The following is a 112,424-nucleotide window of genomic DNA, read 5'->3' as shown; positions in this document are numbered from 1 at the left end:
AGCGCAGCATGCCTGCCCGGGCCGCCTGGGCGCGGGCCTGCGCGGCTGCCGGGTCGCGCAGCACGTCCCGCAGGGCCGCCTCCAGCGCGTTCACGTCCCCAACGTCGTACATCAGGCCCAGCTGCCCCTCGAGGAGGTCCACCACGCCCCGGATGCGGGTTGCCACGATGGGCGTCCCGGCGCTCATGGCTTCCAGCAGGCAGCGCGGCAGGCCCTCCTGCTCGCTGGTCAGGACCACGGCCGCCGCGCCCTGAAGGAGCGCGGGAATGTCCCGCCTGAACCCCAGGAAATGCACCCGGTCCGTGAGGCCCAGCGCCTGCACCTGCGCGCGCAGGTCAGCTTCCAGCGCGCCCCGCCCGGCCAGCGCCAGCTGCAACTGCGGCCACTCCGGACCGAGCCGCGCGAACGCGGTCAGGAGGTCCGCGTGCCGCTTGCGGGGAATGAATTCCGCCACGGCCAGCAGGTACGGGCGGCCGCCTTCCCCCCAGCCGCGCCGGGCGTCCACCAGGGCGGCCGGGGGGAGTGGCTCGGCGCTGTAGTGCTGAAGGTCCAGGCCGATCCCAGGCATGCGGTGCAGGTGCCCGCGCGGCACGAGCCCGAACGCCCGGGCGGCCGCCTCATCCGCCTCGCTCATGACGACCAGGTCATCCGTGAAGTGCCCCGCCAGCCACTCCAGCGTGACGAACGCCGCGTTGCGCAGCGGGCGGCCCTTCGGGTGGAAGTGAAAGCCGTGCGCGGTGTACACCACCCGCGGGCGCTGCGCGCGCGGCAGGCTGCCCAGGGCCATGCGAGTCACGAACGCCGCGACGGGCGTGTGCACGTGCACGATGTCGTACCCCTCGCGCCGCACCAGCTGCCGGATGCGGCCCGGCGTGCCCAGGAAATTCCCGGCGTGCAGCGGCGAGCGCGACCACGTGACCTGATGCGTGTGATGAAAATGCGTCTCGCGCCAGGGGAAGGGCTCGAAGGACCCGCCGGCCAGGGCGTCCACCTGCCAGCCGCTCTGCCGGAAATGCAGCGCGTAGGGCAGCAGGAACGACTCCAGCGTCTCGGGAATCGTGGTGACCATCAGCAGTTTAGGCATGGTGCCCTCCGGCGCGGGACTCGTACAGGCCCTCCCACGTGCGAACCACCTCGTCGATGGCGTACTCCTCCTGCATCAGGTGCAGGCCCTGCTCGCTCCAGCGGGCGCGCTGCTCGGCGGGCAGGGTCATCAGGTGCAGCATCGCGCGGGCCAGCGCGCCGCTGTCCATGGGCGGCACCAGCAGGCCGCCGCCCGGCCGCACCAGTTCACGGGTGCCGCCCACGTCGGTCGTCACGATGGGCAGCCCGCTCGCCAGCGCTTCCAGCAGCACCATCGGGAGCCCCTCCCAGCGGGACGACAGCACGTACCCGTCCGCGGCGTTCATCAGGGCCGGCACGTCCCCGCGCAGGCCCAGGAACTGCACGTGGGCGTTCAGACCCAGGTCGCGCACCTGGGCCTGCGCGGCCGGGCGGGTGGGGCCATCGCCGACCAGCAGCAGCTGCGCGCCGGGCGCCCCCGCCTGCACCTGCGCGAACGCGCGCAGCAGGTTGGGGTAATCCTTGGCGTCCTCGAAGCGGCCCACAGCCAGCCACGTGAACGCGCCGCCCAGCTTCAGGGCCGCGCGGGTCTCGTGGCGGCGCCGCGGGTCGGGGCGGAACGTGGCCGGGTCCACACCGTTGGGCACGTACAGGATCTGACCGGCGGGCACGGCGCCCACCTGCACGTACCGCTGCGTGGCCGCCCGGCTGACGTTCGTGGTCAGGTCGCACCATGGATCGGTGAGCCGGTACGCCAGTTCACGGGTCCGCCCGCCCTCGATGATGTTGTGCGCGGTGCAGATCAGCTGCCCGACCCGGCCGGGCCGCCGCGCCAGGCGTGCCAGCAGGTTGGCGTGCACCATGTGGCTGTGCAGCGTGCTGGGCCGCTCGCGCCGCAGCCAGCGCACCAGCTGCCACCACGCGCGGACGCTGGGCACCCCGCGGCGCATGTTCAGCGAGACCACCTCGATGCCGCTGCGGCGCAGGTCCTCTTCGAAGGCCTCGGGCGGCAGCATGGACAGCAGCGTCACGCGCCAGCCGCGCGCCCGGAACCGCCGGGCCAGTTCAACCACCTGCGTCTGCGCGCCCCCGTACGAGAGGCTGGTCACGAGCAGCGCCAGGTGCCGCTCCGCACACCCGGGCGGGTTCCCGGCCGCGGCGCGGTCCAGCACGCGCACGTACTGCTCGGCGGACACCTCCTCGCGGTAGCGGTCCAGAGCCCCGCCTCCCGGCGGGCCCGGGCGGGGGCGGTCCAGCGTGGCGTGCAGCGCCGAGGCCAGCGCCGACACGTCCCCCACCGGCACCAGGTGCCCGTGCGAGCCGCCCTGCAAGACCTCCCGCGAGCCGCCCGGCGCGTCGGTCGCCACGGCCGCGCACCCGGCCGCCAGCGCCTGAATCAGGGTGCCGGGCAGACCCTCGAACTGGGAGGTCAGCGCGAAGGTGTGCGCCCGCGCCATGAACGCCAGGATGTCCGCCCGGAATCCGGGCAGGCGCACGTCGTCCTGCACGCCCAGCTCATGGATCAGGGCCTCCAGCGGCCCGCGGTCCTGGCCCTCACCCAGGATGATCAGACGCGCTGGGCGCGCCGCCCGGACCTGCGCGAACGCCCGGATCAGCGTGGCGAAATCCTTCTGCAGCTCCAGCCGCCCCGCGCCCAGCACCACCGGCGGGCTTCCGGGCTGGAACCACGGGTCGTCCAGGGGCGCGGCCAGCAGCGCCGGGAACTGCGCCGTGATGACGGGATTGTCGATCACGCTGACCTGGCCGGGCGGGACGCCCAGCGTGCGCAGGCTCTGCGCCACGCTGCCCGACACGGCCACCACGTGCTGCGCGCGCGGGTAGGCGGCGCGCATCAGGGCGGGCAGCAGCCGCGCCCGCAGGCCGGCGGCGCTGCGGTGCAGGACGTTCGCCTCGCGCAGCACCACCGGCACGCCGGTCATCCGCCCGGCCAGGACCGCTGCGACGTTGGCGTGTTCCAGCGTGGACAGCAGCACCCGCGGCCGCGTGCGGCGCAGGTACGCCACCAGGCGCGGCAGGGACAGTACAACCCGGCCCGCGCGCAGATCCACCAGCCGCACCTGCGGCGGAACGTCTTTCAGGTACGGCCCGACCGCCGAGGCGACCACCAGGTCCACCGCCTGCCCCCGCGCGGCCAGCGACGCCGCCAGCTGCACCATCACGCGCTCCGCGCCCCCGCCGTGCAGGCCGGGCAGGAACAGCGCCGTGCGCCCGCCCTTCACGCGCTGCTCCCCGAGTGCGGCTGCGGTAGGGGACTGAGCGCCAGATCCTCACGCAACCACGTCATGAACGCCTGCACCCCGTCGTAGAACTGCGTGCGCGGCGCGTACCCCAGCAGCCGGCGCGCGACCTCCACGTCCGCCCAGGTCTGCGGCACGTCCCCGAACTGCTCGGGCAGGTGTCGCAGGTGCGCGCGCACGCCCAGCACGTCCTCAAGCACCTCGATCATGTCCATCAGGCTGATGGTGTGGTTGTTGCCCAGGTTGATGACCTTGAACAGCTCCAGGTCGTACTCGATGGCCTGCACGATCCCGTCCACGATGTCCCGCACGTACGTGTAGTCACGCCGGCTGTGCCCGTTGCCGAACACGTTGATGGGCTGCCCGTTGAGCATCCGCCGCGCGAACGCGTGAATGGCCAGGTCCGGCCGCTGCCGGGGGCCGTACACCGTGAAAAACCGCAGCGCCACGAACCGGATGCCGTACACGTGCGCGCACACCTGCCCCAGCAGCTCACCGCTGAGTTTGCTCGCCGCGTACGGACTAATCGGGTGCAGGTTCCGCTCGTCCTCCCGCCAGGGCACCGACGGGCACGTGCCGTACACGCTGCTGGACGACGCGAAGATGAATTGCCGCACCCCCAGCGCCCGCGCCAGTTCCAGCATGTTCTGCGTGCCGACCACGTTCACGTCCAGGTACTCGGTGGGCCGCGCGAACGAGGGCCGCACGCCCGCCAGCGCCGCCAGGTGCACGCACACGTGCACGTCCCCGCGGATGGCCCGCCTCAGCTCGGCCGGGTCGGTGCGCAGGTCCGCCGGGATCAGCTGGTACGCCGGGTGGTTCAGATGCTCGGCCACGTTCCGCCGCTTGATGGCCGGATCGTAGAACGGGTCGAAATTGTCGATCACCGTCACCCGCCACCCCTCGGCCAGCAGCCGGTCCACGAGGTGACTGCCGATGAAGCCCGCGCCCCCGGTGACCAGCGCGTGCGACCGGAACAGATCCTCGGCGCTCATCGGCCCACGCCCATGTACGCCACGCCGTCCTGGCGCAGCAGTTCGGCGGGCAGCGCGTTGCGGCCGTCCAGCACCACGCGGGTCCGCATGCGGCGCGTCAGGTCCAGCCAGTCCAGGTGCAGGTACTCCGGCCACGCCGTGGCCAGCAGCACGGCGTCCGCGCCGCTCAGGGCCGCCTCGACGCTGGGCGTCCAGTCCAGGTCCAGGTCCGGGTACAGCGCCTGCGCGCCGCTCAGCGCGACCGGGTCGTGCGCGCGTACGTGCGCGCCCCGGCGCAGCAGCTGCTGGATGAGGTCCAGGCCCGGCGACTCGCGCAGGTCGCTGGTGCCGGGCTTGAAGGTCAGGCCCAGCACCGCCACCTGACGCCCCCGCAGGACCTTCAGTGCGTCCTGGAGGCGCTCAAGCATGTGCGCCCGCTGGCGGCGGTTGACCTCCCCGGCCGCCTGCACGATCGGCAGGGTGTACCCGTACTCCGCGGCGACCGCCTGGAGGGCCAGGACGTCCTTGGGAAAGCAGCTGCCGCCCCAGCCGACGCCCGCCTGAAGGAACCCGGCGCCGATGCGGATGTCCATGCCCATGCCGCGCGCCACCTCGCTGACGTCCGCGCCGACTTTCTCGCACAGGCCCGCCACCTCATTGATGAAACTGATCTTCACGGCCAGGAACGCGTTCGAGGCGTACTTCACCAGCTCGGCGCTCGTCGCGTCCGTGCTCATCAGGGTGGGCAGCGGCTTGTGATCCGGGCGGGGCAGGCCGGGCGGGGGCGTGAACGTCTGCTCCAGGATCGGCGTGTACAGCTGTTGCAGGGCCCTCAGGGCCTCCGGGTCGTCCGAGCCGACCACCACCCGGTCCGGGTACAGCGTGTCGTGCAGGGCCATACCCTCACGCAGGAACTCCGGGTTGGACGCATAGTGCACCTGCGCCTGCACCCCGCGCGCGTGCAGAACGCGGTCAATGACGGACTTCACGCGGCGGTTCGTGCCGATGGGCACCGTGGATTTCACGACCACCACGCAGCGCTGCCCGTCCTGGAGGCCCTCGGCGATCTCCTGGGCGGCCTGCTCCACCGCGCGGGTATCCGCGTCACCGGAGGCGGTGGGGGGCGTGCCCACCGCGATCACGATCACCTGCGCGTCCCGGACGCCCGCGCGCAGGTCCGTAGTGAACGTCGTCTGGGCGCGCGTCTGACTCAGCAGGTCCGGCAGGCCCACCTCGAAGATCACGGGCTGCCCGGCCTGCAGGTCACGGACGCGCTGCTCGTCGCGGTCCACCATGACCACCGGGTGTCCCAGGTACGCCAGGACCGCGCCGGTGTTCAGGCCCACGTACCCGGAGCCGATGATGGTCACCTGCGCGAGCGGCGCCGCCGGGTGTGCGCCTCCCGTCCGGGGGTGCGGGGTGGGCCGTTCCAGTGCTGGTGTGTTCATCGCGCCGCTCCTTTTGGCTGTGCGGGGTGGGCCGGTGGGTGCCGCGCCCCGGCGGCATGCCGGGGCCTTGAGGTGAGGACAGCGTCACGGTAATGAGGACGGCGTTGAACAAACGTAAATGTGCACTGGGACGCCACCGAGTGGGCAGATCAGCCCGATACCGGAGCGCCGGGTGACCGGTGACACGTCCGGGCGGACAGCAGGCGTGCGGACCTGGGAGCCGCGCGGCGGGGGTCCCGCCCACGTCAAGAGGCTGGCGCCCGGCACCCCGGGCGTCCGGTGACGCGCCACCACCCAGCCCGCCGGGTCAGAACGGTGCCCCCGGACTTCAGGAGTCGCGGGGGCGTCAGCGGGGCAGGCCGGTGCGGCGGCCCTTACCGTCAGAGGCTGGGCGGCATGGTGGGCGCGCGGTACGCCGGGAAGAAGGCCGTGTGCCCGGCGGCGGCACTGAACTGCGCGTACGCGGCCGGATTCACGACGACGCGGCAGGTGGCGTACGGGTACGTGTGGGTGGCGAAGCCGCGTTTGTACTCGGCCAGGGAGTCGTTCTCGCCGCCCAGTCCGCCGCCCAGGTTCAGCAGCGTGCGGCCCTGGGCGCGCAGCAGGCGGACGGTCTGCGCGTCGATCAGGCGGGTGGGGTTGTTCGTCACGAAGGGTTCGTCCACGCCGCCCAGGTGGCAGTGCACGGCGCCGCCGCAGCTGAGCAGCAGTCCGGCCGCCGCGAGCCGCCCGGTGGGGTCGACGGCGGAGATCAGGTGCAGGTGTTCGGGCAGTTCGCGGCGCAGCGTGGCGAAGTAGTCCGGGCTCAGGTGGTAGTAGCGGCTGGCCTGCAACCGGCGCATGGTCTGCCCGTACAGCGTGAGGAAGCCGCTGAAGTGCGTCCAGTCGTCCATCACGATCTGGAATCCGGCGTGTTCCAGGCGGCGGATCAAGCGGCGGTGGCTCTTGCGGATGTGCCGCTGGTACTCGTCGTCGGAGTGGCGCAGGTCCACGGCGTAGATGTCGCCGTGCATGACGTGCGTGCCGGGTACCTGGGCGGGGTCGGCGGCGCTGCTCAGGAAGGGGTGCAGGCGCAGGAACACGCTGACCAGCCGCTCGGCGAGGCAGGCCTGCTCGAACGCCGCCCAGTGGGCCCGCTGGGCCGGGCCGGCCGCGCCGCGCCACAGCGGCCCGGGGTACCCGTAGGGGGAGACGGCGTCGAACCACCCGGGCCGCTGCGGGACGGGCCGGATGATCAGCGGCACGAGGAGTTCGCCGCCCATGCCGCGGCTCCAGAAGGCGGTGGCGCGTCCGCCCTCCTGCCACGCGGCGGCCCGCGCGTAGCCGGGCAGGTGGTACGTGTCGTGGGGGACGCGCGCGAGAACCTCCGACCAGCGGGGGTCGTCGGGGGCCAGCCAGGTGACGTCGGTCATAGGGGAAGGACCTCACGGGGGGGCGGTGGCCGGCACGTCCGGGTCGGTCCCCCGGGCCACTCAGGGCGGTGCGCTTCGCGCGGTGGTGGATGAGCCTCAGGGTGCCCGGCGGACGCGGCAGAGTCAAGTGCGGGTCCGCTCAACATCCTGTTCACGCTGCGGGCCCACCGGCTGGCGGTGGCGTGCCTGACGCCGGGCGCGGGTTGGTGGGCGGTCCGGGTGGGGCCGCCGGGTGCAGGCGGGCAGCTGCATGAAACCTTTCTGAATTTCGCATGATGTTCCATCACCGGCCGCTCTTTTAACCATTGCTCAACGCCCCTGTCTCTAGGGTGCGGGGCACCGCCGTCGTCTGCCGCTCTCCCATGAAGCGAGGTGCCCCGCATGCACAGATTCTGGATTTTCCTGATCGACCTGAGCCTCTGGAGCCTGACCGGGTACCTGGCGTTCGTGCTGCGGCTTGAGAGCGTGCAGGGCGGCGCGCTGCACCCGCTGCTGCTGTACCTGAGCGTGGCGGCGCTGGTGAAGGCGGCCGTGATCTACTCGGCGGGCTTCCACCTGCGCAGCTGGCACCGCGTGGGCCTGCGGGACCTGCGGCAACTCGCGCGGGGCGTGGCAGTGGGCACGGGGCTCATGCTGGGCGTGGCCCTGCTGGTGAGCGGCGTGCCCATCACGGTGCCGCTGCTGGACGGCCTGCTGGCCTTCACGCTGCTGGGCGGGCTACGCACCACAGTCCGGTTCCGTACGGAGCAGCGCGCCCGCGCCGAGGTGCTCAGCCCCATGCGCCGCGTCCTGGTGGCCGGGGCGGGCGAGGCGGGGTCCATTGTCGTGCGGGAGATGCTGCGCCACCCCGCGCAGGGCATGGTCCCGGTGGGGTTCGTGGATGACGACGCGCGCAAGCAGGGCAGCCTGCACTGCGGCGTGCCCGTCCTGGGCACCATAGAGCAGCTGCCGGAGGTCACGGCGCGCGTGCATCCGGACGAGCTGATCATCGCGATGCCCAGCGCGGACGGCCCGCAGATCCGGCGAGTGGTGGACCGCGCGCGGGACGCCGGGCTGCCGCACCGCATCATTCCCGGCATGTACGAACTGCTGAGCGGCGAGGTGAACATCGCGCAGATCCGCGACGTGAACCTCGAGGACGTGCTGCGCCGCAAGCCCGTGCACCTGAACGTCGAGGAGATCAGCAGTTACCTCACCGGCAGCACCGTCATGGTGACCGGCGCGGGCGGCTCGATCGGGTCGGAGATCGTGCGGCAGGTGATGCCCTTCCGGCCCGGGCGGGTGATTCTCTTCGGGCGGGGGGAGAACAGCATCTTCAGCATTCAGCAGGAACTGCTGCGCCAGTGGCCAGAGGTGGACCACGTGGAGATCATCGGGGACGTGCGGCACGCCTCGCACCTGCGCACGGTGTTCGAGCGGTTCCGGCCGGACGTGGTCATTCACGCCGCCGCGCACAAGCACGTGCCCCTGATGGAGGACAGCCCCAGCGAGGCGCTGTACAACAACGTGCTGGGCACCCGCACGGTCGTGTCGCTGGCCCTGGAGTTCGGCGTGAAACGCTTCGTGAACATCTCGACCGACAAGGCCGTGCGCCCCACGTCGGTCATGGGGTCCACCAAGCGCCTGGCGGAGATGGTGGTCGCCTGCGCCGCGCAGCGCGCCCAGCCGGACCAGGCGTTCGTGTCCGTGCGCTTCGGAAACGTGCTGGGCAGCCGCGGGAGCGTCGTGCCGACCTTCCTGGCGCAGATCCGCGCGGGCGGCCCGGTGACGGTCACGCACCCGGACATGACCCGCTACTTCATGCTGATTCCCGAAGCGGCCCGCCTGGTGCTGGAGGCGGCCGGACTGGCGCAGAACGGCCGGGTGTACGTCCTGAAGATGGGCGCGCCCGTGCGGATCGTGGACCTGGCGCACGACGTGATCCGCCTGTCCGGCGCCCGGAACATTGACGTGGTGTTCTCCGGGGTGCGCCCGGGCGAGAAACTCACGGAGGAACTCCTCACGAACGAGGAGACGCTGGAGGCGACCACCAACGAGGAGATCTTCGTGGTCCGGCCGCACGAGCCCGCGCCGGAATTCATGACCAGTCACCTCGCGCACTTCGAGGAACTGGCCCGCCGGGAGGATTACGGGTCGCTGCGGCAGCTGATGCGGGACCTGATTCCCGAAAGCAAGATGCAGATTCATGCCGAGACCGCCTGAGATGCTGCCGGTCAGTGGGCCTCTCACGGCGCTGCGGCGGGTCGCGCCGGGCGCGCGCGGGCGGACGTTCGCGGCGCTGCTGGGCGGGCAGCTGTCGGCGCAGCTGCTGGGGTTCCTGGGCATCCTCCTGATCCCGTCGTTCTACTCGGCGGCGGCCTTCGGGCAGTTCAGCCTGATCATGGCCAGCACGTTCATCCTGCAGCCGCTGATCTCGGTGCGGCTGGAAACGGCGCTGCTGGACGTCACGGCCGGCGCGACCGGTTCGGTGCTGCGGCTGGCGCTGCGCCGGGCCGCCGTGCACGCCGCCGTGCTGGCCGCCGTGGCTGCTGTGGCCGCCGCGGCGCTGGCGGGGCTGGGCCGCCCGGAGGCCCCGCTGCCGCTGTGGCTGGTGGGCACGGCGGGCGCGTACACCCTGTACCAGCTGCTGTTCTCGACGCTGCTGGCGCAGGAGGCCGGCGGGTGGGTGGCGGTCACGCGCGTCACGCAGGCGGCGCTGTTCCTGACCCTGATGGTCAGCCTGAGCCGCGTGGGGGGCGCGTCGGCGCTGGCGCTGGCGTACCTGCTGTCGTTCGCGCTGCCGGTACTGCTGCTGGGCGGGCGGCTGCGGGCCGTGTGGCGCGCCGCGCCGGACCTGACGGACGAGCAGCGGCGGCAGGTGCTGGGACGTTACGTGTGGCACGCGACGCCGCAGTCGGTGCTGAGTTTCGTGTCGCAGTACGTGCTGTCGTTCGTGCTGGCCCGCTTCGGCCTGACGGTCCTGGGGCAGTTCGCGTACGCGCAGCGGCTGGCGTCCACTGCGCAGTCCACGCTGGGGGAGACCCTGCGGCAGTTCAACGCCATGCGCTACCGCCGCATCACGCAGGAGGGCGGCGCGCTACACCGCGTGGTGGTGCGGGACACGCTGAAACTCGTGCCGGTGGCCGCGGCGGTGCTGGCCCTGTTCCTGATCGCGCAGCGTCTGCCGCTCGTGGCGCAGGTCTTCCGCGGGCAGGACCAGTACCTGCCGGCCGTGGTGCTGTGGTACGCCTCGATGCTGCTGAACATCCCGGCGAACGTGGCGGCCACGGTGCTGGGTCAGCAGCGGCAGATCCTGATCTGTGAGGTGTTCATCCTGCTGACGCGCGGCGGCGTGGCGGGCGCGGGCCTGTGGGTGGGCCACGCGGACCTGCTCGTGATCGCGTTCTGCGTGATCAGCGTGGGCATCAATGCCGTGTTCACCGGGTACCTGCTGCTGCTGGTGCGCCGGGTGGATGGGCGCGTGTCGCCCGCCACGAAGGAGACCATATGACCCGTCAAGACACGCCGCTGATCTTCCTGGGGGACGTGCAGTGCGCCGCCCTGAGCGTCCGCTCGTCCCTCCCGGCGGGGTTCGTGGTGGCGAACCTCGAAGCGCCCCTCACGCACGCCGCGAAGCGCGCCGAGGGCAAGATCTGTCTGAAGGCGAACCCGGCGCACGTGACCCTGCTGCGGGACCTGGGCGTGCGCGCGGTCAGCCTGGCGAACAACCACCTGCTCGACTACGGCGAGGAGGGCGTGGACGAAACCCTGCGGACCCTGTCGGCCGCAGGCATCGCTCACTTCGGCTTCGGCTCGGCCGAGGATCACTACGGGAACCCGCTGGTCGTGCACGCGGGCGGGGCGGCCGTGGGCCTGCTGTCGTACGCGCACCCATCGTGCCGGCCGCTGACGCAGACCGGCGGGCGGGGCATCGCCCTGTACGACCCGGCGCGCGTGCAGGCGGACGTGGCGCGGGCGCGCGCGCTCGGCTGCGTCAGCGTCGTGGTGTGCCTGCACTGGGGCAACGAGGACTGCCCGGTCCCCACCGCGCAGCAGGTGGCAGTCGCCCGGGAGGTCTACGCGCTGGGCGCCGATCACCTGATCGGGCATCACTCGCACATCGTGCAGCCCCGCAGCGGGCGGACCTTCTTCGGGCTGGGCAACGTGCACATGGCCGAACTGAACGAACCGGTCATCCAGGGCGGCGCGGTGTCGCACGTGTTCCGCAAGATTCACATGCCCTGGAACACCTGGTCGGTCGTGCCCATCCTAGACCTGCCCGGCGGCCAGACCCGCGTGTGGCGTTCGCGGCTGCGCGGCTCGGAACTGTCCTTCACGCCGGGCGGGGTCATGAACGTGCCGCCGCCGCTGCTCGCGCCGCTGGCCCGCGCCGAGCCACTCGTGCGGCGGCTGTACTACTGGACCCGGCTGGCCCGGCTGTTCTGGCAGCAGCCGAGACTCCCGAACCGCGCCCAGCTGGCGCTGGTCTTCGGCCGCAGCCGACCCTGACCGCCACCCCCAGACGGCCCGGCACTCCCGGACCACACAGGAGAAAGACCATGGGACTGATTCACCGGATGGGCACCCAGCTGTACTTCCAGCGTCTGGACGAACGCTACGCACGCTCGGACTTCCTGCACGCGCAGCAGTTCGCGCCGCCACCCAACTGGCAGGCGCAGCAGCAAGACCGCTTGCTGGACCTGCTCACGCACGCGCAGGCCCAGGTGCCGTACTACCGGCGGCTGCTCGCCGAGCGGGGCGTCACGCAGCCCGGTCAACTCACCGCGCAGACCCTGCAAACCCTGCCGGTCCTGACCAAGCGGGAACTCCGGGACGAGTTCGGGGACCTGCAGGCGCTGGACGCCGGCGTGCGCGAGGGCTTCCGGAACTCCTCGGGCGGCTCGACAGGGCAGCCCACGATCTTCATGCAGGACCGGGAATTCACGTCCTGGGCGGAGGCAACCAAGCAGCTGTTCGACGGCTGGGCCGGCTTCCAGACGGGCGAACGCCGCGTGCGGCTGTGGGGCTCCAGCCGGGACCTGTTCAGCGGTGCCAACTGGCGCCGGCAACTGGGGCAGGCCGTGATGAACGAACGCTGGCTGAACGCCTTCGAGATGACGCCTGAAACCATGGACCGCTACCTGCAGGTCATTCACTCGTTCCGGCCGGAACTGCTGCTCGGATACTGCGACGCGCTGGTCACGCTGGCGCGCCACATGCATGACCGCGGCCTGCGGGTGCACCCGCCGCGCGCGGTGATGTCCTCGGCCGGGAACCTGTTCCCCGCGGCGCGGCAGGCGGTGGCCGAGGCGTTCGGCGCGCCCGTGTTCGACCGGTACGGCTCGCGGGAGGTGGGGGACCTGGCCTGCGAGTGCGGGGAAGGCACCCTGCACCTGAACCCCTGGACGCACTTCGTGGAGATCCTGGACGACCAGGGGCGCGCGCTGCCGCCGGGCGAGGTGGGCCGCATCACGGTGACCCTTCTGAGCAACTACACCATGCCGCTGCTGCGCTATGACATCGGGGACCTGGGTGCGCTCGCGCCGGCCGGAACGTGCGCGTGCGGGCGGTCCCTGCCGGCCCTGAGTGGCCTGCACGGCCGCACCGCCGACTGCTTCATCCTGCCCAGCGGCAGCCGCGTGATGTCCGAGGCGATGATTCACCTGATCTGCGTGGACATGGTGGTGCCCGGCGTGAAGAAATTCCAGGTGGTGCAGCACGCCCCCGACAAGGTGACGCTGAAGCTGGTCACGTACGCCGGGCAGCCGCTAACCCCGGACGAGGAGGACCGGCTGCGTCAGGGCCTCAAACGCATCCTGCTGCACGAGGTCACGCCTGACCTGGAGTACTGCCAGCGGATCCCGCCGTCCCCGTCCGGGAAGTACCGGTACACCGTCTCCATGCTGCCGGAAGGCGCCGCGGAGCACCTGCCGCGCGTCGGGCCGGGTCGGGCGCCCCTGCAGTCCTGAACGGCCCCCACGCCGCAGCCAGTACCTGCGGGTCCGGGCCAGTCGCAATCAGCTCAGCCGCAACCGAATCAGCCGTCGAATCAGGCGGGGTCGCCGAGCCCCGACCCGGAGGTCCTGGTGCTCACATCCCGCGCTGCTCCCGTCCTGTACGCCGCTGGCCTGTTCGCCACCGCGGTCTTCGCGCCCATCCCGGGGCTATCGGTGGTGGCCAACGGCGTGGTCGCGCTGCTGCTGGGCGTGTACCTGGGGTTCATGCGGGAGCGGCTGGACCGCGTGACGCTCGCGCTGTGCCTGCTGCTGCTGCCGCACCTGCTGTGGGTGGGCGTGTCGTACTTCTGGTCGGTGGACCGGGACCTGGCGTACGTGGCGTTCGTGGCGACCGTCACGTCCATCCTGACCTGCGTGACGGCGCTGCTGCTCAGCCGCTGCCTGCCACGCAGCCGGGTGGTGCACCTGAGCCTGCTGCTGGCGCTGGTCACGCACATGGCGTTCGCTGCACGGCAGTACCTGGAAACGCCGTACCTGCGCCTGTCGGGCATCACGGAGAACGCGAACCTGCTGGCGTTCATTCTGCTGTGCCTGTGGTTCCTGTACGCGCTGCTCGATGACGTGCACCCGGCGTGGCGGCAGTGGTGGGTGCCGCTGCTGATCTTCGTGACCACGCTGCCGGTCGTGCTGGCCACGGCCTCCAAGAAGGCCATTCCGGGCTTCCTGATGGTGGCCGTGGCGCTGGGGTGGCGGCACCGCCGCTCGAAACGGCAGGTGGCGGTGGTGGTGGGCACCCTGGTTGGCGCGGCGCTGCTGGCGGCGACGCTGTCGTCCGTGAACGTGCAGTCCCAGCTCGAAGACCTTCAGAAGCTGCGCATCACGCGCCGCTTCGAGGAGTTCCTGACCGGGAACGCCAGTGACGACATGCGCTACGAGATGATCCGCGAGGCCAGCGTGATGTTCTTCCAGCGGCCCCTGACGGGCTACGGCATGCAGTCGTTCTCGGTCCTGGGCGCGTTCGGCACGTACTCGCACAACACCTTCTGGGAGCTGCTGGCCAGTCTGGGCGTCGTGGGGACCGTGACGTTCCTGCTGCCGCTGCTGGGCTCGCCGCTGCTGGTGCGCTACAACCGAACGGCGGCGCTGCTGATCGTGTTCCTGCTGTTCTGGAGCTGGGGGGCGGTGGTGTTCGACCTGAAGATCTACTGGTGGGTGCTGGGCACGCTGCTGGGGTCCTTCCCGGCGCGCGCGCCGGCCGCTCTGCCCGTGCGGGCCACGGCGGTCACGGCCGAACCCACCTGACGGGGGGCGCTGCGGTCCGCGCGGCCTGACCCCGGCGGGGGAGGCGCGCCGGGAAAGGCCGCCGTGGACGGCGGTGATCACGGCCGCCCGGGTGGATGGGGTGGGCGGGTGCGGGGGGGCCGCGCCCGCCTTCCGCGTGGGGTGGTATGCTGCTGCTCAGTTCGGCCTGCCTGGCATGGGGAGGCGAATGGGATCACCTGCGGGTGTCCCCACACTTGAATTCAGATTGGACGGCAGGAGCGGTTCGGGGCGCAGTGGGCCCCGCGCCGCGTGCCCTGCCGGGAGAGAGGCCGCATTTGGAACTCACGCCACGCGTTCCGCCGCACAGCAACGACGCTGAAATCAGCGTGCTGGGCAGCATTCTGCTGGACAACGACACCCTGAACAGCCTGGGCGACACCGTCACGCCCGAGATGTTCTACCGCGAGGGGCACCGCAAGATCTTCACCGCCATGCGCACCTTGCAGGAGCGCGGCGAGCCGGTGGACCTGGTGACGCTCAGCGAGGACCTGCGCGTCAAGGGCATGCTGGACGAGGTCGGGGGGCTGACGTACCTGATCGGCCTGTCGGATCAGGTGCCGACCGCCGCGTACGCCGAGCATTACGCGCGCATCGTGCAGGAGAAGGCCACGCTGCGGTCCCTGATCAGCGCGTCTGGCAAGGCCATGCAGCTGGCCTATGAGGCGCAGCTGCCGCTGGAGGACCTGCTGGACCGCGCCGAGAAGATGATCTTCGAGGTCGCCGAGCAGAAGAAGAAGGGTGAGGCGTTCCAGGCGATGAACGAGGTCGTCACGGAGACCTTCGAGTACATCACGCTGCTGCATCAGAACAAGGGCATCCCAGACGGCGTGAGTACCGGCTTCCGTGACCTGGACGAGCAGATCTCGGGGTTGCAGAAGGGCAGCCTGAACGTGCTGGCGGCGCGTCCGTCGATGGGGAAGACGGCGTTCGCGCTGTCCATCGCGCAGAACGTGGCGCTGCGCGGCGAGAAGGCCGTCGCGGTGTTCAGCCTGGAAATGCCCGCGGTGCAGCTGGCGCTGCGCATGCTGTGCAGCGAGGCGCGCGTGGACATGAACCGCATCCGGTCCGGGCAGCTGAACGAGCGGGACTTCGAGCGCCTAGCGCACGCGGCCGGACGACTGGCCGACGCGCCCATGATCATCGACGACGAGGCGGACCTGACGCTGAACAACCTGCGCAGCAAGCTGAGGCGGATCGCGGCGCAGCACGGGCGGCTGGGACTGGTCGTCATCGACTACCTGCAGCTGATGTCCGGCGGCAAGAGCAACGGCGGGTCTGACAACCGCCAGCAGGAGATCAGCACCATCTCGCGTGGCCTCAAGGGCCTGGCGCGTGAGATGGAGGTGCCGATCATCGTGCTGTCGCAGCTGTCGCGCGCCGTCGAGCAGCGCCCCAACCACCGCCCGATGCTGTCGGACCTGCGTGAGTCGGGTGCGATCGAGCAGGACGCGGACATCGTGATGTTCATCTACCGCGACGAGTACTACAACAAGGAAACGGATCAGCAGGGCATCGCGGAGATCATTGTCGGCAAGCAGCGCAACGGGCCGGTCGGTACGGTGAAGTTGCAGTTCCACAGCGCGCACGTCCGCTTCAACGACCTGGCGCCGGAGGGCGTGTAATGGCGGAAGAACAGGTCAAGGCCGGGCAGCAGGGCGCGCAGCGCCGCCGTCGCCGCCGACGTGGGAACGGCGCGGCGCAGGCGCGGCCCGGGCAGGTCACGAACACGACCGCCACGCCCGTTCCGGCGGCGCCCAGCAAACGCGGGCAGAAGCGGCCCCTGGCCGACCCGCGCATCGGCGTGGGCTGCATCGTGCTGCGCGGGGACGAGATCCTGCTGGTGCGTGAGCGGGGCCGCTGGTCGCTGCCCAAGGGCGGCCTGGAGGCCGGGGAGCTCGTGCAGGACGGCGCACGGCGCGAGACCTTTGAGGAGACCGGCTTGATCGTGGAACTGCGGGACCTGGCGTTCATCGTGGAATTCCAGGCGGTCACGTGGGGCCATCACCTGCAGTTCTTCTACACCGGGCGCGAGGTGGGCGGAAAGCTGGAACCGCGCGATCCGGACCGGGACGTGCAGGAGGCGCGTTTCGTGCCGATCCGGCAGCTGCGGGAGTTCATCCGGTTCCGGCCGCGGCTGGTGGCGCTGGAGACGTGGCTGCGCGAGCGGCGCCCGCGGCACTTCGTGTTCAACCTGGACAAGGAACCCGCGATGCTGCGCAAGCGCCGCCGGGTGGGCGAGCCCGGGCCGACCGCGCGCGCGCCGGAGCCGGAATTCTCGGACGAACCGGACCTGTAACCAGGCTGGCCGGTGGGGGCTCCGGCCCCCTCTTCTTTTTTGGAAGAATTTAGTCTATCAATTCTGCTAAAATCGAAGTATGAAACGAGCGTTCCGCCAGGAGGCCGATCCACTGCCCGCCAGCGGGCGCGGCTACCAGCACGTCTGCCCCCACTGCGCCCAGCCCCTGACCCTGCACGACCTGCGCGACGGCGACCAGGGCTACTGGTGCCACGCCTGCGGATGCGGCCACCGCGCCGGAGACCCACCCGCGCAGGCCCTGCGGCCCCTCCCGCAGGCGGGATAAACGCCGCCACACCTCCGGTATGCTGGAGGGCATGACCCAGCACACCCCCATCGCTGCCGTGCCCGCGCACACCCCCGTCGGTGAAGTGCTGGCCGGCCAGGTGATCGCCGTCACCGGGGCGGACCAGGGGTACGGGCGCACCGTCAGCGCCGCCCTGGCCCGCGCCGGGGCCAGCGTCGTCCTCATCGGCAACAACAGCGAGACCCTCGCCGCCGCCGCCAGCCAGCTCGAACACGCCGGCGGCACCGCCGTGCCCATCAAGGCCGACGTGGGCGTCCCCCTGGACTGGCTGAGCGCCCAGACCCGCATCCTCGACATCTACGGCAGCCTGCACGGCATCGTGCACCTCGCCGACAAACGCGCCCACGCCGAGTTCACCATGCTCAGCGAGAACGAATGGATGGACCTGTTCAACTGCAACGTGAAAAGCAGCGTCGCCATCGCGCAGATCATCCGCCGCCGCCTGCCCGGCACGTGGCTGACCATCATCGGCCCCCACACCGACGAGCGCGGCCTGCACGTCCACCCGCAGCGCGGCGCCATCCAGGGCCTCGTGGAACACGCCCACCGCGAGGACCTGCGCCTGAACCTGCTGCTGCCCTCACGCGCCAGCAGCAGCGACGACACCCTGGACCGCCCGCTGTCCAACGCCGTCATGGCCCTCGCCGCGCCCGGCATGGCCCCCCTGCGCGGCAACGTCATTCAGGTGCCCCTCCCCCCCGTGCCGAAGATCCGCGTGCAGGAGGACTACCCCCTGTGAGACGGATTCCGTCTGCTCCGTTGTCAACCCGGAACACCACCGGATTGCCAACTGCACGCCCGGAACCCGCCCGGCTCCTACTCGCAGCCGCTCGGATGGAGCAGGTGCTGCGCCCCCTTCCATCGGAGTGCGAATGAGATGCCCGTACTGCTCGGCGCCGGACAGCAAGGTCGTGAACTCCCGGCCCAGCGACGACGGGGCCAGCATCCGCCGCCGCCGCGAGTGCCTGAACTGCGCCCGGCGCTTCACCACCTACGAACGCGCGCAGCTGGAACCGCTGATGGTCGTCAAGCGCAGCGGCCCGCGCGAGGCGTTCAACCCGGACAAACTGCTGCGCGGCCTAGTCCTGGCCACCGAGAAACGCCCCGTGGATCAGGACCTGCTGCGCGCCTTCGCGTACGGCTTCGAGGACGACGTGCAGGCCAGCGAGATCCGCAGCGAGGAGATCGGCCGCCGCGCCATGACCTTCCTGCGCCCCCTGGACGACGTGGCATACATCCGCTTCGCGAGCGTGTACCGCGACTTCGACAGCCTGGAACGCTTCATCGAGGAGATCCGCGGCCTGAAAGACGAGCAGTAATCACCCCGGCAGTCGTCCCCCCAGCAGGAATCACCCCAGCGTCTTGCGCATCAGGTGATTCACATGCCCCGGCGGATAGTCCTCCTCGGTGGCGTACGTCACGTACCCCTGCCGCTTGTAGAAGCCCGGCGCCTGAAAGTCCCAGGTGTTCAGCTTCGACCAGCGGCACCCCAGCGCACGCGCCTGCGCCTCCAGGCTCGCCAGGAGCGCCGCGCCGATTCCCTGACCGCGCGCGGCGTCCTGCACCCACAGCTCGTCGATCTCCACCCACTGCCACAGCGGCACCGCCCGCGCCGCGCCGCCGCCCAGCAGCTCGCCCCCTGCCGTCAGGGCGTACGCGACCAGCGGAACGGGGCGCAGGTGCGGCTCTTCAAAGCGGCGGCGGATCAGTTCACTCTCCCGCTGGTTGAACGCCACCAGCCCGGACACCACCTGATCCGAGCGGGCCTCATCCGGAGCGGTCTCGATGCGGTAGGTCATGCCCCATGCTGCCCCGCGCCGGGGCCGGGCGGCATCCGCCAGGTGGCGCAGCAGCAACCCCCCGCACGCAGCGGGGGGCTCGGAGCGCCTGTTCAGCGGCGGCGCAGCCAGTGTTGCAGCGTGCCCACCACGCCCCGGCGGAAGAACAGCACCACCAGCACGAACACCACGCCCGTCACGATGCCCACCGGGAGGTTCGCGGTGGTCAGCACGTCCCGCAGCAGCAGCACCAGACCCGCGCCGATCACCGGGCCGAACAGGGTGGTGGTGCCGCCCAGCAGGGTCATCATGACGACCTCGCCGGACGTGCGCCAGTTCACGACCTCCAGGCTGACCACGCCGTGCCCGAAGGTATACATCGCGCCCGCCAGTCCGGCCAGCCCGGCGCTCAGCAGGAACGCCGTGAACTTGAAGCGCGCGGGATTGTACCCGACGCTCTGCGCGCGCTGCTCGCTGTCGCGCACCGCCTGCTGCGCCTGCCCGAAGGGACTGCGCACCGCGCGGTACGCCACGCCGAAGCCCAGTGTGAACAGCACAAGGCACACGTAGTACCGCACCTGCGCGTCACTGAAATCCAGGCCCAGCAGGCTGGGCCGCGCGAAGCCCTGTAGCCCGTTCTCGCCGCCGGTCAGGTCCGTCCACTGTAGGGCCAGGAAGGACACCATCTGCGCGAACGCCAGCGTGATCATGCTGAAATAGATGCCGCTGGAGCGCACGCTGAGGAACGCCACCGGAACCGCCAGCGCCAGCGCGCCCAGCGTCCCGCCCGCGATGGCGACCGGGACGCTCTGGCCGTGCCCCAGCAGGAACGCCGTGAGGTACGCGCTGGTGCCCCAGAACGCCGCGTGCCCGAACGACAGCAGGCCGCTGAAGCCGAACAGCAGGTCGAACGCCACCGCGAACAGCCCCCAGGCCAGGATGTCCAGCGCCAGCACCGGGTAGATCAGGTGCGGCAGCACCAGCAGAATGACGCCCAGGCCGATCAGCCACGCGGCGCGGGTCACGCGGGCCGGATCGCGCGTGGCCCCCAGTTTCGAGACGGCGCTCACCGCGCCCCCTCAGGCAGGCCAAACAGGCCACTGGGCCGCACCAGCAGCACCAGCGCCATCAGGATGAACACCAGCGTGTTCGCAATCGGCGGGTACACCGCCGCGCCCACCGCCGCCAGCACGCCCACCGCGAAGCCCGTGACGACCGAGCCCAGGATGCTGCCCATCCCGCCGATCACGACCACCGCGAACGTCGTGATGATCAGCTCCGCGCCCATGTACGGCTCGACCGAGTAGATCGGCGCGGCCAGCACGCCCGCCAGCCCGGCCAGCGCCGCGCCCACCGCGAACACGCCCGTCACCCACAGGCTCACGTTAATGCCGAACGCCCGCGTCACGACCGGATTCTCCGTGCTGGCGCGGATGATCGCGCCCACGCGGGTCTTCTCGATCACGAACCACGTGACCAGGCACACGACCAGCGACAGGGCAATCACGAACAGGCGGTACTTCGGGAACACCACGAAGCCCAGGTTCACCACGCCCGACAGCACCTCGGGCGGCGAGTACGGCGCGCTCGACACCGCGAAACGGCTCAGCATGACCTGCTTCACCAGATCCTGCGTGAGCAGCGTCAGGCCGAACGTCAGCAGCAGGTTGTAACTGGGTTCCAGCCCGTACAGCCGCGACAGCAGCCCGCGCTCCAGCACCACGCCCAGCAGGCCCACCAGCAGCGGCGCCAGAATCAGCGACGGCCAGAAGCCCAGGCCCAGCAGCTGCCCCAGCGCGAAGGCCGCGAACGCGCCCAGCATGTACAGCGCGCCGTGCATGAAATTCACGATCCGCAGCATCCCAAAGATCACCGCGAGGCCCAGCGACAGCAGCGCGTAGAACGCGCCGTTCACCAGCCCGTTGAACACCTGAATCAAGAGTAACTGTGTATTCATAAGCGTCTGAGGGTCGAAGAGTCTGAGGGGCCAGAGCGGGGCGCTTCAGCCCCTCAGACTGCTTAGACCACCTTCCTCACATGCGGCACTTGTTCTCGCTCAGGGGCATGAAGGCCTTCGCGGCGGGAATGGTGTTCAGGCGCTTGTAGATGTCCCCGGCCTCCTTGGATTCGCTCTTGCCCTTGACCTGCACGACCTGCACGTCGAGGATCACGCGGTGGTCCTGCGGGCGGATCGTGGCGTTACGCGCGAAGAAGTCATCGAAGGCGTAGCCCTCAAGCGCCTTGACGACCGCGTCGCTGTTGTCGGTCTTGGCGCGAGCCACGGCGTTCAGGTACTGCAGGGTCGCGGAGTACACGCCCGCCTGCGCCCAGGTGGGTTTCTTCCCGAAGGCCTTCTCGAAGCGGCCGGCCCACTGGCGGGAGCGCGCGTCGAAGTTCCAGAACCACGGCACGGTGGCAATCGCGCCCGCGAACGCGTCCTGGCCCAGCGCGGCCACGTCCGTCTCAAACAGCAGGCCGATGCCCAGGCCGATGCCCTGCTTCTTCAGGCCGAACTCGTTGTACTGCTTGACGACGTTCACGAGATCGTTCCCGGCCTGCATCGTCCCGAAGATCTTGGGCCGCACGCTCTGCGCCTTCAGCAGGTACGAGCTGAAGTCGGTGTTCGGGAAGGGCGTGGCGTCGCTGGGCGCGGCCAGCTTCCCGCCGTTCTCCTGCACGGCCGCCACCATTTGCCGGTTCAGGTCCTGCCCGAACGCGTAGTTGGGGTAGATGATGTACCAGCTGTTCCCACCGCGTTTGGTGACGGCGGTGCCGGTGCCGTTGGCGAGCATGTAGTTGTCGTACGCGTAGTGGAAGGTGTACTTGTTGCACTTCTCGTTCGTCAGGGCGGTGGTGGCGCCGGTCACGACCATGGCAATGGTCTTTTTCTGCCGGGCGACCTCGGTGGCGGCCAGCGCGGCGCTGCTGGTCGGCATGTCCACCAGCATGTCCACGTTCTGCCGGTCGATCATCTCGGCGGCCTTGTTGCCGGCCACGTCCGCCTTGTTCTGGTGGTCCACGCCGATGACGCTGACCTTCCCGGCGTACGCGCGGTTCGCTTTCATGAAGTCCTCGGCGGCCATCTGAGCGGCCTTCACGCTGCCCTGGCCGGACAGCTCGGAGTACACGCCGGACAGGTCGGTCAGGACGCCCACCTTGATGCCCCCGTCGGACAGGGACTGGGCCGAGGCGGCAGGGGCGAGGAGCAGGGCGGTCAGGGCCAGGATGGCGGTGCGGGTCTTGTTCATGGGACAACCTCCAGAGGAGTGAATGGGGGAGAGGAGCTGGAATTACACGCTGAGGTAGCGCAGCAGGTCGTCCCGGCGGGCCTCGACCTGCTCGCGTGGCACCTCGTCCACGATCTGCCCGTCCACGAACACGTAATGCCGGTCCGCGAGGCGCGAGGCGAACTTCAGGTTCTGCTCGACCAGCAGCACCGCCATGCCGCTCTGGCGCAGCGTGTCGATGATCTCGCCGATGCGCTGCACGATCACGGGCGCCAGACCCTCGCTGGGCTCGTCCAGCAGCAGCAGCTTCGGCCCGGCGCGCAGCACGCGCACCATCGCCAGCATCTGCTGCTCGCCGCCCGAGAGCTTGCTGCCCGGGTGATGCCCGCGCTCGCGCAGCACCGGGAACGCGTCATAGATGCGCTCGGTACTCCAGCCTCCGGGACGGCTGGGCGGCAACTCAAGGTTCTCGCGGACCGTCAGGGTGCTCAGGATCGCGCGTTCCTCCGGCACCCACGCCAGCCCCTGCGCCGCCACGCGGTTGCTGGGCAGGCGGCTGATGTCCTGCCCGCCGAACGTGATCTGCCCCGTGCGGCTGCGCAGCACGCCCATCACGCTCTTCAGCGTGGTGGTCTTCCCGGCGCCGTTGCGGCCGATCAGGCTGACCACCTCGCCCGGGTTCACGTGCAGGGTCACGCCGCGCAGTACGTGACTCTGGCCGTAGAAGGCGTTCAGATCCTGCACGGACAGCAGCGGCGTCACGCGTGCCCCCCGTCCTCACCCAGGTACGCCTCGATCACGCGCGGGTCGCGCCGCACGTCCTCGTAGCGTCCACTGGCGAGCACCGACCCGTACTGCAACACCGTGATGCGGTCGGCGAGTTCCGCCACGACACTCATGTTGTGTTCCACGAGCACCACCGTCCGCCCGCGCGCCACCTGCCGCACGAGCGCGATCACCCGCGCGATGCCCTCCGAGCCCATGCCGGACGTCGGTTCGTCCAGCAGCAGCACGCGGGGGTCCTGCGTCATGGAGATCCCGATCTCCAGCTGCCGTTTTTCCCCGTGGCTCAGGTCCGCCGCCAGCCGGTCCGGCATGCCGCCCAGGCCCACGTCCGCGAGGATCGCGTCCGCCCGCTCGCCCAGCGATTCCAGCCGCGAGAGCGGCACCCAGAACCGGTGCGGGAGCGGCGTGGGCGACTGGAGCGCCACCAGCACGTTCTCCCGCACGCTCAGGGTGGGAAACACCGAACTGATCTGAAACGAGCGGGACAGGCCCCGGCGCACGATCTCGAAGGGCCGCAGGGTGTCCACCCGCTCGCCGAACAGGCGCACCTCGCCCGCCGTGGGTTTCAGGAAGCCCGACAGCAGATTGAACAAGGTGGTCTTTCCGGCCCCGTTCGGGCCGATGATTGCGTGAATCTCCCCATCGTGAATCTGCAGGTTCACGTCGTTCGTGGCGCGGAACCCCCGGAAGTCCTTGACCAGACCCCGGGCTTCCAGCGCCACGACGGGCGCGGGTGCCGCCCGTTCCGTTCCCATTGACGCGGCCGTCACGGCCCGCCAGATGCCTCGTGTCGCATCGTCCTCCCTTCCCTTTGTGTGGTCTGGGTGGAGCGTACTGCGCCCGCGTCACGCTGTCGTTACAGTCTGCGCTGCCCCCGGGTGGGGGCGTCAGCCCTTGCTTGGGCCACCCTCAGAGACTGGTCGCGGGACGGCTGGCGTCTCGTTCGCGGGCGTGTGGCCCCGCACGTCACGCAGCATCTCGCGGATCAGGGCGAAGTCCGCCTCGATGTTCCCGGTGGGCGTCACGTACCCGGTCACGCCCACCTGCTTGCGGCCCCAGTCGAGGACGGTCACGGCAATCGGCACGTTCGCCTCCAGCGCCATGTAGTAAAAGCCGGTGCGCCAGTATTCGCCGCGGCTGCGCGTCCCCTCCGGCGCGACGACCAGCATGATTTCCGATTCCTTGTCGATCAGGGCGACCACGCCGTCCACGAAGTTCCCCCCGGCGCGGCGGCGATCCACGGGCAGACCGCCCACGGCGCGCATGAAAATCCCCACCGGGAACGTGAACAGCTGGTGCTTCGCCACGAAATGGATCGGGGCGCGCGTGGCGAACTTGAACATGATGCCGGGCCAGAAGTCCGCGTTATGGGTGTGTGGCGCGACCGCGCCCACCACCTTCGGGCCGGGCGGGGGGGCCAGGACCGGCGTCCAGCCCGACAGGCGCAGCGCCGCGAGCGCCAGACGGGAGAACAGGGTGTGACGGCGACCGGGCCAGAGAGCAGACATCACTGTTCAGCGTACCGGGCTGAGCGGCGCTGCACAGCCGGACGGGACGCGGTTCAGGAACGGGTCCGGCTGGTGCTCTGTCGTGACGGCCACGCCGCTTTTACTGAGGCGATGGGGGAGCAGAACATCGGAGGAATACCGCAGGCCACTCAGCGGTATTCCTCCGGTGGATTCCGGCAGCGTCGGGACCCTCGCGTGCAGGCCAGAGGTCTGGTTCCTGTCTGAGAGCAAGGTTCGGGGACGCCGCGCTGCGCTGGACGCCGCCAGCGGGTGAGGTTAGCGGCGGCTGCGGCGAGTTGCGCCGGGACGCTCCTGCCAGGCGGCGAGGATCAGGGAGGCCACAATGACCAGTCCAGCGAGCAGTAGTTCCATACCTGAATTCTCCTTTTCTTTATCTGACGTTAAGGTGACGGCCCACAGGCCAACCATGAAAAAAGTCTCAACGTCAGATTAATGAAGGCGTCAGGTGTCCCTGAACCTGCTGCTCAACCCCGCACCCTCCTGGGTCAGCTGAGACCCGCCACCTCATCCAGACTCAGGCCCGCCGCGTCCAGCGTCGCCCAGAACGCCTCAGGCTCCACCGGCAGCACACTCAGACGCGAACCCCGGCGCGTCAGCGCCGAAGCCTCCCACTCGGCCATGCCCCGCAGCGCATCCAGGGACACCACCTGCGGAAACGCGATCAGCGGCTCCACATCCACCATGCTCCAGCGCGGCGCGTCCACGCTGGACTTCGGATCGAAATACTTGCTGTCCGGCTTGAACTGCAGATCATCCGCGTACGCCGCGCGGCACACCCGCGCCACGCCCGCCACGCCCGCCGGTCTCGCATTCGAATGGTAGAAGAGGCAAAGATCCCCCTCACGCATCTCCCGCAGGAAATTCCGCGCCTGATAATTCCGCACGCCATTCCACGGCTCCCGCCCCACCCGCACCAGATCCGCGAAGCCGAACACGTCGGGCTCCGATTTCAACAGCCAGAAACGCATGACGCCCAGCCTAGGGCATCACCTGGCCTGTTCGGTTCCCTCTGCCACCGTCGCCGCGTGCGGGGCGCCCTAGACTGACGGCGTGCGCGCCTCGCCCTGGCTTCCTGTCCTGCTGATCCTCGCGCTGGCCGCGTACCTGCTGCCAGAGGCGGACGTGCCGTTCCTGCCGCGCGTGAACGTGACGCCCCGCGTGGAGACGCCGACCCCTCTGCCCCCCCTCACGCTGCCGGAGGATGCCCGCGCGCTGTTCGACAAGTCCCGTCCTGCCACCGTCCGCGTGGAGAGCGTGAACACTGACCGCAACACCGGCGGGATCGGCACCGGCTTCTTCATCAGCGCCGGTGGGCAACTGCTGACCGCGTATCACGTCGTCAGTGGCGGGCAGCTGTTTCAGGTGAGTACCCTCTCGGGCCGCAGCTATGGGGCGCGGGTCGTGGCCTTCGATGCCTCGGCCGACGTGGCTCTGCTTCAGGTGAATGGGCGCGGCACGAACTTCCCGTTTCTGAACCTGACTACCCGCGCGCCCCGCCCCGGCGAGACAGTGCTGGCCATCGGGAACAGCGGCGGGGACTTCCTGCAACCCCGTCGCGGCAGGCTGCTGCGCCTGAACGCCGAGGCGGGCCGCGCGGACTTCCCGCAGGGCACGCTGGAGATGACAGCGCCCCTCGCCCCCGGTGACAGTGGCGGGCCGATCATCGACGGGAACGGGCAGGCGATCGGGGTGGTCAGCTACATCAGCCTGGACGGCAGCGGGCAGACGCGGCGCAGCTACGCCGTGCCGGTCGTGGAGGGCAACGACCTGATCAGCGCCCTGCGCGCCGGGATCACGAACGACGTGCCGGTCGTGGGGCTGGTCTTCGACGCGATTCACAGCGGACAGACCGACCCGCCCGGCGGGATCGTCCGCGAGGTCGCCCGCCGCAGTCCCGCCGAGCGTGCCGGGCTGCGGGGCAGCACCTTCGACGAGCAGGGCGCGCTGACGGGCCTGGGTGACGTGATCCTGCGCGTGAACGGCGAGCGCACCCGCGACGCGAACGAGGTCATCACCGCGATCCGCCGCGCGAAGGTGGGCGACACCGTCACCCTGACCTATCTGCGGGATGATCAGGAACGGCAGGCGCGCATCACGCTCGTGCCGAAAGCCAGCGTGCCCGACCTGCCATAGTAAAGCGGCGACTACCCTCCTCCCACCCGCGCTTCAGCCGCCCCCGGCAGACTGGAGGGATGTCGAGAGCGTTCGTGAAAGAGGACGAGGGACAGCGCTGGACGCCGCCCCCCGTGCCGCGCGCGTACCGCGTGGTGTGGACCGGCGACCCGGGCGCCCCCGAGGTGCTGAAGGAGACCGATGATCTGCTGGAGGCCCTGCGCTGGATGCAGGCCCGCGACCGCCACGAGTTTGAACTGCGCGACGGTCGCGGGACGCTGCTGGCCACCGGGTAGAGGAGGGGCTTACCAGTCGCCGTCGAGGGTCAGGCGCACTGTGCCCGCGAGCGTCTGCCCCGGCGTGAGCACGCGCACATCGACGCCCGGCACGCCCTGCGCGGCCAAGTTAAATGCATCCGTCGCGTGCGACACGGGTTCCAGCGCGAGGCTCCCGTCCGGTGCGGTGAACACCACCAGATGCGAGTACACGTTGTCCGCCGTGAGGGTCAGCGCCCGCGCACCCCAGTCCAGCCGAGCGACGCCGTCCCACGCCGTGTACGTCGTGTTGATCTCCCGCGACCCCACGGGCTTGGGCGTGCGGTAGTCCTCGTCAGCGTGCAGTTCGCGGGCGGCGCCGACCGTCAGGACGCGTTCGTCCGTGTCGTAGATCAGCTCCGCGCCCACCGTCAGCGCCGGGTCCACGCCCGGCAGGTCCGGCTGCACGCGTGCAAAGTACGGGTGCAGGCCCATCCCGGCGGGCATGTCGCTGGTGTCCTCGTTCGTGAGGGTCAGCGTCATGTCCAGGTGCGGGCCGTGCAGCCGGTACTCGATCCCTGCCGTGAATGCCCACGGCCAGTTCATGTCCGTGAAGTCCCGCGAGTCGAAGGTGCAGCGCAGGTGTGTGTCGTTCACGCGCTCGGCGTGCCAGGGGCGGTTGCGCACGTCCCCGTGCTGCGCCAGTCCGTCCTTCGTGTTCGGGCGGAGCTGAATCTCACGGCCTCCGAACACGAATTTTGCGTCGCGGACGCGGTTGCTGAACGGGATCAGCGTGAAGCTCGCGCACTGGCTGCTCGTCTCCACGCTCCCCAGTTCGACCGGGCGCAGCACCGGGCGGCCCGACGCGGCGCGCAGGTTCAGGACGCTGGCCCCCACCTCCGGCAGGACCTCCAGCGTCAACTTCTCACCGCGCAGGACCTCCACCCGGCGGTCACTCACGCGCGGCCCCGGGACGCCTCGAACAGCAGGATGCCCGCCGCGACCGACGCGTTTAGGCTCTGCACCCGCCCCCGCACCGGAATGCTGACCAGCGCGTCGCACTTCTCACGCACCAGACGGCGCATGCCCTCGCCCTCCGCGCCGATCACCAACGCCACCTTCCCGCTGAAATCCACCTTCCGGACGTCCTGCGCCGCCTCGCCCGCCGCGCCGTACACCCACACGCCGTCCTTCTTCAGGGCGTCCATCAGGCGCGGCAGGTTCTTCGTCTGCGCGACCGGCAGGTAACTCGTGGCGCCCGCCGCCGTCTTCGCCACGACCGGGGACAGCGGCGCGCTGCGGCGCTCCTCGACGACCACGCCGTGCGCGCCCAGCACCTCCGCACTGCGGATGATCGCTCCGAAGTTCCGCGGGTCCGTGATGCCGTCCAGCAGCACGATCAGCAGGTCCTCACCGCGCTTCTCCGCGAGATCCAGGATGTCGTCCACCGACGCCCATTCCAGGTCCTCCACCTCGGTCAGGACGCCCTGATGCTGCGTCGTGCCCGCCAGCTGATCGAGCTCGATGCGCGGCGCAAACTTCATCCGCACGCCCGTGGCCTTGAGCTGCGCCACGAACGCCTCTTCCACCCCACGCGCGACCAGCACCTCGGACACCCGTCCGTCCTGCAACGCTTCCAGCACCGGATTCCGCCCGTACAGCAACATAGAGGCCAGTGTACGCGCCCGAAGCAGCACGCGGCCCGCGCGCCGAGAGCAGCAGGGGAGGAGCAACAGGAAAAACCCCCGCGCGGGGCGGGGGCTTCTCAGTGTGGTGGATCGTGTAGGAATCGAACCTACAACCCGCTGATTAAGAGTCAGCTGCTCTGCCAATTGAGCTAACGATCCAGAGCGAGGAGAAGTATACGGGCGGCCCCGGAACCTGTCAAGCGCCCCCCAGCAGCGTGCGGGTCTGCCCGGCGAGGTACAGGCTCCCGGCAACCAGCAGCGTACCGCCGGGCGGCGTGAGCCTCAGGGCGTGCGCCAGCGCCTGCGCGGGCTCCGGGATGGCGTCCCCGCTGTACTGGGCCGCCAGCTCCTGTGGCGGCGTGGCGAGGTCGCCGGGCGCCGTGAACACCCGCCGCGCCGCCACCGTCAGCAGCGGTGCGAGCGTCGCCGCGGTGTCCTTCCGGGCGAGGTTTCCGAACAGAAGCACGTCCGCGCGCGGCACCGCCAGCGCCAGCGCCTGAGCCGCGTGCGGGTTGTGCGCGCCGTCCACGAGGACCGTCCGCCCGTCCACGTCGAAGCGTTCCAGGCGGCCCGGGTGCGTGGCGTCCAGCGCGCCGTCCACGCCCGCCCCGTACCCCAGCGTGCGGAGGGTCGCGGCGGCCAGCGCGGCATTGCGCGCCTGATGCGGTCCCTCCAGCCGCGGCGGGCGCGGCAGCGCGAACAGGTCCGGGTGGGTGCCTGGGGTGAGCAGCGGCGCCCCCACCCCCTCAGCGACCTCCGCGATCACGTCCAGCGCCTCCTCTGCCGCCGTGGTCAGCAGCGGCACGCCGGGCCGAGCCGCGCCCGCCTTGTCCCGCGCGATCTGCGCCACCGTGCTCCCCAGCACGCCCACGTGATCGAGCGCCACGTTTGTCAGCGCCACCGCCGCCACGTTCTCCAGCGCCTGCGTCGCGTCCGTCGCGCCGCCCACCCCGGCCTCCATGACCGCGACCTCCACACCCCTCGCCGCGAACACCCGCGCCGCCAGCGCCAGCGTCAGATCGAAGAACGCCGCGTCCCCCCCGTGCGCGCGCGCCCAGGCGATGAACGCCGCCGTCTCCGCGGCCGGGATCGGCTCGCCGTTCACCCGCACCCGCTCCTCGAAGTGCGTCAGGTGCGGACTCGTGAACCGCCCCGCCCGCACCCCCGCCGCGCGCAGCCCCGCCTCCAGCATTGCGCAGGTGCTGCCCTTCCCGTTCGTGCCCACCACCCGCACACTCCGGAACTGTGTGTCCGGGCGGCCCAGCGCGTCCAGCAGCGCCCGCGCCACCCCAGGTCCCCGCTCACGACCCGCGCGGGTGCGGGCGAACAACCACTCGTAATTCGGGACAGGGGCGGCACTCACGCCGAATAGGGTAACGGTCAGCCGCTGCCCAGGTCACGCGGACGGTACGTGACTGCCTCCGCCAGATGAGCCTCGCGGATGTCGTCACTGCCCGCCAGATCCGCCACCGTCCGCGCCACACGCACCACACGGTCAAATCCCCTGCCCGTCAGGCCCAGCTGCCGCGCCGCCGCCCGCGCGAACCCCTCCGGTCCGGCGCCCAGCGGCGCGGCTCGCCGCAGCGCCTGCCCATGCAGATCCGCGTTCCGCGCCCCCTGGCGCTCCAGCATCCGCGCCCGAGCGGCCAGAATCCGGGCCCGCACCGGACCAGACGCCTCCGGTTCCGGCGCGCGCGTCAACTCATCCACCGTCAGGCGAGGCACCCGCACCAGCAGATCAATCCGGTCCAGCAGCGGCCCACTCAACCGGGCCGCGTAGCGCGTCCGCTCGGCAAGCGTGCAGGCACACGCCTTCTCCGGGTCGCCGTGATGCCCACACGGACAGGGGTTCATCGCCGCGACCAGCTGAAACCGCGCCGGGTACTGCACGCTGGCCCGCGCGCGGCTGATCGTCACGTGACCGTCTTCCAGCGGCTGGCGCAGCGTTTCCAGCGCCTTACGGCTGAACTCCGGGAATTCATCGAGGAACAGCAGGCCCCGGTGGGCCAGGCTCACCTCGCCCGGGCGGGGCACGCTGCCGCCGCCGATCAGACCTGCGTCCGATACGGTGTGGTGGGGCGTGCGGTAGGGCGCCTGCAGGCTCAGTTGCCCCCGCGCGGTCAGCAGTCCCGCCGCCGAGTGAATCCGCGTCACCTCCAGCGCCTCCGCCCGCGTGAGTGGCGGCAGGAGCCCCGGCGCGCGCCGGGCCAGCATGGTCTTCCCGCTGCCCGGCGAGCCCACCAGCAGCAGATTGTGCCCGCCTGCCAGGGCCACCTCCAGCGCCCGGCGCGCCCCGGATTGGCCTTTCAGGTCCGCCAGATCCAGCAGGGCGGCGCTGTCCGGCGTGTCTGGGTTGGGGGGCGGCGTCACGTTCAGCGTTGCCGCGCCCGTCAGGTGGCGCACCGCATCTAGCAGGGACGCCGCGCCAAACACCTGCGTGCCCTCGATCAGCGCCGCCTCGGGCGCGTTCCCCTCCGGGAGGAGCACGTCTGCGCCCAGCGACCCGGCCAGGAGCGCCAGGTTCACGGCCCCGGCCACCGGCCGGAGTGATCCGTCCAGGGCCAGTTCGCCCGCCACCACCACCCCTGCCAACGCGGCCAGTGGCACGGCCTCCTGCGCGGCCAGCACGCCCAGTGCGATGGGCAGGTCGTACAGTGGCCCCTCCTTGCGCAGGTCCGCCGGGGCCAGGTTCACGGTGATCCGCGCCGCCGGGAACGGCAGGCCCGCGTTCCGCACCGCCGCCCGCACCCGCTCGCGCGCCTCGCTCACTGACTGGTCCGGCAGGCCCACCACTGTGAACGCAGGCAGGCCTGGCGAGACGTCCACCTCGACCTCCACCGGTACCGCGTCCACGCCGAACAGCGCCGCGCTCCTCACCCGCGCCAGCACGTACAATCCCCAGTCCACGACATATGACCCGCAGCGTAACAAGCAGGCCGAAGCCGCTCTGCCTCACATGAGCGCGAACCAGAATGAGGAGCGTGTTCCTAGGGGGGCAGGGCTGTCCGCAGCGTCCTGAGGGGTGGGCGCCGCGCCAGCCTGACCGGATGCTCTTGATGGACGCGTGACAGAGCACAGGCGACCCGGAGGCCGCCTGGCACTGGTCTGGATTGCGGTTCAGACCTGGTCTTTGGGGGTGGGGGCTGTGACCGTCTCGGCCGTGACGGCCTGCGGGGCGGGCGCGGTCACGGCCTGCGCTGGGGCGGCGACGGCCTGGGCGGGCGCGTGGATGGTCTGGACGGGGGCGGGGCCGGGGGGCGTGTCGCGCATGCTGCCCTCGAACTCGTCTTTCAGGCCCTGGGTGCTCTTGCGGAATTCACGCAGGCCCGCGCCGAGGCTCTTGCCGAGTTCGGGAAGTTTGCGGGGGCCGAAGACGACCAGCGCGACGAGCAGAATCACCAGCAGTTCAGCAGGTCCGATGTTGGGCATGGGGTTCGTTCCTCCTCGGGCCGCCCGGCGTGGGCTGGCCGCGTTCACCTGCTGTCAGTGTAGGCGCGTGTGTTAAAGCAAATGTCACGCCCACCTGAGAAGCCTCAGGGGCGGCCCGCTCAGCTGGGGCGCGGCGCGGCGCGGTAGGCGCGCAGGGTGCCGTTCATGAACGCCACGTACAGCGTGCCGTCGGCGGCCAGGGGGGTGGCCTGCACGCCGGTGGTCTCGCGGTGTGTCCAGCGGACGGCGCCACTGCGGACGTCCAGCGCGCACAGTTCGCCGTCCTCGGAGGCGAGGAACACCAGTCCGGCGCTGATGACGGGACTGGCCGTCACCCGGCCCTGCAGGCGGTGCGTCCAGAGGTCCTCGCCGTCACTGAGGCGCAGGGCGCGGACCTCGCCGCTCCAGCCGGCCAGGATGGCGGTGCCGCCGGGCGCGCCGGACAGCGTCAGCGCGGGGGAGGCCCAGACCTCGTCTTCCAGGTCGTACGTCCACAGGATCGGGTCGGGGTCAATGCTGACGCGGCCCGTTCCGGCGCGCAGCGTCAGGGCGTGCACCTCGCCCTCCCAGGTGGCGACGACCAGGGTGGCGCTGCCGGGCGCGGTGGGGATCAGGGCGGGCGTGCCGTGCATGGTGCCCACCTCGACCTTCCACAGGCCGTGGCCGCTGCGGGCGTCCAGGGCGTGCAGCCAGCCGTTCTCGTCGCTGACCAGGGCCGCGCCGGCCCACACCAGGGGGCTGGCGGCGACCGGGCCGCCCGTGCGGTACGCCCACCTGAGGTCGCCGGTCTGGGCGTTCAGGGCGTACAGGTGCCCGTCGCGGCTGCTGGCGAGCACCTGCCCGTGCCAGAGGGTGGGTGCGCCCGTGAGTTCCGCGCGGGCCTTGTGCTGCCACAGCTGCGCGCCGCTGGTGAGGTCCACGCGGCGCAGCGTGCCGTCCCACGCCCCGAACAGCACGTGCCCGGCGTGGAAGGTGGCGGGCGCGGTGACCTCGTCGCGCGCGGCGTACGTGGCAAAGGGCCGCCCCGACGCGTGCGTGAGGACGAGCTGTCCGCCGCGGGTGCCGACGGCCACGAGGTCGCCTTCGCCCATGACCGCGGCGGGCCACGTGACCTCGCCGGGGAGGGGCACGCTCCAGGCTTCGCGCAGGGCGTCCACCTGGGCGGGGCCGTCCGGGTGCTCGCCGGTGCGGGTGCGGCCCCCGCGGTACTGTCCGCGCGCGTGCGAGGTCCAGATGTCACGCCGCGCCAGCGCCCACAGGTGCGCCAGCGCCTCGCCGGTGGGGGGCCGCTCCTCGGGCCGTTTGGTCAGGAGGCTGAGCAGCACGCGGGCCACGGCGTCCGGCACGGCCGGGTTCAGGTCGCGCGGGTCGGGCGCGGCCTCGTACACGTGCTGGTACAGCACGCTCTGGTCGCTGTCACCCACGAACGGCGGGCTGCCGCACGCCACGCGGTACAGCACGGCGCCCAGCGCGTACAGGTCACTCAGGGGGCCGACGCCCACGCCGCGCGCCTGCTCGGGCGCCATGTACGCGGGGGTGCCCAGGGTCACGCCACTGCGCGTGAGGTGGCGGGTCTGCTCGGTCAGGGCGACCAGCCCGAAGTCCATGATGCGGGGCATCCACGCGTCGTCCAGCAGGACGTTCCCGGGCGTCAGGTCGCGGTGCGTGATGCCGCGCGCATGAATGAAATGCAGCGCCCGGGACGCGGCGGCCGCGGCTGTCAGGAAGCGCGCCAGGGGCAGCGGCGCGTCCTCCAGCGGGCCCAGCGCCGTCACGGGACCGCCGGTCATGAGCGGCATGGTGAAAAAGGGCCGCCCGGCCTCCGGGTCGGTGCCCAGGTCCAGCACTGGGATCACGCCCGGGTGCGTCAGGCGCGCCAGGGTGCGGACCTCCCGCAGGAAGCGTTCGCGGTCCGAGTCGGGCACGTGCGCGTGCTGCACCTTCAGGGCGACCTCACGGCTCAGCAGGGTGTCGTGCGCGCGGAACACGCGGGCGCTGCCGCCCTCGCCCAGCAGGGCGAGCAGGTCGTAACGCCCGGCAAGTTGCGTTCCCGGTTCCAGCGGCATCCAGGGGCGAGTGTAGCGCCCCGCGCGGCAGCGCAGCGCGAATGAAGGCCGCCGCCGCGCCTGCGGCCAGGGGTCAGGGTGCGGCGGGGAACACGCGGTTGCGCCCGGCGTTCTTCGCGCGGTACAGGTGATCGTCCGCGATGCGCAGCGCCTGCGGCAACCGGTCCGGGGTGGTCACGGCGTACCCCACGCTGGCCGTCAGGTGCATGTCCGGCAGCAGTGCGGACCAGTCGTGCGCCTCCACGGCCCGGCGGCAGGATTCCGCCAGGCCGTGCGCCCGGCCGCGCGTGCGGACCGGGGTGACCAGCACGAACTCCTCCCCCCCGTAGCGGCCCAGCAGGTCCCCGGGCCGCACCTGCCCCGCCAGCAGGCGCCCCACCACGCGCAGCACCTGATCGCCCACTGCGTGCGAGTGGCGGTCGTTCACGTGCTTGAAGTGGTCCACGTCCACGAACGCCACGGCCAGCAGCGACCAGTCCGCGGGCCGCGCGCCGTCCCCCGGGAACTGCAGCTGCTGAAGGCCCTCTTCCAGGCCGCGGCGGTTGAGGAGCCCGGTCAGGGGGTCCTGGCGGGCCTGCACCTCCGCGTGCCGCAGGCGGTCCTGCCAGGAACTGGCGTCCGCGCGGGCCTGCCGCAGTTCCCGGTCGAGTTGCAGGTGGCGGGCGGCGGCGCCGTTCACGCGGTCCAGCGCCGTGTTGGCCGCCTGGAGCGCCTCGCGCAGCACGTCAAGCGCCTCGGGCAGCCGACCCTGCTGCTCGTGCAGGGCGCTGATGGCGCTCAGCAGCCGCTGGATGTCCAGGTGGCGGTGCTGGCGCCGGGCGATGTCCAGCGCCGCGCTGTACTGCGAGAGCGCCGCGTCGATCTCCCCGCGGGCCTGGAGGAGTTCCGCCAGGCACACCTGCGGTTCGATGTACAGCTGCTGCTTCAGGACGGCGTTCAGCTGCGCCGCGCGGCGCGCCAGGCGTTCGGCGCCGCGCAGGTCCCCTTGCAGGCGCAGCAGCGTGGACTCGTGCGCGGCGCACAGCAGTTCACTGGTCAGGCTGGGCGTCGCCTGAAGGGCCGTGCGGGCGGCGCGCAGCACCATCAGGCCCTGCTGCACCGCCTGCCGCTGCGCGTCCTCCCGGCCGAGTTCCTGCGCCTGCCGGGCCAGCAGCGCGTAGGCGTGCGCGCGGTTCTCGTGCAGGTACGCGCTGAGACTCTCGGCGAGGCCCTCGTCGCCCAGCGTGTGAATCAGTTCCTCCAGCAGGTTCAGGTGGTGCAGGGCGTCCTTGGGATCGCCGGTGCTGCACGCCAGCCACGCCAGGTTCACCAGTGCGTTGCCCTGGTCGGCCGGGTCGCGCGCCTGCCGGGCGAGGTCCAGGGCGTCCTGCAGGTCCTGCCGGGCGCCCGTGACGTCCCCGCCGGTCAGGCGCGTCAGGGCGCGGGTATTCAGCACGGCGGACAGCAGTTCCGTCAGGCGGTGTTCTTCCAGCATGGCCTGCGCGCGCCCGATGGCGTCTAGCGCCCGCTCCTGCTGGCCCAGACTGGCCGACACGAACGTCAGGCCGATCAGGGCCTCCACGGCGGCGCGGGCGGACCCGCAGCGCAGCGCCTCACTCAGGGCGGCTTCACCGAGCGCCTGCGCGCTCCCCAGCGACGTCTCGCGGGTGTGACGGGCCACCTCGACCAGCGCCAGCGCCCGCGCCTGCCCGTCCTTGGCGGTCCGCAGGCGGGCCATCAGGTCGGTGGGCGTGTCGGCGGGCAGCAGCGCGTCCAGGTGGTCCCGCGTGGGGGTGGCAGGCATCTGAGCCTCATTCTCCATGAAACGCCCCTCCTTCAGTAAGGTCACCTGTACGGCCTCCGGTGGGGGAACTGGGGGGGGCGGCGCTCACCGAAAGGTGGACGCGGGCCCGGCACCGGCGCGCCTATGCTGGGCGGCATGACTGAAGCGGCCATCGACACGCGCGAACTGCGCAAGACGTACCGGGGGCGGGCGGTCGTGGACGGCCTGACCCTGAACGTCCCCCGCGGCGAGGTGTTCGGATTCCTGGGCCCAAACGGCGCGGGCAAGAGCACCACCGTGAAGATGCTGCTGGGCCTCGTGCAGCCCAGCGGTGGGCAGGTGCGCGTGCTGGGCGGCCACCCCAACGACCCGGCCGTACGCGCCCGGCTGGGCTTCCTGCCCGAACAGTTCCGCTTCCAGACCTGGATGACCGGCCACGAATTCCTGGACTTCCACGGGCGCCTGGCCGGCCTGAGCGCCACCGAACGCCGCGCGCGCATCCCGCAGGTGCTGGACGAGGTCGGCCTGGGCGGGCGCGGGCACGAGACGCTGGGCGGCTACAGCAAGGGCATGCTCCAGCGCGCCGGGCTGGCCGGGGCGATCCTGGCCCGCCCGGAGCTGGTGTTTCTGGATGAACCCACCAGCGCCCTGGACCCCATCGGGCGGGTCGAGGTGCGCGAGATCATCGAGCGGCTGCGCGCGCAGGGCGCCTCGGTGTTCCTGAACTCCCACCTGCTGAGCGAGGTGGAGCAGGTCTGCGACCGCGTGGCCTTCGTGAAGCGCGGCCAGGTGCTCACGCAGGGCAGCATGCGGGAACTCATGGGCGGCGTGCTGCCCGTCGACCTGCGCGTGGATACCCTGCCGGAAGACCTGCTCGCGGCCCTGGCCCGCCTGGGCGAGGTGCGCCGCACCGACACGAACACCCCGGGCCGCGCGGACGTGGAACTGTGGCTGACCCGCGACGACCAGGTGCCCGCCGTGGCGGACGCCGTGCACGCCAGCGGCGCCCGCCTGTACGCCCTGACGCCCCGCCGCCCCGACCTGGAAACCATGTTCCTCGACCTGATCGAGGACACCCCGGAAGCGGCCCGCACCGAAGCGGCCCGCGCCCAGACGGAGGTCCGCCGTGCGTAACGTCCTGCTGATCGCCGAACTGTCCCTGCGGGAAGCCACCCGCAAGCGCCTCGTGAGCGTCCTGCTGATCCTCTCCGCTCTTTTCCTGGGATTCTTCCTGTTCGGCGTGTACCGCCTGGAACTCACGCTGGACGACCGCGCGGTGCAGGCGGGCCTGGACGGCCGCAGCCCCACCGGCGCCGCGAACCTCCCGGTCATGTTCAGCGCGATGTTCGGCATGTACCTCGTGTACTTCCTGGGGTCCCTGATGGGCGTGCTGTCCACCGTCGGGGCGATCAGCGGCGACATCGAGAGCGGCGTCATGCAGAGCGTCATCGCCCGGCCCGTCAGCCGCGCTCAGCTCGTCGCGGGCCGCTGGCTGGGCTTCACGGCCGTGAACGTCGCGTACGTCGCGCTGCTCAGCGCCGGACTGCTGGGGGGCATCCGCCTGATCACCGGGTACACCCCGCCCGAGGCGCTGCCCGCCGCCGGCCTGCTGCTGCTGGCCGTCACGGTCCTGACCTCCCTGACCGTGCTGGGCAGCACCCTGTTCACCACGCTCGCCAACGGTATCGGTGTGTTCGTGCTGTACGGCGTGGGCTTCACCGGCGGGATCCTCAGCGCCATCGGCACGCTGGCCGACACGCCCACCCTGACCACCCTGGGCCGCGTGGCGAACGCCCTGATGCCCACGAACGCCCTGTGGCTGGGCGCCAGCTACCACCTCCAGCCGGACATCATGCGGCAGGTCGGGGAGTTCAGCCGCGGCGCCAACCCCTTCGTCAGCTCCGTGCCGGTCGATCCGTTATTGATCGGCTGGGCCGCCGTGCTCAGCGTGCTGGGCCTGGCGGCCGCCATGTGGCGCTTCAGCCGCCGCGACCTCTGAACGCGGACAGCCCATGAGCGGCTGGGCCAGCAGGGCGTGATCTCCTGCTGGCCTGTGTCCTGCCGGAGCGGCCCGGGAAGGAGGGTCGGCGCCGTGACCTCGGGCCGGCCGGTTCAGGTGAGTGCTCTGCTGCTGCGTGCGCGGTGCCCTCAGGATACCGGTGGCGCGGCGCCACGGGAGAGGCGCGCGGCGCGCAGGCGGCGGCCCAGGGCGTGCAGGTCCTCCGGGCCGCCCGCGGGCAGCAGGGCGTCCAGGTGCGGCAGGGCGGCCGCCACGGCCCGCTGCACGGGGCGGTAGCCGGGCGTGGCGGCCAGCGGTGAGAGCCACACGACGCCCGCCGCGCGCCGCCGCAGGTCCCGCAGGGCGCGCCCGACCAGGGCCGGGTCGCCGGTGTCCAGGCCGTCACTGAGGATCAGGATGACCGTGTCGCGGTTCACGCGGCCCCGCTCGTCCCGCGCGAGGCGCAGCAGGTTCTCCCCGATGCGCGTGCCGCCGCCCCAGGCGTCCCCCAGGTCCGGCAGGGTCAGCGGCTGCCCCGGCGCGGCGCCGCGGATCAGGGGGGTCAGGCGGGTCAGGGCGGTGCTGAACGCGTAGACCTCCACCCGCCGGGAGCGCAGGTGCAGTGCCTGCGCAAAACGCAGCAGCAGCGTGGCGTCCCGGCCCATCGAGCGGCTGCCGTCCAGCACCAGCAGAAAGCGCGGCGCGCGGCGCGGGCGGCCCAGCCAGCGCAGGTGCACGGCGTCCCCGGCGGTGCGGGCGGCGGCGTGCAGGGTGCGCCGCGCGTCCAGTTTCGGCCCGCGCGGCAGGGGGCGCAGGCGGCGGGCGCGGCCCAGTTCCAGCGCGCGGATCAGGCCCGTGGCGGCGCGCAGCAGGCCCGGCAGGTCGCCCGCGTCCACGCGCAGCGCCTCGCCCGGCGCGGCGTTCGGACTGACGCGCGCCTGCATGACCGGGGCGTCCTGCTCGTCGCCGTCCGGGCTGTCCAGCCCGTCTCCCAGGGCGTCCCCGTCGGGCAGGTCGCCCCCTGGATCGGCCCCGGCCTGCGGGGTGGGCGGCGCCGGCTCCTGGCGCTGGTCCGGGTCGGGACCCGGCTCGCGGTCAGGGGGCTGCTGCTCCTTCCCGTCCGGGTCCGGCTCGGTCGGTGCGGGCGTCTCCGGGAGCAGGGGCGGCAGGGTGGGCTGCGGCTGGCCGGCCGCGCGGAAGAACGCGTTGAATTCCAGGTCGAAGGTGCGGCCCTGCTCGGGACTGGCCGTCAGCACGGCCCGCAGCGCGCCCCGCACCTCGCGCCGCGAGAGGACATCCACCCACTCCAGGGCCCGCAGCGCGTCGCGCACCTCGCCCGGCCCGATCAGGAACCCGTGCTGGCGCCGCAACCGAGCGGCAAAGGCCGTTACCTGCGCGGCCAGCGACGGCGAGACGGACCGGGCGGCGTCAGCCACGCGCCTGCGCCTTTGCCGCCACCCCCTGCAGGGTGGGGGCGGCCAGCAGCTGATCCTCGCGCAGTTTCAGTACCGCGCCTAGCGTGGCCTGCAGGGCCCCGGCGTCCAGGTGGTCGGCATGCAGGCTGAGCAGCGCCGAGGCCCAGTCGAGCGTCTCGGCCACGCCCGGCGTCTTGCCCAGGGGCAGGGCGCGCAGGGCGTGCACGGCGTCTGTCACCTGCCGCGCCAGGGTCTCGTTGATGCCCGGCAGGCGCGACTGCACGATCAGCAGTTCCTGTGCGCGGCTGGGGTATTCCGTCCAGTGGTACAGGCAGCGGCGGCGCAGGGCGTCACTGAGTTCCCGGGAGCGGTTGCTGGTGAGGATCACGTGCGGGCGGCTCACGGCGCTCAGGGTGCCCAGTTCAGGCACGGTGATCTGCCACTCGGCCAGCAGTTCCAGCAAGAAGGCCTCGAAGGCGTCGTCGGCCCGGTCGATCTCGTCGATCAGCAGCACGGCGGGTTTCGGCTCGCGGATGGCCTGCAACAGGGGCCGGGGCATCAGGAACGTCTCGCCGTACAGGTCGTCGTCGGCCACGCCGTCGCCCCGCAGTTCCGCCGCGCGCAGGTGCAGCAGCTGCCGCGCGTAGTTCCACTCGTACAGCGCCGACTGCGCGTCCAGCCCCTCGTAGCACTGCAGGCGGATCAGGCGGGTGTCCAGCACGTCCGCCAGCGTCTTGGCCGCCTCGGTCTTCCCGACCCCGGCCGGACCCTCCAGCAGCAGCGGCTTGCCCAGGCCCACCACCAGCCGCAGCGAGGTCGCCAGGGCGTCCCCGGCCACGTACCCGCGCGTCTGGAAGGCGTCCTGCAACTCCTGCACGGCCGGGATCATGAGGCGCCCCGGGTCGTCTGACAGTGGTTCTTACCGTTCATGATCTGCGCTCCTGGTGAGGAAAAAACATCTGATGCCCGCATCTTAATCTTCTGACTGCCCGGGCGGACGTGACGCTCCGGTGAGAGGAGGCCGCCTACGCTCGGGGTATGACGCTGCCCCTGCTGCTGTGCGCCCTGATCGCCCTCACTGCGGGCCTGCACTTCGGCGCCCGCGCCGCCCAGGCCCGCCGCGCCCGGATGAGCCTGCTGCCGGCCCTGACCGCGCACGGCAGTATCACCTGCGCCCTGCTGATCCTGGCCGCGCTGCTTGATCCCACAGACAGCGGCCTGCTGTGGGCGGTCGTCGGGGCCGTCAGTGTGGCCGGACCGGGCCTGGGCGCCCTGTGGACCACGCGCCGGACCGCGCAGGGTGAACTGGACACCCCGGAGCCCCTCGCGCCGTCCGGTCAGGTGGCCTGAGCGCCCGGGCGCGCACGGACCGCGTGGCGCAACTGGCCGGGCCGCCACCCCGTACTGGGGGCAGGCGGCCCGGCCGCCGTGGTCTTCACTGCGCCTTTCGGCGGACGTGCCCGCCCGGCCCGGGCCGCTAAGCTGACCCCATCCGCCCCGCACCGGGGCCCCGGAGCACCCATGAGCGAGCGCCGCACCCGAACCCTGAACACGCTGATCCGCCTGGGCCGCGCCCTGGCCGACCCGGCCCCCGATCCCGTCGCGGACGCCACGCAGGTGGCGCGCCGCACCGTCAGCGCCCTGCGCGAACCCGTGGAGGAGGCCGGGGCGGGCCTGCGCGCCCGCGCCCGAGACCTGCGCGACCGGGCTTCGCAGCGCGCCGACGATCGCCTGGAGCGCCTGATCACGGAGCGACGGGGCGGCGCGCCCAGCGACCCGGAGGTGCTGGCGCTGCTCACCCGGCGCCGTGAGGCCCGCGAGGCCCGCCTGAGTCAGGAGGAGGCGCGGCGCACCCTGCTGGCCCGGGCGCAGACGCCCACGCAGCGGCAGGTGCTGCGCGCCGTGCTGGACGTCACCCCCTGGGCTGGGGGCAGCGCCGGAACCCTGCGGTATACCCAGATGCTTGACCGCCTGGCGCCCGGAGGGGACGCCGCGACCGAGATGAGCGTTCACCGCGCCATCTGGACCCTCGCGGAGGCCGGGGTGCTGGCCGTCTCGCCCCACGGCGAGGTGAGCGCCGTGCCGCCCCGCGCGCCGCTGGCCCTGCCCAGCACTGAACCGGGCTGAGGCCGCGCCCGGCTTCACGCCGGCAGCCGGGGCCACCCCGTGAAGCCGGGCGCCGCGCACGCCTAGGCCAGCGTGCCGGCGGAGGCACTCACGTTCGCACTCATGTTCTCGAAGGTCTTCGAGATCAGCTTCTGCGCCTGCGCGTCCAGCAGGCGCCCACCCACCGTGGCGACCGGGCCGCGCATGGTGGCGTCCCCCGTCCAGTCCAGCGTGGTGGTGCCGTCGCCGTTGTCCACGACGTTCGCGCCCGCCGTGAGATCCACGACGCTGCCCAGCCCGCCGCCCTGCACCTTCACGTTCACGCAGTTGGCCGCCTCATCGGGCAGCACCTCAATCTTGAACTTGAACTTGCCGCGCACCATGCCGACCCCCACCTGCACGGTGGCGTCCATGTGCGTCTGGTCGTGCACGACGACGTCCTGCACGTCCGGCAGGCAGCGCGCGACCCGTTCCGGGTCCTGCACGAACGCCCACACGGCGGCGGGCGACGCCTGCACCTTCTCCTGACCTGAGTAACTGAGTTTCATGCGTGACCTCCACGGGAAGGGAAGCGTGAGCCCGCAGCGGCGCGGGCAGAACCGGTTGACCTGACGCCCCGCATTGTAGGGGCGTGGGGGTTGCAGAAAGATTGGCCTACGATTCAGGGTATGCCCCCCTTCCCCCAGGATCCGGTCGCGGGCGTGCTGCTGGCCGCCGGGCGCAGCACCCGCATGGGCCGCCCCAAACAGCTTGAACCGCTGGCCGGGCGGCCCCTGGTCCGGCACGCCGCGCAGGCCCTCGCGGACGGCGGTCACGACACGCTGCTGTGCGTCCTGCCCCCCGGTGAGGTCGGGGAGGGCGTCCGGGCGGCGCTAGCGGGCCTGCCGTTCACGTTCGTGGTGAACCCCGACCCCGCGCGGGGCCTGGCGAGTTCCTTCCGCGTCGCCGCCGCGGCGCTGCCTGCGGGACTGGCGGCGAACTTCGCGCTGGCGGACATGCCGCTGCTGAGCGGCGCGGAGCACTCCGCGCTGCTGGCCGCGTTCCGGGACTCGGGCGCGCCGGTCGTGCTGGCCGAGTACGCCGGGCCCGGCACCGAACCGGTCCGGGCGCCCCCACACCTGTTCCGCGCCGATCTGCTGCGCGCCGTGCAGGACACCCCGGACGCCGATCACGGCCCCCGTCACCTGATCCGCCAGCACGCCGCGCAGGCCGTCACGCTGACCTTTCCCGCCCGGCTGCTGCTGGATGTGGACACCCCTGAGGGCCTCGCGCAGGCGCAGGCGATCCTGAGCGCACCGGCGCCCGACTGAATCTCTATCCTCTCGTATGGCACCCAACACGGCATTCCACGCGCTTCAGGACGGCAAGCGGCGGCAGGCGCAGGCGCTCCTCGAGCCGGGCGAGGTGTGGCTGATCGCGGCGCGCGAGTCGGGCGTGCGCCCGGAACCGGCCCTGACGCTCGTGGCGGGTGTGGATGTCACCTGGGACAGCCTCTTCCTGCTGACCCGCACTGAGGCGGTGGCGATCGTGGGCCGCTTCGACGCGGACGCCGTGCCGCCCGGCTGGACCGTGCACGGCTACGACGCCGATCTACGGGCTCTGCTGCGGGTCGAGGTCACGCGGCTGGGCGCGCGGCGCGTGCTGCTGAACATCAGCGAGGACGACCCCCTGTGCGACGGCCTGACCGCGGGCCTGGAACGCCGCGTGCGCGGCTGGCTGGCCCCCGCCGCTGACCTGCCCGCGCTGGCGTGGGACAGCGCCGCGCCGCTGCTGGGTCAGTTGCGGTCAGTCAAGACCCCCGAGGAACACGCCGCGATCCGGGAGGCCGTGGCCCTGGCGGAAGCCCACCTGCGCGAGATGGCGGCCGCTGCCCGGCCCGGCTGGACCGAACGGGACGTGGCGGCGTTCCTGCATGGGCTGTGCCGCCGCGACGGCGCCGAGCCCACCTGGGGCTGGGCGGCCTGCCCGAACGTGCACATCGGCCCGGACAGCCGGCCCTCGCACGCGCCGCCCGGTGAGCACGCCCTGCACCCCGGCGCGCTGCTGCACATCGATTACGGCGTGCGGCTGGCGCACGGGTACGGCTCGGACCTCCAGCGGGTGTACCGCCTGCCGGACGGTCAGCCGGTCGCGGACGCCGTGCAGGCCGCCTTCCGTGCATGCTGGGCCGCCATTCAGGCCGGTGCGGACGCCCTGCGCCCTGGCACGCCCGGGTACGCCGTGGACGCTGCCCGCGCCGCGCTGGTGAACGCCGGGTACCCCGAGTACCAGCACGCGCTGGGACACGGACTGGGCCGCGCCACGCACGACGGCGGCACCCTCCTGGGGCCCCGCTGGCCCCGCTACGGGCAGACCGTCGAGGGAGCGGTCCGTGAGGACGAGGTGTACACCCTGGAGCTGGGCGTCATGGTGCCCGGGCACGGCTTCATCGGCCTGGAAGAGGACGTGATCGTGCGGGCCGGTCCGCCCGAATGGCTCTCAGGGCGGCAGGACGACCTGCGGCCCCTGGGGGCCTGACCCGCGCCCCCGCTCAGCGGGACGGCGCGCCGGGCAGATCCACCGGCGTGACCGGCACCGGCTCGCCGAACCGGGCGTACCGGCGGCCCCGGCTAGGGTCCCCGCGCCCGCACAGGACCGTCACGTTCGGCAGGCCGTGCACGTTCACCTCTGCGACCGCCAGGCGGCCCGTGTCGTACGCGCCCAGGTCCAGGTACACGTGGCGGCCCAGGCGGCAGGGAATCGGGACGGGCGTGTGCCCGTGCACGGAGTACGTGACCCCTTCCGGCAGCGGGAAGGGCCCCTCGAAGGGCCGCAGCCACAGCGCCGCCGACAGCGGGTTGAGGTGCTGCGGGTGCCGCACGGGCGGCGCGGCGTGCGACACGAGCACGCTGGGATGCGTGGGCGGCTGGTCGTGAATCTCCCCGTCCGCCGTGACGTACACCACGCGCTTCAGGACGCCCAGGTACTCCTCCAGCAGCGGCGGGAACTTCTCCAGGGTCAGGCCGCCCAGCTCCGTGCGAACCGTTTCACCCCCGGCCTTCATCCACCACTGGAAGCCCTCCATGGCGCGGCGGTAATCGCCCAGGTCGTGCGTGCCTAGGTACTGGCGGTAGTACTTCACGCCTTCTTGCATCATGCGCTCGTGGTTGCCCATCAGCAGCGTGGCGCGCCCGGCGCGGTGCAGGTCCATCAGGGTCCCCACGACCGCCATGGAGCGCGGGCCCCGGTCAACCGCGTCACCCAGGCCCAGGTAGTGCGCGTCCGGGAACTGATGCAGCGCGGCGCGCAGCAGGTCCGGCCGGCCGTGCAGGTCCGGGATGATCAGCACCTGGCGGGTCAAGCGCGGCCCCCGGCGGGGCTGTCGTCCTGCTCGCCGCTGTCGTGCTCGTCACTGAAGTCCAGCAGGGTCTGCTTGCTGCGTTCACGCAGCGCCCGCGCGGCGTCCGGGTCGGGCGTGAACGTGACAGCGCCCGCGTGTGTGCTGACGCGGTAGCCGGCCCCGTCGGCAGCGCCGGGAAGCCACTCGGCGGGCAGCTGGTAGGTGCGGCCGCGGGTGTCCTCCACGTCCGCGAGGCCCGCGTCCTCGTCCAGAACGTCGATGACAAGCTGCAAGTCGGGCACCTTCATACCGGGTAGTCTAGCGCCTGCACCTTCCGGCGGACGCAGCGGCCCGGGGGAGGGTGTAGGGTGCAGGCGTGAGGGTCACGAGGCGCGCGGTCCTGCGCTCCCTGCTGGGCGGCGGGGCGGCCGTGGCCCTGGGGGGCGGGGCGGGGGTCGCGCAGGGCTTCGAGTTCAGCGTGACGCGCCACGCGCGCGCCCTGCCGGGCCTGCGCGCCCCGCTGAGCGTCGCGTTCCTGACAGACCTGCATTACGGCCTGTACATCGGCGCGGGCAGCGTGGCCGCGTGGGTGGACGCCACGAACGCCCTGCAACCGGACGTGGTGCTGCTGGGCGGCGATCAGCTGGACGCCCGCATGGACCGCCCCGAGGACCCGCTGCTGCGTGAACTGGCGCGGTTGCAGGCGCCACTGGGCAAGTACGCGGTGTGGGGCAACCACGATTACGGGAATTTTGGCCGCGCGGGGCGCCGCTACGGTCGCCGCCGGGCGGACTGGCAGGCGCGGCGCGAGGCCTTCGCGCAGGCGCTGGCCGGGGCGGGCGTCACCGTCCTGCGCAATGAGGGCCGCGCGCTGCGTGACGACGTGTGGGTGGGCGGCGTGGATGACATGTGGTTCGGGCAGCCGGACATCCCGGCCGCGCTGGCCGGGGCGGGGGACCGGGCGACGGTCCTGGTCATTCACAATCCGGACCTGCTGCCCGACCTGCCGGGTCCGGCGGGGCTGGTGGTATGCGGGCACACGCACGGGGGTCAGGTGCGCTTCCCCCTGATCGGGGCGCCGGTCGTGCCCAGCCGGTATGGGCAGCGGTTCGCGATGGGCTGGGTGAAAGGCGCGTATGGGTCGCCCGCGTTCGTGAGTCGTGGCCTGGGCATGAGCGGGGTGCCGCTGCGGAACCTGTGCGAGCCGGAAATCGCGCTGCTGCTGCTCTCGCCGCCCTGAGCCCCCGGCCGGGCTGAAGGCCGCCGTCAGGGGCTTGCACCGCTGGGGAAAGTATGTATGGCAGCGCTTCCAGAGGCATGTTCTGGTCCTCGCCGGTACTGCGCAGGTGTGCGCCTCAACCGGCCCTCTGCTCCCACCCGGTTGCGCGACCGACACATTTGACTGGCATTTGTTGCCCGTTTCTGGCAAAACCGTGCACTTTGATCGAAAAATGATGCGGGCCACCTTTAGCCCCGTTATAAACAACGACCCTGCATAGACATGCGCCCGTCTGTATCGTAATTCCAGCAGCCTGCACCCCGCAGGCGGATGCGAGTCACGAGCGAGATGGGAGCGTCAACATGAACAGAACAGACAACCGGGTGACGCCGGCTGAAGCGCCGCACACCCCCGCCACCCCCGCGAGCGGCGCGGAACTGAACCTCGCCCGTGAGCAGGGCCTGTACAGCGGTGCCGAGCACGACGCCTGCGGCGTGGGCTTCGTCGCGCACATCAAGGGCCGCAAGAACCACGCCATCGTGCAGCAGGGCCTCAAGATCCTCGAGAACCTCGACCACCGCGGCGCGGTCGGCGCCGACCCCCTGATGGGCGACGGCGCGGGCATCCTGATCCAGATTCCCGACGAGTTCTACCGCGCCGAATTCGCCGCGCAGGGTGTGACCCTGCCGCCCCTGGGCGACTACGGCGTCGGCATGATCTTCCTGCCCAAGGAGATCGCCTCGCGCCGCGCCTGCGAGCAGGAACTCGAACGCGCCATCGTCGCCGAGGGGCAGGTCGTGCTGGGCTGGCGGGACGTGCCCGTCAACCGCGAGATGCCCATGAGCCCCGCCGTGCGGGAGAAGGAACCCGTCATCCGGCAGGTGTTCGTCGGCGCCGGACCCGACACGCTGGTCCCCGACGCGCTGGAACGCAAGCTGTACGTCATCCGCCGCCGGGCCAGCAACGCCATCCGCGCGCTGAACTTCACGCACGGCGCCGAGTACTACGTGCCGTCCATGTCGTGTCGCACGGTCATCTACAAGGGTCTGCTGCTCGCCACGCAGGTCGGCGAGTACTACCTCGACCTGCAGGACGAACGCGTGGTCAGTGCGCTTGCCCTGGTTCACCAGCGCTTTTCCACGAACACCTTCCCCGAGTGGCCGCTGGCGCACCCCTACCGCATGGTCGCGCACAACGGCGAGATCAACACCGTCAAGGGGAACTTCAACTGGATGCGCGCCCGCGAGGGCATCATGCAGAGCCCCGTGCTGGGCGACGACCTGAAGAAGCTCTACCCGATCTCCTTCGAGGGCGAAAGCGACACCGCCACCTTCGACAACGCGCTCGAACTCCTGACGCTGGCCGGCTACCCCATGGCGCACGCCGCCATGATGATGATCCCCGAGGCCTGGGAGCAGAATGCCAACCTCGACCCGCGCCGGCGCGCGTTCTACGAGTACCACGCCAGCATGATGGAGCCCTGGGACGGCCCGGCCGCGATGGTCTTCACCGACGGCCGACAGGTCGGCGCGACCCTGGACCGCAACGGCCTGCGCCCCGCCCGCTACGTGCAGACCCGCGACGATCTGGTCATCCTGGCCAGCGAATCCGGCGTGCTGCCCGTCCCCGAGAGCAAGATCGTGAAGAAGTGGCGCCTGCAACCGGGCCGCATGTTCCTGATCGACTTCGAGCAGGGCCGCATCATCGAGGACGACGAACTGAAAAACCAGTTCGCGTCCGCCAAACCCTACGCGCAGTGGGTGGAGAACACCCGCTTCCGCCTGGACGACAGCGAGGAGACCGGCACGGTCGGGCAGTTCCGCGAGTCGCTGCTGGACCGCCAGCAGGCCTTCGGGTACACCCAGGAGGACCTGAAGTTCCTGATGGGCCCCATGGCCCTGACCGGCGAGGAAGGCATCGGCAGCATGGGCAACGACAGCCCGCTGGCCGTGCTGTCCGGCAAGAACAAGCCGCTGTTCAACTACTTCCGGCAGCTGTTCGCGCAGGTCACCAACCCGCCCATCGACCCGATCCGCGAGTCGGTCGTCATGAGCCTCGTGTCGTTCGTGGGGCCGCGCCCGAACCTGCTGGACATCAACGCCGTGAACCCGCAGCTGCGCCTGGAAGTCGAGCAGCCCATCCTGGACTTCGACGACATGGCCCGCGTGCGCAACATCGAGGAACACACCCGCGGGAAGTTCAAGGCGTACGACCTCGACATCACCTACCCCGCCGAGTGGGGCGCGCGCGGCGTGGAAGCCAAACTGGCGACCATCAACGCCTGGGCGGTGGACGCCATCGAGAGCGGCCACAACATCATCGTCATCAGTGACCGCCGCGTGGACCGCGAACGCGTCGCGATTCCCAGCCTGCTGGCCCTGAGCAGCATCCACCACCACCTCGTGAAGGCGGGCTTGCGCATGAAGGTCGGTCTGGTCGTCGAGACCGGCGACGCCCGCGAGGTGCACCACTTCGCCGCGCTCGCCGGGTACGGCGCCGAGGCCATCCACCCGTACCTCGCGCTGGAAACCCTGATCAACCTGCACACCGACGTGCCCGGCATGCCCGCCCTGCACGGCATCGACGCGCACAAGGCCATCTACAACTACATCAAGGCGATCGGCAAGGGCCTGAGCAAGATCATGTCGAAGATGGGCGTCAGCACGTACATGAGCTACTGCGGCGCGCAGCTGTTCGAGGCGGTCGGCCTGAAGACCGACTTCGTGCAGAAGTACTTCTACGGCACGCCCACCCAGGTCGGCGGAATCGGCATCTTCGAGGTGGCGGAAGAAGCCCTGCGCAACCACCGCGGCGCGTTCAGCGACGACCCCGTGCTGGCCCAGAACCTCGACGCGGGCGGCGAGTACGCGTGGCGCGTGCGCGGCGAGGAGCACATGTGGACGCCGGACTCGATTGCCAAGCTGCAGCACTCGGTGCGCAGCGGCAACTACGCCACGTTCGAGGAGTACGCCCGGATCATCAACGACCAGAGCAAGCGCCACATGACCCTGCGCGGCCTCTTTGAATTCCGCACCGACGGCGTGACCCCCGTCCCGCTGGAGGAGGTCGAACCCGCCAGCGAGATCGTCAAGCGCTTCGCCACGGGCGCCATGAGCCTCGGCTCGATCAGCACCGAGGCGCACACCACCCTGGCCGTCGCCATGAACCGCATCGGCGGCAAGAGCAACACCGGCGAGGGCGGCGAGGACCCCGCCCGCTACGAACGCGAGATGCGCGGCGAGACGCTCGGCGAGGGCCACACCCTCGCCAGCATCCTCGGCGAGAGCCGGGTCGAGGTGGACTACCCGCTGGAACCCGGCGACAGCCTGCGCAGCAAGATCAAGCAGGTCGCCTCGGGTCGCTTCGGCGTCACCACGAACTACCTGACGAGCGCCGACCAGATCCAGATCAAGATGGCGCAGGGCGCCAAGCCCGGCGAGGGCGGCCAGCTGCCCGGCGGGAAGGTCAGCGAGTATATCGGCTTCCTGCGCCACAGCGTGCCCGGCGTGGGCCTGATCAGCCCGCCCCCGCACCACGACATCTACTCCATCGAGGACCTCGCGCAGCTCATCCACGACCTGAAGAACGTGAACCCCCGCGCGGACATCAGCGTGAAACTCGTCTCCGAGGTCGGCGTGGGCACCATCGCCGCCGGGGTCGCCAAGGCCAAGGCCGACCACATCGTGATCGCCGGGCACGACGGCGGCACCGGGGCCAGCCCCTGGAGTTCCATCAAGCACGCCGGGTCGCCCTGGGAACTGGGCCTGGCGGAGACGCAGCAGACCCTCGTCCTGAACCGCCTGCGCGACCGCGTGCGCGTGCAGACCGACGGGCAGCTCAAGACCGGCCGCGACGTCGTGATCGCCGCGCTGCTGGGCGCCGACGAGTTCGGCTTCGCCACCGCGCCGCTGGTCGCGCAGGGCTGCATCATGATGCGCAAGTGCCACCTGAACACCTGCCCTGTGGGCGTGGCCACGCAGGACCCGGTGCTGCGCGCCCGCTTCCAGGGCAAACCCGAGCACGTCATCAACTTCTTCTTCTTCATCGCCGAGGAAGTCCGCGCCATCATGGCCAGCCTGGGCATCCGCTCCTTCGACGACCTGATCGGCCGCGCCGACCTGCTCGACACGAAAAAGGGCATCGAGCACTGGAAGGCGCAGGGCCTGGACTTCAGCCGCGTCTTCTACCGCCCCGAAGTGCCTGAAGAGGTCGGCGTGCGCCACCTCCACACCCAGGACCACGGCCTGAGCGGCGCGCTCGACCTCCAGCTCATCGAGAAGTGCCGTCCCGCCTTCGAGAAGGGCGAGAAGGTGCACTTCCTGCAGGACGTCCGCAACGTCAACCGCACCGTCGGCGCGATGCTGTCCGGCGAACTGACCCGCGTGCGCCCGGAAGGGCTGCCGGACAACACCGTGTTCGTGCAGATGGAAGGCACCGGCGGCCAGAGCTTCGGCGCGTTCCTCGCCCCGGGCTTGACCCTGTACCTGATCGGCGACGCGAACGACTACACCGGCAAGGGCCTCTCCGGCGGCCGCGTGGTCGTGCGCCCCAGCATCGAATTCCGCGGGAAGGCCGAGGAGAACATCATCGTCGGGAACACCGTCCTGTACGGCGCGACCAGTGGTGAGGCCTTCTTCCGGGGCGTGGCGGGCGAGCGCTTCGCCGTGCGCCTCAGCGGCGCCGAGGCCGTCGTGGAAGGCACCGGCGACCACGGCTGCGAGTACATGACCGGCGGGACCGTCGTCGTGCTCGGCCAGACCGGCCGGAACTTCGCGGCCGGCATGAGCGGCGGCGTCGCCTACGTGTACGACTTGGACGGCAGCTTCGAGAAGCGCTGCAACACCAGCATGGTGGACCTGCACCCCCTGCTGCCCGAGGACCAGCAGCTCGCCCAGACGGGCGGCGCCCTGCACCTGGGCCAGAGCGACGAGGCGCACCTGCGCCGCCTGCTCGAAAGCCACCACAAGTGGACCGGCTCGCAGCGCGCCTCGGAACTGCTGGACGACTGGGAGGCCACCCTGAAACGCTTCGTCAAGGTCTTCCCGAAGGAATACCAGCGCGCCCTGCGCGAACGTGCCGAGGCTGGCACCGTGCAGGCCGCCGACACCACCAGCATGCAGACCGCGCAGCCCACCAATCCCGTGGCCGCGCAGGGCACGCTCACCAAGTAACCCCCTTCCGCGCCCCGCCCACACGGGCCGGGCGCGTCCCCCCACCGGAGCACGCATGAGCAAGATCACCGGCTTCCTCGACCAGCCGCGCATCAAGGACCAGTACGCCCCGGTCGACGCGCGCCTCAAGCACTACCACGAGTTCCTGCTGCCCCTCGCGCCCGACGCCGCCCGCCTCCAGGCGACCCGCTGCATGGACTGCGGCATCCCGTTCTGCAACAACGGCTGCCCCGTCGGGAATATCATCCCGGACTTCAACAACCTCGTGTACCAGGACGACTGGCGCTCGGCGCTGGACACCCTGCACTCCACGAACAACTTCCCCGAGTTCACGGGCCGCATCTGCCCCGCGCCCTGCGAGGCCGCCTGCACCCTGAACATCAACGGCGACGCGGTCGGCATCAAGAGCATCGAGCTGAGCATCATCGAACGCGGCTGGCAGGAAGGCTGGGTCACGCCGCAACCCCCCGCCGTGAAGACCGGGAAGAGGGTCGCCGTGATCGGCTCCGGCCCCGCCGGGCTGGCCGCCGCGCAGCAGCTCGCGCGCGCCGGGCACGACGTGACCGTGTTCGAGAAGAACGACCGCGTGGGCGGCCTGATGCGCTACGGCATCCCCGACTTCAAGATGGACAAGCACCACATCGACCGCCGCGTGGAGCAGATGCAGGCCGAGGGCGTCACCTTCCGCACCGGCGTGCTGGTGGGCGCGTGGCCCGACGCCAGCAAGGTCACGAACCTCAGCAAGCAGACCGTCACGCCCGACGAGCTGAAAGCCGAATTCGACGCCGTCCTTCTGGCGGGCGGTGCCGAGCAGCCCCGCGACCTGCCCGCCCCCGGCCGCGACCTGGACGGCATTCACTTCGCCATGGAGTTCCTGCCCCAGCAGAACCGCGTGAACGCCGGGGACAAGCTGAAAAAGCAGCTGCGCGCCGAAGGCAAGCACGTCATCGTGATCGGCGGCGGCGACACCGGCAGCGACTGCGTCGGCACCAGCAACCGCCACGGCGCCGCGTCCGTGACCCAGTTCGAGGTGATGCCCCAGCCGCCCGAACAGGAGAACAAACCCCTCGTGTGGCCCTACTGGCCCATGAAACTCCGCACCAGCACCAGCCACGAGGAAGGCGCCGTGCGTGAATTCGCCATCGCCACCAAGGAATTCATCGGCAAGGGCGGCAAGGTCACGGGCGTCAAGACCGTCCGCATGGAATTCAAGGACGGCCAGCTGACCGAAGTGCCCGGCAGCGAGGAGATCCACAAGGCCGACCTCGTCCTGCTCGCCATGGGCTTCGTCAGCCCCGTCGGCAGCGTCATCGACGCCTTCGGCATCCAGAAGGACGCGCGCGGTAACGTCCACGCCCACACCGATGAGGGCGGCTACCACACCAACGTCGACGGCGTGTTCGCCGCTGGGGACATGCGCCGCGGCCAGAGCCTCGTCGTCTGGGCCATCCGCGAGGGCCGTCAGGCCGCCCGCGCCATCGACCAGCACCTCATGGGCACCTCGGTCCTGCCCCGCTGAGACCCAGCTCAGAAGGCCGCGCCGACCCAGACAGGGGAGAGGCGCGGCCTTGAGCATTTACACCGGTCGGTGTAGGTTGACCTTGCCGCTGGCGAAGTCGGCGGGGGCGCTGCTGTGTTCGTGGAGGATCAGCCAGCCGTCGCCGCTGCGCGTGAGGGTCAGGGTGAGGCGGTTGTTCATGGCGCGCAGGCGTTCGCCGCTGGCACTCAGGCCCGCGTAGGTGACGAAGGCATGCACGAGGGCCAGGTCCGGCGTGACGTGGCTGCGGACGTCGTCGAAGGTGACCTGCACGCGCTCGTCACCCAGGCTGGCGAGCCAGCCGTCCACCATGCCGCGCCACGCGTCCCGGCCGTCGTAGAGCCAGTCTTCCCACATGTCGTATACGGTGACGTGTGGGTGGCACAGGGACAGGAGGGCGTCAGGGTCGCGGCGGTAGACGGCGTCAGCGTAGGCGGACAGGAGCTGTTCGGGCGGCATGGCCCACGTTACCACTGGGTTGTTCGTGAACGGAATGGATGTTGCTTGATCTGTCATTAGACGATATGACGCGCTGGCCTAGCACCTGCGTGAGGGCCTGCACCACCTGCGGGTCGAAGTGCGTGCCGCTGCCCTGCTGAACGAACTGAAGGGCGTCCCCGGCTGTCCAGGCGGGCTTGTACACGCGGGGACTGATCAGGGCGTCGAACACGTCGCACGCCGCGAAGATCCGCGCGGGTAGGGGAATGGCGGCGCCGCTGCGGCCGCAGGGGTACCCGGTGCCGTCCCAGCGTTCATGGTGCGCGGCGATCACGTCCAGCGCCTCGCGGGGCAGAAACGGCAGCTGCTGGGCGATGCGCAGGCCCTCGCCGACATGCTCCCGCATGCGTTCACACATGGCGGGTGTCAGCGGGCCCGGATGATGCAGCAGGTCGTCCGGGAGGGTCAGTTTGCCAATGTCATGCAGGTACGCGCCCCAGCGCAGGGCGTCCAGCGTGTCGGGCGGCAGGCGCATGGCCCGTCCCACCTGCGTGGCCAGCTGCGTGACCCGGTCGGTATGACCGAAGGTTTCAAGGTCCCGGGCTTCCAGGGCCAAGCCCAGGGTGCGCAGCGCCTGCTCATGCGCGTTCCGTTCGCGCGCCTCGGCGTGCAGGCGCGCGGCGACCAGGGCGACCAGTCCGGCCAGGGTGTGCAGCAGCGTGCGTTCACTGGCCGTCCAGTCGCTGTAGGTGTCGCGGGCCAGCAGCAGGGCGCCCAGCAGCGCGTCGTCCCGTTCGCGGATCGGTGCGATCAGCAGGTCCGGGTGCCGGGTGCTGCCGGGCACGCTGAGCAGGTCGTCTGTGCGGCGCAGGTCCCGCAGGACCGCGTCGGGCAGGACGCCCGGGGCGGCGCCGTCCGTGACGCGAGCACCGTATCCACCTGGCGCCGCCTCTTCAAGCTGGTAGTACGCGGCGCCGCCCGCGTCGGTCCGGGCGGTCAGGGTCTTTACGACCGGGCGCAGGGCCGTGCTGAGACTGCTGGCGGTCAGGCCGACCTGCGTCAGGTGCTGCGTGAGGATGTCGGGGAGCAGGGCCTGGTCCATGCGTGACCGCACTATGGCACCCAGGAGTGGAGAAATTCACAAAGTCGGGTGAGGGTCCCCTTGTGAAAAGGCCCGGCTGGAAGGACTCCGCCGCCCCCGCACAACCGGTCTGACAGGCAGCAGTGCCGCGGCCTCCAGCTGGAGGGGGGTTGCCCGGTCGCCGACTGACGCTGCCCTGGCTCATCTGGACTCATGCGCCAGGCCGGGTAGGTCTGGCTCCCGCCTGCTTACCTGCCACGGTGTGTGAACCGCAGCCGCACCTCAGGGCAGGGGCTTTCGGACCATGACCTTCTGAACCGTGCGTTGATCCCCGGCTGTGAACAGACCGGCGCGCCCCCGGTCAGAGGGCGCGCCGGTTCAGGCTGAGTCTGAATCAGGGCAGGGGGAAGCCGCCCGCGAAGGCATGCACCTCGGCCTTCACGTCCTCGCCTTTCAGGGCGCGGTCGATCAGGTCCGCGACGCTCTGCATGTCCGCTTCCTTCATGCCGCGCGTGGTGACGGCGGGCGTGCCGATGCGGATGCCGCCGCCGTGCAGAATCTTCTCGGTGTCGTACGGCAGGGTGCTCTTGCTGATCGTGATGTGGTTCGCATCGAGCCGTTTCGTGGCCTTGGTGCCGTTCAGGCCCTGGGGGCGCAGGTCCAGGACGAGCAGGTGGTTGTCGGTCCCGCCGGACACCACGCGGTACCCGCGGTCCTGGAAGGCCTGCGCGAGCGCCTGCGCGTTGCGGATGATCTGCGCGGCGTACGCCTTGAACTCGTCGGTGAGGGCCTCGCCGAACGCGACGGCCTTCGCGGCGATCACGTGCTCCAGCGGGCCACCCTGGTAGCCGGGGAACACCGCGCGGTCAATTTTCGCGCCGAGTTCCGGGTCGTTGCTGAGGATGATTCCGCCGCGCGGCCCGCGCAGGGTCTTGTGGGTGGTGCTGGCCACCACGTGCGCGTGCGGCAGCGCGTTGGGGTGCACCCCCGCCGCGATCAGGCCCGCAATGTGCGCGATGTCGGCGAACAGGATCGCGCCGACCTCATCAGCGATCTCGCGGAAGGCCGCGAAGTCAATCGTGCGGCTATACGCGCTGGCGCCCGCGATGATCATCTTCGGTTTGTGCTCGTGCGCCAGGCGGCGGACCTCATCCATGTCGATCAGTTCCGTCTCGGGGTTCACCTTGTACCCCACGATCTGGTAGCGCAGGCCCGAGAAGTTCACGGGATTCCCGTGCGTCAGGTGCCCGCCGTGCGACAGGTCCATGCCCAGCACGGTGTCACCCGGCTCGATCAGGGCGTTGTACACCGCGAGGTTCGCGCTTGACCCACTGTGCGGCTGCACGTTCGCCCAGGCCGCGCCGAACAGTTCCTTCAGGCGGTCAATGGCCAGCTGCTCGATGCGGTCAACGACCTCGCAGCCGCCGTACCAGCGCTTGCCGGGGTAGCCCTCGGCGTACTTGTTCGTGACGATGCTGCCCTGCGCTTCACGCACCGCGGCGGACGTGAAGTTCTCGGAGGCGATCAGTTCCAGTCCCAGGCGCTGCCGCTCGGCCTCCTGGGCGATCAGGTCGAAGAGGGCCGTGTCACGGGCGGGCGCAGTGGGATGGGCGGTGCTGGTCATGACGTCACGGTAACACCCCCCCACCACGCGGGTCGGGGGGGTGTCTTTGCAGGTCAGACGAGGCGCAGGTCAGGTGCGCTGGCCGCTCAGGTGAGGGCGCTGCGGCCCAGCATGCGCCGCACCTCACGCAGTTCCTCCGGTCCGGCCAGAACGAGCACCTGATCCCCGCCGCGCAGGTCGGTCGCGCCGCGCGGAATCAGGTACTCCCCGGCGCGGTTGACCAGGATCACCAGCGCCTCGGGGGGGAGTCCCAGGTCGACGATGCGCTGCCCGTCCGCCTCGCTGCCGGGCGTGACCTCCACCTCGACCATGTTGTTGCGGTCGTGGCCGGTGGGCGTGTACGTGATCGGGGACGCCGCGTTCACCGGCAGTGCCTCGCGGACGTGCAGGAAGCGCGCCACGAGCGTCAGGGTGGTGCCCTGGAGGAGCACGCTGACCAGCACGATGAAGAACACGATGTTGAAGAGCGTCTGCGCCTGCGGCACGCCCGCCAGCAGCGGGAAGGTCGCCAGGACGATCGGGACCGCGCCGCGCAGCCCCACCCACGCCACCATGGTCTTCTCGTTCAGCGGCATCTTCGCGCGGGCCAGCGCCAGGTACACGCTGACGGGCCGCGCCAGGAACACCAGCACCAGCGCGCACGCGATGGCCAGGCCCGCCGTGGGCAGCAGGTCGTGCGGGTTGACCAGCAGGCCCAGCGTGAGGAACATCGCGACCTGCATCAGCCACGACAGCCCGTCGTGGAAGCCGATCAGGGACCGCTTGTGGATGAAGTCCGCGTTGCCCAGGATCACGCCCGCGATGTAGATCGCCAGGAAGCCGCTGCCACCCGCGACCGCCGTGCCCGCGAAGATCGTCAGGGCCAGCGCCAGGGACAGCACCGAGTACAGGCCCTCGAACTGGAGTTGCAGGCGGTTCAGGACCCACAGGGCCGCGCGCCCCAGCACCACGCCGAACACGGCGCCCAGCAGCATCTGCTTCAGGAAGAGTGGCACGATGCCCAGCACGCCCAGTTCCGGGTGCGCCATCAGATCCAGGATGCCGACCGTCAGGAAGACCGCCATCGGGTCGTTCCCGCCGGACTCGAACTCCAGCAGCGGGGCCACCTCACCCTTGAGGCCCAGCTGCCGCTCCTTGAGGACGCTGAACACCGCGCTGGCGTCCGTGCTGCTGACAATGGCGCCCAGCAGCCACGCCGTCAGCCACGGCAGTCCGAAGGCGTAGTGCACGAACGCTGCCATGATCCCGGCGGTGCCCAGCACCCCGACCGTCGCCAGGCTCAGGCCCCGGCGCACCACGGGCCGCGTGTGCGCCCAGTTCGTATCCAGGCCGCCCTGAAACAGGATGAAGCACAGCGCCACCGTCCCGATCGCCTGCGCCAGGTGGTAGTCCTGAAACTGGATGCCCAGCCCGTCGGACCCCGCGACCATGCCCACGCCCAGGAACAGCAGCAGGCCCGGAATGCCCAGCCGGCCCCCGATGCGGCTCATGAGCAGACTCATCAGCAGCAGGACCCCCACCACCAGCAGGAACACTTCGGCGTGCACTTCACCCATGCGGTCTCCAGATCATGACGGTCATCGTTTCACGCACCTGGACACGTAAAACAGGACCGGCGGCCCAGAGAGGCGCCCCCGGTCAGGAACATGAAGACTCAGTGAAGGTTTAGCGGACCGGACCCATCAGGCCCGGCTTCTCAGAGGTCCCGGGCCAGCCAGCGCACGATGTTCTTGCCCATCGCCGCGTTGCTGAGGTTCGGCCAGTTGTTGTACGTGCCCGTGCTGCCGTCCGACAGCGTGTTGTCCTCGAAGGTGCTGCTGTCACCCCACATCGCCACGCGGCCCGTCCCCACGCTGTTCACCGCGAGGTACGTCTTGCCGCCCGTGCCCATCAGCGCCGTCCCCGACAGGACGTCCACGCTGGTGCCCACGTACACCCCGGCACTGCTCACGCCGCTGAGGATCGGGTGCGTGGTCAGGGGCGTCGCCGTGAGGACCGGATCGCTGAAGCTGGAGTTGAACGACGCGTTCAGCCCGAAGAGCACGTCACTGTTCAGGCTCGCCTGATACGCGCTGCTGACGCTGCTGGGCGTGCTGCCGTCCCAGCCGTCGAACACCTCCGGGCTGTCCCAGCCGCTGTTGTTCCGGTCACTGACGCGGTGATCGGTGATCATGAACAGCCCGCCGCCGTTCTGCACGAACGACTGGATCGCGGCGCGCTCCGCATCACTGAACGGGTTCTGCGGCTCGGGAATGACCAGCACCGACGCGCCCGACAGGCTGGTCGAGGTGATGCTCGTGCCGGTCACGCTGCTCACCGTGTACCCCAGGGCGCGCAGGGCATTCGCGTAGTCGCTGTACGCCCCATCAATGCGCCAGTCGGCGTTCCCGGCGTCCTCAGCCTTCGTCAGGTCGAACAGGACCTTCTTCCCGGTCGTGCCGCCCCCGCCGCCGGTCCCGCCCCCGTTCGCCGCGCCGGGCGTGCTGACCTGCACCTTGAAATCCACGCTGTTCGCGTTCGTGTCCGACCCGTCCGGCACACGCGCTAGGGCGCTGCCCGCCCCGGTCGTCGCCGCTGGCGTGCCCTCGCCCTTGTTGCTGCTGGGCGTGCCATACGCCACCGCGTCAATGATCGTGCTGCTCTTCTGGAGGCGCAGGCTGCCCGACCCGTTGTTCAGGTCCGCGCCCGCGTTCACCAGCGTCCGGCTGGCCACGGTCGTGTCCTGCGCCACCACGAAGTACCCGCTCGCCGGGATCGTCCCGGACAGGGTGATCGTGCGGTACTGCGTGCCGGCCGTATCGAACGCCGCCAGCGTGTACCCACTCAGGCTCGCGCCCGCCGGACCCTTCAGCTCGATGAACGTCCCCACGTCCGTACTCGGCGAGTCGTAGTACAGCTCATTGATGACCGGCTCGCCCGCCGCCGCCAGGGCAGACAGGGGAGGACCCGAAGCGGCAGGAGTGCGACCACAGGAAGACAACGCAAGGGAAACGGAGGCCAGCAGCACGAAGCCGCGCCGGAAGGTTGAATTGAACATCGGAGTCCCATTCTGCCCCCCCGTGTCAAGGCCCTGTCAACACCGCCCGGTCACCTTCAACCCAACCCGGCTCCGCCCCGCCGCAGCCCGGACCTGCTACCCTGAACCCCATGACGCCCCGGACCGGTACACCTTCGCCGTTTACCCGCACCGGGGTCACGCTCGCCTGAACAGGTCGCAGCGCGTCACCCCGCCCGCACCCGCGAGGCGGGGCTTTTTCATTCCCCCCACAGGAGGAACCACAGCCATGCAGCACGAAGCCATCCCCGAAATCCAGGCGGCCACCACCCTTGAAGCGCTCCAGACCGTCAAAACCAAGTACGTCGGCAAGAGCGGCCTCGTCACCCGCGAACTCGGCACGCTGGGCAAACTTCCCCCCGAGGAACGGAAGTCGCGCGGCGCCGAGATCAACGCCGTCCGTCAGGCCATCCAGGACGCCCTCGACACCCGCGAAGCCACCCTGAAACGCGAAGCCCTCGACGCCCAGCTGCAAAGCGAGGCCATCGACGTCACCCTCCCCGGCCTCCCGCTCCCGGCGGGCGGCCTGCACCCCATCAACCGCGTCTACGACGACCTCACCGGCATCTACGAACGCCTCGGGTACACCGTCGTCGAGGGCCCCGAAGTCGAGGACGAACACCACAACTTCGAAGCCCTGAACGTCCCCTGGTACCACCCCGCCCGCGACCTCCAGGACACCTTCTGGCTTGAGGACGGCCGCCTGCTGCGCACCCACACCAGCCCCATGCAGATCCGCTACATGGTCGACCACGAACCCGACCTCAAGATCGTCGTGCGCGGCAAGGTCTACCGCTACGAAGCCACTGACGCCACCCACGAAAGTATGTTCCACCAGCTCGAAGGCCTCGTCGTCGGCGACCACATCAGCATGGCCGACCTGAAAGGCACCATCGCCGAAATGGCCCGCGGCCTCTACGGCCCCGGCGCCAAGGTCCGCTTCCAGCCCAGCTACTACCCCTTCGTGGAGCCCGGCGCGGACTTCGCCGTGTACTGGGACAACCCCCGCGGCGAGAGCAAATGGCTCGAACTCGGCGGGTGCGGCATGGTCCACCCCAACGTCTTCAAAGCCGTCGACGACCTCCGCGAAGCGCAGGGCAAACCCCGCGTGTACGAGGGCAAGACCGGCTTCGCGTTCGGCCTCGGCCCGGAACGCATCGCCATGCTCAAGTACAAGATCCCCGACATCCGCTACTTCTACGCCAACGACCCCCGCGTCATCGGGCAGTTCCGGGGAGACTTGGAGTGAATATTGATGCGGCATCGGCGCAGCTTCGGGATTTCCTGATTGACATGCCCGAAGCGTCGGTGGGTGCGCAAGTGCAATTCCTAGCTGACCGGGGCTATTCCAAAATCGAATGTATAGGAGCACTTCAGCGTGTCTACCGATTGAATCTCGGTGAAGCGAAAAAGAGCGTGCATCTCAGTCCGGCATTCGAGTACCGGCGAGCCAGTGACGACGCTTTTCACGACGAGTTGATTTCTATTCTCGAACGAGGTGAACCGATGACCCTTCGACCCCGAGCCGTCGCCATCATCCTCAACGACAGCGCCGAGGTGCTGCTGATGCTGCGCCGCAAGCAGGGCCGCGCGTACGCCACACTGCCCGGCGGCGGCATCGAGCCCGGCGAGACGCCCGCCCAGGCCTGCGTCCGCGAGGTGCTGGAGGAAGTGAACCTGACCGTCACAGTCGGCCCGGAACTCCTCGTACTGGAGAACATCGGCAACCTGGAACACTACTTCCGGGCGCACGTGCAGTCCGGCGAGATGCGCCTCGGCGACGGCCCGGAAGCGATCCGCAGCAGCGACGAGAACTGGTACTCGCCGCAGTGGGTGCCCCTCACGGACCTGGAAAGCGTGAACCTTGTCCCCGAGCGGGCACGGGACCTGGTGCGCGAGGTGGCAGGGACCGCCGCGCCACAACACGACTGACAGCAGGCTGAAACTGATTTTTTCTCCCTCTCCCCAATGGAGAGGGGCGGGGTGAGGGGTCACTGGACTGCCACCCGAACATCCGAGGTTACTCAATGAAAATTCCGTATTCGTGGTTGAAGGAACTGGTGCCGAACCTGCCGTCCGTGACGGAGCTGGAGCCGATCTTCGCGCAGCTGGGCCTGCCGCTGGAGGGCGTGGAGGAGGTCGCGGCGCCGCCGGCGGGGGTGCTGCTGGTGGCGGTGAAGGCCGCGGAGGCGATGCCGGGCACGCAGCTGACGAAACTGACGCTGGATGTCGGTGAGCATGGCGAGAAGGTCATCGCGTCGGGTGCGGGGAACGCGGTGGGTCTGCCGGCGGGGACGATGCTGGCGCTGGTGTCGCCGGGCACGGAGCTGGGCGGCATGACGTACGGCGTGCGGGCGTTGCAGGGCGTGGAGTCGTGGGGCATGGCGGCGAGTGCGAAGGAGCTGAGTCTGGGCGAGAGCAGCGCGGGGCTGATGCTGTTCCCGGCCGGGACGGCGAAACCGGGGACGCCCCTGCGGGAGCTGTGGGCGGCGGATCACGTGCTGGACGTGGAGGTCACCCCGAACCGCGCGGACGTGCTGAGCGCGCTGGGGCTGGCGCGGGACCTGGCGGCGTTCCTGAAACTGGACCTCGTGCAGCCTCCGATGGGGCCGCAGGCGGTGGGGGAGGGCGAGATCCGCGTGTCCCTGCCGGAGAAGGGCATCCGCATCGAGCGGGACCCGACGCAGAAGCTGCGTTTCGGCTGCGACCGCTTCGTGGCCCGCACCGTCAGTGGCCTGCGCAACGGCCCAGCGCCGCTGTGGATGCAGCGCCGCGTGACCCTGGCGGGCATGCGCTCCATTGACCTGATCGTGGATACCAGCAACTACGTGATGCTGGAACTGGGGCAGCCGACGGCGCTGTACGACCGCCGGGACGTGCGCGGCGATCAGATTCTGGTGGCGTTCGGGCTGCGTCAGGGCGAGGTCGTGCGGGACCTGCTGGGTGGCGAGCATGAGGTCGGCCCGGAGGACCTTCTGATCCTCGACGGCGCGCAGCCCGAGGTGTCCACCGTCGCGGAGGCCTTCGAGACCGCCGGGCAGCCAAGGGTGGGCGACACGGTGCTGGGCATCGCGGGCATCGTGGGCGGCGACCACGGGCACGTCCGCGCGGACACGACCGACGTGGTGGTGGAGGTCGCGCACTTCGACCCGGTGCTGCTGCGCCGCACGAGCACCCGCCTGGGCCTGAAGACCGACGCCGTGTTCCGCTACGAGCGGGGCGTGGACCCCCTGCTGCCCGAACGCGCGGCGGCCCGACTGGTGGGTCTGCTGGGCGACGCGGGCGGACAGGTGCACCCCGGCGCGACCGTCGTGGGCGACCCGGAGATCCCCGGCCGGATCGAGGCGACGGGTGAGCAGATCCGCGCGCTGCTGGGCATGCCGGTGGACACCGAGGAGATGCGCGGCATCCTCACCCGCCTCGGGTGCGTCGTGGAAGGCGAGGGGGACACGCTGAGCGTCCTGCCGCCCTCGTGGCGGGTGGACATGGCGATCTGGCAGGACCTCGCCGAGGAGGTCGCGCGCCTGCACGGCTTCGTGCACCTGCCCGAGACCCTCCCCACCCTGCGCGTGCACGAGAGCAACCTCGGCGCGGAAAGGGAAGGCGTGGCCCGCGCGACCCTGCGCCGCACCCTGGCCGGGCTGGGCGCGCAGGAGGTCGTCACGTACACCTTCACAAGCGACGAGGAAGCCCACAAGGCCCGCACCGAGCGGCCCGGCGTGCGCCTGCGTAACCCCCTGAGCGCCGACCGGACGGCCCTGCGCACCGCGCTGTACCCCAGCCTCGTGAAGGCCGCGCAGGCCCACGCCAAGGGCGACCGCGCGCTGATCTTCGAGATGGGCCGCATCTTCCCGGCCACCGGCGAGACCGAGCGGATGGGCCTCCTGATGCGCGGTCCGCTCGCGCCCCGCACCGATCAGGCGGGCGTGGCCGGGGACTTCCGCGCGTTCAAGGGCCTCGTGGAATCCCTGGCGGGCACCCTGGGCGCCAGCTTCGAACTGCGCCAGCTGCGCGGGGACGCCGTGCCTGCGGCGCTGCACCCCGGCATCGCGGGCGAGGTCGTCTGGAACGGGCAGAGCGTCGGCTGGCTGGGCGCGCTGCACCCCGAGATCGCCCAGGCGTTCGGCCTCAAGGGCGACACCTTCCTGATGGAAGCGGCGCTGCCCCTGCCGCCCCGCGAGTGGGCGTTCCGCGACCCCAGCCGCGCCCCCGCCGCGTGGCGCGACCTCGCCGTCATCACCCCCACCGGTGTCAGCTACGGCGAGATCGCGGCCCTGCTGCGTGAACACGGCGGCGCGCTGCTCGAAAGCGTGGAACCCTTCGACGTCTTCACCGGCGAGCAGATCGGCGCGGGCAACCGCTCCGTCGCCGTTCGCCTCGTCTTCCGCGGCGAGAAGACCCTCACGGACGCCGAGGTGGACCCCGTCATGGAGCAGCTCATGACTGCTGTCCGCGCACAGGGCTGGACCATCCGCGAGAAGTAAGCGGGCTATGCGCTCTGAGCCACGAGCTCTGAGCAGGTAGAAGGAGCCAGGGCCATGTGCTCTGGCCTTTTGCCTGCGCAGTTCTCAGGAGACTGACGGGCAGACTGGACGCATGTGGCGAACGCTTCTGCTGGCGGCGGCCATCCTGGGCGGGTCCGGTGTCGCGCAGGTGGTGGGGATGCCAGTCTCGGTGCGCTTCGGGGCGCTGTACTGGATCGACGCGCAGGGGGGCGCGCCGGAGGTGGCGGCCGGGCGGGTGCGGGTGCCGCTGGTGGCCGCGTGCGACCTGCTGGGCCTGACCTGCCCGGTCTCGGGGCGTGCGGCGGTCGTCAATGGCGTGCGGGTGCCGGTCACGGCGGGCCGGGTGGCACTGCGTGACCTGATCGCAGCCCGGACGCCGTTCACCCTGACCTTCGACGCGCGGTCCCGGACGGCGGTGGTGGGCACTCCCCCGAATGTCGACATGATCGCCGTGCCGTGGATGCGGGCCGAGCAGGACTGGGGCCTGACGCTGAACCCGCCCTACCGGGGGCCGCTGCGGGCCCAGCGGGGCGCACCGGAGCGCGCGCCGTCGCGGTTGCGGCGCTACGGGCTGACCTCCGGCGGCGGGGCGCTGGGCGGCGTGACGCTGCTGGGCCGACTCCCGGCGGGGGTGGGTTCGACGGCGGGTGGGCTGACTGTCGTGGGGGCGCAGGCTCCGTTCCTGCCGGACACCCCGAACCGTGACCCGGGCTGCGGCGCCCGCCCCCGCTGCGAGGGACGCGCCGACGTCCGGGCGCTGTGGGTGCTCGCGGCGGTGGAGGCCGCCCGCTGACTCGGGTCAGCCGTGCGTGCGCCACCAGCGGAGGTTGGCCCGGATCAGTTCGCCGCTCAGGTCCTCGTCGGGGGGCAGGTCGTCGGGGCTGAACCACCCGACCTCCAGCACCTCGCCGGGCTGGGGGGTGAGGGTGCCGGTGACGCCGTGGGCGCGGTACAGGACCGAGACGAAGTCCACGACGTGCCCGTTGGGGTACGTGAAGCGGTACTCGGGGCCGGCGAACAGGTGCAGTGGTTCCAGGTGGGTGGCGTGCAGGCCGGTCTCCTCGAACAGTTCGCGGGCGGCGGTCTGGGCGAAGGTCTCGCCGGGTTCCAGGCTGCCGCCGGGCAGGGTCCACAGGCGGGTGTGCCCGTGCCGCAGCAGCAGGAGGCGGCCCCCGTCGTCGGTGACGAGGACATTCGAGCCGGGCGCGAACCAGGGGCGCGGGCCGATCACGCGCCGCAACTCCATTAGGAAGTTCCCGACCGGTGGTGCGGGTGGGGTGGGGGCCAGTGGCAGGGGTGGGAGGCCCGCGCGGGCGCGCAGGACGTTCAGGCTGGCGCGGTTGGCGTTGTTGCTCAGCTCCGGCAGGGCGTCTAAGGGGAACCAGCGGAGTTCCAGCGTCTCGCCGCTGTCGTCCGGCGCGGCCCGTTCCAGCGCGGCAGCAGGCAGCGTGCCGTGGGCGCGCATCCCGATGATGTAGATCTCGTGCCCGTTCGGGTAGCGGTGGAACAGCTCCGGGCCGTCCTGCAACCCCTCGGGCAGCGGCAGCAGCGTCAGGTCCGGGCAGTCCAGCCCGGTCTCCTCGAACAGCTCGCGGCGGGCGCCGGTCAGGAAGCTCTCGCCGGGTTCAAGCGCGCCGCCGGGTTCGCCCCACAGGCCGTCGTCCCCGCGGCGTTGCAGCAGCACCCGCCCCTCCTCGTCCTGGATCAGGACGCCCACGGCGGCGGCGATCAGGGGCGCGTTGCCCCATACCTCACGCAGTTCCATCAGGGTCATCAGGGCTTACGGTACCCTGCCGGGTGATGAGGACCGATGCTGCGCCGCTGCGCGTGCTGTTCGTGACCGACGCGCCCGCCGTGGGCGGCAGCGAGGTCTACATGCGCGAGATCATTCCCCCCATGCGCGCCCACGGGGTGCACGCCGAGGTCGCCATGCCGGACGTGCCGGGCACCGCCGACTTCCGCGCGCAGCTTCAGGAGCGCGGCATTCCCGTGCACGCCTACCGCACCCTGGACGAGGTGGCCCGCGTGGAGCGTGCGGGGCAGGGCTTCGACCTGTCGGTCCTGAGCAGCTGGAATCCGCGCGGGTACCGCAAGTACTACCGCGCGCTGCGCGGGCCGTTCGTGTCGCTCGTGCACGATCAGCTGATGCTGCACATTCCGGGCCTGCCGCAGGGCGTGTACCGCGCGTGCTACGAGTGGCTGCAGGCCGGGGACATCCGCGGCGCGCAGCACGTGATCACCGTCTCCGAGTGGGGTGCCGAGTACCTGCGGCGCCACCACCGCATGACCCAGGTGCATGCCGTGCCGAACGGCGTGGATACCATGAAGTTCCGCCCCGGCGACCCGCAGGAACGCGCCGCGCTGCGTGGGCGGCTGGGTTTCACCGGCTTCACGGTGCTGAACCCGGCCCGCATGAGTATCGAGAAGAACCACCCGGCGGTCATCGCCACGGCGTGGCAGGCGCCGGAACTGCACTTCGTGCTCGTCGGCACCGGGTACCTGGAACCCGCCCTGAAACGCGCGGCGCCGCGCAACGTGACGTTCCTGGGCAAACGGCACGACATGCCGGACCTGTACCGCGCGGCAGACGTGGTCCTGCAACCCACCATCGCGGAGAATCAGTCCCTGGCGACCCTGGAAGCCCTGGCGAGCGGCACGCCGGTCGTCACGAACGACATTCCCGCGCAGCGCGAACTGATCCGCATGGGGCAGGAGGGCCTGCTCGTGCGCGGCGGCGCACCCAGCTACGCGGCGGCCCTGCGCGCCCTGGCCGCCCACCCGGACGCCCTGCGCCGCATGGGCCTCGCGGCGCGTCAGAGCGTGCTGGACGGACACACGCTGGACGGCAACGCTCGTCACCTCGCCACGCTGCTCACGGAACTGGCCGGGCGCTGACGGCGCGGGAGAGTCACGGACAGCGGTTGGAGGGACTTGCTCTACGGCGCAGCTCTTCGAGTCCGCTCGATTCAGGGGTATTGAGGAAGGCCTTCAATACCCCTGACTGCTGCTGTGAGTCGGCTCAGCCGTCGTAGAAGGTCTCGATGCGCTGGCGGGCCAGTTCGGGGCTGAGTTTCAGGGCGGCGTTGCGCAGCAGCCGGGCCGGGCCGCGCAGCTGTCCGATCTGGCCCAGGTGGCGGGACTGCTGCACCATGCTGTTCGCAGTGCCTTCCCGGGCGCGCTGGTAGGCGGGCAGCGCCAGTGAGAGCGGCAGCCCGCTGCACAGCGCCTGCGCCAGGGCGTCCGCGTCCTGTAGGGCCTGCGCGGCGCCCTGCCCGAGGTTCGGGGTGGTGGCGTGCGCGGCGTCCCCGATCAGCACGGCCCGGCCCCGGTGCCAGTGGGGCAGCGGGTCGATGTCGCTGAGTTCCACCGGGTGGATGTGGTCCTCCTGCGTGTGGGCGATGAGTTCGATCACCTGGTCGGGGAAGTCGCGGTACTCGCGCAGCAGGTCGGTCTTCCTGCGGGTCTGCCCGGGGGCGGTGTGGATGGGCGCGTGCCAGTACGTGACGCCGGGCGCGATACGGAAGAAGGTAAAGCGGTGCCCGCGTCCCCAGAATTCCACGAAGGAATCTCGGAATTCGGGCAGCGGGTCGATGCTCGTCAGGCCCCGGTACGCGATCTGCCCGGTGCTCACCAGTCGCGCCTCGGGCATCAGGAGGTCGCGGGCGCGGGAGACGCGGCCCTCGGCGTCCACGAGCAGCCCGGCGTTCACGCGGGTGCCGTCCGTGAAGGTCACGGCGACCTGATGCGCGTCCTGCGTGAGGCCCAGCAGGCGGCGCCCGGTGTGCACCGTGCCGTCCGGGAGGCTGGCAGCCAGCGCGCGGTGCAGCCCCGTTCTGGAGATCGCGTACAGGCCGCGTCCGTGCGTGCGGGCCACCTCGCGCTGGTCGCGGTGGTACAGCACGCGCCCGCCCGCGTCGATGATCTGCATGTCGCGCAGGGCGAGCCCGTGGGTGTCCAGCACGTCCGCCACGCCCAGTCGTTCCAGGATGCGGGCGCTGTTCGGTGGGATGATCAGCCCGCCCCCGATGGACTGGAGCTGCGGCGCGGCCTCGTGCACGTGGATGGGGTGGCCGCGCAGGGTCATGGCGCGGGCGAAGGCCAGGCCGCTGATGCCGGCCCCGATGACGTGAATGTTCATGGGCACCCTCCGGGGGTGGGAATGGCGAAGGCGTGCGCGGCTTTTCGCCGTGCTGGACGTTGTTAAATTCAGTATTCGCCCGGGCGGGTGGGCCGGTTGTCCCGCCCGGGCGCCGGCGCGAACCTGCGCCCGCTCACACCTGACCCTGGGCGCGGCTGTTATGCTGCTGTGCTTGATGCGGTGCCCCCAGAGCGGCCCGCGCGCAGGTGACAGGTGAGGGGCCGCCACAGCGTCCCGAAAAGGGGTGAAGTGAAGTGACGGCAGCCGAACAGATACAGGATCAGGTGTTTCCCGCGCCCATCAAGACCGTGGAGGCGGGCAGCGCCGCCGAACGTGCGGGCGTGCGCCCGGGCGACGTGCTGCTGCGCGTGAACGGGCAGGCCGTCACGGACGTCCTCGCGTACCGGCACCTCCTCTCGCAGGGGAAGGCGACGCTGGAGATCGCCCGCCCGCAGGAGGCGCCGCGCGTCATGACCGGCGTGCCCGGAACCGCGCAGGACCACCACCGCCTCTTCCTGCCCACGGCGCCCAGCCTGGACGACACGTTCACGTTCAGCGTCGAGTGGGAGGACCCGGGCCTGGAGTTCGAGGAGGTGCTGTTCGACGGCATCAAGAAGTGCGCGAATAAGTGCGACTTCTGCTACGTGCACCAGATGCCGCGCGGCTTCCGCAAGAGCCTGTACATCATGGACGACGACTACCGCCTGTCCTTCCTGTACGGCTCGTTCGTGACGCTGACGAACCTGTCCGAGAACGACATCCAGCGCATCGAGGACGAGAACCTCTCGCCGCTGTACGTCTCGGTCCACACCGCGAACCAGGACCTGCGCCAGGACATGATGAAGTGGTGGCGCCTGAAGGTGAAGGATCCCCAGGCCGTGCAGATCCGCAGCATGATCGAACGCCTGGAGCAGATCGACCTGTACACGCAGATCGTGCTCGTGCCCGAACGCAACGACCGCGAGAACCTCGACGAGACCGTGGAGTACCTGTCGAGCCGTCCGAACGTGATCAGCGCGGCGGTCGTGCCGATCGGCCTGACCAGCCACCGCACGAACCTCCCGGACGTGCGCGTCTTCTCCCGCGAGGAAGCGCAGGACACGCTGCGGCGCCTGAACGTGTGGCGTAAGCAGTTCCTCGCCGAGCGCGGCACCCGATTCGTGTTCCCGTCGGACGAGCTGTACCTGCTGGCCGGCGAGCCGCTCCCCAGCGAGGAGGAGTACGAGGGCTTCCCCATGCTGGAAAACGGTGTGGGCATGATCCGCGACTTCCTCACCGAGGGCGTCCCGGAGCTGCCCGCCGCGCTGCCCGAGCCCCGGCGCGTGATCCTGGGCACCGGCACGCTGTTCGCCGAGTCCCTCGACCGCGCCGTGGAACCCCTGCGAGCCATCAGGAATCTCAGCATCGAGGTGCGCGCCGTCGAGAACAAGACCTTCGGCAAGGTCACGACCGTCGCGGGGCTCCTGACGGGCCGCTGCTTCCGGCACGCGGTGAAGCCCGGCGAGGCCGACCTGCTGATCGTGCCGCCCACCACCCTGCGCTACGGCACGGAACTCATGCTGGACGACGTGAGCCTGGACGAACTGCGCGCCGAACTGCGCATGGACATCCGCTCGGGTGGCTCCACGCTGGGTGAACTGGCCCGCGTGATCCTCCAGGGGGCGCAGAGCAGCGGCCCGCAGTTCGGCATGAGTGCCCACGCCGTCAAGGACACCGCCGAACCCATCTCTGTGCAGGTGGCCGAGCAGAACATGCGCGGGCAGGCGTAAGCCCCCGGCACACTTTCTGTCTAGGCAGGTGCGGGCCCGGGAGGATTGTCCCGGGCCCGCACCGCCTGACACACTCTGGACATGCTGAGTGGATTCCAGAAGTTCCTCCTGCGCGGCAACCTCATCGACCTGGCGGTCGGCGTCCTGATCGGCGCGGCGTTCGGCAAGGTCGTCGACACGTTCACCAAGGGCGTGATCATGCCGATCATCGGCATCTTCGGCAGCGTCCCGAACTTCGACAACCTGAAATTCAGCGTGAACGGCAGCGAGTTCTTGTACGGCCAGTTCCTCACGGCGCTGATCAGCTTCCTGATCACGGCGACCGTCATCTACTTCTTCGTCATCACGCCCTTCAACCGCCTGATGGAACGCTTCAAGCGCGAGGAGAAACCCGCCGTGGCCGAACCCAGCAACGAGGAGAAGCTGCTGGCCGAGATCCGCGACGAACTGCGCCGCCGCCCCTGACCCGCCGCGCCGTGGTGTCCCCCGGACCTGCGGGCACCGGGGGATCTGCGGGCTGCCTTCACTTCAGGAGGTTCAGGGTCGCGCCGTACAGCCCGAAGAAGGCGTCCTCCTGCAGGGGCCTCGGGGCATTCCAGGTGGCGCTCACGCAGTACGTGCGGCCCGTCAGGGTGGTGACCTGGGTCGTGAGGTTCAGCACGCCGGGCTCGCTGCCACCCTTGTAGCTCACGCTGCGGAACTTCGACGGGTCGGCCACGCCGGGATTCAGCTGCGTCTCCTTCAGGCCCGCCACCCCGGCCATCAGGCGGCACAGCGTGGCCGGTGTGGCGAACCACTCCACGTCCCGCGCCAGGGTGCCGCCGCCCGCGAACGCCGAGGCGGCGGGCAGAGGGGCCACCCGGGCGCGGTCCAGCACGGCCCGGCGCGCAGGCACGCTCAGGACGGCGGCGCGGTACTCAGCCAGCAGCGCGGCGTTCGCGGGGTTCTTCAGGGCGAAGGCCTCGCGGGTGCTTGGGAGGGGCCGCTGGCCGAACCGGGCCTCCACGCCCGCGCGGCCCACCACGCCCAGCAGCAGGTCGGTGGCGGTGTTGTCACTCTGCGCGATCATCCGCGCCGCCAGGTCCCGCAGCGTGTAGCGGCTGCCCGTGGGGGCGTCCTGCAGGGTGCCGCTGGGCAGGCTGCGGTCTGCGTCGGTCAGGGTCACCTCGTCCGTCCACTGTTTCTGCCCGGCGCTCACCTGTGCTTGCAGGTCAGCCAGGATCGCCAGTTTGAACGTGGACCCGACCGCCAGGGGCCGCGTGACGTTCAGTGCGGCGGCGGGCGCAGGCGCCCCGACCTCCTGCACGAGCAGGCTGACCAGACCGGGCAGCGCCGCGAAGGCCGCGCGGGCCTCGTCCAGCGAGGCCAGTTGCGCCGGAGGGGACGTGAGGATGAGCGCCGTCACGCGCCCCTGGTCGTCCAGCGCGAATTGCGTGACGTTCAATTGCCCCCGCTCGAAGATCAGCCCCGCGATCTGCGCGCTGATCTGCACGTCCCTCAGGGCCCCGAACTGGGCGCGCACGTCCGCCAGCAGCGCCCGCAGCTGCGCCTCCGGCACGGCCGCCAGGAAGGACGGGGCGAACAGCGAGGCGTCGAACGGCCCGCCGAAGATGCGGGTCAGTACCTCGCGCGGCGAGCCCGCGCCGGTCCCCGTCGCCACGAGCGGCGCGAAGCGCAGGCCCGTGAAGCGGCCCTGGTCGTCCAGCGTGCTCAGCACGGTCAGGTCACCGCGTTCGAACACCGCCACGAGCGTCTCACCGCGCTCCTCGGCCCGCACGAACGCGCCCAGCTGGTCGGTCAGGCCATCCAGCGCCGTCTGGAGCGCCTCGGTCGGCAGGGCGGCCAGGAAGGACAGCGCCAGCCACGCGGGCTGCACCGGTCCGCTGAAGAGGCGCGTCACGGCGGCCGCCGGGCTGGGCGCGGCTTGCACCTGCGCGGACGCGAGGGGCGCAGCGGCGAGGACGGTCAGGAGGACGGTCGCGGCAGGTCGCATGCCCCTGACTACGCCAGCGGGCGGGTGCGGGTTCCGGGGGCCGCCGCCTATACTTCTGGGCATGATTGACGCGGCCCAGATCGACCATCTCGCGCAGCTCGCGCGGCTGCACCTGACCCCGGAGGAACGCGCGGCCATGCAGGCCGACCTGACCCGCGTGCTCGGCTACTTCGAACAGCTTGGCGAGGTGGACACCGGCGGCGTGCAGGAGATGCAGCGCCCCGTGAACCTCGTGAACGTCCTGCGCGACGACGTGGCGGGCGACGCGTTCCCCGTCAGCACCGTGACTGCGCTGGCGCCCGAGAGCATGCCCGACGGCCACATCCGCGTCCCCCGCACCGTGGAGACCGACTGATGACGGGCAAGACGCTCAGGGGCGGCCCCTCGCTTGACTTGATGGTCACCGACCGTCTCTGGAGGCTGTGATGCTCGACCTGAAGTTCATCCGCGAGAATGCCGGGGCCGTGAAGCACGCCGTGGAGGTCAAGGGCGTGCCCCTGGACATCGACGAGCTGCTGCGCCTCGACCGCGAACTGGTGGACCTCAAGCAGCGCGTGGAGGCCATGCAGGCCGAACGCAACGCCAACGCGAAACTGGTGCCGAAGGCGACGCCCGAGGAGCGCCCCACGCTGATCCAGCGCGGCAAGGACCTCGCCGAGGAGATCAAGGCGCTCGACCCGGCCCTGCGCGCCCACGAGGACAACCTCAGGCAGCTGCTGCTGCGCGTCCCGAACATCCCGCACGCCTCGGTGCCGGTCGGGCGGGACGACAGCGAAAACGTCGAGCTGCGCCGTGAAGGGACGCTCCCCGCGTTCGATTTCACGCCGCGCGATCAGGTCGACCTGCTGGAGGGGCAGGGCTGGAGCGACTTCGAGCGGGTGGCGCGCGTGTCCGGCAGCCGCAGCTACCTCCTGAAGGGTGAGGGCGCGCTGCTGGAGATGGCCGTGCAGATGTTCGCCATGAGCTTCCTGGCGGGTCGGGGTTTCACGCCGCTGAGCACGACTGCGCTGGTGCGCCCCGAGACCCTCGTGAACTCCGGGCACTTCCCCGGCGACGAGGAGAGCGTGTACAAGCTCGAGGGCGACGAGCTGATGCTGGCCGGGACCGCCGAGGTGCCCGTGAACAGCCTGTATGCCGGGGAGCAGCTGAGCGCCGATCAGCTCCCGATGGCGTTCTCCGCGATCAGCGGCGCGTTCCGCCGCGAGGCCGGGAGCGCCGGGCGGGACGTGCGCGGCCTGATCCGCGTGCACGAGTTCCGCAAGGTCGAGCAGTACGTCATCTGCCGCGCCGACGAGCAGGAGGGCCTGAAGTGGTTCGAGACCCTGCTCGGCAACGCCGAGGCGATCCTGCAGGCGCTGGAACTGCCGTACCGGGTCGTGCAGAACTGCACGGGCGACATGGGCGCGGGCAAGGTCCTGATGTACGACATCGAGACCTGGGTGCCCAGCGAAGCCAAGTACCGCGAGACGCACTCCTGCTCTTACCTGGGCGACTGGCAGGCGCGCCGCACCGGCCTGCGCTACCGCGACGAGCACGGCAAGCTGGTGTACGCGCACACCCTGAACAACACCGGGATCGCCACGCCGCGCATCCTCGTGCCGCTGCTGGAAAACCACCAGCGGGCCGACGGGACCATCCACGTCCCCGAGGCGCTGCGCCCGTACCTGGGCGGTAAGGCCGTTCTGGGTCAGCCCGTCCGCTGACATCAGGAACGGGGCAGAGGGGGGCCGCGCTGACCTGCGGCCCCCCTCCTCATGCGTGCCCGCTACCCTGCCGGGATGAAGGCTGCCGGTCTGAAGGTCCTGCGCGCCGCCCTGCTGCCGCTGCTCCTGCTCACGCCCGCGCAGGCTGGAGGGGCGGCGGAACCTGCCTGGGTCGGCCGCGCGGTGGACGTGGCTGCCACGCCGCTGTGCCGGGCGCTGGGTTGCACCCTCCAGACCGTCCGCGTGAACACGCCGGACACCATGGGCTGGCATGACGGCCAGCAGCGCACCTACCGCACCGCGACCGGCTGGCGGCTGGAGGTGGACGTGCATCCCGGAGGTCAGGTCAGCGGCGCTCGGCTGCTGCGTCCCGGCGCGCCGCGCGGCACGCGCCTGAGCGACGCACAGACCCGTGAGGCCGCCGCGTTCCTGAGCGCCCTGACCGGTCGAGGCTTCCGCGCGCAGGCCGTGCGGAACTGCGTCACTGCCGGGCTGGCCGCGCAGGACCGTGACCCCGACGCCTACGGCCCCACCGACCCTCTGAGCCGCTGGAGCACGCCCGCCGGGTGGCCGTTCCGGGCGCGCTGCGGCGTCGCGGGCGCGGGCCTGCTGGGCGTGTGGGCCGGGTGGAGGCAGGGCTGACTGCGCCCGCCACGCGGCGTACACTGCCCGCATGACCACATCCCTGCATGACCCTGCCGCGCTGGCCGTGATGGGCGCAGGCCCGGACGACGTCCGCGCCCGCCTGGACCGCGAACTCGACCTGTTCGAGGCGCACCTGCGCACCCGTCAGGGCGACTGGACGCAGACGCAACCCGGCCGTGACTGGAGCCCCGCGCAGGAAGCCGAGCACGTCATGAAAATCAACGACACCATCGGGCGGGCGGTGGGCCTGCTGCTGTCCGAGCGCGACCTGCGCCCCACGCCGCAGATCCCCGGGGAGCTCACGCCGGACGGGCGCCGCATCGCCCCGCCCCACAGCCGACCCAGTGAGACGGGTCTCGCCTGGGAGGACCTGGACGCCGCCTGGGCGCAGAGCCGCGCGGGCTTCCTGAACGTCGCCGCCGGGCTGCGCGCCACGCCGGGCCGCACCCTCTGGCATCCCTTCTTCGGGGAGCTGGACGCCCTGGACTGGACGCGCATGGTCGCCGCGCACCTGTACCAGCACCGCAAGGCCCTGGAACGGAGCGCGCAGCCGTGACCGCCCCGACCTCTCGCACGGACAAGGGCACGCGGGGCTTCGAGCTGGACCTGCACGTCACCTTCACCCGCCCGCTGCCGGAAGCGCAGGCCCGCGCGGCGTTGCTGGCGCTGCCGGGCTTCACGGTGGACCTGTACCGCCCGCACCCCAACCCCACCGGCCAGAGTCCCACCGGGCAGGTGCCCAGCACGCCAGAGGAGGCGCCGGGCGTGCCGTCCGCGCGCCTGACCGGGCCGCTGAGCGACCCGGACGCCGTGCGGGCTGGACTGGCCGCCCTGCTTGGCCAGGACGCCCGGTACGTGGAGGTGGGCCTGCGTGGGTTCCTGCGCAGCGCCCAGGGTCAGACCGAGTGGATGCCGTGGCGGCGCAACGCCGTCCTGCCGCGTATGGACGTAGCCCGCGTGACCTTCGAGGAGAGCGTCCGCTTCGTGTTGGAGTAGGTTCCGCCGCCCCTGAGCGGCTCAGGCCAGCACGAGGCCCAGCGCCGCGCTGACCGGCACGACCACCCACGCGGGCACCCGCCCCGCCGTCAGGGCCGCGTACGCGACCAGTGCGGCCGCCACGTCTGCCGGGCCGCGCACCGCGCCCGTGAACACCGGCGTGTACAGCGCCGCCAGCAGGAGGCCCACCACGCCCGCGTTCACGCCCGCCAGGGCCGCGCGGGCGCCCGCGCGGCCACTCAGCGCGGACCAGAACGGCAGGGCGCCCAGCATCAGCAGCGCGCCCGGCAGGAAGATGCCCAGCGTGCCCAGCGCGGCGCCCACGCCCGCGCCCAGCCCCAGTGGGGGTGCACTGGCCGCGCCCAGGTACGACGCGAACGTGAACAGCGGACCCGGCATGGCGTTCGCCGCGCCGTACCCGGCCACAAACGCCCCATGCGGCAGCAGGTTAGGCACGAACGCAGGTTCCAGCAGCGGCAGGACCACGTGCCCCCCGCCGAACACCAGCGCGCCCGCCCGGAAGGTGGCCCACAGCAGCGCCCACCCGCCTCCCAGACCGGACAGCGCCGCGAAGATCACCGCCAGCGCCGCGCACAGGCTCAGCAGCGCCGCTCCCGCCCGGCGCGACACCGACACGCGCAGCGCCTGCCCCTCCGTGACCGGCGCCGTCAGGGTGCGCCAGCCGATCAGGGCGCACAGCCCCAGCACGCCCAGCGTGCCCCAGCCCCCTGCGCCCGGCCACCACGCCGGCAGGACCAGCAGCGCCGCTGCGGCGCCCAGCGCCAGGCCTGCCCGCACCCGGTCCATGACCAGCACCCCCCACATGCCCGTCACCGCCTGCGCCACGACAGCCACCGCCGCCAGCTTCACGCCCTGCACCCACCCCGCGCCGTCCGCCGCGCCCGCCAAGAGCGCCGTGCCCAGCAGGGCCATGATCAGCGCGCTGGGCAGCGTGAACCCCAGCCACGCTGCGCCTGCCCCCGCCCACCCGGCGCGGCGCAGCCCCACGGCCAGCCCCACCTGCGAACTGCTGGGGCCCGGCAGGAAGTTCGCCACCGCCACCAGCTCCGCGTACTCGGCGTCACTGAGCCACGCGCGCCGCTGCACGAATTCCGCGCGGAAGAAACCCAGGTGCGCGACCGGCCCCCCGAAACTCGACAGGCCCAGCCGCAGGAACACCGTGAAGACCTCCAGAACACGCATCACCGCCCAGGGTACCGGACGGCCCGTCAGGTCCGCCCCCACCGCCCGCCGCTCCTCACGCGGGAATGCACGAGAATGCCCGGCATGACCGCAGCCCCCACTCCCACGCCCGCCAAGCGCCCACGCGTGCCCAAGACCGTCTGGGACCTGATCTTCACGCTGGTCATCCCGATCCTGATCCTCAGCCCGAACATTCTGGGCAGCGGCATCAGCATTGCCGAGCAGGTGTTCGGCGGCGGCACCACCGGCAACGTCCGCGCGTACCTGCTGGCCGCGCTGATTCCCGTCGCGTACGTCCTGTGGGACCTGCTGGTGAACCGCAACGTCAGTCCCGTCGCGCTGATCGGCGGGGCGGGCGCGCTGTTCAGCGGCGCGCTGGCCTTCTGGTACGTGGACGGCTTCTGGTACGCCATTAAGGACAGCGCCCGCTCGTACCTGACGGGCCTGCTGTTCCTGATCAGCGCGGCCACCAGCGTGCCCTTATTCCGGGTGTTCATCGACGCGACCAGCATCGGCGAGAGCCCCGAGCACCGCGCCGCCACCCAGATCGCCATGCGCGACCCCGTCGTCAGGCGCGGCCTGGTGCAGGGCACCGTCGTGTTCGCCGTGGTGGACCTGATCGGCGGCGTCGTGAACAGCGTCGTGAACTACCAGCGGGTCACCGCGAAGTTCGGCACGGACGACTTCAACGCTCAGATTGCCGCGGTGAACGCCGTCATGCGCGTCCCGGGCCTGATCATCAGCCTCGTGGGCGTCATGGGCGCCGTGTGGCTCCTGAACCGCGCCGTGAAAGCCCGCTACGGCGAGGGCGCCAGTCTGTTCGAGCCTGGCAAGCTGGCCGAACGCCTGCGTGAACGCGGCGAACCCGTCGCCTGAACATCAGCGGGAAGCCGCGCCGGTGGAGGGTGTCCTGGCGCGGCCCGGTCCTGCCTCCGGGTGAGGGGTGTTGACAGTTCGGGCACCCACCTATAAAGTAAGCGAGCCCTGAAACGCGCCCGAGCGCGGGCGAGATTACCAAAGGTGTGCCGAGGTGGCGGAATTGGTAGACGCACTAGTTTCAGGGACTAGCGCCGCAAGGCGTGTGGGTTCAAGTCCCATCTTCGGCACCACACAGAAGGCCCCAGCACTGCTGGGGCCTTCCTGTTGTCGTAGGGGCGGGCAGAAGGCCCGTTGACCTCTCCCAGCCCCGGCGCGCTGGCTGGTCTACCGGCGTCTGCGCCGCAGGGCGTGCTCGTACACGGCCTCCAGGGCGGCGGCGCGGGTGCTCAGGTCGTACTGCCCCGCGCTGGCACGTGCGCCCGCCTGGAGGCGTTCCAGCTGACCGGGCATCAGGGTGTCCAGCAGGCCTTCTGCCAGGGCGTCGGGCGTGGCGGCGCGCATGGTCCCATTCACGCCCTCCTCGATCAGGTCCAGCGCGGCGGGGCTCTGCGCGGCGACCAGGGGCGCGCCCGCCGCGAGCGCCTCGATCATGCTCATGGGCAGCACCTCGCTGGTGCTGGCGGTGAGGAACACGTCGGCCGCCGCGAGGGCTTCCGGCACGCGGGCGTACGGCACGGGGCCGGTGAAGGTCACGCCCTCAGGGGCGCCCAGTTCCAGCGCGGCGCGGCTGGGGCCGTCCCCGACGACCAGCAGGCGCAGGTCCGGGCGGCTGGCGCGAGCGCGGTCGAAAGCGCGCAGCATGACGTCCAGGTTCTTCTCGGGGGCCAGGCGGCCCAGCGACACGACCAGCGGCGCGTCCGGCGCCACATGGTACGTCTCGCGGAACGCCGCGCCGGTGGCGGCGCGGAACGCGGCGAGATCCACCGGGTTCGGCATCAGGTCCACGCGGCCCTGGAAGCCGTACTCGCGCAGCATGTCCACCATCGCGCGGCCCGGCGCGAGCACCGCGTCCACCCGGCGCGCGAAGGCACTCACGTGCGGGCGCAGCACGGCGCGGCCCACCCGCTTGGGCATGGGCGCGTAGTGCAGGTACTGGTCGTACTGCGTGTGCGCGGTGTACACCACGGGCGCCCCCGACAGCCGCGCCCACTTCAGGGCCAGCTGGCCCGCCAGGAACGGGTGCATGGTGTGCAGCACGTCCAGGCCGCGCAGCGGCAGTCTAGATGTCAGCAGTGGGCCCGGCGCGAGCATCACGGGATAGTCCGCCGGGGCGCCCAGCGCCCGCGCGCCCGCGAAGGACGAGTTCAGGCGGTACACGCCGTCCTCGTGGGGGGGCATCAGGGGGTGGCGGGGTGCGAAGATCCGCACCTCGTGCCCGCGTTCACGCAGGCCCCGCGCGAACAGCGCCGTGCTGGTCGCCACCCCGTTCCGGGACGGCAGGTAGGTCGCAGTGACAATCCCGACGCGCACCCGCGCAGTGTAGCCCCGCAGGGTCCCTCACGCGAGCCGGCCCCGTATCCTGTGGCCCATGCAAGAGCCGCTCATCATTCCCTGCGTGGACATCCAGTCCGGCCGCGCCGTGCGCCTGTTCGAGGGCGACCCGGACCGCGAGACCGTGTACTTCGACGCCCCCCTGGACGCCGCCCAGCACTGGGTTGGCCTGGGCGCGGGCCTCGTGCACCTCGTGGATCTGGACGCTGCCACCGGACGCGGCGAGAACCGCGCCGTGATCGCGCAGATCACGCAGGAACTGGGCGTGCCGGTCGAGGTGGGCGGCGGCATCCGCAGCCGCGAGGCCGCCGAGGAGCTGCTGCGCCTGGGCGTGGACCGCGTCGTGATCGGCACCGCCGCCGTGAAGCAGCCGGAACTCGTGCGGGACCTGATCGCCGCGCACGGCCCGGAACGCGTGGTCGTCAGCCTGGACGCGCGCGGGCTGGAGGTCGCCACGCACGGCTGGGCGCAGGGCAGCGGCGTGATGGTCGCCGACCTGACCCCCACCCTGGCCGACGCGGGCCTGGAGACGCTGATCTTCACGGACGTCACCCGCGACGGCACGCTGCGCGGCCTGAACCGCGACCTGATGGCCCAGGTCCGCCGTCTCTGGACGAACACGCTGATCGTGGGCGGCGGCGTCGCGAACCTCGACGACGTGCACCTGCTGCGCGAGGAGCACATCGAGGGGGCCATCGTGGGCCGCGCCATCTACGAGGGCACCCTGCCGTTCCCCGCGACGCTGAACTGAGCGTGTGAACAGACGCGGGGCGGAGGCCGTGACCCACCTCCGCCCCGCGCGCTGGGACCTTACTTCCGGCGGCCACCCGTGATGCCCAGCAGTCGCAGCACGATCACAGCGGGCACGGCGAGGACGGCGGTCAGGGCGTTCCAGAGGGCGGCGCGGACGGTGGGGAGCACGCGGCCCTCGTCGCGGCGCGGCACCTGCCTGAGCACGCGCGGCAACCTCGGCATCTGAACGCCCAGCACCCGGCCCCGCGCGTCCTGCGCGGGCCGCCCGGCGGCGTTTTTCGCGTCGCGTTCCTGGGCGCTCTCGGTGGGGTCGATGTCCACGCCCTGCGCGGCCAGCGCCTCCTTCTTCGCGGTGTTCGCGGCGCCCCCGGCGTGCGTGCCGAACTTCTGCGAGTACACCCAGGTCACCTCGGCGCCGAAGAAGAAGATCATCGCGGAGTAGTAAATCCACAGCAGCAGCACGATCAGGGTCGCGGCGGCCCCGAAGGCGCTGCCGGGCGCCGCCTGACCCAGGTACAGGCCGATGCCCAGCTGGCCCAGCGTGAACAGCGTGGACGTGAAGAAGCCGCCCACCCACACCTCGTGCCACTGGAGTTTCACGTCGGGCAGCACCTTGTACACGCCCGCGAAGACCGGCGCGAGGAACAGCGTGGACAGCAGCGCCGTGCCCAGCCGCACCAGGAACGCGCCCGCGCCGATGGTGTCGCCCAGCCGCTGCGCGATCGCGGACAGGTACGTGTTCAGGCCCAAGAACACGATCAGCAGCAGCCCGATGGCGATAATCATCAGGAAGGACTTCACGCGCGTCCACAGGATGTTCACGATGCCCTGCGGCGGGGCCGGGTCCGCGCCCCACATGGAGTTCAGGGCGTCCTGCACCTGCACGAACAGGCCCGTGGCGCCCATGAACAGCGTCACGAACGCCGCGATGGTCGCCACGAGGCTCCCCTTCAGGAGGCTGTCGGGTTTGATCAGGCCGCGCAGGAACTCGGCCGTGTCGGTGCCCAGGTTCTGCGACACCAGCCCCGCCGGGCCGAACAGCTGATCCAGCACCGCCGAGTCGGTCAGGAACCGCCCGGCGACCGCCACGGCCAGCAGCAGCAGCGGCGCGATGCTGAACATGGCGTAGTACGCGATCGCGGCGGCCAGGCGCGGGGCCTTGTCCTGCCCGAAGGCCAGGAACGCCTCGCGCAGCAGGGTGAACAGGTCAGCAGGCTTGAGCCTCATCCCGGCAGTCTAAAGACGCGGGGCGCAGGTGTCCGCAGGAGCGGGATTCACGCTTTTCCCATACTGGCCCCGCCCTGCTAGCCTGCCCGTCATGCACGCCATCCCGGAAGGCTTCACGCAGACCCTGACCGTGACCGTCACCGACGACATGACCGTCGACTTTGGCGAGCTGGGCCGCCTGCACCCCGTGTACGCCACGTACTGGATGGCCAAGCACTTCGAGGAGGCCGGGCGCAAGATCATCCTGCCCTTCCTGGAGGCCGGCGAGGGTGGCATCGGGACGCAGGTGGACGTCACCCACACGGCCAGCGCGCTGCCCGGCATGACCGTCACCGTGACCGCCACCTTCGACCGGCTGGAGGGCCGGCGCATCGTCGCCCGGATGCGCGCCGTGAACGAACTCGGCGACGAGATCGGATTTGGGAGCACCACCCAGATGGTCCTGGCGCAGGCGCGGATCGACGCCGGATTCGACACGCTGCGGCAGCGCTGGGCTGAGAAGGTCAAGGAGTGACAGAAGGAACCCTGGTCCATTTCCCCCTTCTGTTCATGGCCTGAACTGAGCTGAGCGCCTGCCTGGGCGGTGGCGTGCGTTTCGTGCGCCGTGTTCCTGGACCGAGTGCAGCGCGTGCCGGCTATGCTGGAGCGTCATGCCGAAATCTCTTCCCGTGTCCCGGTACTACGACGTGCAGCGCGATGAGTCCGGTCAGCGCTTCATCCGCGTGAACGTGACGGGCCTCGCCCTGCTGCAAAACCCCCTGCTGAACAAGACCACCGCGTTCACCCCGCAGGAGCGGCGCGAACTGGACCTCGAGGGCCTCGTGCCGCCCCACACCAGCACCTTCGAGGAGCAGAAGGAACGCACGTACCTGCGCTACCTGAAGTGCAACTCCGACCTGGAAAAACACGAGTACCTGCGCGCTCTGCAGGACCGCAACGAGGTACTGTTCTACGCGATCCTCGAAGATCACCTTGAGGAGATGCTGCCGATCATCTACACGCCCACCGTGGGCGAGGCGGTCCGGAACTACTCCAGCAACTACCGCTACCCGCGCGGGTTCACGGTCAGCACCGGCGACATCGACCGGGTGGACGACATGCTGGAGAACGTCACCGTGAACGACGTCCGCATGATCGTCGCGACCGACAGCAGCGCCATCCTGGGCATCGGCGACCAGGGCTTCGGGGGCATGGCGATCAGTATCGGCAAGCTGTCCCTGTACACCGCCGCCGGGGGCGTCGGCCCGGACAAGACCCTGCCCGTGGAACTGGACGTCGGCACGAACCGTCAGGACCTGATCGACGATCCGCTGTACCTGGGCGTGCACCACCAGCGCCTGACCGGTGCCGAGTACGACGAGTTCCTGGACGCGTTCGTAGAGGCCGTGTCGCACCGCTACCCGAAGGCGATCATCCAGTGGGAGGACTTCAGCCGCGGCACCGCCTTCCGCGTGCTGGAACGCTACCGCCGGGTGGTGCCCAGCTTCAACGACGACATCCAGGGCACGGGCGCCATGGCGCTGGCGGGCCTGATGCGCGCCGCGCAGATCAAGGGTGAGCGGCTGGAGGATCAGGTGTTCGTGATCGTCGGCGCGGGCGCCGCCGGGATCGGCGTGGCCATGGCGATCCGGCAGGGCCTGATGACCTGGGGCGGCCTGAGCTTTGCTGACGCGAACGCCCGCGTGTTCGTCGTGGACCGCCACGGCCTGCTCATGCACGGCCAGCCGGACCTGGAGGAACAGCAGCTGAGCTTCGTGCGCCGCCCCGAGGACCTCGCGGGCTGGACGTACGAGGGCGAGTATCCCAGCATGCACGACGTCCTCGTGAACGCGCGGGCCACGGCGCTGCTGGGCTTCACCGGCGTGCCCGGCCTGTTCCGCCAGGAGAGCATCGAGGCGATGCTGGTCAACACCCCACGTCCCATCGTGTTCCCGCTCAGCAACCCCAGCAGCCACGTCGAGGCCCGCCCCGCCGACGTGATCCACTGGACGCACGGCGGCGCCATCGTCGCGTCCGGCAGCCCCTTCCCGGACGTGGAGTACGGCGGGCAGCGCCACCCCATCGGGCAGGGCAACAACGCGTTCATCTTCCCGGGCCTGGGCTTCGGCGCGATCGCCAGCCGCGCCCGCGAGATCACCGACACCATGGTCATGGAAGCCGCCCGCACCCTGGCCGAATTCACCGCGCAATACGGCGAGCGCGTGTACCCCCCCATCAGCGACCTGCGCGAACTGAGCATCCAGGTGGCCGTGAACGTCGCCCTGCAATCCATCCGCGACGGCGTGTGCGCCGAACGCCGCATCCGCAACATGACCAGGGACGAACTCGAACAGGTCATCCGGGCCCGCGCCTGGGAACCCCGCTACCTGCCACTGCGGAAGGGGTGATGGATGAAAGTTGATGGGTGATGGAAGGGGGCTGCTCTCCGTCACCCATCAACTCTGCCTCCCGTCACCGCGCCGCTTCCCGCCTGGGCTCTAGAATGGTGAGGTGAAGCGGCGTGCGTGCAGGGATGAGGTCGGGTTGAGCGGCGAGAGGCCGCGTGGTTCAGCGTTCGAGCCGCTCCTGCGCCGCGCCGCCTGGGGGCGCGCGTGAGTGCCATCTACCAGCGGGCCCGCCCGGTGCGGTGGGAGGACGTGGTCGGGCAGGAGCACGTCAAGGACGTCCTGAAGGCCGCGTTGGAGCAGGGCCGCGTGGGGCACGCGTACCTGTTCAGCGGGCCGCGCGGGGTGGGGAAGACCACCACCGCCCGCCTGATCGCCATGACTGCCAACTGCACCGGCCCGATGCCGAAGCCCTGCGGGGAGTGCGAGTCGTGCCTGAGCGTCCGCGCCGGGTCGCACCCGGACGTCATGGAGATCGACGCGGCCAGCAACAACAGCGTGGACGACGTCCGCGACCTGCGCGAGAAAGTCGGGCTGGCGGCCATGCGCGGCGGGAAGAAGATCTACATCCTGGACGAGGCGCACATGATGAGCCGCGCCGCGTTCAACGCCCTCCTGAAGACGCTGGAGGAACCACCCGGCCACGTCATCTTCATCCTGGCGACCACCGAACCCGAAAAGATCATCCCCACGATCCTCTCGCGCTGCCAGCACTACCGCTTCCGCCGCCTGACCCCGGAGGAGATCGCCGGGAAACTCGCCGGACTCGCCCAGCGTGAGGGTGTGCGGGCCGAGGGCGATGCCCTGCAACTCATCGGGCGGCTGGCCGACGGCGCCATGCGTGACGGCGAGAGCCTGCTGGAACGCATGCTGGCCGCCGGCACCGCCGTGACCCGTGCGGGCGTGGAGGAGGCGCTGGGCCTCCCACCCGGCGAGCGCGTGCGCGGCATCGCCGCCGCCCTGGTGAGCGGCGACGCGGGCGCGGCCCTGAGTGGCGCGGGGCACCTGTACCGCGACGGCTTCGCGGCCCGCACGGTCGTCGAGGGCCTGGTGGCGGCGCTGGGCGCGGCCCTGCACGCCGAACTGGGCCTGAACCCCGACGGTCGTTTGGACGGCGCGGACATTCCCCGCCTGCTGAAACTCCAGGCGGCGCTGGACGAGCAGGAATCCCGCTTTGCCCGCGCGGCCGACCAGCAGAGCCTCGAACTGGCCCTGACGCACGCCCTGCTCGCCGCCGACACCGTGACCGGTGGCAGCGCCCCGGCCAGCGCGGGCGCGGGGGCCGCCCTCCCGGCCGACCTCGCGCAGCGCCTGAACCGCCTGGAGAAGGAACTCGCCACGCTACGCGCCAATCCGCCCGCCGCTCAGGCTGGCCCGACCGCTGAATCTCGCCGTGCCCCCGCCGCCCCGGCTGGTGCAGGCCCCGGCCCGCGCGCCGCCAGCCCCGACCCCGCGCAGCCCGTCCCCGTCCCGACGGGGGGCAGCTGGGCGGACGTGACCCGGCAGGCCAGCATGCAGCTGCGCGCGTTCCTGAAACCCGCCCGGCAGCACGCCGAACCCGGCTACGTCAGCCTCGGGTACGACGACCGCAACGCCTTCCACGCCAAGCAGGTCGCCGCGAAATTCGACGACATCGCCAAGATCGTCCTGAGCGTGTTCGGCCCGGTCACGTTCGAACTGATCGCGCCGGAAGGCAGCCGCCGCGTGAACCTCGGCGGGGGTCAGGGTGGTGGGGGACAGGCAGGCAGCGTGCCAGCCCCCACGCCCGACCCCACCCCACCCGCCCCAGCCCCGGCCCGCGCCGCACCTCCCGTCCGCGAGCCCGCGCCGGACCACGGGGCCGCGCCGGACGTCGCGCCGTTCGACCCGACCCGCAGTGCCCCCCGCCGCCCCGCGAGCACGCGCGGCCCGGACTTCGCCTCCATTGACCCGCCGCAGGCCCAGGCCACCCCGATGCAGCCCATGCAGGCGCAACAGCCGCAGGCCACCGCGCACACCCAGGCCGCGCCGCCCCCACGCGCCAGCGTCGCCACCCTGCCCCCACCCCTCCCCGAACGGCGCGTGCCCCCCACCAGCCCGGACGACGCCGCGCCCGCCCCGCTGGCCGACCTCGACCCCGGCCCCTGGGACGACACGCCCGCCGCGCAGCCCGCCAGCACCCCCCGTGACGCCGGGCCGCCCCCCCGCAGTGAACGCAACCTCTACCTGGGCGAGGTCATCACAGAGGAACCCGACTGGAACGCCTTCGGCGGCCCCGACCTGCTGGGCGACCTGCCACCCGAGGAGGACATGCCCTTCGCGGATCTCAGCGTCCCCCGCCCCGCCCCGAAACCCACCCCGGCCCCCACGCCCGCCCCGCAGGAGGCGAAAGCCCCCCCGCAGGACGCCAGGGTGACTCCCGGACGGCCCGGCGATATCCGCGCCCACCCCGTCTACGAGGACATCCGCACCCGCTTCAGCGGTCGCGTCCGCGAGATAGGTAAGAACCGCAACACCCCACCCGTCCCCGACACGCTAGGCGCCGACCTTCCCGAAGAGGACGACGAGTAAACAGAGCAGCAGCCCCCGGCCAACGCTAGGGGCTGCTGCCGTTCAGAGGTCCGCGCGGGTCAGCCGCACGTGCCAGAGCTTCGCGTCCTGCAGTGTGGGCAGCTGCGGCGTGCGGCCCAGCACCACCGCGTCGTACGCGGCGCGCATCTGCCGGGCACACACATCCGGCGCGATGCGGCCAATCGCGGTCCCCAGTCCCGGACACGCCACCCGCCGGATGGGTGACCCGCCCGACGCGTTGTGCGCCTGCACTGCCAGCAGCGCCGCCCGAAACGCCAGGAACGCATTCGGCGTGCCGGACACGTCCGCCGGGACGCGCATGGTCGGCGCGCAGATCAGGTGCGGCCACACCGCGTCCAGCGTCGCCACGACGAACGCCTGCCCGACCAGCAGCTCCCCGTAGAAGTCCCGGCGGATGCGCTCCTGCACACGCGCCTGCAAGTCCCACCCGAACTGCTCACTGAACGCCAGATCAATTCCGCCATCCATGAACCCGAAACTGTTCGCCGGGCTGACCAGGGCGTCCGCCTCATCCTGGAAGATGTCGCCCAACTGCACGCGCACCTGATCCACACCCGCGAAATGCGCCGCCCAGGCGTCCACGACCTCTGGAGTGCGATCACGAAGGTCGAAGCGGACGCCTGTCAAGTTCATAGATCGTCTCGAATCATCTGTGTGTGCCAGCCGACGGCGTCGCTGAAGTGTTCGAACCTGGGTTTATTCCCCATAACGACGGCGTCGAACGCCGCGCGCATCTGCTTGGCGCAGACCTCAGAGGGCAGCCGACCAATAGCCGTGCCTAGGCCGGGGCAGAGAAGACTGCGGATGGGTACGGGGTGGGTCGCATTGTGGTGCCGGACAGCGCGCAGGGCGGCTCGGAAGGCGAGGTAGGCGTTCGGGGTGTGTAGGATCACGGACGGTACGCGCATGGTCGGGGCGCTGATCATCCAAGGAATGTCACGGTGACCTGTCGGAAGGAGTTCCGCCTGCCCTACGGGAAGTTCACCGTCGTGCCGCTCCAGGATGAGGTCCTGAAGGGCTTCGGATAGCTGCCAGCCAAAATGGTTGCTGTACGCCAGATCAATTCCGCCGTCCATAAACCCGAAGCTGTTCGCCGGGCTGACGATCACGTCGGCGGTACGCCCGAAGATGTCACCTTCAGAAACGGTCACGGAGGGGCAGTCATGGAAGTGGCGTCTCCACGCGGCGACCAGATCAGGTTTGATGTCGCGGAGCTCGATCTGGATGTCGCTGATGCTCATCCCCGCACCCGGATGGTCTCCAGCGTGTCGCGGACGATCAGTTCGCCGTCTTTGTACACGGTGCGCATGAGGCTGCCGGGGAAGTCGGTGTCGAAGGTCTTGTACGCCCTGGTGACCATGCGCCCGCCTTCCTGCACGAGGTCGAGGACGCCGTCCTTGCTGCGTTTGCCGGGGTCGGTGACGGGATCTTTGTAGATGCCGCGGTACGCGCCGTCGATCTGGCCGGCGCTGGCCTTGTACGCGAAGCGCTGGGTGTCGCGGTCGACTTTCTGAAGCAGGGCGCCGCCCATGCCGAAGGAGACGTTCTCGGCGCTGTAGCCGTCCACGTCGAGGTTCCCGAGGATCTGGCGGATGGTGTCCTCGTCGATGCCGTCGCCCTGGATGACGCGGACGTGGTTCAGGACCTTGTAGCCCTTGCTGTTGGTGGTGGTGCCGTACTTGGCGGCCAGGGCGTTCACGGAGAGGCGGACCATGGCGGGCGGTTCGCCGCTGTCGGGCCGGACGACCAGGGTGCCGCCCGAGGCGATGACTTCGGCCTTGAGTTCCTCGCCCCAGAGGGTGTTGATGGCGTTCTTGAGGTCGTAGCTGTCGCTGACGACGGCGTAGATGCTGCCGGGGCGGCTGAACTGCGTGATCATGTTGCGGTACGCGTCGACCTCGTGTTCCTTGCCCCAGCTGGTGATGGTGCTGTGTTCGGCGGCGGGGATGCTGAACGCGGCGATGTCGGCGCCGTAGTGGTTGCGGGCGACGCGCAGGGCTTCGAGAGTGTCGCTGCCCTGGAAGTTGATGAGGTGGGCGAGGCCGCCGATGCCGGCGCTCTCGCGGCTGCTGACGCCGCGGCTGCCGAAGTCGTGCAGTTTGAACGGGAGTTCCTCTGCGGCGCGGTCGCTGGTTTTTTCGAGGGCGGCGCGGATGATCTCGCGGATGTGCCAGCTCTGCGTGGCGACGGTGGTGGGGTACCAGACGCGCATCAGCATCGTCTCGAACCAGCCGACCAGCCAGGGGAGTTCGGGGTCGGTGTTCGTGCAGCTCAGGAGGACGTTGTGGATGGGCACCAGGGTGCCTTCGGGCACGGCGCGGACTTCCAGGGGCAGCCTGCCGCCGTGAACGTTCACGACCCGCATCCAGCCGTCGTAGGGGAAGGGTTCGCCGTGCGCTTCGATCAGGGCGCGGGCTTCCTCGACCATCTCGGCGGTGACGCGGGTGGTCAGGTAGCGGTCCAGGATGTACTGGAGGCCGAAGAAGCGCGTCTGCGGGTACTTGCCACCGCGACTTTCCAGGTAGCTGAAGAGGCGGGTGGTGCCTTTCGGGTATTGCAGGAAGTGGCTGCTCTTGTAGCTGTCGGTGTCGAGGATGATGTTGTGGTCGTTGAGTCGGGTCATGGGATGCCTCCTATGGTGCAACCTCTTGCTTGGCTCATAATCCAAAAATCTATTATGAAAACTATGAAAAAGTGAATTGAGTCTGTTGAGGTTGTTGTCCGTCTGATACTCCGTGGGCAGGGTGTAGGCAGAAATGACGTGCTCAACGCTCTTTCGGTGCAGCGGCACTGGCCTGACTGGTCCGTGGGAGCAGTGCGAAGTCCTTCACGTCAGCTTGCTGACCCGGCGTTTATCATTCCTTCATGCCCGTGCGCCGCTCTGCATCCGTCCTTCTCCTCACTGCGCTCCTGACTGCCTGCGGCTCCGGATCCAGCGGCACCAGCCCCACCACGCCGCCCTCCACCACCCCCACCCCGGCGCCCACACCCGCCCCGGCACCTGCGCTGAGCACCGTCAGCTGGACCGACCCCGCCACCTGGGGCGGCACCCTGCCCGCCGCCGGGCAGCAGGTCACCCTCCCCGCCGGGAAACGCGTGCTGCTCGACACCACCCCGCCTGACCTGGCCGGCCTGACCATCCCCGCCGGCAGCGCCCTGGAATTTGACGACCGCGCCGACCGCACCCTGCGCGCCGAGTGGATCATGGTGCACGGCGAACTCCGCGTGGGCCGCGAGGACAAACCCTTCACGCACCACGCCGAGATCCTCCTGACCGACAGGACCCCCGGCGAGAACATCATGGGTATGGGCGACCGCGTGGTGGGCGTCATGGACGGCACCCTGGAACTCCACGGGCAACCCCGCCTCGCCTGGACGCGCCTGAACGCCACCGCCACGCGCGGCAGCAGCACCCTGACCCTGGAGCGCGCGCCCGACTGGCAGCCGGGCGACAGCCTCACGCTGACCAGCACGGACTTCAACCCGAACCAGACCGAGCAGGTCACCGTGCAGCGCGTCAGCGGCAGCACCGTCACCCTGGCCGCCCCGCTGAAGTCCACGCACTGGGGCGCCCCGATCACCGTCGCGGGCCTCAGCGTGAACGAACGCGCTGAGGTGGGCCTCCTGACCCGCAACGTCGTCGTGGCCGCCACCGACGACGCCGCGCAGACCAGCCTGGGCGCCCACGTCATGATCATGGGCGCCAGCGCGGCCCGCATCGAGGGCGCGGAATTCACCCGCGTCGGGCAGCTCAACACCCTGCGCCGCTACCCCGTGCATTTCCACCAGCTGGGCAGCGCTCCCAGCTCCTACCTGCGCGGCAGCAGCGTGCACGCCTCCTACAACCGCTGCGTGGTCATCCACGGCACCTCGGACCTGCGCGTGCAGGACAACGTCACCTTCGACAACATCGGCCACTGCATCTTCCTGGAAGACGGCGACGAGACCGGCAACACCCTCAGCGGGAACCTCGTCACGCGCGTCAAGGCTCCCGACAGCAAACAGGGCCAGACGCCCCTGCTCGGCAGCGACAAACGCCCCGCCGCGTACTGGATCACCCACCCCGCCAACACCGTCCAGAACAATGTGGCTGCTGGCGTGGACGGCACCGGCTTCTGGCTCGCGTTCCCCGAGCACCCCACCGGCCTAGCCGCCACGAAGACCGACATCTGGAACCGCCGCACGCCCCTGGGGGCGTTCAGCGGCAACGTGGCCCACAGCACCGACCGCGGCCTGAACCTCGACAACGGCCCGAAAGCCGACGGCACCACCGAAGTCACGTATTACGCGCCCGTCACCACGCCCAGCGACCCCAAAAGCGCCCCCGTCACCGCCACCCTCAGCACCTTCACGGCGTACAAGAACCGCGATCACGGCGTGTGGCTGCGCGGCCGGAGCCACATCTTGCTGAACGCCATCCTCGCCGACAACGGCGTGGGCGCCACCTTCGCCAGCGACGCCAGCACCCTCAGGGGCGGCGCCCTGATCGGCGAGACGCCCAACGTCGGCCAGCCCGACAGCTGGGAACCCACCGGTACCGGCGGCCGCGCCCTGCCGCGCCCCTGGGACGCGTCTTTCCCCATCCGCGGCTACCAGTTCTACGACGGGCACGTCACCATTGACGGCGCGGCCCTGGCCGGCTTCACGCCCGACGCGACCCGGCAGGCCAGCGGCCTCGGGTACCTCACGAAGAACGCCTTCTCACTGGTCCCCACCAACAACGCGCTGAACCTCCGCTGGGCTGACGCCAGTGCCCGCGTGTACTTCCCGGACGCGCAGGCTGACAAGGACGGCGACAAGGCCGCCACCTTCCTTGACACCGACGGCAGCGTCACCGGCAAGGCCGGGCTGACCGTCACCGCCAGTCCCCTGCTGAAAGGCGCGCCGGACTGCACCATCAACGCCAGCTGGAACGCCAGCACCTGCCCCGGCACGTACGGCCGCCTGTGGCTTCAGGACGTCAACGGCGGCACCCTCGCCCCCGTCAACGTCACCGGCCCCAACGGCAGCCTGCAACTGACCGGCACGCCCAGCACGTACACCAGCTTCAGCACCAGCGCCCGCCTCGGGGACGCGTACACCCTGACGCCCAGCGCCGCCAGCGCCCACCTGCGCCTCGGCCTCCAGAACCGCCAGCCCGGCGACACCGTCACCGTCACCCTGCCCGCCGCGGCCGAACCCCGCCTGTACCGCGACTGGTGGATCGACAACCGCAACCTCCTGAAGAAAGTCAGCCCCAGCGCGCTGGCCAGCACCACCGGCGACAGCTACGCGTACGAGAACGGACAGGTCACGCTGAAACTCGTGGTGCAGCAGGGGCGCGACTACGCCGCGGTGGACATCTGCACCACTGACCTGTGCAAGTGAACCCCGCTGACTACAGGTAGATCTGACATCCCCGCGCGATCAGGGCGTCGAACGCGCGGGGCAGCTGCTCAATGCAGTTCCAGCGCAGGTCGAGTTTCCGTAGGTTCGGCAGGCGCGCCAGCCCCCCGGGCAGAGTGGACAGCCCATTGGCACGCAGGTCCAGGGTGTGCAGCGCCGTCAGGTTCTCCAGCGCGTCCGGAATGTGCGTCAGCGCATTGAAGCGCAGATTCAGCATGGTCAGGCGCGCCAGCTGCCCCAGGGTGTCCGGCAGCGCCGTCAACGCGTTGCCCTGAAGGTCCAGCACTTCCAGCGCCCCGCACCCGCCCAGACGGTCCGGCAGCCGGGTCAGGCGGGTGTTCATGACGTGCAGTTCCCGCAGCGCCCCCAGTGTCCCGACGCTGTCCTGCAGAGCCTCAAGCGGATTGCCGTACAGCCGCAGTTCCGTCAGGGCGCGTAATTCGCCCAGCCACTCCGGCAGGTGCGTCAGGGCGTTGTCCGTGACGTTCAGGTACGTCAGCGCGCCCAGGTGCCGCATGGACTCCGGCAGGGTGGTCAGGCGGTTGTGGCTCAGGTACAGAAACCGCAGCTGACCCAGACCCCGGAAGGCATCCGGCAGGGCCACCAGTTCGTTGTGGCCCAGATCCAGCATGTGCAACTCGCGCAGGTTACCCAGCGCGTCTGGCAACGCCGGGAAGCGGTTCGCGGACAGGTTCAGCGTCCGCAACTCCGGGCGCGTCCACACCCAGTCCGGCACCACCGTCAGGGCATTGTCATACACGCTGAAGGCCATCACGTCCAGCGCGATCTGCCGCTCTGGGACCTCGCCCAGGCCCAGCCCATCCAGATTCACGCGCCGCACCCCCGACCAGTCCGGCAGCGCCAGCAGCGCCGCCCCCCGGACGTCCGAGAGGTGCTGGTGAACGGGCGGCGCGGCAACAGGCATGCCCGCAGCGTAGCGGCCCCAGGCAGGTTCGGGACGCTCAGGTCGTCAGAACGACGACGCGCTTATCAACATTCAGCACGGCCTCGCCACCGGGTAGACGGTCCAGCGGCTCAGCCCAGTGGACGTGCCCGCAGACGGTCAGCGGTGGGGGAGAGGCGCGCAGCACACGGCTCAGGGCCTCGTCGCCCTGCTGGGACGCGCTCATCTCGGGCGCCTGATGGAGCAGCAGCACGTCCGGGCAGTGCTCCAGCGTCAGCGTCACACCCGCCAGATAGTCCGCCTCGGTCCGCCGGATGGGCCGCGCCGGGTCCCCGATCACCCCGCCCACCCCCACGACATGCAGGCCGGACAGCGTCACGCCCAGTACGTCCAGCAGGTGCGCTCCCGCCAGCGTGTCCGGGTGCGGGTCGAACGTGTCGTGGTTGCCCTGCACGCCCGCCACCCACGCGAACGCACCCGCGAAGGCCGCCCACACCGGCGCGACGTTTCCGGTCGCACCCCGCACGTCCCCGCCGGGCGCGGCGTACAGGTCACCGGCGAGCAGGACGCCTGTCCTGTCCGGAGGGGGCACGCGACCCTCGGCGGCCAGCGCGGCCAGGGCGGTCACGACCTCCAGGCCCAGCAGGCGCGACTCGCTCCAGTCCTGCACCACGCCCTGCAGGTCACCGGTCAGGAGCATGGCGTCCAGCCCGTTCGGCAGGGCGTCCACCTGACCGCGCAGGAACGGCAGGTGCCCGGTCTCCGTCCCGCCCCATTTCGCGGCGTTCAGGAACCGGATTCGGTGGAAGGGACGGTCCCGAAGGCTCAGCAGGCGCATGCCCCGATGCTGCCTGGGGCGGGCACTGGGGCACATCGGCCAGAACGCTCAGCGGGTCAGGCGACGTTCACGACCTGCGCCCCCCTCGCGGCCGGGTCAGTCTTTCTTCGGCAGGGCGAGGCCCATCTGCTGGTACATCTGGTACTGCGGCGCGCCGCCCAGCATGTTCTGGCCGCCGTCCACGGGCAGGATGACGCCCGTGACGTAACTGGCCGCGTCACTCACGAGGAATAGGGCGGCGTTGGCGATGTCCTGCGGGATCCCGAAGCGGCCCAGCGGGACGGTGCTCATGAACTGGCGGCGGGTCTTCTCGTCCGGGGCGAGGCGGGCCATGCCCTCGGTGCCGTCAATCGGGCCGGGAATGATGGCGTTCACGCGGATGCCGCGCAGGCCCCACTCGACGGCGAGGGTGCGGGTCAGGGCGTCCACGCCGGCCTTGGCGGCCACGACGTGCGCCTGCATGGGCACGGGCACGCCGTACGCGCTGATGCTCAGGACGTTCCCGCCGGGGGTGGTCAGGTGCAGCGCGCAGGCCTTGATGGTGTTGTACGTGCCCAGCAGGTCAATGTCCACGACGGTCTTGAAGCCGTTGGGACTGATGCCGTCCACCGGGGCGGGGAAGTTCCCGGCGGCGCCCGCCAGGACAATGTCGATCGGACCAAAGGTGCTCACGGCCTGCTCGGCGGCGGCCTGGAGGGCGGCGATGTCGCGCACGTCGGCGCTCACGCCGATGGCCTGCCCGCCCGCGTCCGTGATGCCCTGCGCGGCCGTCTGGGCTTTCTCAAGGTTGCGGCCCAGGATGGTGACCCGGCAGCCGTGCGCGGCGAAACTCTGCGCGATCCCGAGGTTGATGCCGCTGCCGCCCCCGGTGATCAGGGCGTGCTTGCCCTGCAGGAGGTCGGGGCGGAAGGTGCTGTCGGCGGTGCCGGGCTTGAGGGTGCCGGGGTTCTGGCTCATGATGAGGCTCCTTTGAGGGTCGGAAGGGCTACGGGTCGGAGGGAACAGCGGTTCGTGCCCTACTTCAGGGCCTGCGCGAGGCCCTCGGCGCTCATGTGCTGGGCGTTCCAGCGTACGGCGTGGTCGAGGCTCTGCGCGTGGGGAAGGCGGTCCTGGAGGGTGCGTTTGGTGCCCTCGACCGCGCGGGGGGGCAGGGTGGCCAGCTGCTCGGCCAGCGCCTGTGCCCGACCAAACAGGGCGTCGGGGGTAGGCAGCAGTTCGGTGATCAGGCCCCAGCGTTCGGCCGTGGCGGCGTCAATGGGGTCGCCGGTCAGGGCGAGGTGCGCGGTGCGTCCGGTGCCGATCAGGTGCGGGAGGCGTTGCAGGCCGCCCAGGTCGGCGGTGATGCCCAGGCGCACCTCGGGCAGGCTGAAGCGGGCGTCCGCGCTGGCGATGCGGAGGTCGCAGGCGCTGATCAGTTCCAGGCCCGCGCCAATGCACCAGCCATGCACGGCGGCGATCACGGGGATGGGCAGCGCGGCGAACGCGTTGATGGCGGCGTGCATCTCGGCCACCACGGCCGCGAACGCCTCGGGGTTCCCGAGGGTGAGGGCGATCACGGGGGCGCTGGCGCGGACGTCCAGCCCGGCGCTGAAGAGGTCCTGGCCCCGCAGGATCAGGGCGCGCGCGCCGCCCAGGTCGCTCAGGACGCGGGGGATTTCGGGCCAGAAGGTCGGGCCCATGCTGCCCTTCTTGCTGGTCAGGGTCAGCGTGGCGACCTCACCCGCGTGGGTGAGATTCACGTTCTGGAATGTCATGCGTTCACTGTACCCCGCCAAGATGAACTGGGTTCAAAATTCGCCCGCGGGTGTGAGGCGCAGTGACCTCCCGGGAGACGTCGGCGGGGCCTACTGACCCTGCTGCCCCAGGGCTGCGTACGGCCCGGCCACTTCCCGGATCAACCGGCAGGAACAGCGTCCTCGTCGCCTTGAACTTAAATCATTTCACCTCGCAGGGCCGCCGGGCGCCGCTGCGCTCGGCCTGCGCTGCACTACAATGCGCGGGAATGTCGGCCCCCGCCCCCCACGCCGAGCCGGGTGCACCCACAGCGGACGTCCAGACGCCCGCGCCCCTCAGGGGCGTGCCCAGCCTGCGGCAGGTTCTTCTGCGCCCGTTCGTGCTGCCCTTCGCGCTGCTGCTGGGTGTGGGCGCGACCATCACGTACGGCGTGAACCGCAACGATCAGGCCGTCGGGCTGGTCCTTGACGCCCAGACCCGCCTGCAACTCATCACGGACCTCGCCAAGCAGGTGTCCGTCATGGAAAGCGGCCAGCGCGGCTACGTGATCACCGGCCAGCCCCTGTTCCTGGAACCCTACGAGAACGGCAAACTGACCTTCCAGGCGGACGTGTTCGCCCTGCATGACCTGAGCGTCACACCGCTGCAACGCACGAACCTGGCCCGCGTGCAGGCGCTCGTGAACCGCTGGCACGAGGAGGCGGCCCAGCCGGAAATTCGCGCCCGGCAGGTGTCCATGTCGCGCGCGGCCGAGCGGGTCAGCGGCGGCGTCGGCCGGACCCTGCTGAACGACGCCCGCACCGTGCTGGACACCATGACCACCAACGAATCCATCCGCCTGAGTGACGCCACACGCGCCAGCAAGTCCCTGCTGCGCCTCGTGCAGCTGCTCAGCGTGGCCGGGGTGCTGCTCAGCGTCACGCTGATCCTGTTCACCGCGTACCGCGTGACCCGCTCGGTTAGCCGCATGCTGCTCAGCCTGAACAGCGCCGCCCAGAGCATCGCGCAGGGCCACTACGACCAGCGCACCCCCCGCATGCCCGTCGAGGAACTCGCGCACCTGGGCGCGCAGTTCGATGCCATGGCCAGCGCCGTGCAGGACCGCGAACGGCAGCTGCGGGGCGCGGCCGAGGCCCTGCGCGCCACCAACGAGCACCTGGAACGCAGCAACCGGGAACTGGAACAGTTCGCGTACGTCGCCAGCCACGACCTGCAAGAACCCCTGCGGACCATCGGCAGCTATACCGAACTGCTCGCCCGCCGCTACCACGATCAGCTTGACGATCGCGCCCGGCAGTACATCGACTTCACCACGTCCGCCACGCTGCGCATGAAGACCCTCATTCAGGACCTGCTGGTGTACTCCAGGGTCCGCAAGGCCCCGCGCGTCACGCAGCAGGTGGACCTGAACGTCCTGACCAGCGAGATCACCGCGGACCTCAACGCCCAGATTCGCAGCAGCGGCGCGCACGTCCAGGTGGAGGCCCTCCCGACCGTGATAAGCAGCCCCGACCTGCTGCGGCACGCCCTGCAGAACCTCATCGGCAACGCCCTGAAATTCCAGCGGCCCGGCACGGCCCCCCACGTGCACGTCCGAGCCGAGCGCCGCCCGGGCCGCTGGGTGATTCACGTGCAGGACAACGGCATTGGCATTGCCCCCGAGTACCACGACCGGATCTTCGGGGTGTTCCAGCGCCTGCACCCCATGGACGAATACGCGGGCAGCGGGATCGGACTGGCCGTCACGCGCAGCGCCGCCGAACAGCTCGGCGGGGAACTCTGGCTGGACAGCGTCCCCGGTCAGGGCAGCACCTTCCACCTAGCCCTTCCCGACCCCCCCGACCCCACCGGAGACCCCACATGACCCGACCCGTCGAAATTCTCCTCGTAGAGGACAACCCCGCCGACGTGCTGCTCACCCAGGAGGCCTTCGAGGAAGCGCACTTCGAGCACCGCCTCAGCCACGCCCGCGACGGCGTGGAAGCCCTGGCGTTCCTGCGCCGCCAGGACGGTCAGGGCAGCGCACCCCGACCCGACGTGATCCTGATGGACCTGAACATGCCGCGCATGACGGGCCTGGAACTGCTGGACGTCCTCAAGGAGGACGATGAGCTGCGCAGCATTCCCGTGATCGTCCTGACGACCAGCCGCGCCGAGAATGACATCTGGCGCAGCTACAACCTGCACGCGAACGCCTATATTCCCAAACCCGTGTCCATCGCGGAATTCGTGGAAGTCATCGAGACCCTCGGGAACTTCTGGTTTCACAAGGTGGCCCTGCCCCAACCGCCCCGCTCCTGACCTGACGTCCCAACAGGCCGAGCCCCCACCCTCCGCGGAAGGTGGGGGCTCGGCGCCGCCTGATTACGCAGCTTGATTACATCGTGGCGTTGTAGTCCATGCGGCGGGCGCCGCTGTCGACGATCTCGCCGCCGTGGCGGGTCACGGCGTCCATCAGCACGTCCTGGGGCACGCTGTCATCCACGGCCACGACGCGGCCGCCACTGTTGATGGTGCTGTCCATACGGTCGTAGTACGTGTCGTCCACGTCGTACCGGTCATCGTAGGTCTTGCCGGTCTCGTCGACGCCCATGGCGCCGCCGGTGGCTCCCACGGCCGCGCCCACGCCCGATCCCAGGGCCGTCATGCCCAGGATGACCGGGAGGGCCAAGCCGCCCGTGGCGATGGTCGCGCCGGTCGCCAGGATGCCTGCCGCCGCGCCGACTACGGCGCCCACGCCCGTCCCCTTCACGGCGCCCGCACCGGCGTCTTCCGCCGTGCCGCCCACGCCGTCACCTTCCATCGTCAGCGAACCGTGGCCGTCCATGTCCGTCCGGGTCGTGTCGCTGTAGGTGGCGTCGGTCGCCGCGCTGCGGCGGGTGTAGGTGCTCGTTCCCATCGTGGGAGCGATCACGCCCTGGGCCTGAAGGTCAGCAGTGAAAGCATCGGCCGCAGCCGCCGTCGGGAACAGAATATGTTTCATGACTGCCAGTCTTCTCTGCGCCCCCCGCCTCCTCCATGAGAGCGGTCGCAACAGGCGTTGGCCCGATCCTGAACGGAAGCTGATCAGCGTCTCATGGAACGCGACCATACGGTCCGCAGTGGTGCCCGGCCCGCCCGCCCCGCTACCGTACGGACACGTATGGCCCTGACCTCCGACGACTGGCTGCGCGCCGCCTACCACCACTTCGCCGATCACGGCCCGGACGGCGTGCGCGTCGAACGACTGGCCCGCACGCTGGGCGTCAGCAAGGGCAGCTTCTACTGGCATCACCGCGACCGGCAGGCCCTCCTGACCGCCCTGCTCAGCCGCTGGGAGCAGCTGAGCACCGACCTGATCCACACCGCCGAGCAGCAGCCCTGCCCGCGCGCCAGCGTGCAGTGGGTGCTGGACAGCCTGCTCCAGTCCGTGCCCAACTCGGTGCGGAGCGAGACGCAGTTCCTGAACTGGAGCCGGAGCGACCCGCAGGCCGCGCTCGTGGCCGCCCGCGTCGAGGATCGCCGCGTGGCCTTCCTGACCCGGCAGGTACGCCGCAGTGGCCTGGACCCGGCCGACGCCCCCCTGCGCGCCGAACTGCTGTACGCCGCCCTGATTGGCCTCCTGGACCGCGTCGGGCGGGGCAGCGCCGCCGCCTCCCTGCCCACCCTGAGCACGCACCTGCTGTCCCTGATCCCCCCGCGCGCCCTGACCCCGGAGCCCGCGTGACGGTCTGCTCCGTTCCCGCGGCCCTGATCCTGGCGGCGCTGTCCGCCCTGCATGTGTACTGGGCCTGCGGCGGCACCGCCGGCCTGCACGCCGCGCTGCCCCAGATCACCCCACGGGCGGGCAGCGGACCGGCCTTTCAGCCCGGTCCGGGCCTCACGCTGCTGGTGGCGGTCGCGCTGGGCAGCGGCGCCGCCCTGGCCCTGCTCGCCCCGGCCGGCGGCACGCCGCGCCTGCTCACGTTGGCGGTCAGCGCCGCGTTCGCGCTGCGGGTGCTCGGGGACTTCCGGTACGTGGGCCTGTTCAAACGGGTCCGCGGCACCACCTTCGCGCACTGGGACGACCGGCTGTTCATTCCCCTGTGCCTGACCCTGAGCCTGCTCCTGCTGGGCGCCGCGCGCCCCGCCTGACCTCAGCCGACCTGCTGCGACTCGAACACCCGCGCGGGCTTCAGGAATTCGTCCTGCGCGGCCACCAGCTGAATCTCCCGGGTGCCCGCCACGTGCGTGCGCTGCAGCAGAGCGTACAGGGCGCTCATGGACAGGCTCAGGGCCTGCGCGGCGTCCCCACCGCGCAGGTAATGCCCCAGGAACAGCGCCGCGATGGCGTCCCCGGTGCCGTTGCGCGGCGGGTCCAGCGGTAGCAAGGGCGTGCGGCACAGCCACGCGCCCCCGTCCGTGACGACCAGCGTCTCAATACTCTGCTCCGGCGCGCCGCTGCGCACCAGACTGGTCACCACCACGATCCTTGGGCCACCCGGGCGCAGCCGCTCCCGCAACAGCCGGGCGGCCTCCAGCGCGTGCTCCAGCGTGTCCACCGTGACGCCGGTCAGCAGTTCCAGCTCGAACTGGTTCGGCGTGACGAGGTCCGCCTCCGGAATCGCCTGTGCCGCAATCAGGTCCGGTAGTTCCGGTCGGACGAACACGCCCCGCCCCACGTCCCCCATCACCGGGTCGCAGGCGTACAGGGCGTCCGGGTTCGCCACGCGCACACGCCGCACGGCGTCCACGACCGCCGCGACCGTGCCCTCGCTGCCCATGTAGCCGCTCAGGACCGCGTTGCAGTCGCCCAGCGCCCCGCGCGCCTCGATCCCGCCGATCAGGTCCGCGACCTGCTCGGGCGGGAACACCGCGCCCGTCCACGCGCCGTACCCGGTGTGGTTGCTGAACTGCACCGTGTGAATCGCCCAGACCTCAAAGCCCAGGCGTTGCAGCGGGAACACGGCGGCGGCGTTTCCCACGTGGCCGTACGCCACCCATGACTGGATGCTCAGGATGTTCTGCGGCAGTGCCGGAGAGGTGAGGTCCGGTGACAGTGCAGGGTGGGCGGCGGGCGGGGCGTCCTTCATGCCGCCCAGCATACCCGCCGCCCCCACGCCCTGCGGCGCGCTACTCGGCCTTCAGGGTCAGCGGGCCGAACGCGCGGGTCCACACGTCCGCCTTCTCCCGCGCCCCCTCCAGGTCCAGTGGCGTGGCGCCCTGCACGCTCAGCTGCCAGCCCTCGCCCCGCCGGGTCAGGCCAGTCACGCGCGCCGCGCCCGCATGCGAGCGGTCCAGACCGTCCGCGACCCGCAGGATGCCCACCCAGCGCGTCACGAGCGCCTGATCCGCCGCGCTCAGCGCCGCGAACTCCGGATGCGAGCCTTTCGGGGCACTCTTGCGGTGGTACCGCGACAGCAGCGCCACCAGCTCAATCTCCCGCGGCGTGAAGCCCCGCAGCTCCGCGTGACGGATCAGGTACGCCGAGTGCTTATGGTGTGCGCTCTGCGCCACGATCTGCCCCACCTCGTGCAGCGCGCCCGCCGCCGTCAGCACGCTGCGCGCCTCGCCCTCTGCGCCCAGCTCCACGCCTAGCGCCCGCAGGCGCGAGAGCAGCTCGCGGGCCAGGGCCGCCACCTGCCGCGAATGCGACAGGTTCGCCCCGAACCGCTCGGCCATGCCCAGCACGCTGCGCTGGCGCGCACTGATCGACGAACTGTACGCCTCCAGCCGCGTTAGCTCCTCGATCAGCATGCCCTCACGCAGCGCACCCTCGCTGACCGTGAACTCCTGCGCGCCCAGCACGCCCAGCGCCGCGTGCAGCGTTGCCAGCCCCGCCACGACCGTGTCCGCCCGGCGCTCCAGGCCCGGCACCCGCGCCCGCGCCGCCCCCTTCAAGCCCCGCACGTGCTCCAGCAGCTCACCCAGCTCCTCGACGCTCAGGCGCGTGCCATTCACGCCGCGCGCCTCCTCGCCCCGCCGCGCCAGGATCGCCTCGGCCGCCGCCTCCGCCGTGCCGCTCGACAGCACCACCCGCGTGCCCGGCCGTACCCGGAAGCGCCCCACGTGCGGTTCCAGCGCCTCCCGTACCGCCGCGTCCAGCGCCCCCAGCTCCCGCCGGGACGGTGGATCAGACCGCAGGAACGCGTCCCTCATCCGGATCGCGCCCAGCGGCAGGCTCAGCACGTCCAGCGCTCGCGCCGCGTCCCCCCGCGCGAACTCCAGACTCCCCCCACCCAGGTCCAGCAGCACGTTGTCCGCCCCCAGCTCCACCGCGTGCGCCGCGCCCAGGTACGTCAGCTCTCCCTCCCGCACCCCACTGATGATCGCCGGATACACCCCGGTCCGTGCCAGCATCCGCGCCGCGACCTCCGGCCCGTTCGGCGCCTCCCGCAGCGCACTCGTCGCGCACACGTGCACCTCCGCCACGCCCGCCCCCGACGCCAGCGCCCGGAACCGCGTCAATGCCGACGCCAGCCGGTCCTCCCCCTCAGGGGTCAGGTTCCCCGCCGCGTCCAGGCACTCCCCCAGCCGCGTGCGGTCCTTCAGGGCGTCCAGCACCCGGTACCCACCCGCGTCCCCACGCGCCGCCTCCGCGATCAGCAGGTGACTGGAATTCGTGCCCACATCCGCAACGGCAACCCTCATGCAAAGCAGCGTAGCGCGCGCCACGGCCCGCGTGACGGAGGCCGCCAAGAAAGGAGCCCGCTGCCGCAGGCCGCGAGCAGAGAAGAGGGGCCGCCCGGGAGATGCAGTCTCCGGGCGGCCCCACTCCCTGTATCACGCGGTCAGCGTTTGAGTTGCCATTCCGTGAAGGTGCTGTACGGCGCGAAGCCCAGCGCCACGTTGATGCCCAGCATCGGGGCGTTCTCGTGGGCGTTGTTCGTCTGCACCCAGCGCGCACCGGGGCACGCGTTCAGGACGTGATCCAGCATGGCGGCTTTCACCCACTTGCCCAGGCCCTGCCCGCGCGCTTCGGGGCGCACGGCGGTCGCGCCCTGGTACACGAGTGCGGCGCGCTGCGGCATCCAGAACACCTCGCTGTACGCGTCGAGCTGCCCGGTGCGGGTGTCCTCGACGGCCATCATGTAGCGCGTCTCATTCGCCTCCTCGATCATCGCCTCCCACGAGCGGATCATCTCGGGCGTGATCGTCCAGTCCTGCTGTTCCAGGTCACCGCGGGGGGCGGTGTTCATGACCATCATCATGTCGGCGACGCGGGTGAGGTACTCGCCGGGCACGCGCTGCCACAGGTGCAGGCGGAAGGGGTCGCCGTCCGGGCGGGCCTGCCAGCGGCTCAGGAGGTCGTGATCCAGGGCGTGTAGGTCCAGGCGGCTCTGACGCATGGGCAGGGCGGCCTGCGCGCCCAGGGAGACCGCGAAGGCCTCTCCGGCGGGACTGCGGCTGCTGGTGCCGAAGGTGAGGGTGCCGCGCCCGAGCTCGTCAGCGTGGGCGAGGAGCTGGGTCAGGACCGCGCGGCCCAGGCCCTGACGGCGCGCGGTGGGATGCACGGTCAGGCGCAGGTGCGCCATGTGCGTGTTCTGCTCCAGGTCGTACGACAGGCTGCCCCAGGCCAGCGCCTGCTCGCCGTTCCACACGGCGTAGTGGGCGGTACGTTCGGTGGGCAGCTGGTGCGTCAGGCCCACCGCCTCGGTTTCGGGCAGGAGGGCCGGGTCGTCCGGGTACGTGAGCGCGAAGGCGTCAGCGAGCAGCTGCCCAATGGCGAGGCGCTGCGCGGACGTGGCGGCGTGAGGATCGAAGGGCGTCACGGTCGGCTGGGCGGGCCAGCCGGGCACCGGGGAGGACAGGGGCGCAGTCGAGGTCATGCCAGCAGTGTGCCCCGGGCCCGTCAGCGCGGCATGCGCCGGATGGCGGAGGGACCACGTAAGCCGTGTGCTTCTTGCCGCGCTACGCTGCGCAGGTGTTCGCCCACGCCATCGGCTTTGACGACGCCCCGTTTGATCACGGCTGGCGGGGCGACGTGCCCGTCATCGGGACCGTGTACGCCCGCACCACGCTGCACGGCGTGGTCAGCGGCCGGGTGCGCCGCGACGGACGCAACAGCACCGCCGAACTGGCCCGGCTGGTGAACCAGTCCCCGGAGCACCTTCAGCTGATTCTGTTGCAAGGCATCGCGCTGGCGGGCTTCAACGTCGTGGACCTGCGCGCCCTGCACGCCGGGACGGGGAAGCCCGTGCTGGTCGTTGCGCGGCGCGCCCCGGACCTGGAGCGGATCCGCTCGGCGCTTCTGACCCGCGTGCCCGGCGGGGCACGCAAGTGGGCGCTGATCGAGGCGGCCGGGCCGATGGAACCCTGCGCGGGCGTGTTCGTGCAGCGTGCCGGGCTGACCCTGGCGCAGGCGGAGGCGGCCCTGGGGACCTTTACGGTCACGGGCCGCGTGCCGGAGCCGCTGCGCGCCGCGCACCTGACCGCGCGCGGCGTCACGCAGGGCCACAGCCGGGGTGGGCGGGTCTGAAAAGGGCGCGGGGCCGTGCTGGTGGACGCCCTCACGGACGGTCGGCGGGGTCCTTCACGCTTCCCTGAAATCTCAAGGCTTCCATCAGGTGCAGTCAGCCTGCCGTCACGCGCCCCGGGCAAACTTGGGCTCATGAAAAGCAACCTGACCGCCCTGCTGGCCCTCGGTACGGCCGCTGCCCTGAGCACCGCCGGTGCCCAGGCGAAGATCAGCGCCCAGAGCATCATCGTGAACCCCACCCAGCCGGACCTGAACGTCAGCGTCCGCGTGAACAAGGACACCAGCGGTAACCAGAACCCCGCCTACCGCGTGGGCGAGGTGATCAGCGTCAGCGCCACCACCAACCAGGACGCGTACGTGTACCTGTTCAACGTGAACCCCGACGGCAGCGTCGACCAGATCCTCCCCAACCGCCTGAGCGGCGAGAACTTCGTCAAGGCGAACACCACCACCACCTTCCCCGCCGCCGGCGCGAACTTCACCTACAGCGTCGCGGGCCCCATCGGGCAGAACAAGGTCCTGGCCCTGGCCAGCCTCACCCCGCTGAACCTCTCTCAGATCAGTGAGTTCAAGACCACGCAGGACCAGTTCGCGACTGTCAAGACCCAGGGCGGCCAGACCGGCCTGGCGCAGGCGCTGAGCATCGTCGTGAACCCCCTGCCCCAGAACAGCTGGGTCAGTGACACCGCCTTCTACACCGTGGCCGCGCAGAACCCCGTCAGCACCGGTAGCCTCTTTATCGGCACGAACGTTGGCAACGCCACCGTGATCCTGAACGGCCAGCGCCTGGGCGGCGCGAACGTCACCTACAGCAACCTGCGCGCCGGAACGTACCCCGTGCGCGTGCAGGCTCCCGGCTACACCGACTACAGCACCACAGTCACGATCCGCGCGGGCGGCACCACCAACCTGAACGTCGAGTTCGCGCAGGCCATCAGCACGCCCGTCACCAGCGGTAACGCCGTGCTGGACCTGATCGGCAACCTGCTCGGCGCGATCGCCGGGACGACCATCCAGGACCCCGCCCGCAGCGCCTACGATCAGAAGGTCCGCGACCTTCAGGGCATGGGCTACACCCTGCAGCAGACCCGTCAGACGACCACCGGGTACTCGGGCACGCTGGTGAAGGGCGCAACCACCGCCACCCTGACCGTGGACCGCGGCGCGAACCGCACCGTGCGCGTGAACGTCAGCGAGAGCACCACCTACCAGTACTGATCCTCACGAGAAGGGGGCCGCACGTTCACGGTGCGGCCCCCCTTCTGCTGCCGGTCAGGCCTGCATCTGGCCGCGCAGGAAGGCCATCAGGCCCCGGATGTGCTCGCGGTCGAAGCGGAACTCGACACCTGCCGCGCGGTACAGCTCCGGCACGCTGACCGTGCTGCCCAGACGCAGCGCCGCCCGGTAGCGGTCCAGGGTGCCCGCCGGGTCCACCTGCGCGGCGCGCCAGATGCCGGTCGCCGCGAGGTAACACATCGCGTACTCGATGTAGTAGAAGGGCACCTGGAACACGTGGTAGTACTGCCAGCCCTTCGCGCGGGCGCGTTCATCCAGGCCGTCCCAGTTCACGAACGGGTGGAAGGTGCGGTCCAGTTCCAGCCACTTGGCGTCCAGCGCCTCGGTGCTGACGTCCTCGGGGGCCTCGGCGTACAGCCAATGCTGGAAGGCGTCCATCTGCGCCGCCCACGGCAAGAACGCGATCACACCCTCCAGCTGCTTCTGCCGGTACCGGGCAAGGTCCTCCGGGCTGAACACGTGCCCCAGGTGATCGAGCGTCAGGAACTCCATGGCCATGCTGGGAATCTCCACGAACTCGATGGGGCTCCAGCGGTTCCACACGAGCGGCTGCGCGTCCCCGCTGTAGAAGCCGTGGAAGGCGTGCCCCATCTCGTGGAACAGCACGCGCACGTCCTCGGCGGTGCCCACCACGTTCATCAGCACGAACGGCTCGTTGTAGGTCGGGAAGTACTGGCAGTACGCGTGCGTCATCTTGCCCGGGCGGGACTCCAGGTCCAGCAGGCCGCCGCTGCGCATCTGCCGGAAGCGGGCCCCCAGGTCGGCGTCCAGCGCGTCGAAGGCCGTCTGCGTCAGCGTTTCAAGCTGCGCGCCCGTCTGGAAGGGCGCCAGGGGCGCGCGGCCCTGCGGGTCCAGCAGGTTGTTGCGGTTGTAATCCCAGGGCCGCACCGCGTCCAGGCCCAGCTGCGCGGCAATATCGCCGACCAGCTGAGCGGCCAGCGGCACCACCTCGTCCCGAACGGCCTCGTGGAAGGCCACGCAGTCCGCCGGGGTGTAATCCACGCGGTCCAGCGCCTTCCACTGGTAGTCGCGGAAGTTCGCCTCGTCCGCGTTGCGGGCCAGCTGCCAGCGCGTGGCGATCAGGTCCAGCATCACGCCGTCCAGGTCCGCGGCGACCTGAAGGTTGCTGTCACTCAGGGCGCGCCAGGCGGCTTCACGCTCGGCGCGTTCCGGGTTGTCCAGCCGCTGCCTGGCCTGCGGGATGGTCAGGGTCTCGCCGCGCAGCGTGACCTGCTGGTTGCCGGTGACCACCGAGTAGCGGTTTTTCTGTTCCTCGTGCGTGACCAGCAGCGCCACGTTTGCCTCGCGGTACAGCGCCGCCTCGTCCCGCATGCGCCGCAGCGTCAGCGCGAAGCGGGCGTCCGGGGTGTAGTCCGGCACGGCCAGCAGCTTCTCCTTCAGGGCCTGCTCGGCGCGGGCCGCTTCGGGCATCACGGTACCCGTGAATGCCTGGAAGCGCGCCTGCACCTCCGGCTGATCGGTGTGCAGGTCCGCGTGCGTGGCCAGTTTCGCGGCCACGCCGTGCAGCTCGCTGCTCAGGTCACTCCAGGCAGTCAGCCACGCGGGCACGTCCGCGGCGCTCAGTGGGGCGTCCAGCAGCGCCTGGACACGCGGCGCGTACGCCTCCCAGCGGGTCAGGGCGTCCGGGACCGCCAGCGTGGCTTCAACGGCACTCAGGTCTGTGAGGGTCATTCCGGCGAGTCTAGCGCCGCGGTGTTCCGCGTTACTCGCGCGCGGGCGCCCGATTCGGCTTCCCTGGACGCCCGCCGCCCCGGCCGGCGTCCGGCAGGGCCTTGATCTCCGCTTCGGTCAGGCGGCGCAGCTCCCCGGCGGGCACGTCGGTCAGGACACCCTGGTCGGTGGTGACGTCCACCGTGCCGGCCAGCGGGTGCAGCTTCGTGACCTTCCCGCACGCGCCGCTCCCCTCATGGCACACCCGGGCGTTCTTGCGCGGCAGGTCCTTCAGCAGGTCGAGGTACTGGGTGTGTTCGAACTGCAGGCAGCACAGCAGCCGCCCGCATGGCCCGGACAGTTTCTCCGGGTTCAGGGGCAGCTGCTGGTCGCGCGCCATGCGGATGCTGACCGGCGCGAACTCCTGCAGGTGCGTCGAGGAGCAGTTCTCGCGCCCGCAGGCGCCCAGCGTGCCGATCATCTGCGCCTGCTCGCGCGGGCCGACCGCAGCGAAGTTCACGCGGGCGCGCGTGTGCCCGCGCAGCTCGCTGATCAGGCCGGTCAGCTCGATGCGTTCCTCGGCGCTGTAACTGACGGTCACGAGGCTCTCGTCGAGCGTGAATTCTACGGCCACGACCTTCACCGGCAGACTGCGCTGCCGGGCGCGGGCGCGCAGCAGCCATTTGAGGTCCTCGCCCGTGCGGTGCAGGTCCTCCCAGCGGCTCAGGTCCTCGGGGGTGGCGGCGCGCAGCACCGCGCCGTAGCGCTCCTGCTCCTGCGGGGGGGTGGCCTCGCCGCGCACGGTGGCGACCTCGGGGCCGCGCTTGCCCTGCACGACCACGCGGGTGCCCACCGGGTGCGCGACCTCGCTCAGCATGGGGTGCAGGCGGGGACTGCGCTCGAAACGGATGGGCAGGACAACCATGACGCGCAGGATGTCACGCCGCGCGGGGGGCCGTCGAGACCCCATGCACAAACCCCCTGCTGCGCGCGGAGCGGGCCGGGGCCGCAGCAGGGAACGGGGGTTACAGGATGCGCTGCCCGAGCAGGCTGGCGGCCATGCCCACCATGACCTCCGCCGTCTGGTTGCGGGTATCCAGGATGGGGTTGACCTCCACGATGTCCATGCTGGTCACGCGGCCCGATTCACTGAGCAGTTCCATCAGCAGGTGCCCCTCGCGGTACGTGAGGCCGCCGGGCACGGGCGTCCCCACGCCGGGGCACACGCCGGGATCCAGCGCGTCCGCGTCGAAGGACACGTGCAGGCGCTCCGTACCGCTCAGGCGTTCCATGGTCTCCTCGTGAATCCGCGTGATGCCCAGCTGGTCCACGTCCTTCATGGTGTACGCCTTGATGCCCGCCTCGCGCAGCAGGTCGCGCTCGAAGGGATCCACGCTGCGGATGCCGATCATGACGATGTCCTCGGGCCGCATGTGCCAGCCGCCGCCCAGGCCGCTCAGGCGCGGGTCGCCCAGGCCGGTCAGGTGCGCGACCGGCATGCCGTGAATGTTGCCGCTGGGGCTGCTGCCCGGCGTGTTGTAGTCGGTGTGCGCGTCCACCCAGATCAGGCCCATGCGCGCCCCGCCGGGGCCGCCGCGCAGGGCATTACCGGTCACGGTGCCCATGCTGACGCTGTGATCTCCACCGATGGTCAGCGGGAAGGTGTCGCCGTCCAGTGCGCTCAGGCGCTCGGCGGTGGCGCGGCAGGCGTCTAGGATGGGGTCCAGGAACACCATGCCACCCTCGCTGTGTTTATCCGCGGTTTCGGGCAGCGCCACGCGCACGTCGCCCAGGTCAGTCACGTGGTGGCCCAGGTCGCGCAGCGCGCGGGTCAGGTGGGCGTTGCGCAGCGCGGACGGGCCCATGTCCACGCCACGGCGGCCCGCCCCGAGGTCCATCGGGATGCCCAGAATCGAGATGTTCATGCAGTCCAGCCTACGGGCTCGGAGGCGGTATGCCTTACGGCTGCAACATTATTTCTGCATTCCGCGTCAGGATGAGAGGCGCTGAGTATTCAGGTGCATAGTCATGCTGGCCGGTGCACCCAGAGCAGCAGTGGACCATCGTCCTCGCTGTGCCCGGTGCCCACCTGACGGAAGCCCAGTTTCATCAGCACCCGCGCGCTGGCCGGGTTGCCCACGGCCGTCTCGGCGGTCACCGCGTACACGTCCGGCTGCGCGTGCAGGTGCGCCACCAGCGCCCCCACGCCCTCGGTGGCCAGACCCTGTCCCCACACCGCCGGGTTGAACCCGTACCCAATTTCCTGCGCGCCGGCCGCCGAGGGGCGACCCTTGGCGCCCAACTGCCCCACCGCGTCGCCCGTGTCGCGGTGCACGGCGATGAAGGATCCCGCGACCTCTTCCTGCCCGGGGGCCAGCCGCGCCAACTTCCCCGGGAAGAGCGGCAGCGGATCGCCGGGCCATTCCGGGCCGAAGTGCACCTCCAGCGGCCCCCCGGGTCCGCCGAGCGTCAGCGTGAAGGACTCGGTCTCCAGGCGGCGGGCCATCACCGTGCGGGTCAGGGGCAACAGCAGCAGGCGCGGCGTGACAGGAACAGTCATGCGCCGCACCCTAGCGCAGCGTACGCTCACGCACCGGAGCGGGACGGTACACTCGGCCATCACGCGTACCACCCGGTCCGGCCGCCGCGGACCCCACCCCAGCCCCCATGACCCCGCCCGCCCTGCCCCCCCTGTCCCGCGCCCCGCTAGGGAAGCGGGTCATGGTGCTGGCGGATCACGTGCACCCTTTCGTGTACCGCTCGGCGTTCCCGCAGGGCGTGCCCGCGGTGGACGCCGTGCTGGCCGCCGGGGACCTGCCCGGCTACTACCTGGAGTTCCTGGCGACGAAACTCACGGTGCCGATCATCTACGTGCACGGCAACCACGAGAACGAGTACGTGAACGAGGGTGAGGGCCGCATCCCCCCGCGCGGCGTGATTGCCGCGCACGGCCGCGTGGTCGAGGAAGCCGGGCTGCGCGTGGCCGGCTGGGGCGGCGTGCCCCGCTACCGCGGTACGGGCGAGGGTCAGTACACCCGCGCGCAGGCCCGCTGGGGGCTGGGGCGGCTGGCGTGGCAGGCGCGGGCGGGCGTGGACATCCTGCTGACCCACGCGCCCCCCACCGGCCCGCACGCCGGCAGTGACTACGCGCACCGGGGCTGCCCGGACCTGAACGCCTTCATGACCCGCCGCCGGCCCCGAGTGGTCGTGCACGGCCACATTCACGAGTACGAGGGCAAGAAGCTGGAGTACCTAGACCCCGAGAGTGGCGCGCGGGTCATCAACGCGTACGGGTACCACATCGTGGATTTGTGACGACTGGAACACTGCGTCCGCTGCGCCATTTTACTTAAGGCCACCTGTAGATGCAGCACATGCGCCGCTGACACTGAGCGGGCATACTTCGCTTCGGCCTGGTGAGGTCGCCCCCCGGGGCGAAGGCCAAGAGGGAGACGCCCACCTCTTCACCAACGGGCGCGCGAGCAGGTGGCAGGCCCGAAGTCGGCCAGTGCCCCGCGGGTGCAGGCCCCGCAACCTGACCACCAGACCTTCCCAGCCCCGCACCGGACCCCACCTCCGGCGCGGGGCTGCTCTTGCGCACAATTCACACGGGCCGTCCTGGGTAGCCTGATCAGGATGCGCGCCCTGCTGCCCCTGCTGCTGGCGCCCCTGCTGGCGGGTGTGGCGGGCGCCGCCTCCCTGACCGTGGAGGTCCGCTTTGAGCTGCGCAGCGTGTTGGTCAACCGCGAGGCGCCCAGCACGCTCGCCCTGCACGCGCCGGGGCGACTGCCTCTGCCGGTGAAGCTGCGTGGCCCGGCCAGCGTCACCCACCCGGAATCCTTCGGGCTGCTCCTCCCGGTCCGCCTGACCCTGCCCGCCGCGCCGGGCGGTGAACTGCGGCTGCGCGGCCCACTCTTCGTGTGCGGCGTGAACGAACGCCTGTGCCGCCGCGTGGACCTAAATCTTCTGGTGCCGCGCGCCGCCGGAGCGACCTTCACGCGCCTGACCATCACAGACGCCGACCTGACTGGTCCCCGCCTGCTGTGGCCGGGCCGCTAGCATGACCGCGTGAGCACCCCGAAGACGAACGCCCGACATCTGCGCGACTTTCACGACGCGATCGGCGAGGACCGCCGCGACGTCCCCACTCCACCTGAACGCGACCTGCTGACCCTGCGCCGCACCCTGATCCAGGAGGAGGCGGCCGAGGTGGACGCCGAGTTCCAGACGCTGGCCGCCCGCCTGGAGGCAGGGGAGACCCTGCACGCGGCGGACCTGACCGACCTGGCGCACGAACTGGCGGACCTGCTGTACGTCACGTACGGCGCCTTCGACCGCCTGGGCCTGGACGCGGACGCCGTGTTCGCCGAGGTGCACCGCGCGAACCTGACAAAGGCCAGCGGGCCCCGCCGCGCCGACGGCAAGATCCTGAAACCTCAGGGCTGGCAGCCCGCGGATGTCCGCGCAGTGATTGAACGGTCAGGGCCCCGCAGACAGTAGGAACGGGAGGCAGGCAAGAGGAGGGCGCCGCAATCGGGCGCCCTCCTCTTGCTCCCTGGTCAGAACGGAGGTTCGTCCTCTGTACGGGTCGGTGCCGGGGGCGCCGCGCGGACCGGCGCGGGGGCCGGGCGGCTGGGCGCGGGGCGCGCGGCGTTCTGGGCCGGTGCCGTCTGGGCGGGTCCCGGGCGGGCGCCGGGGGTAGCGTAGCGGTCCTGGCGTTTGCCGCCGCGGAAGATGGCGAGTGTGACGTATTCAAACTCGCCGTCGCTCTTCTCGCGGACGTGGTCGGGGTCGGTGCTTTTCGCGCCGCGGGAGTACTTGACGGCGGCGGGGAGTTTCATCTTGCGGCTGTCGACCGCCTCAAGTTCGCGGCGGCGGTAGGCGTGGCCCTTGTGGATGACGAGTTCCTCGCCGTCGGGGCTGGTCCATTTGCGCGCGCCGATCAGGTGCCAGTCGAAGTCGGGTTCGTTGTCCAGGGGGAACTGGTAGCCGCCGCTGGGGATGTCGCCGCTGGTCCAGCCGAGGCGGCCGTACTGGCGCTGGGTGTCGAGGAGTGCGCTGGCGTTGTCAACGTCCACGGTGACTTTGGCGCCCAGGTCGGTGGTGAATTCAATGTGTAACATCTGACCTCCTTATGTAAATAACATAACACGAACTGGGGCTTCTGAACAGTGAGAAGCCTCAGCCCTCACGCCGCAGCACATAGAAGGCCCGCTCCCCCTCCCGGGCCAGATCCACCACCGCGAAGCCCTGCGCCAGGGCCACCCCCACAGCTTCCCGCAGCGCCATCCGCCACGCTCGCCGCACCGCCTCCGGCAGAACATCCACCCGCAGCGGCACCTCCGCCAGCAGCGCCTCGGCCTCCGAGAACTGCACCGGGCCCGGCCCCTCCCCGCTGGCCTCCAGCACCCGCACGCCCACCGGCTGCGGCGCCGGACGCTCCACCGGCCCCCGCGTCAGGTCCCACTCGACCAGCAGCCGGTCCGCCGGGAACGCCGTCACGCGGTCCTCATCCAGCGCGTACCATTCCGGCAGGTACGTCCGGGCCACCGCCCCCAGCTTCCCCAGGTTCAGGCGGGCGTTGCGCGTCACCAGCGGATCGAACGTCCACGTCATGCGGCTCAGGCCCTGCTCCAGCGCCAGCCGCCGCTGCACGTCCTTCAGAGCCACCGCCAGCCCGGACCCCCGGCACGCCGGATCCACCGCCAGCAGGTGCGAGTGATGCCACACTGCCCCGTCCCGCAGCGCCGGGAACCCGAACGCCAGCCCCACCGGCTGCTCCGGCTGATCCTCCGGGTACGCGCCCAGCACGATCCCGCCCGTCGCCGCACTGATGCGGAACAGCGTGCCCGGCGTCACCTCCCGGTCCGCGTACCCCCAGGCGGCCACCTGCACGCCCTCCAGCGCCCGGAACGCCCACGGATCCACCACCTCGCGAATCACGAAACCCGGCGGGCTCCACTCCGGGAACGCCCGCCCCTCGACGGCCACGCGGATCACGCGCTGAACTCCTCCTGCACCTCCGCCACGCGCGTCACGAACTCGCGGTCCAGCGTCACACCCGTCCCTGGCCCCTGGGGCACCGGCATCAGGCCATCTGCGGCCTCCAGTGGCTCCAGGATCACGTCCTTCTCCCAGTAGCGGCTGGCGCTGCTCGTGTCCCCGGGCAGCGTGAAGTTCGGCAGGGTCGACAGGTGAATGTTGTGCGCCCGGCCAATCCCGCTCTCCAGCATCCCGCCGCACCACACCGGCGCCCCGAACGCCTGCGCCACGTCATGCACCCGCCGCGCCTCCGCGAGACCACCCACGCGGGCCACCTTCACGTTCACCACGCCCCCCGCGCCCAGGGTCAGGCCCTTGCGGGCGTCTTGCGCGCTCGCCACACTCTCATCCAGGCACAGCGGCGTACTCAGGCGGCGCTGCAACTCCGCGTGATCCACCAAGTCATCCCACGCCAGCGGCTGCTCGATGTACGTCAGGTCAAACGCGTCCAGCGCGCGCAACCGCACCGTGTCGGCCAGCGTGTACGCGCTGTTGGCATCCACGGTCAGCCGGATCTCCGGGAAGGCCTCCCGCACCGCGCGGACCGGCTGCACGTCCCAACCGGGTTTGATCTTCAGCTTGATCCGCCTGTACCCCTGCTCCACGTGGCGGCGCACCACATCCACCGTTGCCGCCTCGTCCGGCTGGATGCCCAGGCTCACGCCGACCTCCACGCTCTCCTTCCGCCCACCCAGCAGCTGCCCGAGCGGCACGCCCAGCTGCCGCGCCCACAGGTCCCACGCGGCCATCTCCACCATCGCGCGGGCCATCCGGTTCCCGCGGAAGGCACCCAGCGCGTCATTCAGCGCCTCCGGATTGGCAAAGGAGCGGCCCAGCACGCGCGGCAGAAACACCTCACGCAGCAGGTGTAGCGCCCCGGCAATGGTCTCCTCGCGGTACATGGGCGCGAATTCCATGGTGCCTTCCGCCACTCCCTGCACACCGTCCCCATGCAGGACCAGCAGGGGAACGACCTTCTCGGTCTGCACCCCGAAGCTCGTCTCGAACCGGAACTTCAGAGGAAGTCGCACTACCAGCAGTTCTGCCGCTTCAATCGTGAACATGCCCCAGTATGCCGCCCCATGGATGACGGCGGGGACCGCGTCAGCGATCCAGTCAGGCACTAAGGGAGAGAGGAGGGCGCAGGCAAAGCTCCTGCTTTCGCTGTGCAGGCTGCACTTGCCGGGCGTGCGAGCGAAGGTCAAGGAGGGCTTTGGGTTGGGGTGTTGACAGATTCACGCGGGGCCTG

Annotated in this window: 102 protein-coding genes and 2 tRNA genes (1 of these 104 running past the window's edge); 49 read left to right on the top strand and 55 right to left on the bottom strand. The window is 70.8% G+C overall.

Going from position 1 to position 112,424, the window contains the following annotated elements; translation table 11 throughout:
• The 5 genes from IEY63_RS15145 to IEY63_RS15120 all read right to left on the bottom strand — a co-directional run.
• On the bottom strand, positions 1-1,084 hold the 5' portion of the coding sequence (locus IEY63_RS15145) for a glycosyltransferase (protein ID WP_189069834.1). 86 nt of this gene lie to the left of the window's left edge; only the first 1,084 of its 1,170 coding nucleotides appear in the window; the start codon lies at positions 1,082-1,084; its stop codon lies beyond the left edge, outside the window.
• Positions 1,077-3,302 carry a glycosyltransferase gene (locus IEY63_RS22280; protein WP_229784740.1) on the bottom strand — a complete coding sequence of 742 codons (2,226 nt, stop codon included), beginning with the start codon at positions 3,300-3,302 and terminating at the stop codon, positions 1,077-1,079. Before IEY63_RS22280 ends, IEY63_RS15145 begins: the two co-directional genes overlap by 8 nt.
• Positions 3,299-4,315 carry an NAD-dependent epimerase/dehydratase family protein gene (locus IEY63_RS15130; RefSeq protein ID WP_189069833.1) on the bottom strand — a complete coding sequence of 339 codons (1,017 nt, stop codon included), beginning with the start codon at positions 4,313-4,315 and terminating at the stop codon, positions 3,299-3,301. Before IEY63_RS15130 ends, IEY63_RS22280 begins: the two co-directional genes overlap by 4 nt.
• Positions 4,312-5,742 (bottom strand): UDP-glucose dehydrogenase family protein, encoded by a 1,431-nt coding sequence (locus IEY63_RS15125; protein ID WP_189069832.1) that lies wholly within the window; start codon positions 5,740-5,742, stop codon positions 4,312-4,314. Before IEY63_RS15125 ends, IEY63_RS15130 begins: the two co-directional genes overlap by 4 nt.
• Before the next feature lie 380 nt (positions 5,743-6,122).
• A complete protein-coding gene (locus tag IEY63_RS15120) occupies positions 6,123-7,154 on the bottom strand; it encodes a GNAT family N-acetyltransferase (protein WP_189069831.1) in 1,032 nt (343 codons plus the stop codon).
• 381 nt (positions 7,155-7,535) lie between these two features.
• Here IEY63_RS15120 and IEY63_RS15115 point away from each other — a divergent pair, with 381 nt between their 5' ends.
• From IEY63_RS15115 to nrdR, 10 genes are all read left to right on the top strand, one after another.
• Complete coding sequence (locus IEY63_RS15115) at positions 7,536-9,356, top strand: polysaccharide biosynthesis protein (RefSeq protein ID WP_189069830.1); 1,821 nt, start codon at positions 7,536-7,538, stop codon at positions 9,354-9,356.
• The gene (locus IEY63_RS15110) at positions 9,340-10,644 is read left to right on the top strand and encodes a hypothetical protein (RefSeq protein ID WP_189069829.1); all 1,305 of its coding nucleotides are present in this window, start codon (positions 9,340-9,342) and stop codon (positions 10,642-10,644) included. Before IEY63_RS15115 ends, IEY63_RS15110 begins: the two co-directional genes overlap by 17 nt.
• On the top strand, positions 10,641-11,642 hold the full coding sequence (locus IEY63_RS15105) for a CapA family protein (RefSeq protein ID WP_189069828.1): 1,002 nt from the start codon (positions 10,641-10,643) through the stop codon (positions 11,640-11,642). Before IEY63_RS15110 ends, IEY63_RS15105 begins: the two co-directional genes overlap by 4 nt.
• A gap of 50 nt (positions 11,643-11,692) precedes the next feature.
• Positions 11,693-13,102 carry a phenylacetate--CoA ligase family protein gene (locus tag IEY63_RS15100; RefSeq protein ID WP_189069827.1) on the top strand — a complete coding sequence of 470 codons (1,410 nt, stop codon included), beginning with the start codon at positions 11,693-11,695 and terminating at the stop codon, positions 13,100-13,102.
• 117 nt (positions 13,103-13,219) lie between these two features.
• Entirely contained in the window at positions 13,220-14,392 is a 1,173-nt protein-coding gene (locus tag IEY63_RS15095; protein ID WP_189069826.1) for an O-antigen ligase family protein, read from the top strand.
• Between the two features lie 296 nt (positions 14,393-14,688).
• A complete protein-coding gene (dnaB, locus tag IEY63_RS15090) occupies positions 14,689-16,035 on the top strand; it encodes a replicative DNA helicase (RefSeq protein WP_189069825.1) in 1,347 nt (448 codons plus the stop codon).
• On the top strand, positions 16,035-16,709 hold the full coding sequence (locus tag IEY63_RS15085; RefSeq protein WP_189069824.1) for an NUDIX hydrolase: 675 nt from the start codon (positions 16,035-16,037) through the stop codon (positions 16,707-16,709). The genes dnaB and IEY63_RS15085 overlap by 1 nt, the downstream gene beginning before the upstream one ends.
• A 79-nt stretch (positions 16,710-16,788) precedes the next feature.
• On the top strand, positions 16,789-16,995 hold the full coding sequence (locus IEY63_RS15080) for a hypothetical protein (protein ID WP_189069823.1): 207 nt from the start codon (positions 16,789-16,791) through the stop codon (positions 16,993-16,995).
• A 31-nt stretch (positions 16,996-17,026) separates the two neighbouring features.
• The gene (locus IEY63_RS15075) at positions 17,027-17,755 is read left to right on the top strand and encodes an SDR family NAD(P)-dependent oxidoreductase (protein WP_189069822.1); all 729 of its coding nucleotides are present in this window, start codon (positions 17,027-17,029) and stop codon (positions 17,753-17,755) included.
• 133 nt (positions 17,756-17,888) lie between these two features.
• A complete protein-coding gene (gene nrdR / locus IEY63_RS15070; protein ID WP_189069821.1) occupies positions 17,889-18,335 on the top strand; it encodes a transcriptional regulator NrdR in 447 nt (148 codons plus the stop codon).
• Between the two features lie 30 nt (positions 18,336-18,365).
• On the opposite strand, the gene IEY63_RS15065 is transcribed toward nrdR, so the two are convergent.
• From IEY63_RS15065 to IEY63_RS15030, 8 genes are all read right to left on the bottom strand, one after another.
• Complete coding sequence (locus IEY63_RS15065; protein ID WP_189069820.1) at positions 18,366-18,815, bottom strand: GNAT family N-acetyltransferase; 450 nt, start codon at positions 18,813-18,815, stop codon at positions 18,366-18,368.
• 92 nt (positions 18,816-18,907) lie between these two features.
• Positions 18,908-19,864 carry a branched-chain amino acid ABC transporter permease gene (locus IEY63_RS15060; protein WP_189069819.1) on the bottom strand — a complete coding sequence of 319 codons (957 nt, stop codon included), beginning with the start codon at positions 19,862-19,864 and terminating at the stop codon, positions 18,908-18,910.
• Positions 19,861-20,724 (bottom strand): branched-chain amino acid ABC transporter permease, encoded by an 864-nt coding sequence (locus tag IEY63_RS15055; protein ID WP_229784744.1) that lies wholly within the window; start codon positions 20,722-20,724, stop codon positions 19,861-19,863. The genes IEY63_RS15060 and IEY63_RS15055 overlap by 4 nt, the downstream gene beginning before the upstream one ends.
• Before the next feature lie 103 nt (positions 20,725-20,827).
• The gene (locus IEY63_RS15050; RefSeq protein WP_189069818.1) at positions 20,828-22,042 is read right to left on the bottom strand and encodes an ABC transporter substrate-binding protein; all 1,215 of its coding nucleotides are present in this window, start codon (positions 22,040-22,042) and stop codon (positions 20,828-20,830) included.
• Positions 22,043-22,084: 42 nt separating this feature from the next.
• Positions 22,085-22,783 (bottom strand): ABC transporter ATP-binding protein, encoded by a 699-nt coding sequence (locus IEY63_RS15045; RefSeq protein WP_110828082.1) that lies wholly within the window; start codon positions 22,781-22,783, stop codon positions 22,085-22,087.
• The gene (locus IEY63_RS15040; RefSeq protein WP_189069853.1) at positions 22,780-23,562 is read right to left on the bottom strand and encodes an ABC transporter ATP-binding protein; all 783 of its coding nucleotides are present in this window, start codon (positions 23,560-23,562) and stop codon (positions 22,780-22,782) included. Before IEY63_RS15040 ends, IEY63_RS15045 begins: the two co-directional genes overlap by 4 nt.
• A gap of 132 nt (positions 23,563-23,694) precedes the next feature.
• A complete protein-coding gene (locus IEY63_RS15035) occupies positions 23,695-24,315 on the bottom strand; it encodes a 1-acyl-sn-glycerol-3-phosphate acyltransferase (RefSeq protein ID WP_189069817.1) in 621 nt (206 codons plus the stop codon).
• A gap of 506 nt (positions 24,316-24,821) precedes the next feature.
• Entirely contained in the window at positions 24,822-25,304 is a 483-nt protein-coding gene (locus tag IEY63_RS15030; RefSeq protein WP_189069816.1) for an EVE domain-containing protein, read from the bottom strand.
• An 82-nt stretch (positions 25,305-25,386) separates the two neighbouring features.
• On the opposite strand from IEY63_RS15030, the gene IEY63_RS15025 reads away from it, so the two are divergent.
• Together IEY63_RS15025 and IEY63_RS15020 are read left to right on the top strand one after the other, a co-directional pair.
• On the top strand, positions 25,387-26,469 hold the full coding sequence (locus IEY63_RS15025) for a S1C family serine protease (RefSeq protein ID WP_189069815.1): 1,083 nt from the start codon (positions 25,387-25,389) through the stop codon (positions 26,467-26,469).
• Positions 26,470-26,528: 59 nt separating this feature from the next.
• Positions 26,529-26,744 (top strand): hypothetical protein, encoded by a 216-nt coding sequence (locus IEY63_RS15020; protein ID WP_189069814.1) that lies wholly within the window; start codon positions 26,529-26,531, stop codon positions 26,742-26,744.
• A 9-nt stretch (positions 26,745-26,753) separates the two neighbouring features.
• Here the strand turns inward: IEY63_RS15020 and IEY63_RS15015 are convergent, their stop codons facing one another.
• The 8 genes from IEY63_RS15015 to IEY63_RS14980 all read right to left on the bottom strand — a co-directional run bounded on the left by IEY63_RS15015 (position 26,754) and on the right by IEY63_RS14980 (position 35,668).
• Complete coding sequence (locus tag IEY63_RS15015) at positions 26,754-27,662, bottom strand: aldose 1-epimerase (RefSeq protein WP_189069813.1); 909 nt, start codon at positions 27,660-27,662, stop codon at positions 26,754-26,756.
• The gene (gene rlmB / locus IEY63_RS15010) at positions 27,659-28,369 is read right to left on the bottom strand and encodes a 23S rRNA (guanosine(2251)-2'-O)-methyltransferase RlmB (RefSeq protein WP_189069812.1); all 711 of its coding nucleotides are present in this window, start codon (positions 28,367-28,369) and stop codon (positions 27,659-27,661) included. The genes IEY63_RS15015 and rlmB overlap by 4 nt, the downstream gene beginning before the upstream one ends.
• 104 nt (positions 28,370-28,473) lie before the next feature.
• Positions 28,474-28,549: transfer RNA gene (locus IEY63_RS15005), tRNA-Lys, on the bottom strand.
• A 37-nt stretch (positions 28,550-28,586) separates the two neighbouring features.
• On the bottom strand, positions 28,587-29,753 hold the full coding sequence (locus IEY63_RS15000; protein WP_189069811.1) for a bifunctional folylpolyglutamate synthase/dihydrofolate synthase: 1,167 nt from the start codon (positions 29,751-29,753) through the stop codon (positions 28,587-28,589).
• A 17-nt stretch (positions 29,754-29,770) separates the two neighbouring features.
• On the bottom strand, positions 29,771-31,297 hold the full coding sequence (locus IEY63_RS14995; RefSeq protein WP_229784738.1) for a YifB family Mg chelatase-like AAA ATPase: 1,527 nt from the start codon (positions 31,295-31,297) through the stop codon (positions 29,771-29,773).
• Between the two features lie 210 nt (positions 31,298-31,507).
• A complete protein-coding gene (tatA, locus tag IEY63_RS14990; RefSeq protein WP_189069810.1) occupies positions 31,508-31,819 on the bottom strand; it encodes a twin-arginine translocase TatA/TatE family subunit in 312 nt (103 codons plus the stop codon).
• 119 nt (positions 31,820-31,938) lie between these two features.
• Entirely contained in the window at positions 31,939-33,885 is a 1,947-nt protein-coding gene (locus IEY63_RS14985) for a serine/threonine-protein kinase (protein ID WP_189069809.1), read from the bottom strand.
• Between the two features lie 73 nt (positions 33,886-33,958).
• Positions 33,959-35,668, bottom strand: a complete 1,710-nt coding sequence (locus IEY63_RS14980) for a GGDEF domain-containing protein (protein ID WP_189069808.1) — start codon at positions 35,666-35,668, stop codon at positions 33,959-33,961.
• 135 nt (positions 35,669-35,803) lie between these two features.
• On the opposite strand from IEY63_RS14980, the gene IEY63_RS14975 reads away from it, so the two are divergent.
• Together IEY63_RS14975 and IEY63_RS14970 are read left to right on the top strand one after the other, a co-directional pair.
• Positions 35,804-36,781 (top strand): ABC transporter ATP-binding protein, encoded by a 978-nt coding sequence (locus IEY63_RS14975; RefSeq protein ID WP_229784737.1) that lies wholly within the window; start codon positions 35,804-35,806, stop codon positions 36,779-36,781.
• Complete coding sequence (locus IEY63_RS14970; RefSeq protein WP_189069806.1) at positions 36,774-37,646, top strand: ABC transporter permease subunit; 873 nt, start codon at positions 36,774-36,776, stop codon at positions 37,644-37,646. Before IEY63_RS14975 ends, IEY63_RS14970 begins: the two co-directional genes overlap by 8 nt.
• Before the next feature lie 149 nt (positions 37,647-37,795).
• Here the strand turns inward: IEY63_RS14970 and IEY63_RS14965 are convergent, their stop codons facing one another.
• Both IEY63_RS14965 and IEY63_RS14960 read right to left on the bottom strand, forming a co-directional pair.
• Positions 37,796-39,082: a VWA domain-containing protein gene (locus tag IEY63_RS14965; RefSeq protein ID WP_229784736.1), complete on the bottom strand. Its 1,287-nt coding sequence runs from the start codon at positions 39,080-39,082 to the stop codon at positions 37,796-37,798.
• Positions 39,075-39,950: an AAA family ATPase gene (locus IEY63_RS14960; protein ID WP_189069805.1), complete on the bottom strand. Its 876-nt coding sequence runs from the start codon at positions 39,948-39,950 to the stop codon at positions 39,075-39,077. Before IEY63_RS14960 ends, IEY63_RS14965 begins: the two co-directional genes overlap by 8 nt.
• Before the next feature lie 149 nt (positions 39,951-40,099).
• Between IEY63_RS14960 and IEY63_RS14955 the strand changes: the two genes are divergently transcribed.
• Both IEY63_RS14955 and IEY63_RS14950 read left to right on the top strand, forming a co-directional pair.
• Complete coding sequence (locus IEY63_RS14955) at positions 40,100-40,411, top strand: hypothetical protein (RefSeq protein ID WP_189069804.1); 312 nt, start codon at positions 40,100-40,102, stop codon at positions 40,409-40,411.
• A 171-nt stretch (positions 40,412-40,582) separates the two neighbouring features.
• Entirely contained in the window at positions 40,583-41,188 is a 606-nt protein-coding gene (locus IEY63_RS14950) for a hypothetical protein (protein WP_189069803.1), read from the top strand.
• A gap of 62 nt (positions 41,189-41,250) precedes the next feature.
• Here IEY63_RS14950 and IEY63_RS14945 read toward each other — a convergent pair whose 3' ends face one another.
• Complete coding sequence (locus IEY63_RS14945) at positions 41,251-41,715, bottom strand: SRPBCC family protein (protein ID WP_189069802.1); 465 nt, start codon at positions 41,713-41,715, stop codon at positions 41,251-41,253.
• Positions 41,716-41,835: 120 nt separating this feature from the next.
• Between IEY63_RS14945 and IEY63_RS14940 the strand changes: the two genes are divergently transcribed.
• Together IEY63_RS14940 and IEY63_RS14935 are read left to right on the top strand one after the other, a co-directional pair.
• A complete protein-coding gene (locus IEY63_RS14940; protein WP_189069801.1) occupies positions 41,836-42,477 on the top strand; it encodes a nucleotidyltransferase family protein in 642 nt (213 codons plus the stop codon).
• Between the two features lie 16 nt (positions 42,478-42,493).
• Complete coding sequence (locus IEY63_RS14935) at positions 42,494-43,684, top strand: M24 family metallopeptidase (protein WP_189069800.1); 1,191 nt, start codon at positions 42,494-42,496, stop codon at positions 43,682-43,684.
• Between the two features lie 13 nt (positions 43,685-43,697).
• On the opposite strand, the gene IEY63_RS14930 is transcribed toward IEY63_RS14935, so the two are convergent.
• Together IEY63_RS14930 and IEY63_RS14925 are read right to left on the bottom strand one after the other, a co-directional pair.
• A complete protein-coding gene (locus tag IEY63_RS14930) occupies positions 43,698-44,507 on the bottom strand; it encodes a metallophosphoesterase (RefSeq protein WP_189069799.1) in 810 nt (269 codons plus the stop codon).
• Complete coding sequence (locus IEY63_RS14925) at positions 44,504-44,794, bottom strand: hypothetical protein (RefSeq protein ID WP_189069798.1); 291 nt, start codon at positions 44,792-44,794, stop codon at positions 44,504-44,506. Before IEY63_RS14925 ends, IEY63_RS14930 begins: the two co-directional genes overlap by 4 nt.
• A gap of 68 nt (positions 44,795-44,862) precedes the next feature.
• Between IEY63_RS14925 and IEY63_RS14920 the strand changes: the two genes are divergently transcribed.
• The 3 genes from IEY63_RS14920 (at position 44,863) to IEY63_RS14910 (ending at position 52,395) form a co-directional block, all read left to right on the top strand.
• Positions 44,863-45,726: a metallophosphoesterase gene (locus IEY63_RS14920; protein ID WP_189069797.1), complete on the top strand. Its 864-nt coding sequence runs from the start codon at positions 44,863-44,865 to the stop codon at positions 45,724-45,726.
• Between the two features lie 341 nt (positions 45,727-46,067).
• Entirely contained in the window at positions 46,068-50,876 is a 4,809-nt protein-coding gene (locus tag IEY63_RS14915) for a glutamate synthase-related protein (protein ID WP_189069796.1), read from the top strand.
• 55 nt (positions 50,877-50,931) lie between these two features.
• The gene (locus tag IEY63_RS14910; RefSeq protein ID WP_189069795.1) at positions 50,932-52,395 is read left to right on the top strand and encodes a glutamate synthase subunit beta; all 1,464 of its coding nucleotides are present in this window, start codon (positions 50,932-50,934) and stop codon (positions 52,393-52,395) included.
• Positions 52,396-52,452: 57 nt separating this feature from the next.
• On the opposite strand, the gene IEY63_RS14905 is transcribed toward IEY63_RS14910, so the two are convergent.
• The 5 genes from IEY63_RS14905 to IEY63_RS14885 form a co-directional block, all read right to left on the bottom strand.
• Entirely contained in the window at positions 52,453-52,872 is a 420-nt protein-coding gene (locus IEY63_RS14905; protein WP_189069794.1) for a YybH family protein, read from the bottom strand.
• A complete protein-coding gene (locus tag IEY63_RS14900; protein ID WP_189069793.1) occupies positions 52,838-53,953 on the bottom strand; it encodes an HD-GYP domain-containing protein in 1,116 nt (371 codons plus the stop codon). The genes IEY63_RS14905 and IEY63_RS14900 overlap by 35 nt, the downstream gene beginning before the upstream one ends.
• Before the next feature lie 373 nt (positions 53,954-54,326).
• Positions 54,327-55,556 (bottom strand): serine hydroxymethyltransferase, encoded by a 1,230-nt coding sequence (gene glyA / locus IEY63_RS14895; RefSeq protein WP_189069792.1) that lies wholly within the window; start codon positions 55,554-55,556, stop codon positions 54,327-54,329.
• A gap of 86 nt (positions 55,557-55,642) precedes the next feature.
• Positions 55,643-57,112 (bottom strand): potassium/proton antiporter, encoded by a 1,470-nt coding sequence (locus IEY63_RS14890; RefSeq protein ID WP_189069791.1) that lies wholly within the window; start codon positions 57,110-57,112, stop codon positions 55,643-55,645.
• 140 nt (positions 57,113-57,252) lie between these two features.
• The gene (locus tag IEY63_RS14885) at positions 57,253-58,593 is read right to left on the bottom strand and encodes a lamin tail domain-containing protein (protein ID WP_189069790.1); all 1,341 of its coding nucleotides are present in this window, start codon (positions 58,591-58,593) and stop codon (positions 57,253-57,255) included.
• A gap of 247 nt (positions 58,594-58,840) precedes the next feature.
• On the opposite strand from IEY63_RS14885, the gene pheS reads away from it, so the two are divergent.
• The 4 genes from pheS (at position 58,841) to IEY63_RS14865 (ending at position 63,909) form a co-directional block, all read left to right on the top strand.
• Positions 58,841-59,860, top strand: a complete 1,020-nt coding sequence (pheS, locus tag IEY63_RS14880; RefSeq protein ID WP_189069789.1) for a phenylalanine--tRNA ligase subunit alpha — start codon at positions 58,841-58,843, stop codon at positions 59,858-59,860.
• Positions 59,861-60,117: 257 nt separating this feature from the next.
• Complete coding sequence (locus tag IEY63_RS14875; protein ID WP_189069788.1) at positions 60,118-60,543, top strand: NUDIX hydrolase; 426 nt, start codon at positions 60,118-60,120, stop codon at positions 60,541-60,543.
• Positions 60,544-60,638: 95 nt separating this feature from the next.
• On the top strand, positions 60,639-63,095 hold the full coding sequence (locus IEY63_RS14870) for a phenylalanine--tRNA ligase subunit beta (RefSeq protein WP_189069787.1): 2,457 nt from the start codon (positions 60,639-60,641) through the stop codon (positions 63,093-63,095).
• Positions 63,096-63,207: 112 nt separating this feature from the next.
• Entirely contained in the window at positions 63,208-63,909 is a 702-nt protein-coding gene (locus tag IEY63_RS14865) for a hypothetical protein (protein WP_189069786.1), read from the top strand.
• 6 nt (positions 63,910-63,915) lie between these two features.
• Here the strand turns inward: IEY63_RS14865 and IEY63_RS14860 are convergent, their stop codons facing one another.
• Positions 63,916-64,890 (bottom strand): NUDIX domain-containing protein, encoded by a 975-nt coding sequence (locus IEY63_RS14860; RefSeq protein ID WP_189069785.1) that lies wholly within the window; start codon positions 64,888-64,890, stop codon positions 63,916-63,918.
• A 26-nt stretch (positions 64,891-64,916) separates the two neighbouring features.
• Here IEY63_RS14860 and IEY63_RS14855 point away from each other — a divergent pair, with 26 nt between their 5' ends.
• Complete coding sequence (locus tag IEY63_RS14855) at positions 64,917-66,011, top strand: glycosyltransferase family 4 protein (RefSeq protein ID WP_229784735.1); 1,095 nt, start codon at positions 64,917-64,919, stop codon at positions 66,009-66,011.
• Positions 66,012-66,135: 124 nt separating this feature from the next.
• On the opposite strand, the gene IEY63_RS14850 is transcribed toward IEY63_RS14855, so the two are convergent.
• Positions 66,136-67,254: an FAD-dependent monooxygenase gene (locus tag IEY63_RS14850; protein ID WP_189069784.1), complete on the bottom strand. Its 1,119-nt coding sequence runs from the start codon at positions 67,252-67,254 to the stop codon at positions 66,136-66,138.
• A 254-nt stretch (positions 67,255-67,508) separates the two neighbouring features.
• Between IEY63_RS14850 and IEY63_RS14845 the strand changes: the two genes are divergently transcribed.
• Together IEY63_RS14845 and mscL are read left to right on the top strand one after the other, a co-directional pair.
• Positions 67,509-69,023 carry a DUF512 domain-containing protein gene (locus IEY63_RS14845; protein WP_189069783.1) on the top strand — a complete coding sequence of 505 codons (1,515 nt, stop codon included), beginning with the start codon at positions 67,509-67,511 and terminating at the stop codon, positions 69,021-69,023.
• An 81-nt stretch (positions 69,024-69,104) separates the two neighbouring features.
• Positions 69,105-69,488 carry a large conductance mechanosensitive channel protein MscL gene (mscL, locus tag IEY63_RS14840; protein ID WP_062159275.1) on the top strand — a complete coding sequence of 128 codons (384 nt, stop codon included), beginning with the start codon at positions 69,105-69,107 and terminating at the stop codon, positions 69,486-69,488.
• 58 nt (positions 69,489-69,546) lie between these two features.
• Here mscL and IEY63_RS14835 read toward each other — a convergent pair whose 3' ends face one another.
• Positions 69,547-71,016 carry a serine hydrolase gene (locus IEY63_RS14835; protein ID WP_189069782.1) on the bottom strand — a complete coding sequence of 490 codons (1,470 nt, stop codon included), beginning with the start codon at positions 71,014-71,016 and terminating at the stop codon, positions 69,547-69,549.
• 61 nt (positions 71,017-71,077) lie between these two features.
• Between IEY63_RS14835 and gatC the strand changes: the two genes are divergently transcribed.
• From gatC to IEY63_RS14810, 5 genes are all read left to right on the top strand, one after another.
• On the top strand, positions 71,078-71,371 hold the full coding sequence (gene gatC / locus IEY63_RS14830; protein ID WP_189069781.1) for an Asp-tRNA(Asn)/Glu-tRNA(Gln) amidotransferase subunit GatC: 294 nt from the start codon (positions 71,078-71,080) through the stop codon (positions 71,369-71,371).
• A 70-nt stretch (positions 71,372-71,441) separates the two neighbouring features.
• Positions 71,442-72,719 (top strand): serine--tRNA ligase, encoded by a 1,278-nt coding sequence (gene serS, locus IEY63_RS14825; protein WP_189069780.1) that lies wholly within the window; start codon positions 71,442-71,444, stop codon positions 72,717-72,719.
• Positions 72,720-72,794: 75 nt separating this feature from the next.
• A complete protein-coding gene (locus IEY63_RS14820; RefSeq protein ID WP_189069779.1) occupies positions 72,795-73,361 on the top strand; it encodes a hypothetical protein in 567 nt (188 codons plus the stop codon).
• Positions 73,362-73,392: 31 nt separating this feature from the next.
• A complete protein-coding gene (locus tag IEY63_RS14815) occupies positions 73,393-73,920 on the top strand; it encodes a DinB family protein (RefSeq protein ID WP_189069778.1) in 528 nt (175 codons plus the stop codon).
• On the top strand, positions 73,917-74,360 hold the full coding sequence (locus IEY63_RS14810) for a hypothetical protein (protein ID WP_189069777.1): 444 nt from the start codon (positions 73,917-73,919) through the stop codon (positions 74,358-74,360). Before IEY63_RS14815 ends, IEY63_RS14810 begins: the two co-directional genes overlap by 4 nt.
• Positions 74,361-74,381: 21 nt before the next feature.
• Here IEY63_RS14810 and chrA read toward each other — a convergent pair whose 3' ends face one another.
• On the bottom strand, positions 74,382-75,563 hold the full coding sequence (chrA, locus tag IEY63_RS14805) for a chromate efflux transporter (protein ID WP_189069776.1): 1,182 nt from the start codon (positions 75,561-75,563) through the stop codon (positions 74,382-74,384).
• Between the two features lie 75 nt (positions 75,564-75,638).
• On the opposite strand from chrA, the gene IEY63_RS14800 reads away from it, so the two are divergent.
• The gene (locus IEY63_RS14800) at positions 75,639-76,439 is read left to right on the top strand and encodes a VC0807 family protein (protein ID WP_373290928.1); all 801 of its coding nucleotides are present in this window, start codon (positions 75,639-75,641) and stop codon (positions 76,437-76,439) included.
• A 148-nt stretch (positions 76,440-76,587) separates the two neighbouring features.
• Positions 76,588-76,672: transfer RNA gene (locus IEY63_RS14795), tRNA-Leu, on the top strand.
• Between the two features lie 94 nt (positions 76,673-76,766).
• Here the strand turns inward: IEY63_RS14795 and IEY63_RS14790 are convergent.
• Positions 76,767-77,912: a glycosyltransferase family 4 protein gene (locus IEY63_RS14790; protein WP_189069774.1), complete on the bottom strand. Its 1,146-nt coding sequence runs from the start codon at positions 77,910-77,912 to the stop codon at positions 76,767-76,769.
• A 58-nt stretch (positions 77,913-77,970) separates the two neighbouring features.
• Here IEY63_RS14790 and hisA point away from each other — a divergent pair, with 58 nt between their 5' ends.
• Positions 77,971-78,684, top strand: a complete 714-nt coding sequence (hisA, locus tag IEY63_RS14785) for a 1-(5-phosphoribosyl)-5-[(5-phosphoribosylamino)methylideneamino]imidazole-4-carboxamide isomerase (protein WP_189069773.1) — start codon at positions 77,971-77,973, stop codon at positions 78,682-78,684.
• 59 nt (positions 78,685-78,743) lie between these two features.
• Here the strand turns inward: hisA and IEY63_RS14780 are convergent, their stop codons facing one another.
• A complete protein-coding gene (locus tag IEY63_RS14780) occupies positions 78,744-79,913 on the bottom strand; it encodes a YihY/virulence factor BrkB family protein (RefSeq protein WP_189069772.1) in 1,170 nt (389 codons plus the stop codon).
• Positions 79,914-80,004: 91 nt separating this feature from the next.
• Here IEY63_RS14780 and IEY63_RS14775 point away from each other — a divergent pair, with 91 nt between their 5' ends.
• The 3 genes from IEY63_RS14775 (at position 80,005) to dnaX (ending at position 84,847) form a co-directional block, all read left to right on the top strand.
• Positions 80,005-80,427 carry a thioesterase family protein gene (locus tag IEY63_RS14775; protein ID WP_189069771.1) on the top strand — a complete coding sequence of 141 codons (423 nt, stop codon included), beginning with the start codon at positions 80,005-80,007 and terminating at the stop codon, positions 80,425-80,427.
• A gap of 136 nt (positions 80,428-80,563) precedes the next feature.
• Positions 80,564-82,300, top strand: coding sequence for an NAD-dependent malic enzyme (locus IEY63_RS14770; protein ID WP_189069770.1), 1,737 nt, complete (start codon positions 80,564-80,566; stop codon positions 82,298-82,300).
• A 204-nt stretch (positions 82,301-82,504) separates the two neighbouring features.
• A complete protein-coding gene (gene dnaX / locus IEY63_RS14765; RefSeq protein ID WP_189069769.1) occupies positions 82,505-84,847 on the top strand; it encodes a DNA polymerase III subunit gamma/tau in 2,343 nt (780 codons plus the stop codon).
• Between the two features lie 42 nt (positions 84,848-84,889).
• Here dnaX and IEY63_RS14760 read toward each other — a convergent pair whose 3' ends face one another.
• From IEY63_RS14760 to IEY63_RS14750, 3 genes are read right to left on the bottom strand one after another with little or no spacing between them, the layout of a single operon-like run.
• Positions 84,890-85,501: a macro domain-containing protein gene (locus tag IEY63_RS14760; protein WP_189069768.1), complete on the bottom strand. Its 612-nt coding sequence runs from the start codon at positions 85,499-85,501 to the stop codon at positions 84,890-84,892.
• Positions 85,498-86,109 carry a macro domain-containing protein gene (locus IEY63_RS14755; RefSeq protein ID WP_189069767.1) on the bottom strand — a complete coding sequence of 204 codons (612 nt, stop codon included), beginning with the start codon at positions 86,107-86,109 and terminating at the stop codon, positions 85,498-85,500. Before IEY63_RS14755 ends, IEY63_RS14760 begins: the two co-directional genes overlap by 4 nt.
• Positions 86,106-87,491: a nicotinate phosphoribosyltransferase gene (locus IEY63_RS14750; protein ID WP_189069766.1), complete on the bottom strand. Its 1,386-nt coding sequence runs from the start codon at positions 87,489-87,491 to the stop codon at positions 86,106-86,108. Before IEY63_RS14750 ends, IEY63_RS14755 begins: the two co-directional genes overlap by 4 nt.
• Positions 87,492-87,733: 242 nt before the next feature.
• On the opposite strand from IEY63_RS14750, the gene IEY63_RS14745 reads away from it, so the two are divergent.
• Positions 87,734-90,235 carry a G8 domain-containing protein gene (locus tag IEY63_RS14745; protein WP_189069765.1) on the top strand — a complete coding sequence of 834 codons (2,502 nt, stop codon included), beginning with the start codon at positions 87,734-87,736 and terminating at the stop codon, positions 90,233-90,235.
• Positions 90,236-90,245: 10 nt separating this feature from the next.
• Here the strand turns inward: IEY63_RS14745 and IEY63_RS14740 are convergent, their stop codons facing one another.
• The 4 genes from IEY63_RS14740 to IEY63_RS14725 all read right to left on the bottom strand — a co-directional run bounded on the left by IEY63_RS14740 (position 90,246) and on the right by IEY63_RS14725 (position 93,749).
• Positions 90,246-91,178 carry a leucine-rich repeat domain-containing protein gene (locus IEY63_RS14740; protein ID WP_189069764.1) on the bottom strand — a complete coding sequence of 311 codons (933 nt, stop codon included), beginning with the start codon at positions 91,176-91,178 and terminating at the stop codon, positions 90,246-90,248.
• Positions 91,179-91,215: 37 nt separating this feature from the next.
• A complete protein-coding gene (locus tag IEY63_RS14735; protein ID WP_189069763.1) occupies positions 91,216-91,995 on the bottom strand; it encodes a metallophosphoesterase in 780 nt (259 codons plus the stop codon).
• A gap of 96 nt (positions 91,996-92,091) precedes the next feature.
• Positions 92,092-92,952 carry an SDR family oxidoreductase gene (locus tag IEY63_RS14730; RefSeq protein ID WP_189069762.1) on the bottom strand — a complete coding sequence of 287 codons (861 nt, stop codon included), beginning with the start codon at positions 92,950-92,952 and terminating at the stop codon, positions 92,092-92,094.
• Positions 92,953-93,011: 59 nt separating this feature from the next.
• Positions 93,012-93,749 carry an enoyl-CoA hydratase-related protein gene (locus IEY63_RS14725; protein WP_189069761.1) on the bottom strand — a complete coding sequence of 246 codons (738 nt, stop codon included), beginning with the start codon at positions 93,747-93,749 and terminating at the stop codon, positions 93,012-93,014.
• A gap of 248 nt (positions 93,750-93,997) precedes the next feature.
• Between IEY63_RS14725 and IEY63_RS14720 the strand changes: the two genes are divergently transcribed.
• Both IEY63_RS14720 and IEY63_RS14715 read left to right on the top strand, forming a co-directional pair.
• Positions 93,998-95,593, top strand: a complete 1,596-nt coding sequence (locus IEY63_RS14720; RefSeq protein ID WP_189069760.1) for a sensor histidine kinase — start codon at positions 93,998-94,000, stop codon at positions 95,591-95,593.
• On the top strand, positions 95,590-96,030 hold the full coding sequence (locus IEY63_RS14715; RefSeq protein ID WP_189069759.1) for a response regulator: 441 nt from the start codon (positions 95,590-95,592) through the stop codon (positions 96,028-96,030). Before IEY63_RS14720 ends, IEY63_RS14715 begins: the two co-directional genes overlap by 4 nt.
• Before the next feature lie 76 nt (positions 96,031-96,106).
• Here IEY63_RS14715 and IEY63_RS14710 read toward each other — a convergent pair whose 3' ends face one another.
• Positions 96,107-96,712 carry a hypothetical protein gene (locus IEY63_RS14710; protein ID WP_189069758.1) on the bottom strand — a complete coding sequence of 202 codons (606 nt, stop codon included), beginning with the start codon at positions 96,710-96,712 and terminating at the stop codon, positions 96,107-96,109.
• A gap of 159 nt (positions 96,713-96,871) precedes the next feature.
• Here IEY63_RS14710 and IEY63_RS14705 point away from each other — a divergent pair, with 159 nt between their 5' ends.
• Both IEY63_RS14705 and IEY63_RS14700 read left to right on the top strand, forming a co-directional pair.
• Positions 96,872-97,435, top strand: a complete 564-nt coding sequence (locus IEY63_RS14705) for a TetR/AcrR family transcriptional regulator (RefSeq protein ID WP_189069757.1) — start codon at positions 96,872-96,874, stop codon at positions 97,433-97,435.
• Positions 97,432-97,842: a DUF3995 domain-containing protein gene (locus tag IEY63_RS14700; RefSeq protein WP_189069756.1), complete on the top strand. Its 411-nt coding sequence runs from the start codon at positions 97,432-97,434 to the stop codon at positions 97,840-97,842. Before IEY63_RS14705 ends, IEY63_RS14700 begins: the two co-directional genes overlap by 4 nt.
• Before the next feature lie 2 nt (positions 97,843-97,844).
• On the opposite strand, the gene pdxY is transcribed toward IEY63_RS14700, so the two are convergent.
• The 3 genes from pdxY to IEY63_RS14685 form a co-directional block, all read right to left on the bottom strand.
• Positions 97,845-98,780 carry a pyridoxal kinase PdxY gene (gene pdxY, locus IEY63_RS14695; RefSeq protein ID WP_189069755.1) on the bottom strand — a complete coding sequence of 312 codons (936 nt, stop codon included), beginning with the start codon at positions 98,778-98,780 and terminating at the stop codon, positions 97,845-97,847.
• A gap of 40 nt (positions 98,781-98,820) precedes the next feature.
• A complete protein-coding gene (locus IEY63_RS14690) occupies positions 98,821-100,338 on the bottom strand; it encodes a Ppx/GppA phosphatase family protein (RefSeq protein WP_189069754.1) in 1,518 nt (505 codons plus the stop codon).
• Positions 100,339-100,478: 140 nt separating this feature from the next.
• Positions 100,479-101,516, bottom strand: a complete 1,038-nt coding sequence (locus tag IEY63_RS14685; protein ID WP_189069753.1) for a GNAT family N-acetyltransferase — start codon at positions 101,514-101,516, stop codon at positions 100,479-100,481.
• A gap of 95 nt (positions 101,517-101,611) precedes the next feature.
• Here IEY63_RS14685 and IEY63_RS14680 point away from each other — a divergent pair, with 95 nt between their 5' ends.
• Positions 101,612-102,166, top strand: coding sequence for an endonuclease dU (locus IEY63_RS14680; RefSeq protein ID WP_189069752.1), 555 nt, complete (start codon positions 101,612-101,614; stop codon positions 102,164-102,166).
• A gap of 132 nt (positions 102,167-102,298) precedes the next feature.
• A complete protein-coding gene (locus IEY63_RS14675) occupies positions 102,299-103,384 on the top strand; it encodes a DUF4384 domain-containing protein (RefSeq protein ID WP_189069751.1) in 1,086 nt (361 codons plus the stop codon).
• Between the two features lie 54 nt (positions 103,385-103,438).
• On the opposite strand, the gene IEY63_RS14670 is transcribed toward IEY63_RS14675, so the two are convergent.
• The 4 genes from IEY63_RS14670 to IEY63_RS14655 all read right to left on the bottom strand — a co-directional run bounded on the left by IEY63_RS14670 (position 103,439) and on the right by IEY63_RS14655 (position 107,693).
• Positions 103,439-105,154: a M3 family oligoendopeptidase gene (locus IEY63_RS14670; protein WP_189069750.1), complete on the bottom strand. Its 1,716-nt coding sequence runs from the start codon at positions 105,152-105,154 to the stop codon at positions 103,439-103,441.
• 31 nt (positions 105,155-105,185) lie between these two features.
• Entirely contained in the window at positions 105,186-106,058 is an 873-nt protein-coding gene (locus IEY63_RS14665; RefSeq protein ID WP_189069749.1) for a PSP1 domain-containing protein, read from the bottom strand.
• Between the two features lie 100 nt (positions 106,059-106,158).
• Positions 106,159-107,058 carry an arginase gene (rocF, locus tag IEY63_RS14660; RefSeq protein WP_189069748.1) on the bottom strand — a complete coding sequence of 300 codons (900 nt, stop codon included), beginning with the start codon at positions 107,056-107,058 and terminating at the stop codon, positions 106,159-106,161.
• 101 nt (positions 107,059-107,159) lie between these two features.
• Positions 107,160-107,693, bottom strand: a complete 534-nt coding sequence (locus IEY63_RS14655; RefSeq protein ID WP_189069747.1) for a GNAT family N-acetyltransferase — start codon at positions 107,691-107,693, stop codon at positions 107,160-107,162.
• A 107-nt stretch (positions 107,694-107,800) separates the two neighbouring features.
• Between IEY63_RS14655 and IEY63_RS14650 the strand changes: the two genes are divergently transcribed.
• The 3 genes from IEY63_RS14650 (at position 107,801) to IEY63_RS14640 (ending at position 109,633) form a co-directional block, all read left to right on the top strand.
• On the top strand, positions 107,801-108,448 hold the full coding sequence (locus IEY63_RS14650; RefSeq protein ID WP_229784734.1) for a metallophosphoesterase family protein: 648 nt from the start codon (positions 107,801-107,803) through the stop codon (positions 108,446-108,448).
• Between the two features lie 321 nt (positions 108,449-108,769).
• The gene (locus IEY63_RS14645; RefSeq protein ID WP_189069746.1) at positions 108,770-109,192 is read left to right on the top strand and encodes a hypothetical protein; all 423 of its coding nucleotides are present in this window, start codon (positions 108,770-108,772) and stop codon (positions 109,190-109,192) included.
• A 9-nt stretch (positions 109,193-109,201) separates the two neighbouring features.
• Positions 109,202-109,633: a dUTP diphosphatase gene (locus IEY63_RS14640; protein WP_229784733.1), complete on the top strand. Its 432-nt coding sequence runs from the start codon at positions 109,202-109,204 to the stop codon at positions 109,631-109,633.
• A 59-nt stretch (positions 109,634-109,692) separates the two neighbouring features.
• On the opposite strand, the gene IEY63_RS14635 is transcribed toward IEY63_RS14640, so the two are convergent.
• The 3 genes from IEY63_RS14635 to menC are packed head-to-tail and all read right to left on the bottom strand — an operon-like array spanning position 109,693 to position 112,239.
• Positions 109,693-110,256, bottom strand: coding sequence for a single-stranded DNA-binding protein (locus tag IEY63_RS14635; protein ID WP_189069745.1), 564 nt, complete (start codon positions 110,254-110,256; stop codon positions 109,693-109,695).
• Between the two features lie 58 nt (positions 110,257-110,314).
• On the bottom strand, positions 110,315-111,124 hold the full coding sequence (locus tag IEY63_RS14630; protein WP_189069847.1) for an acyl-CoA acyltransferase: 810 nt from the start codon (positions 111,122-111,124) through the stop codon (positions 110,315-110,317).
• A gap of 5 nt (positions 111,125-111,129) precedes the next feature.
• Positions 111,130-112,239, bottom strand: coding sequence for an o-succinylbenzoate synthase (menC, locus tag IEY63_RS14625; RefSeq protein ID WP_189069744.1), 1,110 nt, complete (start codon positions 112,237-112,239; stop codon positions 111,130-111,132).
• Positions 112,240-112,424 lie beyond the last annotated feature (185 nt).

This window comes from Deinococcus radiotolerans (assembly GCF_014647435.1).
Taxonomy (GTDB): domain Bacteria; phylum Deinococcota; class Deinococci; order Deinococcales; family Deinococcaceae; genus Deinococcus; species Deinococcus radiotolerans.
The sequence above is the reverse complement of the archived record's forward strand: the minus strand, read 5'-3'. Positions and strand labels throughout refer to the sequence as shown.

Excerpts from the sequence above, each read along its gene's own strand:
- IEY63_RS14940 (WP_189069801.1), top strand. The coding sequence starts at position 41,836 with ATGCCCCCCTTCCCCCAGGATCCGGTCGCGGGCGTGCTGCTGGCCGCC.
- IEY63_RS14890 (WP_189069791.1), bottom strand. The coding sequence starts at position 57,112 with ATGGGTGAAGTGCACGCCGAAGTGTTCCTGCTGGTGGTGGGGGTCCTG.
- IEY63_RS14905 (WP_189069794.1), bottom strand. The coding sequence starts at position 52,872 with ATGCCGCCCGAACAGCTCCTGTCCGCCTACGCTGACGCCGTCTACCGC.
- IEY63_RS14815 (WP_189069778.1), top strand. The coding sequence starts at position 73,393 with ATGACCACATCCCTGCATGACCCTGCCGCGCTGGCCGTGATGGGCGCA.
- IEY63_RS14800 (WP_373290928.1), top strand. The coding sequence starts at position 75,639 with ATGCCCGGCATGACCGCAGCCCCCACTCCCACGCCCGCCAAGCGCCCA.
- IEY63_RS14720 (WP_189069760.1), top strand. The coding sequence starts at position 93,998 with ATGTCGGCCCCCGCCCCCCACGCCGAGCCGGGTGCACCCACAGCGGAC.
- menC (WP_189069744.1), bottom strand. The coding sequence starts at position 112,239 with ATGTTCACGATTGAAGCGGCAGAACTGCTGGTAGTGCGACTTCCTCTG.
- IEY63_RS14675 (WP_189069751.1), top strand. The coding sequence starts at position 102,299 with ATGAAAAGCAACCTGACCGCCCTGCTGGCCCTCGGTACGGCCGCTGCC.
- IEY63_RS14770 (WP_189069770.1), top strand. The coding sequence starts at position 80,564 with ATGCCGAAATCTCTTCCCGTGTCCCGGTACTACGACGTGCAGCGCGAT.
- IEY63_RS15120 (WP_189069831.1), bottom strand. The coding sequence starts at position 7,154 with ATGACCGACGTCACCTGGCTGGCCCCCGACGACCCCCGCTGGTCGGAG.
- pdxY (WP_189069755.1), bottom strand. The coding sequence starts at position 98,780 with ATGAAGGACGCCCCGCCCGCCGCCCACCCTGCACTGTCACCGGACCTC.
- IEY63_RS14950 (WP_189069803.1), top strand. The coding sequence starts at position 40,583 with ATGAGCGAGCGCCGCACCCGAACCCTGAACACGCTGATCCGCCTGGGC.
- IEY63_RS14850 (WP_189069784.1), bottom strand. The coding sequence starts at position 67,254 with ATGAACATTCACGTCATCGGGGCCGGCATCAGCGGCCTGGCCTTCGCC.
- IEY63_RS15030 (WP_189069816.1), bottom strand. The coding sequence starts at position 25,304 with ATGCGTTTCTGGCTGTTGAAATCGGAGCCCGACGTGTTCGGCTTCGCG.
- IEY63_RS15085 (WP_189069824.1), top strand. The coding sequence starts at position 16,035 with ATGGCGGAAGAACAGGTCAAGGCCGGGCAGCAGGGCGCGCAGCGCCGC.
- IEY63_RS14915 (WP_189069796.1), top strand. The coding sequence starts at position 46,068 with ATGAACAGAACAGACAACCGGGTGACGCCGGCTGAAGCGCCGCACACC.
- IEY63_RS14760 (WP_189069768.1), bottom strand. The coding sequence starts at position 85,501 with ATGAACTTGACAGGCGTCCGCTTCGACCTTCGTGATCGCACTCCAGAG.
- mscL (WP_062159275.1), top strand. The coding sequence starts at position 69,105 with ATGCTGAGTGGATTCCAGAAGTTCCTCCTGCGCGGCAACCTCATCGAC.
- IEY63_RS15020 (WP_189069814.1), top strand. The coding sequence starts at position 26,529 with ATGTCGAGAGCGTTCGTGAAAGAGGACGAGGGACAGCGCTGGACGCCG.
- IEY63_RS14650 (WP_229784734.1), top strand. The coding sequence starts at position 107,801 with ATGACCCCGCCCGCCCTGCCCCCCCTGTCCCGCGCCCCGCTAGGGAAG.
- tatA (WP_189069810.1), bottom strand. The coding sequence starts at position 31,819 with ATGCCCAACATCGGACCTGCTGAACTGCTGGTGATTCTGCTCGTCGCG.
- rocF (WP_189069748.1), bottom strand. The coding sequence starts at position 107,058 with ATGAACATCTCGATTCTGGGCATCCCGATGGACCTCGGGGCGGGCCGC.
- IEY63_RS14900 (WP_189069793.1), bottom strand. The coding sequence starts at position 53,953 with ATGGACCAGGCCCTGCTCCCCGACATCCTCACGCAGCACCTGACGCAG.
- IEY63_RS14860 (WP_189069785.1), bottom strand. The coding sequence starts at position 64,890 with ATGACCCTGATGGAACTGCGTGAGGTATGGGGCAACGCGCCCCTGATC.
- IEY63_RS14740 (WP_189069764.1), bottom strand. The coding sequence starts at position 91,178 with ATGCCTGTTGCCGCGCCGCCCGTTCACCAGCACCTCTCGGACGTCCGG.
- IEY63_RS14725 (WP_189069761.1), bottom strand. The coding sequence starts at position 93,749 with ATGACATTCCAGAACGTGAATCTCACCCACGCGGGTGAGGTCGCCACG.
- IEY63_RS14935 (WP_189069800.1), top strand. The coding sequence starts at position 42,494 with ATGGCACCCAACACGGCATTCCACGCGCTTCAGGACGGCAAGCGGCGG.
- IEY63_RS14665 (WP_189069749.1), bottom strand. The coding sequence starts at position 106,058 with ATGGTTGTCCTGCCCATCCGTTTCGAGCGCAGTCCCCGCCTGCACCCC.
- IEY63_RS14870 (WP_189069787.1), top strand. The coding sequence starts at position 60,639 with ATGAAAATTCCGTATTCGTGGTTGAAGGAACTGGTGCCGAACCTGCCG.
- IEY63_RS14980 (WP_189069808.1), bottom strand. The coding sequence starts at position 35,668 with ATGCCTGCCACCCCCACGCGGGACCACCTGGACGCGCTGCTGCCCGCC.
- IEY63_RS14985 (WP_189069809.1), bottom strand. The coding sequence starts at position 33,885 with ATGCCGCTGGAACCGGGAACGCAACTTGCCGGGCGTTACGACCTGCTC.
- IEY63_RS15040 (WP_189069853.1), bottom strand. The coding sequence starts at position 23,562 with ATGGGAACGGAACGGGCGGCACCCGCGCCCGTCGTGGCGCTGGAAGCC.
- IEY63_RS14755 (WP_189069767.1), bottom strand. The coding sequence starts at position 86,109 with ATGAGCATCAGCGACATCCAGATCGAGCTCCGCGACATCAAACCTGAT.
- IEY63_RS14855 (WP_229784735.1), top strand. The coding sequence starts at position 64,917 with ATGAGGACCGATGCTGCGCCGCTGCGCGTGCTGTTCGTGACCGACGCG.
- IEY63_RS14910 (WP_189069795.1), top strand. The coding sequence starts at position 50,932 with ATGAGCAAGATCACCGGCTTCCTCGACCAGCCGCGCATCAAGGACCAG.
- chrA (WP_189069776.1), bottom strand. The coding sequence starts at position 75,563 with ATGCGTGTTCTGGAGGTCTTCACGGTGTTCCTGCGGCTGGGCCTGTCG.
- IEY63_RS15130 (WP_189069833.1), bottom strand. The coding sequence starts at position 4,315 with ATGAGCGCCGAGGATCTGTTCCGGTCGCACGCGCTGGTCACCGGGGGC.
- IEY63_RS14670 (WP_189069750.1), bottom strand. The coding sequence starts at position 105,154 with ATGACCCTCACAGACCTGAGTGCCGTTGAAGCCACGCTGGCGGTCCCG.
- IEY63_RS15110 (WP_189069829.1), top strand. The coding sequence starts at position 9,340 with ATGCCGAGACCGCCTGAGATGCTGCCGGTCAGTGGGCCTCTCACGGCG.
- IEY63_RS14875 (WP_189069788.1), top strand. The coding sequence starts at position 60,118 with ATGACCCTTCGACCCCGAGCCGTCGCCATCATCCTCAACGACAGCGCC.
- IEY63_RS14745 (WP_189069765.1), top strand. The coding sequence starts at position 87,734 with ATGCCCGTGCGCCGCTCTGCATCCGTCCTTCTCCTCACTGCGCTCCTG.
- IEY63_RS14835 (WP_189069782.1), bottom strand. The coding sequence starts at position 71,016 with ATGCGACCTGCCGCGACCGTCCTCCTGACCGTCCTCGCCGCTGCGCCC.
- IEY63_RS15080 (WP_189069823.1), top strand. The coding sequence starts at position 16,789 with ATGAAACGAGCGTTCCGCCAGGAGGCCGATCCACTGCCCGCCAGCGGG.
- IEY63_RS15105 (WP_189069828.1), top strand. The coding sequence starts at position 10,641 with ATGACCCGTCAAGACACGCCGCTGATCTTCCTGGGGGACGTGCAGTGC.
- IEY63_RS15115 (WP_189069830.1), top strand. The coding sequence starts at position 7,536 with ATGCACAGATTCTGGATTTTCCTGATCGACCTGAGCCTCTGGAGCCTG.
- IEY63_RS15035 (WP_189069817.1), bottom strand. The coding sequence starts at position 24,315 with ATGTCTGCTCTCTGGCCCGGTCGCCGTCACACCCTGTTCTCCCGTCTG.
- IEY63_RS14820 (WP_189069779.1), top strand. The coding sequence starts at position 72,795 with ATGAAGGCTGCCGGTCTGAAGGTCCTGCGCGCCGCCCTGCTGCCGCTG.
- rlmB (WP_189069812.1), bottom strand. The coding sequence starts at position 28,369 with ATGTTGCTGTACGGGCGGAATCCGGTGCTGGAAGCGTTGCAGGACGGA.
- glyA (WP_189069792.1), bottom strand. The coding sequence starts at position 55,556 with ATGACCAGCACCGCCCATCCCACTGCGCCCGCCCGTGACACGGCCCTC.
- IEY63_RS14655 (WP_189069747.1), bottom strand. The coding sequence starts at position 107,693 with ATGACTGTTCCTGTCACGCCGCGCCTGCTGCTGTTGCCCCTGACCCGC.
- IEY63_RS14925 (WP_189069798.1), bottom strand. The coding sequence starts at position 44,794 with ATGAAGGTGCCCGACTTGCAGCTTGTCATCGACGTTCTGGACGAGGAC.
- IEY63_RS14685 (WP_189069753.1), bottom strand. The coding sequence starts at position 101,516 with ATGACCTCGACTGCGCCCCTGTCCTCCCCGGTGCCCGGCTGGCCCGCC.
- IEY63_RS14730 (WP_189069762.1), bottom strand. The coding sequence starts at position 92,952 with ATGAGCCAGAACCCCGGCACCCTCAAGCCCGGCACCGCCGACAGCACC.
- serS (WP_189069780.1), top strand. The coding sequence starts at position 71,442 with ATGCTCGACCTGAAGTTCATCCGCGAGAATGCCGGGGCCGTGAAGCAC.
- IEY63_RS14885 (WP_189069790.1), bottom strand. The coding sequence starts at position 58,593 with ATGTTCAATTCAACCTTCCGGCGCGGCTTCGTGCTGCTGGCCTCCGTT.
- IEY63_RS14955 (WP_189069804.1), top strand. The coding sequence starts at position 40,100 with ATGACGCTGCCCCTGCTGCTGTGCGCCCTGATCGCCCTCACTGCGGGC.
- IEY63_RS14780 (WP_189069772.1), bottom strand. The coding sequence starts at position 79,913 with ATGAGGCTCAAGCCTGCTGACCTGTTCACCCTGCTGCGCGAGGCGTTC.
- IEY63_RS14715 (WP_189069759.1), top strand. The coding sequence starts at position 95,590 with ATGACCCGACCCGTCGAAATTCTCCTCGTAGAGGACAACCCCGCCGAC.
- IEY63_RS14750 (WP_189069766.1), bottom strand. The coding sequence starts at position 87,491 with ATGACCCGACTCAACGACCACAACATCATCCTCGACACCGACAGCTAC.
- IEY63_RS15100 (WP_189069827.1), top strand. The coding sequence starts at position 11,693 with ATGGGACTGATTCACCGGATGGGCACCCAGCTGTACTTCCAGCGTCTG.
- IEY63_RS14710 (WP_189069758.1), bottom strand. The coding sequence starts at position 96,712 with ATGAAACATATTCTGTTCCCGACGGCGGCTGCGGCCGATGCTTTCACT.
- IEY63_RS14945 (WP_189069802.1), bottom strand. The coding sequence starts at position 41,715 with ATGAAACTCAGTTACTCAGGTCAGGAGAAGGTGCAGGCGTCGCCCGCC.
- IEY63_RS14865 (WP_189069786.1), top strand. The coding sequence starts at position 63,208 with ATGTGGCGAACGCTTCTGCTGGCGGCGGCCATCCTGGGCGGGTCCGGT.
- IEY63_RS14635 (WP_189069745.1), bottom strand. The coding sequence starts at position 110,256 with ATGTTACACATTGAATTCACCACCGACCTGGGCGCCAAAGTCACCGTG.
- pheS (WP_189069789.1), top strand. The coding sequence starts at position 58,841 with ATGCAGCACGAAGCCATCCCCGAAATCCAGGCGGCCACCACCCTTGAA.
- nrdR (WP_189069821.1), top strand. The coding sequence starts at position 17,889 with ATGAGATGCCCGTACTGCTCGGCGCCGGACAGCAAGGTCGTGAACTCC.
- IEY63_RS14690 (WP_189069754.1), bottom strand. The coding sequence starts at position 100,338 with ATGAGGGTTGCCGTTGCGGATGTGGGCACGAATTCCAGTCACCTGCTG.
- IEY63_RS15125 (WP_189069832.1), bottom strand. The coding sequence starts at position 5,742 with ATGAACACACCAGCACTGGAACGGCCCACCCCGCACCCCCGGACGGGA.
- IEY63_RS14975 (WP_229784737.1), top strand. The coding sequence starts at position 35,804 with ATGACTGAAGCGGCCATCGACACGCGCGAACTGCGCAAGACGTACCGG.
- IEY63_RS15050 (WP_189069818.1), bottom strand. The coding sequence starts at position 22,042 with ATGAACAAGACCCGCACCGCCATCCTGGCCCTGACCGCCCTGCTCCTC.
- IEY63_RS14775 (WP_189069771.1), top strand. The coding sequence starts at position 80,005 with ATGCACGCCATCCCGGAAGGCTTCACGCAGACCCTGACCGTGACCGTC.
- IEY63_RS15075 (WP_189069822.1), top strand. The coding sequence starts at position 17,027 with ATGACCCAGCACACCCCCATCGCTGCCGTGCCCGCGCACACCCCCGTC.
- gatC (WP_189069781.1), top strand. The coding sequence starts at position 71,078 with ATGATTGACGCGGCCCAGATCGACCATCTCGCGCAGCTCGCGCGGCTG.
- IEY63_RS14705 (WP_189069757.1), top strand. The coding sequence starts at position 96,872 with ATGGCCCTGACCTCCGACGACTGGCTGCGCGCCGCCTACCACCACTTC.
- IEY63_RS14960 (WP_189069805.1), bottom strand. The coding sequence starts at position 39,950 with ATGATCCCGGCCGTGCAGGAGTTGCAGGACGCCTTCCAGACGCGCGGG.
- hisA (WP_189069773.1), top strand. The coding sequence starts at position 77,971 with ATGCAAGAGCCGCTCATCATTCCCTGCGTGGACATCCAGTCCGGCCGC.
- IEY63_RS15065 (WP_189069820.1), bottom strand. The coding sequence starts at position 18,815 with ATGACCTACCGCATCGAGACCGCTCCGGATGAGGCCCGCTCGGATCAG.
- IEY63_RS14645 (WP_189069746.1), top strand. The coding sequence starts at position 108,770 with ATGCGCGCCCTGCTGCCCCTGCTGCTGGCGCCCCTGCTGGCGGGTGTG.
- IEY63_RS14735 (WP_189069763.1), bottom strand. The coding sequence starts at position 91,995 with ATGCGCCTGCTGAGCCTTCGGGACCGTCCCTTCCACCGAATCCGGTTC.